We start from the raw sequence: 93,694 nt of genomic DNA, 5'->3' as shown, positions 1-93,694 counted from the left end.
GTCCGTAACTTCGGTGAAAAAGCCGTGTCATTTGTTCGTTCCTTGATTTCTAAAGTACGTCCAAAAGAAACTACAGAACCTTGATAGAAGATGATCTACGCTGAAAATTTGAGAAAGGAAAAGAAGGCTATGAGACAGGATTTAGTGGCGACCTTTACCAACGGTTTAGGAAAAACACATGACTGGAAATATAACAATCTAAAGAATGATCTGCCGATCCCCGTCATCAAAGAAGCTTGCGAACTCTTAACGACGTTGGATATTTTTGAAGAAAATGGCGTAAAACTATTTGATTCCGTGGTGACGGCGAAAATCATTACTACCAAAGAAATCGAGATTTTCGATAAAGAAAAAGAACCCGAAGAAGCCATCCCTTGCGAAAAAGAAAAAACGGTTCCTTCTCCAAAAATAGAGAAAGAACCGGAAATGCCCGCTGTTAAATCAGGAAACAGCCACGACTATTTGTTCAATACATCGAGAACTGCGATTGCTAAAAGTTTGGAAGAACCAGCAGAAACGAGAAACTACTCCCCTTCATTAATAATAAATGCACCACAAATCGGAGAGAAAACAATTACATCATTAGAAAATTCTTCTGCTGAGGATTCTTCCAACCTGTCGGCTGCGCAGTCAGATGTTCCCGAACAGGAGAGTCGGCAAAAAGGCTTTCTCGCTCAGCTACGTCGAAAAATCAATCGGAACAAGGACGACCCAGACATCCGTTCTCGAAATGGTGATCCCAGCAGCTAAATTCTGCCCTTCTCAAATAAATAATGCGTAGGTCTATCTTGCTCAAGTCGTCAGCCTCCACATCGGAGAGGAGGTGATGCACCTTGAGCGAGCTGATTCGATATGTCCTCGCTCCGCTCTTTGTGGGGCTGATCATTGCCCTGGTCAACCACTGGTTGAGCGGGCGTGATCCGTGACGACTGTATATACTAGCATCTGCGATCACATGATCGCAGATGCTTCCTAAAAAGAACTGGTCAAACAATCATTCCTATAATGCAAGAAAGAGCTATTGGAAAAAACTTCTCGATCGCTTATTAAGCGATCTTTAACGATCGACGATTTCTATGCTTTTAATCATCTCATCGAAGTACTCCTTTTCTTTTGCCGTTAGCTCTTGCTTAGACAGAAATACCAACTGACCATTGATTTCTTCTGTTTCAAATTCATAGATTTTACCTGTAGCATTTACTGCTTCTGATAACTCTTCCCGATTGAATTGATGATAATTTACCATTGTTGTATCCGTTCTTTCTATATCTAGCTCCTCTAGAGAGTAGGCGTTCGGTCGTTCAACGGCAGCTTTGTTATGTAGTGATAATTGAATCAACAACGAACGATATTTATCACTTTGCAAGATTAGCCAAGTGTTCCCATTCTCATCGCTTATCTCTCCATCCGGTATTACATTAAAATCGGAAATAGTCATCCGAAATAGTTTTTCTCCAACTTCGAATTGAGTAATCTTTTCTTGTGAAAACTCTGAGCTGTTTGTTGATAATTCGACTGTCCTTGAAGTAGAGGCACTCGTATCAATGCTTTCTTTGCATCCGCTAAGAACAACTAATCCTGCGAAAACTACTAGCAGAAGCTTAATTGTTTTCATCTTTTCTCCTTTTTACAAATGAATCTCCTCATTGAGATACTCCTGCAGCACCGTCTTAACCGATTCTTTCTCGCTTTCTTTTAAGCTGCTAGGCAAAATATGAGCGATATTCGTTCCTAATAGAATACTGTCTTCAACGATTTTAAACGGATAACGCTTTTCTAGGTCGTTTCGCTTCGTACGTTCAGGCTTTTCAAGCGTGTCTTTCGAATAGATGGCTTGCTCTGTGACAACCAGTCCGTAGGGACCAACGAATGTGGAATCCGTAATGGCAAATTGGATCGTCTCGGCCTGTGGGATGCCAAATTTCTTAATGACTTTTCGGAAATGCTTCTGATGGGACTTATCACTTCCCATTTTTATCAGGGAATTATTCTTAAGCCCTAATTCAGCAAATCTTCCTTCCACATCTCCGGCTTTGAGTCGTTCGATGTGAGCAATCTCCAGCGTTTCCTTCACAGAAAGAATATCGGTAATCGCTTCTCTCATTAATTGGGTCAGTTCTTTTTTGATTTGCGGAGGAAGAATGGTTTCAAGGTATTCCCAATCAAAGGCCTTCATCGATTTTTCCAATACCTCGATTGCCTCAATTTTTGCTGCCGGATAAGGATAGCTTAGCGGCAATGTGTCATTAAAAATACTCGCTTCTTTTACATAGATCATGTGATCCGTCAGAAGAAAGCCCGTTGCGTTAGCTTTTCGAGTAATTCTATTTTGTGCGTTTGCACCTACGAAAAGAACAGGAATCTCACTTTTATCCAAAGGAAGAAAATCAGTAATCGCCTTTTTATAAACCTGACTCGCGTCTTCCCATACCTCTGGTTGATAATACGCACTAAAAACAAACTTTAACGCTTCTTCTGTATAGTCATCATAACGAGTAGCTAGCTTCTTACAGTAGCTTTTTTGGTAGTCGATTTGCTCATTCGACAATTCTTGTTCCTTTTTGAATTCTGTCATTCCCATCACCTTCCCTATCTTGAGTTTCGTTTACTCTTTCAATACTCCTTATAAAAAGAATACCTATTTTACCAGCATTGAGCAATACATCACAGGCGGTGATCAACCTGCGAAAAAACTTATGTATACAACAAAAATCATAAATAATTGTTCGTTAATTTAACTTCTATCTATTCGCAAGCTTATTTTCTATATCCATTTTATTTAACGGTGCTCTTTTTTATTAAATGTGATGAACAATTTAATTGAAACTTCGCAAAGAAAAATTTTTTGCATAAAGGTGGAAGTGTGACAAAAAACACCTTATTTATAAAACTTGTTGATAATAGATTCTATCAAGCTACTAATCCGTATAATTGAAGGCAAAAGGAGGGATTCTATGAATCAAAGGCAATTATCCAGAGAGCCAGAAGTTTACACCTTTCGTGAACAAAAAATTCTTGATTATCTAGTATTTCTGAATGAGCATTATCCTACAGCCAGTCGTTATCCTGTTCGGCTTCTTCGCATTAAGGAAAAACGAATCGTCCCTAGTCATTATCCAGGCCGACGATGGTACCTTTGTCCAAACTGCAAGCATGTATTTTTAGAGGATCTTGGTGATTACACTTATTCATACCGTCCCCATGCTATAAACCTTATCGGAACTTATTTTGTTTACGAGGATTGGAAACACAAAAAAGCCATTCACTGCTGCTCGAAATCCTGTTTAGCTGGAGCTACCGTAAAATTCGCTATCGAAAGTCTTACTGAAGAAGGAAAGAAATATATTCATGTGAGCAATATCAAAGTGGATGTTCTGGAAGCTATTAAGAAGTTTCATTGATTTAATTAAATTTGAGCTTGTTTACTGGAACATTATAAAGAAGCGGTATTAGCGGCTACCACCACTAATACCGTTTCAAAACAGATTTCACTGCCTTATTGTAGTTTTTAAATCCTCAATCCTATTTTTTCTCTCTCCATAATCAGAAAAATGAAGCTCAAACATTCACTGTTCAAGCTTCATATATTTTTACACAACAACAAAAGAATTCAGCATCTCATCAACAACTTCGCTGTTCCTCTCAAAGAATGAAGGAAGACCAATCATGTTAATAACTACATAATCTGTCTCGGTCTCTAATATATAGAAACGAACCTTTCCATTCATCCCTTCAGAGTTTCCAGTTAAGTCGTATAGCACACCTTTATAATGAGTCGTTTGATACGGTTCTTCTTTGACAGTCTCTTCATTTATTTGAAATTCTTCTGTTGAAGTAATTTGTTCTCGTATCTTATTTTTAAATGTATCAAAGCCATCGACATCGGTCTTCTTTAATCCATAGATCATCAAGCCATCTGTAGTCTCTTCATCACTTGCACTAAAAGCAAACTCTTCGTCTTGAAGAACTTCCCAGTTATCTAGTATTTTTACTTTATATTTTGTTCCTTCAAGCTGAAAATCAACTTCTTTTAATTCGCTCTTCTTTTTCGAAGAGGAAGTTTCTACTGAAGAAGATACCTTTGTCTGTTTTTCTGAACTATCCGTTTCATTTGTTCCACCAGAGCCGCAAGCTGCTAGTACGCCTAGCAGCAATGTTAAAATAAATAATTTTTTCATTCGTATACTCTCCAAGCCTTCGATTTTTTATATGGGATCTTCCTCACTAGAAATTGCATTTGTATCTTCTTGGGTAATCATAATATTCCCTAATTCTGTTAGATCAGGTCTTAGATAGATAACTTGGATTTTGGCATCAGGAATCATTCCGTTTACAGAATCCATGATGGGCTTCATTTGTTCTACCATCACTGGTTTTAATGCTGCCGCGTCCATGGCTAATCCATTATCTTCTGTGAAGGTAAATTGATAAACAATCGTATGGTTTTCTCCGGCGAGAATTTCTATATTCGAATATACGCCGTTGAACTGTTCCTTCATACTAGGAAGTTGAGATTGTGCCGCCTTAATCATAAAATCGAATATACTAGAGTTCGAATTCTCCCCTTCAGGACTGGCAGACTCCTCTGCGAAAGTTATTTCAGATGAAGCGACAGTAGATGATGATTCTGACTTTTGTTCTGTGGATGATTCTTTGTTGGCAGCGTTATTTGCGTTTGTACCACTCTCGTTAGCAGAACACGCTGCTAAACTCGTAAGCACTACCCCTATAACCAACATTTTTACAATCTTTTTCATAATAAACCCTCCTATTATTTTTATTAGCCTAAACACCAACCCCTACATATCCTTCTAAGCTAATACACTCCTAATTAGTACTCTTTTCAGTTACTTGATTAAAGAGCAGAAAAATATTCAAAAAAACTTTATTACCTATTAATAAAATAGCATAATACATCAATAAAATGAATAATTTTTTTAGAATAAGTACTAACAAAAAGTATTTTTAACTGCAAAAAATGTTCGTTAGTAAAAAAATGGATAAATAATAATTAATAAATATCACGCCAATAAAGCAAAGCTTCTTGAGTAGTTTGCAAGGTTTCTATTAATATCTTTTCTAAAACGTTGTTTAATCCTTATATTTCTTTTGTTTTTACTGTTCATTTCAATAAAAACATATACTTCTTTCGTTATTTATTTCAGCTTTAGTCAGTTGCAGATGAATAAGTATTTCGCTATACTATTTCTTGTGTCATAGAGGTTCCGTGGTGTAGGGGTTAACATGCCTGCCTGTCACGCAGGAGATCGCGGGTTCAAATCCCGTCGGAACCGTTGATCCTAATGGAGGATTACCCAAGTCAGGCTGAAGGGAACGGTCTTGAAAACCGTCAGGCGGGTAACACCGTGCAAGGGTTCGAATCCCTTATCCTCCTTCTTTTGGGGAAGTACTCAAGTGGCTGAAGAGGCGCCCCTGCTAAGGGTGTAGGTCGGGAAACCGGCGCGAGGGTTCAAATCCCTCCTTCTCCGTACAAAAAAACTGCTGAAACTTAGTTAAAGTTTCAGCAGTTTTTATTTATTCTAGGTCTTATCGATTGGCTGAACGCGCCATGCGAACAAACGTATGGCGTCTGCCGCGAATAGCTACAGAAGCTTCGAAAATTGTAGTAGGTACAGCCATCCCAGAGACTCCAGCATCACCTAACTCAAAGACATCTGCTCCGGCTCGCTTAGCCGCAAGCGCCATTTGTTGGATGGTGTCCTTATCCGTACCTTCTTGTGAGGTTCCAACTGTACAAGAAACTAACGCTCCCTTTGCTCTTACTGCCGAAATGATTTCTGAAAGTTTTGCTTCAGTAACTCCGGCAACTGCACCAGGACATGGCAGCACAAGCAAGTCAACACCTGCCTCTACATAGCTTAATAGATTATCTAGGGACATATCCATTCCATGACTGTATACGGGATTCAGCATCAACAGTCCTTGATAATGCTCTCTTGTTAATCGAATATCAGAGATGATCCGCTCAGGCGTCGCCTCTGGCTTCACGTAAGCCGTTAAGGACAGGAAGTCTGGGCCCTTCGAGAGTGCTTCTTGGATCGACTCTTTATTTACTTGTTTGAAGGTCGGAATGCCATCTGCGATCTCTAAGTTTAGTCCGATTCCTGTCCCAGTTAATTCTCTTAAGCGGGATAAATGATTGATCTCACCGATGCCACTGATGGTCATTTTTTGAACATCGATTGCCTTCAGTAATAATAAATCTGCACCAAAGGCAGCTGCCATCTCTCCATTTGTCACTTCAGGATATAACGGCGTCGTTTCTGCCGCGATATCTGTTAAGATGACTCTTCCTTCTGAGGCTTTAATGGCTTCCTTTAATTCCAAGGGTGTCGCGTCTTTTCCATAATCTGAAGCGGTACAGGCTAGAATTCGTTTCATACTAACGCCTCCATTGTGTAAACACTTGGGCTGGATTGATGGAACCCTGCTTCCAAGATCTGGATATTCGTTAATGCTTCTTCTTGTGATACTAATGGCTCCGCACCATTTTTTAACGTTTCGTAGACAGCGTCATAATAGCGTCCGTAATCGCCTACTGGTGTTTTTATTTGTTTTTCGATCCAATCGCCATTGGCATTTTTATAACGTGCGATTCCGTAGTACATGACAGAATCTTCGCCAAATCCTGGTGATCCCGGCATTATTCCAGCTTTTAAATCATTCTCCTGCTGGTCTTCTCCATATTTTACAAAGGAGCCGTTTTCCCCGTGAAGAATAAATCGCGGATAACTGCTGGCTACGACATGATTGGTTTTTACTTTTACTTTAAATGTATGTCCGTAGTGCAGATCGACATCAAAGTAATTATCAACCCCTGATTCTACTTCATTATTCCGAATATCATAGGCTACCTTATCTGGACGGCCAAAGAGCGCGATCATACGATCCATCAGATGAATCCCTAATCCGTAAAAAGAACCGTTTTCTTTTACCCCAGGCTCGGCAATACTTCCTGGTCTGTAATAATCAATATGCGTCTCTACTTCATTCAACTGACCTAAAAAGCCTTGTTCGACTACTTGCTTCACTGCTAAATAATCCCCATCGAACCGCCGATTTTGATAAGGCATAACTAATACGCCTTGCTCTTTGCCAAGTTCAAAAAGTTCTTTGGCATGCTCCAAGGTATCACAAAAAGGTTTCTCGACAATGACAGATTTCCCAGCTTGAATAACCTTCTTCGCCAATTCATAATGCGTGTGCGCAGGAGTACAGATTGTTACTAATTCGATCTCTGAGTCCGTCAACAACTCGTCAATCTCTGTAGTAAATTCAACACCCTTTTCCCGATACGGCGCAGCCAATGCTTCGTTAATGTTTAGATCAAAAATCTTCTTCACCCGCAGGTTCTCTCTAATAGTGATATACGGCAAATGATACCGATTGGCACTCTTTCCAAATCCAATGAAACCCATAGTAACTGTCATGATCTTCTTCCTTCCAAATCCATCCTGATTGTTTTTTCTATTCGCCTTGCTTCTCACGATTTTCTCGGATCAGCATCAAAGCTTCTTTTAAAATTTTGTTCGCGTTTAGTCGGCCAAAATCCTCGGCATTGATTGCTTGAACAGGAATTCTCGTTCCTAAACGCTCCGCGATCGTGTCTCGCATAAACGCGATTTGCGGACCTAATAGGACAATATCCGCCTCTTTACTTTCGGTATCTACCTTGGGTTCAGAAACAGCCCAAATTTTTACTTTTAATCCATTCGTATCCGCGACTTCCTGCATCTTCTTGACCAAAAATGAGGTGGACATTCCTTCGTTACAGCATAATAAAATATTTACCATGATCGTTCCTCCTTAAAGTATTTTTCCATTGCTTTGAATCACCTGTTTGTACCAATAATAAGAATCTTTCGGAATTCTCTGAAGGCTTCCCTCCATTGATTCATCCTGATCCACATAGACGAAGCCATATCGTTTTTGGTACCCATTTAACCAACTCAACAAGTCTGTGAAACTCCATGTGTGGTACCCGATAACTTCGACGCCATCGGAGATCGCTTCTTGAATCGCCTGTACATGCTGTCTTAAATAGTCGATCCGATAAGAATCATGGATCTCGCCATCTTCTAATTTATCGTATTCCCCTAAGCCGTTTTCTGTAATCAAAATAGGCAGCCGATAGCGGCTATTCATTCTCCGTAGGGCAATTCTTAGGCCTATCGGATCAATCGTCCAATCCCAATTCGTCGTTTCAACAAAGGGATTATTAACGGTCTTTTGAACCCCTGGAACACCACTTTCAACAGCAGTTCCCTTTTTCCCCGTGGTGTTCATCTGATAGTGATCCCCATTGGCGATCCCATCTAATGGGTTCCAGGCATTTGTCGCTGATTGATAATAGTTCAGTCCTAAAAAGTCTGGCTTCGCAGAACGCAGCAGCGCCATCTCTCCCGGTCTGATATCAATGGTAATCCCTTGCTCCTTTAAGTACCGTAGTACCACACTTGGATACTCGCCATATACGTACACATCCATCCAAAAATTTGCCAATAGCTCTTCAGCATTTTCAGCGGCTAAAATATTCTTCGGATCACTATCGATGGCATACTGTGGCGTATAAGCAAAGGACGGACCAATCTTGCCGGGCATCGCCATTTCTTTAAACTTTTGGATCACTTTCGCATTTGCTAGATTGGCGATGTGATTGACGTTATAGAAAAGCTGCGGATCTTTTTTACCTGGCGGGTGTGTTGCAATCTGCCAGCCTTGGTGAGTGAAAACATTTTGCTCGTTCAATGACACCCAATAATTTACCTTGTCTCTAAAGGTGTGAAAGAGAATCTCTGCGTAGTTGACAAAATCATCAATGATCTTTCTATTTTCCCAACCGCCATATTCTTCCTGCAATGCTAACGGCAGATCCCAATGATAAAGGGTCAAAACGGGCTCGATCCCATTCGCAAGCAGTTCTTCTACCAGATCAATATAAAACTGCAAGCCTTTTTTATTTACTTCGCCCCGGCCCTGGGGAAGAATACGTGTCCAGGCTACTGAAAATCTATACGCCTTCAAGCCTTGCTCCTTCATCAATTGGATATCTTCTTTCCAGCGATGATAATGGTCTACCGCCACGGCTCCATTCGTTCCTTTATACGTTTTGCCTGGTATCGTTACAAACTCATCCCAAACGGATTTTCCTTTTCCATCCTCGTTCCACGCACCTTCAATCTGATACGCCGCTGAGGCAGATCCCCATAAAAAATTGCTGGGGAAGGCTCTTAATTGCAAATGCTCCATATCCGTTCCTCCCAAAAAATAGATAACTCACTTTATATTCTTCTCTTACTATTGCGTGATTTTCTGTTAAACACCCTTACATAACTCTACTGATTCGTTACATAAAATCGGTGAAGTCTGAAAATTCATCTGATGCTTCTGCTGATGCAGCAGAGGTTGCTGTTGCCGTTTGCTGCTCTGTGTTTGACTCACTACTGACACTTGGCGTCTCAGTCACAGGCTCTTCTACTTCAACACCCATGCTGTTTTCATACGCTCGTAAGAATGGGAAGTAGATCATCACCATCATTACGATCAACAACACCTGTAGGATGACGTTTCTAAAGTCTCCACCGCTCGCCACCCAAGCATTAATCACTGGCGGCATCGACCACGGCACGTAGACGACAATCTTGGAAACAAGTCCTGCCCAAGTCGCGAAGTAAGCAATCGTGAATGAAATCAATGGGCCTAAAATGAATGGAATCATAATCAGCGGATTAAACACGACAGGAAATCCATAGATTACCGGTTCATTGATGTTAAAGAGCCCTAATGGTCCTGTCATTCCAGCAAATTGGCGGTTCACTTTCTTCCGACTAAAAATGAAGATCGCGATAATTAATGCGATGGTCGATCCAGTTCCGCCGATATGTCCATAAAGATCACGAAACGGAAGAACAATAATATTCGGAATTTCCTGATGATTCGCAAATGCCGCCGTATTTTGGTTCATCGCAACTAACAAAGGGGGTTCCAAGATAGGGTTTACGATTCCACTTGGATGGATCCCCAATGCAAAGAGCAAGTTAGTAAAGAAACACAGGATAATGAAGCCTGGCAAACTGGTCGTCAAATGAATCAATGGCGCTTGAATAATTTTGTTGATAAGTTCATGAATTTCCATGTTCGTCAATTGGTGAATACCAAATGAAAGTAACGCAAAGATCAATAATGTGATCATGATTGACGCCATTGCTTCAAAACTTTGCGATACAGCTGGCGGAATTCCGTTTCCGCTGAATTTTAATTTCAACTTGTCACTCTGTGAAATTCTGACAAAAAGCTCAGTGGATAAGATCGCAGCGAATATCGCTACAAAAATTCCCGCCGTTCCTAAATATGAAAATGGTGCGACCCCGCTGATTTCGACTGCCTTCTCTGCCCCGTTTGGTACCACTGAATTAGATAGCGGTAAGAAAATCATGATTACGGCAATCGTCACTAATGAACTGAAAATTGGATTGTCCTCGCCACGATTCTTCGCTAGGCTGTTGGCAATCAATGCACCAATCATGAGGGAGTAGCAATTCAATGTCCCATTAATAATCTTATTCCCTAATTCTTGCCACGTTGTCAAAGTATCTGCCGAAACAAAACCGGCGATCCAGCCAGTATCTGGTGCAATAATGATGTTATTGATCAGAATCATAATCCCTGCCAGTACTAAAAACGGCACAGTAGAAACAAATCCGTCACGCAATGCTCGAAAATAAATCATTGAGGCCATTTTTCTCGCAAAGTTGTTGATTCCCTGTAACACCTTATTTTCCTTCTTCATTCATTACGCCCCCTTTTCATCGTGAAGCTCGTACATTTTTTGATACATCTCAACCATTTTTCCTGCCATATCATGCAGCAAGCTCGTAGTCATCAATTGATCCTCTGCATGTACCAACAGCAGCCCTAATTCCACCTTCTCGCCACCGGCTTCTTTTTGAATCATTTCGAAATGAGCATTATGAGCACTAACAAACTTTTCCTTTGCGGCAGTCAATTGTTCCTTTGCTTCATCAAATTTCCCTTCATTCGCTAACCCAATTGCTGACATGATCAATGATTTTGCTTCCCCAACAGCCGCAATAATCCTAAACGAAATTTCCTCCATACCTTCCATAACTCTCTTCCTTTCCAGTCATTCTTTAAAATAAAAAATAAGTCCTTGATCGTCATCCCTGTTATCCGGTCTCTCCACCTCCAACTACCTACCAAATTCAGAAAGCGCATTCTTCGATTAAAACTATATAGTTTTGTAAATAGTATGTCAATAGTTTTTTTGCTAAAAAAATAAAATCGGTGATGTATAAACGACTTAACTATATTTATATCTATATAGTTTAAATATTTTGAATTCGTGTTATACTAATCTTGAAGAACGTTTACAAGGAGAAGAAGAATGTCTACAACAGTCAAAAAATATACCGAGATTTATCAGCAAATTAAGCAAGATATCGAATCTGGTGTCTATAAGGTCAACGAAAAATTACCACAAGGCCGGCTTTTAGCTCAAAAATATCAGGTAAGTGAATTAACGATCACAAAAGCGCTCAATGTCCTCGTGCGTGAAGGCTATGTCGTGCGACGCAGAGGATCAGGAAGTTTTGTTAAAGATTTCCAAAATGGAAATGTAACGAAGTTTTCTCCATTAACAGGCAGCTTTTCTGTTTATGACGGCAAAGTAGAATCCGTAATTATTGGGTTTTCAACAGAGATTCCAGATAAAGCTTTGGCCGAAAAACTCAGTATCAGCGAAGAAACACTTGTTTATAAAATCATTCGTATGCGAAAAATAGAAGGCGTTCCGTCGATTATTGAATATACTTGGATGCCTACCAATGTGATTACAGGCTTAACTATGAAGGAATTAGAGACGTCGATTTATAAATATATTTCCGACACATTAAAGTTGAAGGTCAAAAGTGCTCACGTTCACATCGCTGGGATTCGACCTTCGATCCTTGAAAAAAGTTATTTAAATCTAACTGACAATGATTTTTTGATGAGTGTCGAACAGGTGGCTTATCTAGATGATGGTCGTATCTTCGAATTCTCGATCGCCAATCACATACCTAGTGAGTTTAACTTCGAAACAGTCCTGATCGCTGATTGATTTTTGGTTAAAGTCATCTTCAACAACAAAAAACTGCTGAAACCTTTAGGGATTTTCAGCAGTTTTTTGTCCTCTATAAATCGTCTTATGTTTAATGTTTTAGTTATTCAGAACCATGTTCTTTGACTTTTGTTTGTAGGAATATATGCATAAGAGTAAACTAGTATAAAAAGGAGATTGCAGATGAATTATTTGTTTGGTGTTATTTTCTTATTGCTTAGCATTTGGCAATTGGCAATGACGAAGCGCTCATTCTCGAGTCTAAAGAAAGATGGTAATGAGAACACTTCCCCCTTCATCCTATTGGGATTATGGTTTAGCTTTATTATCGGGATAGTCTTTCTTTTAGCCGCTGGTTATTGTGTGTTTCGTTTGTAGTTTATTTTTATAATGAAAGACGGCCGATTTTATTATTTATATCACGATTGGACAACATGTGTTAAAAACGTATAAACGCTTCAAAAATTAGACCGATCGTCAATACTCAGACTAAATATCTAAGTATTGACGATCGGTTTATATCTTCATCACATTTTTATATTAACCTTCACTTGCTTAGTTTAGGATAATTTCTATTAGTTTTTGAAAATTACTTGTCGCTTTCATCACAAAAAAACTTTCAATAAGATGGATTTTTCAATCCTCTTTAATAATCGGTTTCTATTTCTTATTCACTTTTCCATAACTTTTATCAACCATTCTCCAATATATTTTGATCCTAAATAGGATGGATGGTTGGTCTCATCATAAATAAATTGATTGTTAATTATACTTGGAGAATATTTTTTTGATCCATCGGACAATAATCCGTGTAAATCTAATAATTGAATTTTTCCTTTACTTTTATTAGCTACTTCGTTGATACATATATTCATAGCAGTGGAGTATTTGTTTAATGCCAATTCATCTGCATTGTGAGCATTATTTTCTACATTTGTTAAATAGATTTTAATTCCTTTTGTGTAGAAAAAGTCGATTATCCGTTGATATTGCTTTACAAAATGTTGTTTGAATTCTTGTTCACCAACCCGCATTTTTTGTCCATTAACGACCATTTCGGATTGATCAGCATTGCCGAATACCAGCAATACTTTCTTTGGATGGTACTGATCAATCGCTGCTTGCCAGTAGGCTAAATAACCATCAAAGGACTTATATGGATAAGATTTCTCACCATTGGTTAGAAAATATTCTGGATCCATAATACTCCCATTTCCTACACCATACAAAATAAGCTGATAATCAGATTCAGATCCCTTTTGTGCCACATTCATGCCAAACGCTAGTCTTCTTGACCAGGAATCTCCCACAATAAGAAGCGGCTCCTCTCCTTTAGTAACTATTGGATCACTTTCAATCCATTTTTTTGATACAGAGGCCTGAAGGTCAATAATTTTTAGATGAGCATACGTTGGATTCGCCACTAAAATAGTGATACACAACGGAAATAAAAGGACTACTGCTCCAGCAACCTTAAAGGAACGGATTCGAACCTTTTTTTCAACTAATAAATAAGAGAAAACAGCGATCAACACAGAGGTTGAAAATTGAATGAACATCAGCAAGAATTCATTTTGTATTGTGATGTTCAATGTGTTCTGAATCCATTCTTTCGACAAAAAAATAATGACTGGAATATGCCACAAATAAAGAGAATAACTAATTTTCCCAAAAAATAAAAAGAATGGATTTTCGAAGAAGCGTCGTATCCATTTTTCTTTAGACGTACGACCTAAAAGAAAAAGAATACCGCCGAAAACTGTAGCATATAAGAAAATAAGTCCACGAAATAATGAAAGACTATTTAGTTTAAAACCAGCTGTAAGGACTAATAAGCCCAATATCAACAAATACAATAGAAATTGAATTTTTCTGGTTTTATCGTTTGAATTCGTTGCTCCCTCATTTTCATCATACGACGCATAACCAAAACATGCACCAATCAGGAACGAACTCACTCTGGTTATTGTCGAATAATAGAGTACGCTAAAACTAAAATAATAAGAAGCAATGAATGTTCCCACAACCATAGCTAAGACAAGTCCTAGAATTGACATGAGAAAAAATTTTCTTTGCGTCGCTTTAGTATTTTTCTTTGTTAAAAATGTAAAGATAAAAGGGAAAAAAACATAAAACTGCATTTCAATCCCAATTGACCACATATGTAGCAAGGGTGACTGTACCCCTTGTTCCCAGTAGCCATTCTGATGAATGATCTCATACCAATTTTCTCCACCAAAGGCAGTATAAATAGCTTGTGTGATAAATTTATTTTGAATACTAACCAATGGGAAATTCGCGAAAAGAAATACTACTAGTATTAACATGAGGATCAATGGTGGATAAATTCTCGAGATTCTTCGTTCAAAAAACTGACCAATACTAATTTTTCCTTTCATGTGGTGTTCCCTGTTTAATAAATACGTAATGATAAAGCCAGAAATAACAAAAAAGAGCTCTACTCCAGCAAAACCTTGTGAAAACAAATTTAAATGAAACAATAAAACCATTAATACTGCAATTCCTCGAAACCCGTCCAAATAATCAATTCGCTGCATACACATCTCTCCAAAAATATTTATTATATTAAAGCATATAATTATAATATTTCTATATATTTAAATTTCAAAATGATTTTTCTGAAAATTAGATATTTTTAATCATTCTCAATTAATAATACATATAATTTTCTTTCGACGCTTTTATTTTTTCTTGCTTACTATCGTTGATGCCGAATCTTTCATATTAAAAATATCCTTGGATTTTTCATAGCTATCCTCAACCTCTCTGTCTATATATTTCAGATTTGCATAATTCTATTCTTCACAATTGATTTTTAAAATGCCTTTTCAATTAATTTTTACACATAAAAAATTTTTTTCGAAATACTATTCATCACTTGAAAGAGTATTTTGATCAATAATCTTCGAGCACCCTATTTACATTTCTATAAAAAAATAGTGTTGGCAGTTTTCTGCCAACACTATCGACTATTGAAATCTTCTATTTATTCGCACGTTTTTGATATGTTCCTTCTGCTGTATTGATTTCTAGCATTTCGCCTTCTTCAATAAAGTCTGGAACGTTTACGACTAAGCCAGTTTCCATTGTTGCTGGTTTTCCTGAACCAGTAACAGTCGCGCCTTTGATTGATGGTTGTGTTTCTACAACTTTCAAGACAACGGTTGTAGGAGGCGTTAATCCGATCACTTCGTCTCCGTAAAATTGGATTTTTACTTCCATGTTTTCAAGGATGTATTTCATTTCTGATTCGATCGTTGAAACTGGAATTTCATATTGTTCATACGTTTCAAGATCCATAAAGATTGCGACATCATCTTGGCTGTATAAGTATTGAACAGCCTTTGTTTCCATCATCGCTTTTTCAAATTTTTCTTCAGGACGGAAAGTGGTATCATACGTTGAACCTGTACGCACATCGCGTAATTTCATTCGCATAACCGTATTTCCTTTACCTGGTTTGTGGTGGCTGGCTTCCAATACTTTGATCAATTTTCCGTCTTGAATGAAAGTCATCCCTGCACGTAAATCACTTGCTGAAATCATTAATAAGCACTCCTATTCTTATTTTATATGTTCGAATGCTTCATCATGAGCATTCGATGGATCGTCCTTTTTCTACGATTCTACGATAAAATGAACCTTTATTATTGTAGCAAATAACCCCAACACTTACTAGGGAAAATTATCTATCTGTTCGGATTCTCAGATGAGGCCTCTATTTTGCTTCCTGGACTCGGAAGAATTTTATTTTTGGCAAATGATTCAAGGTCATTTCCAGTGACGGTCCCATTAACAATAAGACAATCAATGTACCAAACCCGATGTGCCCCCCTAGTAAAAAGCCTGTCAAAAAGAAGAGAGCATCTAATACGATTCGTGCGACTTTCACCGAACTATTCATTACACGCTTCAATAAAATCATCAACGATTCATACGCAGCCGAGCCTGCATCAGCTAATAAATAAATTCCGGTTCCGATACCAAAAACAATTGACCCTGCAATAATTGATACATACCCCGTCCCATCGGGAATCGTGTGCAAAATCCCCATCCAGTCCAGGATGTTCAGGTAAAATCCCAGACCAAAGCTGTTGATCAGACTGCCAATACCAATCATTTTCCGATCATAGAAAAAGATGATGATAAGAATGATCCCATTAAAAAGCATACTCACTGTACCGAATTGCAAGGATACATGCTGCAAAATTCCTAAAACTAACGTACTGATCGCATCGGCACCTAGTCCGCTGACAACAATCAATCGAACCCCAACTGCGGCAATAAAGGTTCCCATGATGGCAAAAAATAATTGTTTTGCTAAATTTGGTTTGATGATTCCATACCTCACTTTCTTTAGTTAAGAACGTTCAATTTTTCACTTAGGTAAACTGTTTTACTTAAAAGGCTTTCATAAAAGAATAACTTTAAAAATGAGACTGACAGCTAACTCTGGGTGAGAAATCATTTTCGAACGCATACCATTTTTCTAACCTGCTGTCCTCTCAAATTTAAAGAAACAAATTTTTGACAAAATTTCTTTTTAAGCTCACGGACATATCATCCAACTAAACATCATACGCTATGCTTAGTCTATGTTTGTAAATACAAAAAAGTTCAAATGAAACTGCAAAAAGTTGGACTGACAAAGCAGGAAGAAAAACTGGCAAAAACAAAGGCACCAAACATTTTTTTGTTTGGTGCCTAGCATTGATTTATTAATTCCATTCTTTCTTTAGGCGTGCTTTGTAGGAATTGAATCTATCTACTAAAGGCACGGCGGCTTCTTTAATGGCGCAATACTTGTCGACCATAGTTACGATGTAGCTTTCCTTATATTTAGGAGGAGTAATTGTTGCGCCCCACATATGCTTAATAATAATGTCACGTTCGAGCTCAGACAATTCAGTGATCTTCTCTGCATTCTTTACAGCGATCCGTGGATGCATGTAAGCATGTGAGCCTTCATCAAACTTCGTTGTCCGCCAGTCATAGTAAAACAAATCATGCAATAACCCTGCACGAGCGGTTGCTCTTGCGTCGCCATTGAATTGTTTTGCTAATTTGTAGCTATTATAAGAAACACTGATTGAGTGCTCCAACCGTGTTGAATTCATATGTTGAGTGTAATTTGCTAATCTTTGTACTTCCTCGGTAGCTAATAAATCTTCAATATAAGAAACGTATTCTTCATCGTCACGCCAGTTTTCTGTCATGGATATAAAGCCCCTTTTCGTTTGTCTCTGTGGCTCATTATAGCACGGTGAGGAAAACTTGAATAGGCTTCCATGAGTTTGTGAATAAAGTTTAACAGTTCCTTAATAACAGTTATCAAATTGTGAACTTTTACTTAAGTAATTGGAACATTAAGATTCCTGCTGCTATCGCAACGTTTAAAGACTCCGCTTGTCCCTTAATTGTAATATAGAGATTCTGATCGGTCATCGCCAATACTTCTGGTGAAACTCCTTGACCTTCATTTCCCATCACCAGCGCAAAATCAGACATCTTCTCTGCTGCTAAATAATTCTTTGCTTCTTTATCTAGCGCCGTCCCTAATACAGGATGCCCAACCTTTTGAAATTGTGGGATTATTTCTGTTAACTCTCCGCTTTTTACGGTTAGATGGTATAAACTGCCTTGAGTACTGCGCAGTGTCTTCGGATTATATAAGTCCGCGCTCCCCTGACCTAAAACAACCCCAGTAAAGCCCGCAGCATCAGCTGTGCGGATCATTGTCCCAACATTGCCAGGGTCCTGCACATTATCCAGCAATAACCAAGCACCAGAAAAGTCATTTTCTTCATCCTTAGGCATCTCCGCCACCGCGATTATTCCTTGTGGTGTCGGCTGACTGGCTAGTGTTTTCAGCACCTCGTCAGAAACAACATAATAATCCGTCAGATTTTCCTCGATCCATTCGGACCATTCATTCAGTCCACGTTGGCTGATAAAAACTTCTTTAAAAGCGACCTTCGCCGCTTTAGCCTCTTGGATCAGATGGAAGCCCTCCAATAAATAGCTTTGCGTTTGCTGGCGGTATTTTTTCTGCTGTAATTTTTTGGTTTCTTTGATTAATGTATTTTTACTCGATTGAATCTCCTTCAAAATGCTGGCCTCACTTATTTTATGTCTTCTTTTCTGTACAAAATCGCTCCGTCTGTCATTATAACATGCGAATTCTTGTCTCAACCAGCAAAAGTCGTTATCATGGAGAGGAAGAAAAAAATAATTAGGAGGGTTTCTTATGAAGATGCATTTAAATGTTACTGGACGCGTTCAAGGCGTCGGCTTTCGATATACCACGTATCAATTAGCAGTTGAGATTGGATTAACTGGTACGGTTAAAAATGAAGAAGATGGCAGTGTGACCATTGAAGCTGTTGGTACAAAGGAACAAATGACTGAATTTCTTGAAAAAATCAAAAAACCGCAAAATCCGTTTGCCAAAGTTTCCCATGTTGAGCAATATGAAGACCCTACCATTAAAGACTACGACCAATTCAACGTGGTCTATTAAAAAAACGACAAGGTTCCCTGATTTTCCCGAATTTCATTGAAAAGGGCTGGGTTATCTAGTATAGTATTTCCTGTATAAATTTTTATTAGCAGAGGAAGAAATAAATGACAAAATTTAAAAATTGGCTTTTAGGCTCCGGCCTTTTGGGTGTTCTTTTACTATTATCGGGCTGTGTCCGCTCAAATAGTGATGGTACGCCAGATACATCAGGTCTTGTCTATCGAATGCTGGTTGTTCCATTAGAGAATTTTCTGAACTGGATGGTTAACAATTTCAACTGGTCATACGGTTTAGCGATCATCGTTTTAACGATCATCGTTCGCTTGATCATTATGCCATTGGGAATCAATCAATCGAAAAAATCTCTAATTCAATCAGAAAAAATGCAATCCATCAAGCCGCAAATTGATGCAGCACAAGAAAAAGTAAAACAAGCAACTACTCAAGAAGAACAAATGGCCGCACAACAAGAGATGCAGGCTGTCTATAAAGAAAACAATGTCAGCATGATGGGCGGCATGGGCTGTTTACCATTACTGATCCAAATGCCGATCTTCTCCGCATTGTATTATACGGCTCGTTTTTCTGAAGGGATTCAGCACTCCAGCTTCTTAGGAATCGACTTGGCGAAACCAAGTATTGTCCTAGTTATTGTGGTTGGTGTGGCTTACTTATTGCAAGGATATATCTCATTGATTGGTGTTCCTGAAGAACAAAAGAAAACCATGCGCAGTATGATGATCGCCTCACCATTGATGATCGTCTTCATGTCCTTCACCTCACCTGCGGGTGTGGCACTTTACTGGGTAGTCGGTGGTATCTTCAGCTGTATTCAAACCTTCATTACAAATGTCTTGATGCGCCCTCGTATCAAAGCACAGATTCAAGAAGAGTTGAGAAAGAACCCGCCAAAACAAGTGGTCACAAAACCAATCAAAAAGGCTGAAACGATCCAACCAAAACAGGTGAATCAGCCAAAGAATAAAAACAAGAACAACAATGCGAACGGACGAAACGCCGGCAAGCAAAAACGTAAATAATCAATGTTAAACCATCGCTTATGGGCGATGGTTTTTTTATTTTGGTCCTACTTGTTTCGTTCAATTTTAAATTTTTTTCGTAATTTTAATAGAAGTATATTTAACGCTCACGTTTGTTTGATGTTCCATCCACATAAAATGAAGTTTTTAGCAAACAATGTTTAAAATATACGATCATTACATTTACACGTATTAAAGCACGTGTTAAAATTAAATGTGTAAAAGGAGATAGATATGGATGCTAAGGAGCTAGCCAAGATTCTTAAAAACGATGGTTGGTATTTTGATTCTCAACGTGGAAGTCATCGCTACTACAAACATCCCATAAAAAAGGGCAAAGTACCTGTCCCATTCCACAGTCACAAAGACATCCCTATTGGAACACTCAACAACATACTTAAACAAGCTGGCTTAAAGTAGTTAGCTATTTTTTAATTCTGTCTCCTATAATAATTTGAAAGGATGGATTCATATGGTCATTTATTATGCTATGTTCGATTTTGCAGATAATGGGATCAATGTTGTTTTTCCAGATTTGAACAATGCGGCTACATTTGGTGAAAATATGCATGAGGCCCTCTATATGGCTAAAGATTTACTAGCAGGTTGGCTGATTGATGCAGAGGATGAAAAGCAAGCTTTTCCTTCACCTACTGATCACCGAAGTCTGAGTGTAGCAGCTGGAAATTTATTGATCCCAATTGAAGTTGATTTATCCTTTTACCGTAAAAAATTTGAAAGTAAGCCTATCAAAAAAACATTAACTATTCCAAAATATTTAAATGATTTAGGCAATGAAGCAGGAATCAACTTCTCAGCTACACTAACTGAAGCATTGAAAGAAAAATTAGAAGTTTAGCATTTGCTAAGCTTCTTCTTCATTAAAAAAGCTATCTCAAATTTGAGATAGCTCATTTTACACGAAAGCCTTATTCAACTTATGATACTCATAGCGATATCTAGCGTAGAATATCAATCAGATCTTTCTTAGCTGCTTCTGAAGCGGGCATGACTGAGAAGATCAGTCCAATTCCGCTGGAAACGCCAACGGCCAGACAAACAGTAAACAGATCAACGGTAACTGAGATGTCCATCACATTGCCGATCGCATAGGCGACGATCATTCCTAATAAGTAGCCAATGAGTCCTCCAACAAGAGTCAAGGTCATTCCTTCTAATAGGAACTGCATGCGAATCGCTCCACGAGTTGCTCCTAACGCGCGACGAATCCCAATCTCCTTTGTCCGCTCCGAAACCGAGATGTACATCATGTTCATAACGCCAACACCTGCGATAAATAGCGATATTCCCGCCACTGCACTGATGAACAGCGTGATACTGTTTAGTACCTCACTGATTCCATCCGTCATCATGGCCATATTCGAAACCTGGTATTCCCCTTGCTGACGCATCGCTCCAGCGGATTCCAGCTTCTTAATTGCCTTATCCGCAACCTTATTCAGTTGGCTGCCATCGGCTAACGTAAGTACGACAGCACTCTTATCCTGTTCGTTGCCAAAAAAGTGAATATAGGTTTGACGAGGTAATTGAATTTTAGTCGAGCCCATTGAGAACATGGTTTCATCTGCTCCAGATGGAAAGACTCCGATGATCGTAAAGACTTGGTTTTCTAATTCAAAACCTCGACCGACAGCGCCTTTGGCAGAACCGAATAGCTCTTTTGCTAAGGCAGAATCAATGGTGACTACTTTGTTTTGCGTCTGATTATCATACATGGAAATGGTCCGACCATAGCGTACGGCCTTCCCTTTTTTTGAAACGACTCCTACACGATAGTTTTTTGTCTTATCCTTCACTTTAACGTCTTTATAAATATAAGACAAATCGTTTTTCGGATAAGAGACCGATTCCACCCCGTCAACATTTTTCAAAATACTGAAATCAGACGCTTGGATCATGTCAATATTAGAATAATAAAGAGCCTGGTTGCTAGGCACAAAATTGATGTTTACTTCTAATTTCTCCGAGTCACTGGCAGTCAAACTCTCAATCGTATCTCGTTCAAACCCGCGACCAATGGACAAAATCGCAATTACCGCCGCAATCCCGATCACGATCCCAAACATAGTCAATGCACTGCGTTTCTTGTTCTTAAAAATCGAACCTAAAGACGAGCGCCAATTCACGTAAAACTTCATTCTTCGATCACCGCCCTATCCTCAGTAATCGCACCATCTCTGATTTTTACCAGTCGTGTACAGTATGGAACTACCTCAGGATCATGGGTTACAAGAAAGATTGTCGCGTGATCTCGTCGATTCAGTTCCTTAAACAGCTCCATGATTTCATTTGATGTGTGAGTATCCAACGCGCCAGTTGGTTCATCGGCAATGATAAACTTTGGCTGATTGATTAACGCTCGAGCAATGGCGACCCGTTGCTGCTGTCCACCAGAAAGCTGGCGAGGATGCTTCTCCGCTTTATCCGCGATCCCGACTTTTTCTAGTGCTGACATCACTTTTTCCTTCGTCTGATGGAAGCCGTAGCCATTATATAGCAGAGGCAGCTCAACATTTTCATAGACCGTATAATTTTCGATCAGGCTGAAATTTTGAAAGACAAAGCCAACCATTTCGTTGCGTGTTTTGGATAAACGATCATCGGTTGTAGTGACCAGATTCTCATCTTCAAATAAATACTCGCCTTCAAATTTCGTGTCGATAAAGCCTAATAGATTGATCAATGTTGATTTCCCTGAGCCAGAAGGACCCATCACAGCGATCATCTCCCCTGCATCAGCCTTCAAATTGATGTCTTTCAACACATGCAACGATTCTTCGTCGTTGCGGTAGTACTTGTTGATATTTTTTAGCTCAATCATTTAGTCCACCGCCACTTCCTGACCATCTCGCAATGATTTATCAGGATTTGATATGATACGGTCGCCATCTTTGAGACCATCCTTCAAAAGAAAATACTCGCCCTTGTCTTCTACTTGAACAGTGACTTCACGAACTTTTCCTTTGCGATAAGCAAAGACATAGTGAGTATCGCCCGTTTCCATGACTGCCTTCTTCGGTATGCGAATCTCATTCACCGGTAGTACGACTTGAACATTGTAACCATATTGCAATGCTTCAGTCGGCTTCACAATGAAACTATAATTGGAGACCGAACTGTTGGCTGCGGTTCCTGCCGCTGCCGCTTGACTAGCCGCTTCTGCTTGATCTGGCAATTTATTTACATGCGTGATTGTTCCAGCGATTTCCTGACTGGTGGTGATTGGTTTGATCGTCACGGACGCGTCTTGATGCACCTGCGGATAATCATATTCTGAAGCCTTCGCTTCTACTGTCACTTCATTGCTGACAACCTTCACGACAGGGACGGACGGATCATTTTTGCCTTTTTCATTGATATAGGCGATCCCGCTTGTCGCGCTGGCAACGGTTGAACTGATCTTGCCACGGATTGTGTTCACACTTTGATTTGCCGCGCTTAGTTCTACATTAGCGCTTTCCAATGCCTGTCTTGCCTGCACAACAGCATCGCTCGCTGCGTCCAGACTGCTTTCATATTGTGTCATTTCTTGCTTGTATTGTTCCTTTTTCACAGCGCCATCTTCACTATTCTCGTTCGTATTATTATAGTTATTGGTCGCTTCATTCAGCTTTTGCTGTTCTCTAGCTTGCTTATCTTGGGCGATTGCTAGTGTTTCTCTAGCGTTGGCTACTGCAAGATTTAATTTATCTAGATTGGTACTTTGTTCATCTGCTTGTGCCTGATATTCTGTATTTGTATAACTTAATAGCACAGTTCCTTCAGTAACCTCTTGTCCATCTTGAACATTGATTTCAGAAACCTTCCCTAATGTTTGATCAAAATAATAATCCTGCGTATGGGTTGCTTCCACAATTCCGTTAAAGGTCAATGGATCAGACTTTTTCAATGTCACTGTTTGAAATTGATTTTCCTTCACGTTGTTGCTCTTCATTTGAGAATATGCGAATGCTCCGATGAATAATACCAATGCGAGAACGCCTGCAAGGATGCTCCAACGAATCTTTTGCTTTTTCGTCATTTTTTTCTTTTTCATCTACTACTCCTCTGGCTCTGCTTTAAATAGATGGACGATTACAAGAATCGCTGGGATTAAGAAAATGAATTGGAATACTAATCCCACGATCGTTGTCATGAAGGACAGATCCATTCCCTCGATCTCCATTTTAGGTTGCATAATGAAACCAATCGCTAAACCTAGAATACTACATCCAATATAAACATAGTATGGGACCTTTGTGGGTGCAATTTCATCCTCTAATTTCTTATTAGCCTTAAAATAAAACACTACTAAAACGATTGAGATTAACAATGATACAACAGAAATAATTTTAGTCATTGGATTATTCAAATAGTCATACATCTGCTGTCCATAATCTCCTAGCATTTCATAATCGCTCAGTTTAGGATTTAAGGATTTTGGCAGACCGAATATTCCCGTTGCTACAGAAATTAGAGATAATACTATCAAAACCATATTCCACGTTTTTGCTTTTTTCAAATGCTTTTCCATTTCATCACTCCATCCAACAATTTTCAATTATTTATGAAAACAGCGCGACAACCCTAAGCACCTATTTCACAAATTAATTCCCATTATACTACTAAACTCAATCCATTTTGAAGGAAAATCCTGAAAAGAAGCTTTTTAGTCCTGAACGTACAAAATCAATAAAATCAATACTCTGATGCGTTTATTTTTTCTATTCTAATTTATAATTTTCAATCAAATATCTATCGTTTGAAATCGTAAAGTCTATGAAAGATTACTTTCACAATCTATTGAAAATGATAATCTTTCATTATTCTTATCCATTTAAATTAGTAGCATAAATTTTTTTGAAATAAGGATTTTTTTCCGAAAAAAATAACGATTCAGACTATCTGATCCTGTTATAGCAAATACCAATGATCGCACAATCAAAAAGGAAACTATCAAAGTGGGGTGGATGATTGCTAATCAGCCCACCTGTATTAAATCCTCCTGGACTGACAAAGCCCGACCAACCTGCAGGAAACACGAAGGATGCCGCCAACTGTATACAGTTGAAAAGGAGAATACTCAGCATGCCCCATGCTAAAGCATCAAAAAATCTTCTTCTTTCTATTTCATCATAGCGATGAAACCCAACCAATGCTCGAAGCATTGTTACCACACCTACTATTGAATAAACCATGAATCCTAAAAAAACTATTTGCATAACCAATTCAATCATTCCCTGTTCCTACCTTTCATTTATGAGTAAAGATATCTTTACTTAAAACTCTATCACTCAATTCTAGATAAGTAAAGATATCTTTACAAAAAATGATTCAAAGGACGGAACGCTTATTTATAGAAATACCCCATGACTATAGAAGTCACGGGGTAGCTTTCAATTAGATGATGGATAAACCATTCATTTTAAGATACGCAGCTAGTCTTTCCTTACATGATCTTATTGCATGTGCGCTAGGTACTCTTATCCACGTATTCAAAACCAAAAAAAAGAGCTGAGCTCTCAGCTTACATACTGAATGCTCAACTCTCTCTTACTATTATAACCCGTACGGGATTTGAACCCGTGCCTCCGCGCTGAGAACGCGGCGTCTTGACCCCTTGACTAACGGGTTAGTATTTCTCAACAGAAAGAATTATACTGCTAAACGATTTTTTTAGAAAGTATTTGCACTTTATTTTTCCAAATTATTAAATATGTGTTTATTTGACCATTCATGTTGTTTATATACTTATTACGTGTATAATAGGTTGTGTATTCAAGTCATTGCTTTTCAGATGAGCTTGAATGACCCACGAAAGAAAAAGAAATTCATTTTTTCTCAAAGAAAAACGAATGTATTACTAGGAGGACCTATGAATCTATCACAAAGGCAAGAGAAAATCATTGAGATCGTCAAACGCGATCAACCGCTAAGTGGTGAAAAAATCGCTGAACACTTAGGAATTTCACACGCTACTTTACGAACGGACCTGTCCTTCTTAACCATGGCAGGTATTTTGGAAGCCAGCCCTAAAGTCGGCTACACCTACACAGGTGTGGGCATCGAGCAATTTTTGTTCGACAAAATCTTTTCTGTGAAAGTCGAAGAAATCATGCTGTCCCCTCTGCTAACACCGCAGGATACCTCCATTCATGACGCGATCACCAATATGTTCATGTATGATGTAGGCTCGATTTATGTAACGGATAAAGAACAGCAGCTAGTCGGCTTATTATCTCGCAAGGATTTGCTGCGGGCTTCATTAAACAGCAACCTGCAAAATACACCTGTTGCTGTTGTGATGACACGAGCACCTCACCTGCAGACGTGTACAAAGGACTATACGATCTTAGAAGCCGGCGCAGTTTTACTGGATTATCAAGTGGACTCATTGCCAGTAGTCAGTGAAGATGATCCAAAAAAAGTGATTGGAAAAATAACGAAGTCACGGATTTTCAATTATATTATGCAGCAAGCAAAACAAACTGAAACCAATCGATAGGAGCGAAAAAAATGAAAAAAAGTGTCCCATTATACATGATCTCTGATTCAGTCGGTGAAACCTCTCTAAAATTAGTGAATGCCGCAGCAGCTCAATTCCCTACAGTGGATTTTGATTTATCTTATCGTTTCCCCTTTACTAAAGATGAAGAAGAACTGAAAAGTATCTTAGGTGATGCCTTAAAGGACAGTGCGGTTGTCGTTACCACGTTGGTCAGTGATAATCTAACTCAAATCGTGGAAGATTTCGCTGAACGTACAGGCTTGCAATACATTAATTTAATGAGTCAGTTCATGGATATTGTTCACCAAAAAACCGGTGTTGCTCCATTACAACAAGCCGGTGTCGTTCATAAATTGAATCAGGAATATTTTGATCGTGTAGCTGCTATTGAATTTGCTGTGAAATATGACGACGGAAAAGACGCGAAGGGCTTCCTAGAAGCGGATCTTGTTCTCTTAGGAATCTCTCGTACTTCTAAGACACCGTTAAGCATGTATTTAGCGAATAACCGGATTAAAGTGGCCAATTTGCCATTGATTCCAGAAGTTCCGTTACCTGAACAGATCAAGGCCGTACCAAAGGAAAAAATCATCGGTCTTGTCATTGAACCAGAAGTTCAGAAGAAAATTCGGATGAGCCGCTTGAACTCTTTAGGCTTAGCTGAAAATTCTCGCTATTCAGATATTAACCGCATCAAAGAAGAACTGGATTATGCGTTAAAAGTTTATGATGAATTAGGCGCCTTCACACTAGACGTTACCAATAAATCAATCGAAGAATCTGCAACACTGATTTGCGAACATTTGGACAACGCGTTATAAACAAGTTTCCTTCTACTTCTTACTTCGAATAGTACGTGTACGAGAATATATAAATAAGGAGCGTATCTATGCTATCGACCCGTGACAAATATTATCAAATGTTGGAGAAAGAATTTAGTACCAAGGAGGCGATCATGACTGAGTTAATCAACCTAGAGGCCATCATGCATTTGCCCAAAGGAACCGAACTTTACATCAGTGATATTCATGGGGAGTTCACTGCCTTTGACCATATTTTGCGTACTGGTGCAGGGAATATCAAAGAGAAAATCAGCCTGCTTTTCGGCGATCGCTTAACAGAACACGAAAAAGACAAACTGACGATCCTTGTGGCTTACCCGCGAGAAGCATTGGATGACAAAGACTTTTATGCCTATCGTGATCGTTCATGGTATCGTAAAAAAATTCGTCAGCTCTTAGAATTGCTGTCCTTTTGTTCCACTAAATACACGCGTTCTAAGGTACGGAAGGCCTTACCGAAGCAATACGCTTATATCATTGAGGAATTGATGTATACTGATACGAATTATACTGATAAAGCGGCTTACTTTGATCAAATTTTGGCGCATCTGCTGGATTTGGAGCAAGGTCGTCCCTTTATCATCGCCTTATGTCAGAGCATCCAGCGCTTAGTTGTGGATCATCTCCACGTTGTTGGTGATATCTATGATCGTGGACCAGAGGCCGATAAAATCATGGATCGGCTTTGTCAAATGCCCTCTATTGATATCCAATGGGGCAACCATGACATCCTCTGGATGGGTGCGTATGCCGGTTCTCGCGCGTGTCTGATGACCTTATTGCGGATCGCTGCACGCTATAATTATCTGTATGAGATCGAACAGGCCTATGCCCTCAACCTGCGTCCATTATTCATGTATGCTGAGGAGCACTATCAAAAGAATCCAATCTTTACTCCAAAGGAAAAGAACAGCAGTGAAAGCTATTCTATTGAGAGTCTAGACAGTTTGGAAAAAGTTCATCAGGCCTTATCGATTATCCAATTCAAATTGGAAGGACAGCTGATTAAGCGTCATCCTGACTTTCAGATGGAGGATCGCTTGCTGTTGGAAAAAATTGATTTTGATAAAGAAACCGTTCACTTAGCCGGAAAAGACTATCCTTTGCAGGGAAGCTGCTTCCAAACCTTACAAAAAGATGTTCACGCATTGACCGAACAGGAAGAATACGTCGTGGATACCTTACTAAGCTCCTTCCAGCAATCAGCCAAAATGCAGGAGCATATGCAGCTGCTGTTAAACAAAGGATCAATGTACCTAGTCTACAATCAGCACTTGCTTTTCCATGGCTGCTTACCGTTAAAAGCTGATGGTAGCTTTCTGCCGCTGAATGTTGCGGGAAAAGATTATGTTGGAAAAGATCTGCTAAACTTCTTTGAAGAGCAGATTCGCTCTGGCTGCCAAAATCAGGAAACCGATAGTTCACAGGCGGACTGGATTTGGTACTGCTGGTCTGGCAAAATCTCACCACAGTTTGGGAAAAGTGCCATGACTACCTTTGAACGGTATTTTATCGCTGATAAAAAGACCCATAAGGAAATCAAAAATCCTTATTACCAATTTCGCGACACTCACGATACCTGTCAGATGATTTTAGAAGAATTTGCTTTGTATTCATCGAACTCGCGAATCATTAATGGCCACACCCCAGTGAAGGTTAAGAGTGGTGAATCACCAATCAAAGGGGAAGGCATGCTGTTCGTGATTGACGGTGGGCTCTCAAAAGCTTATCAAAAAACGACCGGCATCGCGGGCTATTCGCTGCTGAATAATTCGTATGGCTTCCAGCTCGTCACCCACGATCCCTTTGAATCGGTCGCAAATCTATTAGCTAAGCAAGCCGATGAAACCTCCTTGAAGCGAGTGATCGACAAAGACTTGAAACGCATCCTGATCAAAGATACGACGGTCGGCGATAGTCTCGAAGAACAGATTGAAAATCTGACTGGACTATTAAACTATCAAGACCAAAATGACAGCTAGCTCATTATTAATGAACTATTTTTCGTACGCTTAATATTTTTCTAATCTGTTGAAGTAGGAAAAAATAGTCCACACGGGTACCATCAGTAATTGATGCTGCCCGTGTTTTTCTGTATAGTGGATGCGAGGTGAAAAAATGGTTTCTGCATATATTAATATCTTTTTTATTTTTGTCTTAATGTTCATCGGCTATGTCCTAACCTATAAGCAATGGTTTTCAAATCAAATCGGTGATGCCTTCTCAAAACTGGTCTTGCAGATCGCGTTGCCCTGCAACATGTTTTTAACGATCACTAAGAACTTTTCCCGTTCGGAGTTTCTCCATCTTGTTGGTGGTATGGTGATCCCATTAATTTCTATGCTGCTGACCTTTCTCGTCAGCTTTATCTATTGCCGAATCTTTCGGATTACTCCCGCTCGAAAAGGAATTTTCTCTACAATGTTCACCTGCTCCAATACAATTTTCATTGGACTGCCAATAAATCTAGCGATTTTCGGTGAACAGGCCGTTCCGTACGTACTTCTTTATTACATTGTCAATACCACAATCTTTTGGACGTTGGGCATCTACTTTATCGCTCGGGACAATCCTCAGATTGAACAGGCTACCGTCAAATTCCACCTGATTCCAATTTTGAAGAAGATTTTCTCACCGGCGCTGCTGGGCTTTTTACTTGGTCTGTGTGCCGTGCTGGTCAATCTTTCTGTATCTGATTCAATCGCGACCTTCTTAGGGTATCTCGCAAATCTGACGACGCCGCTGTCGATGTTTGTCATCGGGATCATCGTGTACAATGTAGGAATTAAAAATCTGACCTTAAACAGAGACATTATCGGGGTTCTCGTGGGACGTTACGTCATCTCACCGCTCATCGTTTGGCTCTTAGGGCAGTGGATCAGTGTACCGCCTTTGATGCTTTCCGTATTTATTATCCAAGCAGCGATGCCAGTTCAAAATTCAGTACCGATCTTAGCCCGTTCTTATGGAGCGGATCAACAATTCGCCGCTTCTTCTTTAGGATACTCCGTTCTCCTCTATCTGGCGTATATTCCGCTATTATTGAAATTGATACTATAAAAAAACCTTCGAGCACGAGCTCGAAGGTTTTTTATTTATCGTTAACTTTACGGCTATTTAGTAATAATTTTATCGATACTTGCCAAGGTATTCGCCATACGAGCAATAATCGCTAATTGATTCAAACGGTTGTCGCGAATTTTTTCATCGTCTACCATGATCATTGTTTCGTTGAAGTAGCGTTCGATTACTGGACGCAAATTCGTCAAGGTTTGATAGTTTTCTGCCATGCTTTGATTAGCAAACTCATCTTCCGCTTCTTTCACTGCCGCATATAATTCTTTTTCGCTTTCGTTTTCAAACAGCTTAGGATCAACCTTGAAATTGATAGTTGCAGGGTTCATTTTTTTCGTCAAGTTAATGACCCGAGTCAAAGCTTCCATCGCTTCTTTGAAATGCTCATCTGACAAATGCTGATTAAAGATTTGCGCTGTTTTAAAGACTTGTACCAAATCATCCTGATGTGAATCTAGTACAGCATCGATAATGTCATGACGTACATTGTACATTTGCAGCCGTTGACGCATCCGACCTTTGAAGAATTCGATAAACTCTTTTTGGTCGCGGTTGAAATGAATCCCGTAATCCAAGACATCTTCATTGATCGCATCGACGATTGCTCCTTGCATATCGGTGAATGGGAATGTCCAGCCTTGTGCTTCGACAATCCGTACAATTCCATACGTTTGACGACGCAATGCGTAAGGATCGTTTGAGCCGCTTGGGATCATACCTACAGCGAAGAAGCCTAACACACTGTCAATCTTATCAGCAATCGCTAAAACAGCGCCAATCGCTGTTTTTGGCAGTTCACCTTCTGCTGAGATTGGCAGGTAATGTTCACGGATAGCCGCAGCAACAGCAGGCGTTTCACCCTTCAATAAGGCATATTTCTCTCCCATGATTCCTTGCAATTCAGGAAACTCGCCCACCATGTTCGTCACCAAGTCGAATTTATAAATTTCAGACGCACGTTTTAAATCAGTTAATTCTTCCTCGCTCAATCCAACTCGTGTACCAATCAATTGACTAATTAAACCGACACGCTGCATTTTTTTATACATGCTGCCGATTTTTTCATGGAAGGTCACGTTCTTTAATTTTTCAACGCATTCTTCAATTGATAATTTTTTATCTTCTTCAAAGAAGAACTCGCCGTCTTCCAGACGTGCCGCCAAAACTTTTTGATTTCCTTTAATTACATTGTCCAGCTTCACGCTGTTTCCGTTGCGGACAGAAATGAAGTGCGGCAGCAGCATGCCTGCTTGGTTGCGTACTTCAAAATAGCGTTGATGTTCCTTCATGGAAGTAACTAAAACTTCTTCTGGTATAGATAAGAAACGTTCTTCGAAATCACCGACAAACGCCGTTGGATATTCGACTAAGTTTGTGACTTCTTCTAATAAATCAGCATCAAGATCGATGACCCATTTATTTTTTTCTGCCAGCTCTTCGATTTGTTCTACGATCATTTGTTGACGCTTATGGGCATCAGCGATCACGAATTGTTCTTCTAATTTTGCTTCGTATTCGCTAGGATTAGCAAGTTCAACTTGATCCCCTAAGAAGCGATGGCCTTCTGTTGTACGACCTGTTTGTACATCTAATAATTCAAACGGAATCACTTCTTCATCTAACAATGCGACGATCCAATGAATTGGACGGATGTATTCAAACATCGTATCGCCCCAATGCATCATCGTTGGAAAGTTCATGCTCTTAACAACCTCTAATAATCCAGTTAGTACTTCTTTGCTTTCCTTCCCATGAATATATTTTGTCACGTAAACATATTCCACACCATTCAATTCGCGGAAAGTAATCGCGTCTGTTGTTAAGCCTTGTCCACGGACAAAGCCTTCTGCCGCTTTACTCCAGTTGCCTTCTGCATCCAATGCGATTTTCTTCGCTGGTCCTTTGACTTCTTCTTGCACGTCATCTTGACGGTCAGGAATATTCGTTACACGAATCGCCAAACGTCGAGGCGTTGAAAAGCTTTCGATCGATTCGAAGGTTAGACTGTTTTCGGTTAAAAATTTTGAGATCTTTTCTTCTAATTGTTTGATGCTTGGCCAAACCACGTGGGCTGGCATTTCTTCTAAACCAATTTCTAATAGTAGATTTTTCGCCATCTTATTTGCCCTCCTGATTCAATAATGGGAAGCCTAGTTTTTCCCGTTCAGCTACAAATATCTTCGCAACTGAGCGTGCCATGTTTCGGATGCGTGCTAGATAACCCGCGCGTTCTGTTACAGAAACAGCTCCGCGAGCGTCTAATAAGTTAAATGTATGGCTGCATTTTAAAATGTAATCATACGCTGGATGCACGAGATTTTCATCAATACAACGCTTCGCTTCTTTTTCGAATTTTTCGAAATTATCTAAAAGCATCGCTTGATCACTTTCTTCAAAGGAGTATTTTGAATGTTCATATTCTGGCTGCTTGAAGATTTCGCCATATTTAACCCCAGTACTCCATTCCAGATCATAAACACTGTCAACTTCTTGAATATAAGAAGCCAAACGTTCCAACCCATAAGTCAATTCAGAAGTGACAGGGTGACATTGCAAACCGCCGACTTGTTGGAAATACGTAAACTGTGTGATTTCCATACCGTCTAGCCAAACTTCCCAACCAACACCGGCACAACCCATTGATGGGTTCTCCCAGTTATCTTCAACGAAACGAATATCGTGTTCTAATGGATCAATCCCTAATAAACGCAAGCTGTCTAAATACAGCTCTTGAATATTTTTTGGTGAAGGCTTCATCACCACTTGGAATTGATGGTGTTGATACAAGCGGTTTGGATTTTCCCCATAACGACCATCCGCTGGACGACGTGATGGCTCAACATAAGCGGCACGCCATGGTTCTGGTCCAATAGCTCGTAAAAAAGTATACGGACTCATAGTTCCCGCTCCTTTTTCCGTATCGTAGGCTTGCATCAGCATACAACCATTGTCTGACCAAAATTTTTGTAATGTCAAAATCATTTCTTGCACAGTTAACTTGCTCATTCTGTTTCCTCCTGTATATTTTCTATGTAACTTTATCCATTGTTCTATTGTCTAACTGCTAGCTCATAACAGACGAAATCATTTTTCAAAATACGGAAAAATGAGTTCTATCTTCATACGCATAACATTTTTCTAACCTGCTGAAGCAGGAAGAAAAACTGTCAGCTAGTTCTTTCTAAGGAATATATTTTTCAAACACACCAAAAATAATTCCTATTTTCACCACGCATACGATTCCACTAACCGTACTAAAAGTACGGAGTGGAACTCGCAAAAAAGTCCCCATGCCGAAATAATCGACATAGGGACGTATTAACGCGGTTCCACCCTACTTCCAAGCATAGGCTTGGCAGCTTTAACTAAACGTGCTCACAAACGCCAACAAAATCTGCTTCTCTGCTTGGCTTCCACCGATCCAAGCTCGCTGTGATCTTCCACAAATTTCTAAATTTGATCATCGCACCTATTCAACTTGGTTCTATAATAGCGACACCAGACCCCTTTTGTCAAATCTTTCTGTCATGAGCGTTTCGCTCTTCGTAATGTCTATGCTACAAAAGACCTTTTAAGGGAGCTAGCCAAAGGGGATTGGTTGAAATAGACCATCCTTTAATTGCATTGTCTCCGTAAATCCGATGGCCTTTAATAGTTCAACCGTTTCTGGAAAATGACAAGTTAAAGTCGTCGTCTCGTGGCTGTCGCTGGTAATAATGATCGGACAGTCTCTTTCCTTTAGTTGTTTCAATAAAAATGGATTAGGATAGGGTGTTGTTCGCCAGTTGCGAGAAATCGCACCAGTATTGATCTCCACCATACCATCATAAGTTTCGATGATATCTATGACATGATTCAGCGCCTGTAAAGCAATCGCTTGGTATTCTGTTCCTTCTTCATCCAACCAAGGTTGTTTTTCATTAAACTTCGTAATCAGGTCAAAATGTCCAACGATCTTCGACTGGTTCTGGTTAATATGCTTAACTACGGTGTCATAGTAATCGCGCACCATTTGCATCTTATCCCCTTGGTACCATTCGTCCAGAGTCTTCATCAAGCTTTCCGGACTCTCATCGACACTGCGGAAGATTCCTTGACGCGGTGGGAAATAATGCACAGAACCTATTGTATAGTCGTATCCGTCAATTGGATCTGCACTGTAATAATCCCATTCTAAGCCTAGGCTGATTGTTAATTCCCCTGCCAACTTTTCCTTTAAATCACGCAATGCTGCCTGATAGGCCACTTCATTTTGTACTCCAAGACAGCTAGGATCAAAAAGTGCTGGTGAATGACACGTAAAGCCTAAATCTGTAAAGCCCAAATCAATCGCCGCTTGTGCCATATCTTCTAAAGTATCTTTTCCATCACACCAAGTACTGTGCGTATGAGCGTTTGAATAAAACATCGCTGACCTCCAATTTTACTGCATCCGTTCTTGCTTCACCTTTTTATCAACAACATGCCGATTAGCTAATTCTTGACGTACCTCAGTCAAGTCAATCCCCATCTCAACCATCAATACAAGGACATGATACACCAAATCGGAAATTTCGAAAACAGTCTCTTTGTGATCCTCTTTCATCGCGCCGATCACTACCTCAGTGGATTCTTCTCCGACCTTCTTTAAAATTTTTTCGACACCTTTTTCAAATAAATAGCTCGTATAGCTGCCTTCTTGGGGAGCTTCCTTGCGCCCCTTGACAAGCTTGTACAAAGCATCAATTGTTGCTTTGTGATCAGCCTCACCGTATAAGAGTTCATTAAAGCAGCTCTCCGCACCAGTATGACACGCTGGACCATCTTTTTTCACCTTCGCTACTAAGGCATCCTGATCGCAATCTAGTTTTAACGAAACAAGATGCTGATAGTTCCCGCTGGTTTCACCTTTGCGCCACAATTCTTTGCGGCTGCGTGAATAGAAGGTCATTAATTGATCCTTCAATGTTAATTCATAGCTTTCTTGATTCATATAAGCTAATGTCAATACTTCATTGGTTTCGGCATCTTGTACGATCACCGGAATCAATCCTTGTTCGTCGAATGTTAATTCAGTCATCCCATGCCCTCCTTATTCCTATCAATGTAATCATTTTTCAAAATACGAAAAAATGAAATTAATTTTCATTCAGTATACCATTCTGCTAATCTTGTAGAACTGACTGTCTAAACGATGCGGACAGGAATATCCGCCGTCATCAATTGTTTTTTCAGATCAGGAATCTTTACTTCACCATAATGAAAAATCGATGCAGCTAAGCCAGCTTCAATTTTAGGCAATTGAAACAGGTCAATAAAATCTTCACTTTTTCCAGCACCACCAGAGGCTACGATCGGCAACGTGGTAATCTCGCTGACAGCCTTCAGCAGTTTTAAATCAAACCCTTGCTTTACCCCATCTGTATCCATGCTATTGATGACTAGTTCGCCCGCTCCTAATTGCTCACCCTGACGAATCCACTCTAGGGCTTCCATTCCTGTATCTTCTCGTCCACCTTTAGCAAAGACATGCCATTCATCTCCGACACGGCAAATATCTACTGACAAGACCACACATTGACTGCCGTATCGCTTCGCCCCCTCTTCAATCAGTTGAGGACGGCGAATCGCGCCGGAATTGACACTGACCTTATCCGCGCCGCAATTCAAGACGCGTTCAAAATCAGACACTTCATTAATCCCGCCACCAACCGTCAACGGAATAAAGACCTCAGAAGCGACACCCTTCAAAATATCAGTGAACAACCCTCGCTCTTCCGCCGAAGCGGTGATATCATAAAAGACCAGCTCATCGGCTCCCTGCTCATTATAAAAACGCGCCAAAGTCACTGGATCATTGACGTCCTGCAGCCCAGCAAAATTGACTCCCTTAACTACACGGCCATCGCGAACATCTAAACATGGGACAATTCTTTTTGCGATCATTGATCGTCACCCCCAGCTTGCAAGACCTCTTCCAATTTTAAGCTTCCGTTATAAAGCGATTTTCCAACGATTACACCGCTTATCCCTAATTGTTTTAAGCCTTCAATATCCTTTAGTGATGCGACACCACCAGAGGCTACGATTTCTATATCTAATTGATTCAATTTTTGATACAGCGGCAGATTAATGCCTTCACCCGTTCCATCACGAGAAATCTCAGTGAAGATGATTGTCTCTGCACCCCAAGCAGCTAGTTGCTGACAAAATTCAAAGGCATCAGTCTCTGTTTTCTCCAGCCAGCCTTCTACAGCTACCTTTTCATCTTTGGCATCGACCCCGATAGCGATCTTACTGCCGTATTTTTTTAACATCGCTTGTGTGAAAGCTGGATCTTTTTGCGCGATTGTCCCGAGTATTACCCGATCCACCCCTGCAGACAAGCAATGTTCGATCGTTTCCTCGTCACGAATACCGCCACCCACTTCTACAAAAAGATTGGTGTTCTCAGCGATTTTTTTTGCGATTTCAAAATAATGAAGCTTGCCAGCTTTGGCACCATCTAAATCGACTAAATGCAGGCATTTTGCTCCTGCTTTTTCAAAGGATTGCGCAAAAGCTACAGGATCGTCGCCGAAAACTTCCTTTTGCGCATAGTCCCCTTGATACAATCGTACGACTTTCTGGTCTAAAAGATCAATCGCGGGAAAAATTTTCATACTGGCACCTCCGTAAATGCTTTTAAGATTTTCAAGCCAACTTCACCGCTCTTCTCAGGATGGAACTGCGTCCCAAAAACATTGCCATTCTGCACAATTCCTGGAATGGAAACACCATATTCGCTGTCTGCGACTAAATGTTCTTGGCAATCCGTCGCATAGTAGCTGTGAACGTAATAAACAAAATCCTCTTTACCCAACGACTTTACCAATGGACTTTCAAAATCTCGCACGTCCAATTTATTCCAGCCGATCTGCGGTACTTTTAGGTCAATCTTTTTTTGATCAAAGGCCTCTCGCATCGAAACGATCCGGCCGGGAATCAAGCCTAATCCAAGATGCTTCCCGAATTCTTCACTTTTATCAAATAAAAGCTGCATGCCCAGACAAATTCCTAAAAACGGTTTGCCTGAAGCGGCTAATTCTTGAATCGGTTCGACTAGCGATAATTCCTCCAGCTTTTTCCGTGCATCGCCAAACGCGCCGACACCAGGTAAGATAATTCGCTCTGCTGCCTTCAGTTCCTCTAACGAACGTGTGATTTTACATTCCACACCTAAATATTCCAATGAGCGTGACAAACTAAACAAATTGCCAACGCCATAATCAATAATTGCTAGCATCGCTTGTCTCCTCCTAGTTTATCGTCCCTTTAGTGGATGGAATCTCATCTGGCGCCAATTGATTGATCGCTACGGCTTCTCCCAATGCACGCCCAAATCCCTTAAAGCAAGCCTCCACAATATGATGGCTATTTTTTCCAGCGATTTGATGTAAATGGATCGTCGCACCTAGTTCACGAGCAAAGGCAATGAAAAATTCTTCCACTAGCTCTGTATCAAACTGCTGCCCAATCTTTTCACTAGGAATGTCCAGCTCGACAACTGCCATACCGCGCCCACTAATATCGATGGCTGACATCACCAATGCTTCATCCATTGGCAACAGCATACTGCCGTAACGTTTGATTCCGCGCCGTTCACCTAGACTTTCTGAAAAAGCCCGACCGATCGCGATGGCGACATCTTCGGTTGTATGATGGGCATCTACTTCAATATCTCCATCACAAACAAGTTCAAGATCAAAACGGCCATGACGAACAAACAGCTCTAGCATATGATCTAGAAAACCTACTCCCGTTTTAATCGTTTGCTGTCCGGTACCATCCACAGTCAAAGAAAGCTGGATCTTTGTTTCGGATGTGTTACGTGTTACTTCGGCCTTTCTCATGCTTTCACCTCATTTAATATTGTTGTCAAGACAGCGATCAGCTGCTCCATCTGCTCTTTCGTTCCTACAGTAATTCGCAAGTAGTCTTTTGTTCGTGGTTGATTGAACCAGCGCACGAGGATTTTCTTCTCTCTTAAAGCCAGAAAGAGACTTTCGCCTGAGAGTTTTGGATGCTTCGCAAATAAGAAATTTCCTTGACTATCCGTTTGTTCGAATCCTAGCTTGGTTAACTCCTGCTTGCTCCATTCTCTGACCTTGATCGTTTCTTGAACCTTCTGATCCACATACACTTGCTCCTGCAAGACAGCTCCACCCGCGGCTTGCGTCAAGCTGTTAACGTTGTATGGATTTAAACTGAAACGCAGTCGATTCAAATCCGCAATTAAATCCGTGTTCCCTATACCGAAGCCCAAACGCGCTCCCGCCAATTGACGAGATTTCGAAAAGGTTCCTATGACAAATAGATTCTTGTATTGATTAATTAAAGAAACCATTGATTTTCCGCCGAAGTCGATATAAGCTTCATCAACGACCACTAAACGATCTGGATGACGTTCAAGAAAGGCGCAAATTTCTTCTTGCGGCAAATAGATGCCTGTCGGTGCATTAGGGTTCGCAAAAATGACGGTTCCCTTGAATGCATCGTACTCAGCTAAGTCTAGCGAAAAATCCTCTTTCAACGGAACCACAGTGGATTCCACTTGATACAGTCCGCTGTAAACTTGATAAAAACCATAGGTTACATCTGGAAAGGCGATGCCTTTTTCAGTAAAGCCTTGGAAAATGTAAGAGAGGACTTCATCACTGCCGTTACCTAGAAAAAGCTGCTCTTGCTTCACTCCCAGATATTTTGCTAAAGGCTTTGCGACAGCCTCTACCGCAATATCTGAATAACGATTCAATTTCTGAGCGGCCTCTGCTACTGCTTTTTGAACATTAGGCGCTGGAGGATACGGACTTTCGTTTGTATTTAACTTAATGTATGCTGCTTCATCCACCTGCTCCCCAGGTGTATAAGGCGTTAAATTCTGATACGTTTGATTTAAAAAGCTCATGCATCCTCACCTCTTCGCACCTTCATTGACCGCGCGTGCCCCATTAGATTCTCGGTCTCCGCAAACAATTCTACCGCTGGTCCAACGGCGTTCATCGCCTCTTCTGTGTAATAAAGATAGCTGCTCTTCTTAACAAAATCATCCACTGAAAGCGGGGAGTAAAATCGGGCTGTTCCTTCTGTTGGCAAAGTATGGTTCGGACCGGCAAAATAATCTCCCAATACTTCTGGCGTGTGGTGTCCTAAAAAGACACTGCCGGCATTCTCAACTTTTCCTAACAAGGCAAAAGGTTCTGCTACCGATAACTCTAAATGCTCTGGAGCAATTTGATTCGCTATTGAGAGTGCTTCCTCTATATCTTTGACTAAAATGATTTTGCCATTATTTTCAATTGCTGCAGCCGCGATTTCTTGTCGAGGCAATGCAGCGAGTTGCTGTGCGACTTCTGTTTGAACCTTTTCTATTAATGCTTCTTCTGTCGTTACTAGAATTGCTTGAGCTAACTTGTCATGCTCTGCCTGTGCTAGAAGATCCGCTGCGATCCAACGAGGATTCGCGCTGTGATCCGCCACAATCAAGACATCACTAGGTCCCGCAATCATATCGATATCTACTTCACCGTAGACCATTTTTTTAGCCGTAGCGACATAAATATTTCCTGGACCTACGATTTTGTCTACTTTTGGAATAGTATCTGTTCCGTAAGCAAGTGCAGCGACCCCATGAGCACCTCCGACTTTATAAATCTCATCAACTCCGGCAATTGAAGCAGCCGCTAAAATAGCGGCAGGAACATTGCCTTCGTTATCTGTGGGAGTCACCATGACAATTTTCTTAACGCCAGCAATTTTTGCTGGCAATACATCCATTAATACAGTACTAGGATAAGCCGCCGTTCCCCCAGGGACATAAACCCCTACTCGAGCTAACGGAAGGATTCGCTGCCCCATAACTACGCCGCTATCTTCTGTCGAAACAAACCCTTGGCGTACTTGTTTTTGATGAAAGGACCAAATATTTTCTTTTGATTGCTCCATCACCTTTAGTAATTCTGGCGAAACTGCCTTTAATGCTGAATCGATCTCTTCTTGACTGACCGCTAAGGAATCCAAAACTACATGATCGATTTCTTCGATTATTTGATAAAGCGCTTGATCCCCATCCGTTTGGACACGCTTGATTATTTTTGATACAACATCAGAAACATCGGCAGTTTCAGAATATTTCCGTGCTAAAATCGTTTTTAATGGCTCTTTTTGTGTTGAATAAACTCTCATAGCTGCTTCCTCACCTTCTCGATCACCTTTTGAATTCGTTCCTGTTTAAATCGCCACGTCGCGTTATTAATAATGAAACGAGCAGAAGACGGAGCAATCTCTTGAATCACTTTTAAATCATTCTCCTTCAACGTTGTACCCGTCTCCACAATGTCTACGATCACATCGGATAATCCCAATAGCGGTGCCAGTTCAATTGACCCATGCAGATGAATCAATTCCACGGAACGGCCGAGACCTTCATAAAACTCTCGGGTAATTCGCGGATACTTGGTGGATACTCGCAGTGGTCGGGAGAAGTCTTCTTCAAAGTCGTTATGAGCAGCCACGGCCAATCGACATTTTCCCATATGCAAATCAAGAAACTCAATGACTTCGGCTTTACTTTCCAATAAAATATCTTTGCCTACCACACCGATATCCGCCGCACCATGCTCCACGTAGATCGCTACATCACTAGGCTTCACTAAAAAGAAGCGCAATTTATTGTCCTCATCGCAAAAAATCAGTTTGCGATTTTCTTCAAAAACGCCTTCTGCTGCCACACCGGCCTTAGTGAACAGCTCATAGACTGCGTCACCCATCCGTCCCTTCGGTAAAGCGATATTCAAATACTCAGAGCTTTGATTATCTGACGGCAATTTCTGCCCCACATGATTTAGTTTCATTCCGAAACCGAGTGCTCCCTGATCCTTTCCTTGACGGCTCATTAAACGATCATAGCGGCCACCATATAAAATGGTTTCTCGCGCTTCTTTAATAAAGCCTTGGAATAAAAGACCGCTATAATAGTCCGCATCATTCATAATAGAGAAATCAATTCGCAAGCGAATCTTGTCGGATAGTTTTTCTTCCTGCAGCGCTGTATATAGTTGTTTCAATTCTTCTAAGCCTGCTTGAGCCTTTGGATACGTCGCTAATAGTTTCTTCGCTCGTTGATATTTCGTTTCAAAATTCCCGGATAGGCGAACCAATTTGGCTAAATTTTCCGATTCCTCTTTAGACAATCCAGCTTTTGCCGTCAGCTCATCCATGCCGTGAGAGCTCTTATCACGTAGACAGTCTAAGACCCTCTGGCGATCCTCCTCTGGAAAACGATCACAGATCCCATTCAAAATCCCCATATGAGAAAGGTCTAACGTCCCTTCACCCACTTGAGCCAAGCTTTCCCAAGCCAATTTTAAAACTTCTAGCTGATCTTCCCAGGTAATGTCGTCAATGATTTCTAAACCGATTTGATAGATTTTTTGGTATTCTCCAGCCTGTCGGTCGTGACGGTACACATCCTCGACATAATAAACTTTTCGTGCTTCACCCGCAGGTGTATTTTTAGCGATCGATAAAGTCACATCCGGCTTTAATGCCATAGTCCGTCCATCATTTCCTGTGAAGGTAATAATAGAAGAATTCCGCAAAAAATTGTAGCTCTGCTGATAATTTCCGTATTCTTCAAAGTTATTTAAGTGATAAGGATGAAAATGATGCTGAGTATACAACTTTCTTAGCTTCAATTCGATTTGTTCTTCTGGTCTCAGTACTTCCCATAATTCTTCCACATTATCACTCCTAATTATGTATAGTTTCTATAGAAAAAATCCTCCAATGTGAGGCGACTCCTTTTATGGCTTAAATAAAAAAGAGCGAACCAATTTTCTTTTAACAGCCGCAAACATTAGTGTTTTCTAACAATATTAATTGTTTTGCCATAAATTAGCAATGGTAATCTGTGAAAGAACGCACTTTTTGCTAAAAGTTCGAAAATAAATGAATCAATAATAGAAGAATTTCTTAGATTTTTTTTAGAAACCTATCTGTTTTCTGCTATACTTTTGGTAACTTGATGCAGATTGGAGGAGTGAGAAATGTTCACTAAATTAAAGAAATGGAATCATTCGTTTAAATTATTTATGATTAAAAGGCCTTTCTTGTATACCCTATTTTTACTAGCGATTTTTCTCATTACGCAAATGATCATCAATGTCTATAGAAACGAACCCATACTAGCGAATTTTAACAATAATCTAGCTGTATTTTGGATTCTAATCGTGGGTTATCTCGCCTCTTGGCTATCAAAAAGGCAGGGGCAACAATTTTTGATTTGTTTTCTCTTCACCTTCACTTATTTAATGATTCAAAGTATTCTCGACAAAAGCATTGTAGATTATACTTCCGTGCTTATAATTTTATTCATAGCTCTTCTGTTAGGTGGTGTTTCATGGATGTTAGCTGACACTGTTACCTCGCGAAAAAAAGAATTGGAGAAATCTGAAGATGAATCAACCAACTCCTAAAAACAGAAAAATCAATAATCAATTTTTAGTCCTGTTTATATTCTTCGGATCACTGCTATTTGATTGGGCTCGTGACCTCTATACAAATGGCTGGTCACTTAAGCCCCTCTTCAATATCACGGCTGTTCTATTGTTTTTGATAGCTTCTTACTTGGTTGAAAGGAAAACGAGCTTATCCCCTACAGTACGAGGGCTGTTCTATTTTCTTTACTTTCTGATTATCGGAACAATCGCTTCTGCAATCATCTATAGCAATCAATTAAATGGTCAAATGCTGTTCCTATATTTATTCTTTTCTTTTATGGGCACTCTTATTTGGCTATTTGTTTGTAAAAAATTAAGAGCAAAAAAATAACCTGCAACACCCATTAGGTTTTGCAGATTACTCTTCTCTTGGTTTTAGCACGTCTTGCCATTCACTCATTTGATCAATAAACTTCTTGCTTTTTAAGTGCAACCCGATATATTCCTCATAGAGCTGATCCAATGTCTGTCGGATCGCTTTTTTTGTTTCCGGCTTTAAATTGATGGTATTGATGTTTTCGTAGGTGATGCTGTTAAACATTCGAAGAAAATAGATTGCTCGTGGATCGGCATGGTAGCGATGCTGGTCCAAATGCCAATGCTCTTCACAGAGAATCCCATTGTATTTTGAAGAAAAATCAAATGCGCCAGTTCTTTTCCCGCAGACCCCGCAGGCCTGCCAATTCAGAGAAATACCAAAACGCTGCATGATCTGAACTTCGTAGATATTCATGATCGTCTCGCCGTCTGCTCCCTCATTCATCCGCTGCAATGCCTCTCGAGTAAATCCATACAGCGAAGGGTCATACACGTGGTCTTCAATTGCGGCATCTGCTAATCCTAAAATATAGGAGCCATAAGCATTTAAAAAAATGTCTTCCTGCAATTTACGCATAGGTTGAATTTCTTTCGCACTATTCAGGAAAGAAAGCCCCTCTGTTTTCAGATTTCCGATGAACACCGCTTCGGTAAATGGCTGAACGGCTGTCTGTAATGGATTATTGGCTCGGTGGATTCCCTTGGCGAAAAACATGACCTTCCCCGCCGATTCTGTAAATATTTTGATCAGCTTGTCCTTTTCCTTATAATCCCGACTAAATAAAATGATGCCTTTTGTTTCACCAATTTGCGCCAAAACTTCACCTCCCATTATTAACTATTCGACTTACAAAAAGCTCCACGAAAAAAATCGTGAAGCTCCTTTTCCTTAATAATCCTCTTTGCGATAGCCATAATCTTGCAGATACGTTTGCTTATCGCGCCAGTCTTTTTGGACTTTCACCCAAAGCTCTAAATAAACTTTGTCTGCTAAAAGGGTTTCGATATCCTTACGGGCCTGAGTACCGATATTTTTCAGCATCTTACCACCTTTTCCGATAATAATCCCTTTTTGGCTTGTCCGCTCTACAATAATTGTCGCTTGTATATGAACCTTATCATTTTCATCTCGCTTCATTGATTCTGTAACAACTGCTACAGAGTGAGGCACCTCATCACGGGTCAGACTCAATACTTTTTCACGAATCAATTCAGAAACGATAAAGTATTCCGGATGATCTGTAATTTGATCATCTGGGAAATATTGCGGACCTTCATCCATTTGATCGACTAAAACTTCTAATAAATGTTCCACATTATTTCCTTCAGTCGCTGAGATCGGGATGATCTCTTTGAAATCCATAATCGTACGATAGTCATCAATGATTGCTAGCAAATCGTCTGGATGGATTGTATCAATCTTATTGATCACTAGGTAAACTGGGACTTCCTGTTGGCTTAAACGCTCCAAGATGAAATCATCTCCGCGTCCACGCTTTTGATCTGCACTGACCATGAATAGAATCGCATCGACTTCACGTAGGGCGCTGTAGGCCATCTCTACCATGTAATCCCCTAAGCGATGCTTTGGCTTATGAATTCCTGGCGTATCAATGAAGATCACCTGTGCCTCAGGAGTCGTATAAACCCCTTGGATTTTATTTCTAGTGGTTTGTGCCTTATCACTCATAATGGCGATTTTTTGTCCTACAATACGATTTAATAAGGTGGATTTTCCAACATTGGGTCGACCAACAATCGCCACAAACCCTGATTTATGTTCTGTCATATAAAAGTCCTTTCTGAACCTTTGGTAATTACTTTTTTAAAGAAAAAGCTCAATAATTTTTGGTAGGAAGATGATCACACCCACAATAATGGCAAAGACTGACGTCACTAGAACGGCTCCAGCGGCCATATCCTTGATCTTCTTTCCAATCGGATGGAAATGACAATCCGTGACCATATCTACTACATTTTCAAATACAGTATTGATAATCTCAACAATCCAAACTAGAAAGACTGCTAGAAAAATCCACAGCCACTCAAGCACCGATACGCCCAGCAAGAATGCCACCAAAATTGCCATTAGCCCAAAGACTACATGGGCTCGCATGTTGCGCTCTTCTTGAAAAACTGTCTTAATTCCTTGAATCGCGAATTCCAAAGATGTGACAAAATGCTTGTTTTTTTCCGTTTTATCTTTTAAGTCCATAGGCATCTAATATCTCTTTCTGTAGACCAAACATCTCTTTTTCATCCTCAGGTGTCATATGGTCGTACCCATTGATATGTAAAAAGCCATGTACGGCTAGAAACCCTAGTTCACGGTCAAAACTGTGTCCATACTCTTCTGCCTGTTCACGGGCACGTTCTGTTGAAATCATGATATCACCAAGATTTCTCGGCATCGGATTCTCCTCGTCCATAATGATGGGAACTTCATCTTCACCTTCTTCTTCTAAGGCGAAGCTGATTACGTCCGTTGGTGCGTCTTTATCGCGATAGTCACGGTTGATCACTTGAATTGCGGCATTGTCCATAAAAGTAACAGACATTTCAGTATCTTTCGGCAGTTTTAAGTAATCAGCAGCAAATTGCAGCACGCCGTCGATTTCTTGGATTTTTTCATCAGAGACCTGCTCTGTTTCGTCAATAAAAGTAATATCCATTACTCTTCTCCTTTTTTCTCTTGCTCTTCTTTCATCTTCTCGGCCTCTGACTGCATCCGTGGATACTTGATCCGTGAATGGAAGGTCGAGCTTAGTCCGCTGATCAATGATTTTTCAACGATACGGATTTCTTTTAACGTCAAACCGGAGTCATCCAGCTGTCCATCATTGATCCGTTCTTCAATTAAATTATGAACAAATTCAGTAATTTTATCAATTGAAGGGTGATCCATTGCTCGAACGGCCGCTTCACAGCTGTCAGCGATATTTACTACGCCAGCTTCACGTGTTTGTGGCTTAGGACCTGGATAACGGAACTCTGCTTCAGTTGTATCTGGATTCCGCTCTTTTGCCTTAAAATAGAAGAATTTCATTAACGTCGTGCCATGGTGTTGATAGCAGATATCGATGACCATTTGAGGCATTTTGTATTCCTTTAAGATCTTTGCCCCTTCGATAACATGACCGAAGATGATTTGCTTGCTATCTTCTGGCAATAAAAAGTTATGCGGATTTTCCGCTCCTGTCGGCAGATTTTCTACGAAGAAATTCGCATGCCGAATTTTACCAATATCATGATAGTAGCAGGCTACTCGTGTTAAAAGTGAACGACCGCCAATCTCGGCTACCGCATTGGCGCTTAAGTTAGCCACCATCATTGAATGATGGTACGTTCCTGGTGCCTTTTCAAGTAATTCCTTCAAAAGTGGATGATTGGGGTTACTTAGTTCATTTAGCGTAATCACACCACTGTCAGTAACTAAAATTTCAATATACGGCTGCAAGCCCATCCCCATAATAAAAGATAGGATGCTAGCTGCAAAAGCACCTAACAGTAATCCCCAAGTTTGTGGATCAGTGAAGGACATCCCTTGATAAATACTTAAAATAATCGACCAAATGATTGGAAATGCGACGATCCATAGCATTGCTTGCTTCACTTGATCGGATAGACGTTTTTGCTTAACCATGACTGCCAGCGTACCAGAAAAAAGATAGGTCATTAAGATAACCGGCAGCATATTGGTTCCAATAGCTTTGTAATAAATAAACAACGCAAAAACCGTTTGGAAAACAGCGGATAATGCCCCTGCCCGACGATTAACAAATACAGTCAAGATCAACGGCATAAAGGCTGCTGGGAAAAACAATGCCATATTGTTCGAAGAAGCTCCTTGAAACGCCTGCAGTATTTTCATGATGAAAACACCGATCGTCATCGTCGCGCTATAAAATAGAATAAAGCGCACACGTTGAAATTCGACTTCAAACTGACGACTATAAAACCATAGCAACACACCCTGCAGAATCGCTGACAGAATCATCGCAATCAAAGGAAAAATCGAGGTGCCTGAACTAGTCAATCCTAATAGCTTCAACTTATTAATTGCATTAGCATCGATCTGGCTTCCTTCACGGACAATAACTTCCCCTTGATAAATCATTACTGGTTGAACAGAATCACTGGCTTGTTCTTTTAGTTCATCCGTCCGCTTCTGATTTAGCGAATCATTGATAATGATGCCATTTTCAAGCAAATAGCGCATTACTTGATTTGATTCATCTGACAAACCTAATCCTTGAATTTTATCAATGGCCTGCTGTTTATATTCAGCTAAATCGCTTTGTCGGATGCGTTTTGCCATCTGTTCATCTAAGAGCTTCAGACTTTCCGTGCCAACTTTTGTCAATTCCGTCGCGCTTAATTGCACAACTGCCTGATAAAAATCCTCCGGCAGCTGCTGATAAAAGGTAACCGCATCTTGGTCCAAACCTTCAAAATTCTTTTTAACAGCGGCAACACGCTCATCAACCGTTGGCTGAGGAACCTTTTCACCATCTTTGGCCTGCGATACTTTGGTCTGATAATTTTTATCTAGATCGCTATTAGCCTTTTGGATCAACGTAATCAATTGATTGATTCGATCATGCTGCGTCTGAGCCAAATCCGCTTGATACGTATATTCCGGCGTCACAGCTTCTGCAGCCAGCTGACGCTTCTGATCTGTTTCAGCCTTATTCTCAATCGTCTTATTCGCACGAATACTTTCTGTTGCGACTTGACCTTCTTTGTAGTCAACACTTTTTTGAATGACGCTGGAAAGCATCGTCAAAACTAGTACCAGTGAAAAGACACCTAGAATAATCGGTATTAATTTTGAACCTAATTTTTTCAGCAAGTTATTGATGGGTCGATTTAACATCCAATTCCCTCCTGACTACTTTTCTTGGCGTCGTAGGTTCTCTTGTTCATACGCTTCAATAATCTCCGCAACTACAGGGTGTCGGACAACATCTCCTGCCTCAAAGTTCACGAAGCGAATCTTCTTGATCCCTTGCAAGGTCCGCTCCGCGTGAATCAATCCACTGACTTGTCCCCTTGGTAAATCTACCTGAGACGTATCCCCGTTTACAATCATTTTGGAATTAAATCCAAGACGCGTCAAAAACATCTTCATTTGCGAAATTGTCGTATTTTGTGCCTCATCTAAAATAACAAAAGCATCATCCAATGTCCGTCCCCGCATGTATGCAAGCGGCGCAATTTCGATAACACCACGTTCTAATAAACGGTTCGTGTGCTCCACACCGAATATCTGATGTAAAGCATCATACATTGGGCGTAGATATGGATCAACTTTTTCCTTTAAATCTCCTGGCAGAAAGCCTAGACTTTCTCCCGCCTCTACCGCAGGGCGTGTCAAAATAATACGCTGTACCTCACCTTTTTTCAAGGCAGCGATTGCCATGACAATTGCTAGATAAGTTTTCCCCGTACCCGCTGGTCCAACACCGAAAACAACGTCAGATTTTCGGATAGCTGCAATATATCGGCTTTGTCCAATATTTTTAGGGCGAATCGGTTTTCCATTGCGATCCTTTAATAGCTCTTCTTCATACATCATGACAAACTCATCTAGGTGGTTCTCACGTCCAAGACGTAATGCAGTCATTACATCGGGTGTCGCCACCTTGATTCCACGATCAATCAAAATCTGCAATGTTCGAATAATATCTCCAACCAGTTTCGCCTCTTCTTTCGGCCCAATGATTTGGATTGTTTCTCCGCGAGTATTGATTGTCGTTTCCGTATTCTCTTCTAAAAATTTAACGTGTTTATCGTGGGTACCTAAAAGCATACTGATGTCATCTTTTCCATCAAGCTTTATCTCTAACGACTCAAAATCGTTGCTATTCAACAAGCGCTCATCCCTTCATGAATCATTCCTTCTTATAATACCACACTCTAAATAAAAGAAAAATTGTCTAACCTCTAGATAAAGAGAACCTGAGAAACTGGTTATTTAAGCAAAAAAAAGCCGAGAGAAAATTCTCTCGACTCGTTATTGCTTATTTGTTTAGAAGCTCTTTGACGACTGCGTTGACTTGATTGCCATCGGCTTTGCCTTTGACTTTCGGCATCACTGCTCCCATCACTTTACCAAATTCCTTTGGTGAAGTCGCTCCTGTTGCTGTAATCGCCTCTGAAACAATTGCACGAATCTCTTCTTCTGAAAGTTGAGCCGGCAAATATTTTTCAACAATTACAATTTCCTTTTTGACCTTATCAGCCAAATCGGTGCGATCAGCTTTTTCAAACTCGGATAGAGAATCACGGCGTTGTTTCATCTCGCGAGACAATACTGTCAATTCTTCTTCGTCATTTAAATCCTGACCTTTTTTAATCTGCTCATTTTGAATCGAAGCTTTAAGCATCCGGATCACTTGCAAAGTCTCTTTATCTTTTGCTCGCATCGCTTGCTTCATGTCTTCATTCAAGGTAGTAAGTAGTGACAATAGAATCACTCCGTTCACAGACTAGAATTTCTTACGTTTTCTAGCTGCTTCTGATTTTTTCTTACGTTTCACACTTGGTTTTTCATAAAATTCACGTTTGCGAGATTCTTGTAGAGTCCCTGCTTTTGAAACGGAACGTTTGAAGCGACGAAGAGCATCGTCAAGAGATTCATTTTTACGAACCACTGTTTTTGACATATAAATTCCCTCCCTCCGGGCTTGAAATGTAACCGTTTTTGTTATTGAAATGTACTTCCAAACAACAAGACCGTCCATAAGTTATTATATCTAATGGGCTATTTTGAGTCAAGGTACTGAAGAATTTTAATTCTTAATTTATTCATGCAGTTTTTGACATTTCTCACAACGCCCATATAATTCAAAGCGGTGCCCCTCGATTTCGCAGCCATCTAATTGTTCTTTAAAGAAGTTCATTGGACACATATGGATTTCCTTTGTCATTCCGCATACGGTACAAATAAAATGATGGTGATGTTCAAAATTTTCACTGCAGCTGAAGCGGAATTTCATCTCTCCTTGCAGCTCCGTGTCTTCGATCAAGCCAATTTCACAAAATTCTCTTAAATTGCGATACACCGTATCATAGCTCAACCCAGGAAATTGTTCGTTCAAATAATCATAAACCTCACGAGCCGCAACGTAACGATTGCATTTGATCAAATAATCTAATAACGTTTCACGTTTCTTTGTATACTTAAAGCCATTTTCCTTTACTTTTGCCAAGGCTTTTTCTAATAAAGTCGTTTGTGTCATATTCTCCCTCGTTTCAAAGTGTAATGATTCCGAATAAACAGTATGGTATAATAAATTATTACTGATTGCAAGGGAGTTTTTCTTTATGGATAGCGAAAAACAAAATGAGTTAGTCACTATTTTCATCATCTCTGATTCTGCTGGGGAAACAGCCTCTAAGCTGGCGCAAGCCTCAATGGCCCAATACCCAACCGTAGAATTCTGTCTCTTCCGTCGTACCTTTGTACACACAGAAGAATTATTGATGAAAGCCTTAAATGACGCCAAGGCCGAGAACGGTATGATCATCTATACACTGATCGATCCAAAACTATCAAAAATTGCGAAAGAATTTTGTGACAATGAAGACCTGTTTACGATGGACCTATTGAATCCAGTTGTGAGTGAGATCGGCAGACGTGCACAGCTTGAACCAACTGGTGAACGAGGTGCGTTGCATCATTTGAATGAAAATTATTTCAAACGAATCAAAGCAATGGAATTTGCCGTAAAATACGATGATGGAAAAGATCCACGCGGCTTTTTAGAGGCGGATGTCGTGTTATTAGGCGTGTCTCGCACATCAAAAACACCATTGAGCTTGTACTTAGCCAACAAGAATTTAAAAGTCGCAAACTTGCCCTTGATTCCGCAAGCCCATATTCCAAAACAATTGTTTGAAATTGATCCGAAAAAAATTGTCGGCTTAACGAATGATCCTGAAGTATTAATTGGCATTCGTAAAGAACGGATGCGCGCCTATGGGCTAAACCCAGAAACAGCCTATTCAGATCGTGAAAAAATTCAAGCAGAACTGAAATTTGCCAATGATCTCTACCAAAAGCTAGGTTGTGAAATTATTAATGTCGCCACACTCTCTATTGAAGAAACAGCAGCCATGATTATGAGTGCTTTGGATCTTGAAGACCATAGTTATTACTTTATGGAAGAAGAAAGCTGAGATCAAATTGATCTCAGCTTTCTTTCTTTTTGCAGTTCACGGATTCTCTCTAACTGATAAGGCGTCATTTGATACACATCATTCAACCAATTGTGATAAAACAGGTGTGCTTGCGCGCGCCAGTAATTATAAATTTTCCCATTCTCGTAGTAATTTGCTGGTTTTGCCGTATCTATCCCACGATCATGGTCTCGTAAATATTCTTTTTCCAACGTATCGGTGGCATATTCAAAATGACCCATCAAAAAAACATCGTGTTCATCATCCGATATTAAAATAGCAGACCGTTCTTCTTCATCCTTCGCAATTACTTTGATTTTTCTTTGACGTACTTGTTCCTCATTGATACCAGTATATCGAGACTGCGGCATCCAAAAGCGATCATCAAATCCTCTGAATAAACGAAAATGATGCTCGATGTCCTGCTTATAGATCCCAAATAACTTTTCCTTAAATGGAACCTTCTCAACGCCAAAATGATGGTACAGACCTGCTTGCGCTCCCCAACAGATATGCACGACAGACGTCACTGAAGTTTGGCTCCAATCCATGATCTCAACCAACTCCGGCCAATAGTCTACTTCTTCAAAAGCAAGTTGTTCAACCGGAGCCCCTGTGATAATCAATCCATCATAACAAGTATCCTTTATTTGTGAGAAGTCCAAATAGAATTTGTCGAGATGTGTTTTACTAGTATGTTTGTGCTCATGACTAGCCACTTTTAAAAAATCTACGTCAATTTGTAAGGGGCTTTGGCTAATCAAACGCAGTAAATGAATTTCTGTATCGATTTTATTTGGCATCAAATTTAAGATTAATAGCTTTAATGGACGAATATCCTGATGTTCCGCACGAGAATTGTCAATTGCAAAAATATCCTCCGACTCTAACACCGATTTCGCTGGAAAATCAGGCTCTAAACGAATGGGCATGGTTTATCCCTCCAATTTATCAAAAGCCTGTTGCAGATCAGCGAGAATATCCTTTACATTTTCAATGCCGCAAGATAATCGAACAAGCCCTGGTGAAATCCCTGCTTGCTGCAATTCTTCATCCGTCAATTGGCGATGAGTCGAAGTCGCCGGATGCAAAGCACAGGTTCGAATATCTGCCACGTGAACCTCTAACGAAACAAGGTCTAAGGCATCCAGCCATTTTGCCGCCGATTCTTTTCCACCGGAAAATTCAACAGAAATAACTCCGCATAATCCATTTGGTACATACTTTTGTGCCAGCTCATAGTTTTCATCGTTTTCTAAACCAGGATAAAAAACATTCTTAATCGCCTTTTGTTCTGACAAGTATTTCGCTACTGTCATGGCATTTTGATAATGACGATCCATACGAATTGGTAATGTCTCCATACCAAGATTCAATAGGAATGAATTTTGCGGTGACGGCGTGGCACCCAGGTCACGCATTAATTGAACACGAGCTTTGGTGATATAAGCCGCCTGACCAAATTTTTCAGTATAAACAATGCCGTGATAAGTTTCATCAGGTTCAGAAAGCTGTGGGAACTTGCCATTGTTCCAATCAAAGGTGCCGCCATCTACGATTACCCCACCTGTTTGCACAGCATGACCATCCAAATACTTAGTTGTACTGTGAATGACAATATCTGCCCCAAAATCAATCGGACGACAAAAATATGGTGTAGCAAAGGTGTTGTCGATGATAAATGGAATATCTAGTTCTTTTGCCACCGTCGCAAATTTTTCCTGATCCAGTACTTTTACAGCCGGATTCGCGATCGTTTCGCCGAAAATCGCTTTAGTATTTGGTTTTGCCGCTTTCAGTATTTCTTCTTTTGAAGCGTCTTGATCAATAAAAGTCACTTCGATGCCCATTTTTCTGAAGGTGTGAGCGAACAAATTATAGGTACCGCCGTAAATATAGCTGGACGAAATCAAATGATCTCCCGCTTCTAAAATATTCAACACTGCATAAAAAGTTGCCGCTTGACCGGAGGATGTACATAGAGCACCCACACCGCCCTCTAACGCAGCAATCTTCTCTTCTACGGCACCAGTCGTTGGGTTCGCTAATCGTGTGTAAAAATAGCCTGCTTCTTCCAAATCAAACAATTTCCCAATTTCATCAGTAGAATCATAGGCATAGGTCGTACTTTGGACAATCGGTAATACCCGCGGTCCTCCATTTTCTGGCTGATACCCAGCATGTAAACATTTTGTTTCAAATTCCATTATTCTTCCTCCTCATTTGAAATAATATAGTCAATAAATGATGCTTAAATTAAACGTGATTGGGTGATACAAATACGATTCCACTAACCTGCTAAAGCAGGAAGTGCAACTCGCAGTCGACTCAATATTCAGAGGGTCTATAAATTTCTGACAAAATTTATTCTTAGCCTCGTCGAACTATCATTCTACTAAACAGCCTGTTCAACAATTTCAATAACTATTGAGTCCTCCAGCTCAAATAACATGAACTGCAAAAAGTAGAACTGACAAAAAACTCCCGTCTTTTCATATCTGAAAGGACGGGAGTGCCGTGGTACCACCTTAATTTATCAGTCCCTCACAAGACTGAACTTTTGTCGTATTGCTACGAACTGCTATAACGGGCATTCCCGTGTCCTATAGACAATTGCTCCAAGGCCATCTTCCAACGAATCGCTGCTGCTTCTTCTCAGTTAACGAAGCTCTCTGTCAAGTCCGATCTGCTGTACTCTTCTCTTCTACGCAATTAAAATATTTGAACGCCTTCTTTTTCGACTGAAAGCACATCAATTAGTGCTTCATGGTCAAATGCCTTTAAAGTTTTCACCAGTTTTTCTGTATTTTCAGACGGTGTTAAAACAAGCACCGTTGGGCCCGCACCACTTAAAAAGCTGCCATATCCACCATAAGCTTTGCAAAACTCACGGATTTTTTTCAAATGAGGTACGAGATGCTGGCGATGACTCTCATGCAAAATATCTCGTTCCATCATCTTTCCAGCTAATGGCAAATTACCATTTAGAACAGCCGCAATCATCACATTCCCGATTGAGCTGGCTTTGACAGCATCGCGATAAGACATTTCCTTTGGTAAAACCGCACGACTTTCCGAAGTCAATAACTCGTGATTTGGAATAAAGGCAATTACATCACAATCAGGAAATGTATGTTTTACAAAATTCACCTCATTGTTGTTATAGCTCGCAACGACAAAATCGCCACAGATTGCTGGTGCGACATTGTCTGGGTGTCCTTCGATTTTTGTTGCATAGGACACTTTTTGCTGTGGCGTCATTCCTAAATTCCCTAACCGATTGGCTAGTTCGATGCCGGCTACTACAACGGAGGAACTGCTCCCTAATCCACGAGCGATAGGAATATCTGAAGTCATAGTAATTTTATGCGGCGTTAGCTTAGGAGCCAAATCTAAAGCTGTTTGAATTAACAGATTTTTTTCATCTGTAGGAATGGCACTTCCTAATTGATGATCAATCTGCCACTGTTTTGTTTCAGGACCTATATCAATAGTCAAATATTGTGACAACGCGATCCCGCAGGAATCAAAGCCGGGACCTAAATTGGCACTCGTTGCTGGGACGCGGATTTTCATAGTGCGGCCACTCCTTCACGTAAGTGTCGGCGCATATCCTCCAAATCACTCATCTTGTTAATCTTAATATCTGTTTCATTGATTGCCGTATCCGGATCCTTCAATCCATTTCCAGTGAAGACCGTTACCACCGTCTCACCTGGTTTGATCCGGCCATTTTTCACATGTTGGATTACCCCGGCAAGAGAAGCTGCAGAGCCTGGCTCAACAAATACGCCTTCTTGGGCTGCAACCTTTCGATAAGCATTAAGAATTTCTTCGTCTGTCACTGAATCGATATAGCCTTTGGATTCATCTCGAGCAGCTTCAGCCAGTTTCCAGCTAGCAGGATTTCCAATACGAATGGCAGTCGCTACTGTTTCTGGTGCATCGATAACCTCACCTTTTACAATCGCTGCGGCTCCCTCTGCCTCAAATCCATGCATACGTGGCAATTCGGTCCCTTTTTTCTCATGCCATTCTTTGAACCCTTTCCAATACGCAGAAATATTTCCAGCATTCCCGACAGGAATCGCCAAAACATCTGGCGCTTGTTCCAATTGTTCACAGATTTCAAAAGCAGCCGTTTTTTGTCCTTCCAAACGGTAAGGATTTACGGAGTTTACTAAAGCCACTGCTTCAGTTTCAGCAATATCACGTACGGCTTTTAACGCCTCATCAAAGTTTCCGGGAATTGAGATAATATCCGCGCCATAGGCAATCGCTTGAGCTAATTTACCCATAGCGATTTTTCCGTCTGGAATTACGACATATGCTTTAATACCAGCACGCGTTGCGTAGGCGGCAGCAGCAGCACTTGTATTTCCCGTTGATGCACAAATAATCGCTTTTGCTCCATCTTCTACCGCTTTCGCTACAGCCATCACCATGCCCCGATCTTTAAATGAGCCTGTGGGGTTTAAACCTTCGTACTTCCCATACAAAGTAATTCCCAACTCTTTTGAAAGATTCTTTAAAGGAATCAACGGTGTGTTTCCTTCTGCTAAGGCAATTTGAGGTGTCTTCTCTGTAATTGGTAAATACTCTTTATATTGTTTTAATAGACCTTCGTACATGCTTATTCCCCCATAACTTTCATCAATGATATCAATTTGTAGCCGGTTTTTTCTTTAATTTCCTTTTGAACGGTATTCATCTTTGTCTCTGATGTTTCATGTGTGATCAAGACAACCCGTGCAGTCTCACCATCACCTTTTTCCTGAACAACTTGTTCAAATCCTACTTTTGTCTCTGTCATGATCTCAGCCAGCTTCAAGAATTGACCCGGCTCATCTGGCATTTCTAAAGATAAAAAGTATTTACTGATATTGTCACTCGGTGATGTTAATTTCGTTGGTTGGGTATAGCCAGTAAAACGATGCCCTACAGTATTCTTTTTCATCTTATTCACAATCGTCATCAAATCAGCCACAATACTGGTTGCCGTAGGACGTGCACCAGCACCTGGCCCATAATACATAGATTCGCCAATCCCTGAACTTTTAACAAAAACAGCGTTCATCTCATTGTGAATGGAAGCAAGTGGATGCTCATGCGGAACTAAAATCGGACCGACTTCAACTGAAATCGTATCGTCCTTTTTGATTGTCGATCCAATAAGCTTGATCGTATAACCAAGCTGATCAGCTAAAGAAACATCTTCAGCGGCTAAACCGCGAATTCCCTTGATCTTAACTTGATCCATCGTTATAGACATCCCAAAAGCAAACTTGCTTAAAATGACCATTTTATAAGCAGCATCAATTCCGTCCACATCATTTGTTGGATCACTTTCTGCAAAGCCAAGCTCTTGCGCTTCCTTCAAGGTTTCATCGTAAGTGCGTTGCTCCTGCACCATTTTCGTCAACATGTAATTGGTCGTTCCATTGACAATACCTAAAACTTCGGTAATATCATCGGCAGCCAAACTATTAGCAATCGTTCGTAAGATCGGAATCCCACCAGCGACACTGGCTTCATAATACAAATTCCGTTGCTGCTCTCGTGCAAGATTTACCAATTCACTGCCATGCTGCGCCAATAAATCCTTGTTTGCGGTCACAACATTTTTCCCCGCCAATAACGCTTTTTTAATGAACGTCTTAGCCGGCTCGATACGACCCATTACCTCCACAACAATGGAAATTTCAGGATCGTTTAGAATAGAATCGAGCTCAGTAACCAATTCCAAATCATATTTCTCTGCTAAGGCGCTTTTATCTTCCTCTGGTCGGATCAATGCTTTTGTTACAACCAAGGGACCGCCGATACTTTTTTCAATTTTATCTCGATGATCTGACAAAATTTCCAAGACACCAGTACCTACTACACCTAAACCTAATAGACCTACCTTGACTGCTTTTTCCATAATCCGCCTCCACTAAATTACATTCGTATTAAAAGTAATTTCATCATATTCTAATAGTTAGCTATCAGTATAACAAAATTTCTGCAAAAAAAAAGAGCTTTTCCAAAAATTTTGGAAAAGCTCTTTTTTATTGGTGCAGGACGTGTCGGAAGGTTTGCTCTAAAACATCAAGGACGTGTTGATCATCCAGACTGTAAAGCATAGCCTTGCCGTCACGACGCGCTTTGACTAAACGGTTGTCACGTAATAATTTTAATTGATGAGAAACAGCAGATTGTTCCATTGCTAGCGTATCACTGATTGATGAAACATTCCGCTCTCCCTCTTTTAGAAACATCAAAATTTTTAAACGTGTTGGGTCACTCAAAATTTTAAAAAATTGGCTGACCGCTTGAAATTCTTCGTGTTCCTTCATTTATAGCCCTCATTTACTCTATTCGGCAATTTTGCGGATCGCTTTTTCATAAGTTGCAATTTTTTCTGCAGCAGCATCATGAGAGTCGCCTTTTACACCGATATAGAATTTGATTTTTGGTTCTGTACCAGAAGGTCGAACGGCAATCCAAGTTTCATCTGCCAATGTGTATTTCAAGACATCTGAAGCTGGCATATCGATCGCAGTTTCATTTCCTTCAGCATCAATAGCTTTAGACGCTTTGAAATCTTCAGTCAAGGTAACTGCGACATCTGCGAATGCTTTTGGTGCCTCGTTACGTAAATTACCCATAATCGTTTTGATTTGTTCAGCTCCCTCAGCACCGCTCAAGGTAACAGAGATGGTTTTTTCTGCATAATATCCGTATTCTTCAAAAATATCCTGTAAGCCGTCATATAAAGTTTTACCCTGTTTTTTATAGTAAGCTGCTACTTCAGCTAGTAGCACTAATGCTTGAATCGCATCTTTATCGCGGACAAAAGACTTAATCAAATAGCCATAGCTTTCTTCAAAGCCAAACATGAATGTTTGCGAGTTATCATCTTCATATTGTTGGATTTTTTCAGCGATAAACTTGAATCCAGTCAGCACATCTACCATCTTCACGTTATAAGAATCCGCGATGGTTGTCGCTAATTCACTTGATACGATTGATTTTAAAACAACTGCATTAGATGGTAAAGTTCCCGCTTGTTTATGTGCCTCTAAAATATAACGAATCATAATCGCGCCGATTTGATTTCCTGTCAATACTTGATAACGGCCATCAGGCAAACGAACAGCAGCGCCTAGTCGATCGGCATCAGGGTCCGTTGCGATCAACAAGTCAGCCCCTTCTTGTTCTCCTAGCTTAATGGCATATTCAAAGGCTGAATGTTCTTCTGGATTTGGTGATTTTACTGTAGAGAAATCTGGATCAGCGATTGCTTGTTCTGGTACTAAAACAAATTTTTCGAAACCTGCTTGCTTCAAGGCTTTTTCACCCAACATTTTCCCAGTACCATGTAATGGCGTGTAAACTAATTTTAGCTCTTTGCCCATTTCATCAATCAATTCTTGGTTGATGGTTACTGATTTGATCTCTTTCAAGTATTCTGAGTCCACTTCATCACCAATAATATTGATCAGTCCGCTGTGTTCAACCTCTTCATCCGCTAAAACTTCAACTTCTAATGGGTTTTCTACAGCACGTACAAACTTCGTCAATGCATCTGCATCTTCTGGCGGCATTTGCCCACCATCTTCGCCATAGACTTTATAACCGTTATATTCTGCTGGGTTGTGAGAGGCCGTAATCATAATTCCTGTAAATGCATTTTCAAAACGAACAGCAAAAGACAACTCTGGTGTTGGACGTAAACTTTCAAATACAAATGATGGAATATCGTGTTTGGCTAATGTTTTTGCCGCTTCCATCGCGAACTCTGGTGACATGTGGCGTGAATCATACGCAATTGCTACACCACGACGTTTAGTCTCAGGATCTTGTGTATCCATAAAACGCGCCAATCCTTCAGTTGCTTGACGAATAGTAAAAATATTCATCCGATTGACACCTGGACCTAATACTCCGCGCATCCCTGCCGTTCCAAATTCTAGTTGTTTATAAAACGCATCTTTTTTCAACTCTGGGTCTTTACCTAGGTCTTGTAATTCTTTACGCATTTTTTCATCTAATTTATCTGAATCAATCCATTGCTCATAAACTTGTTCCCAAGACATGAAACACACCTCTTTCAAATTTTTCTTACCATTTAAGTATACCATTACTGTTATATTCGGCAAAGAAAACTTGCATTTGGTCGTGCCGAAAAGCCCGTATTTTTTCTAAAAAAGAGGAAGACACGATTGGCCTTCCTCTCCCTGATTAATTTTGTGCTTCGATGTACTTATAAACTTGTTGTCCTGCGATTCCACCTTCACCGACAGCAGTCGTGATTTGGCGTAAATCTTTTTCACGGGCGTCACCAATAGCAAAGACACCAGGAATTTTTGTCTTCATTTCATGATCGGTTTCAATCCAGCCAGCGGCATTTGTAATCCCGCTATTCTTAAATGGCTCAGTTAGTGGTTCCAAACCAACATAAATAAAAGCGCCATCTGCAGGCTCTAAATGAACCTCTCCAGTTTTCACATTGCGGATTTGAGCCCCTGTAACAACCATGTCGTTGCCGACGATTTCATCCACTACACTATCCCAAATAAATGAAATTTTCTCATTAGCAAAGGCACGATCTTGAATAATCTTTTGCGCCCGTAATTCATCGCGGCGATGTACAATGACCACCTCAGAAGCAAAACGAGTTAAATAAATCGCTTCTTCAACTGCTGAATCCCCTCCACCGACAACAATCAAGCGTTTATTGCGGAAAAATGCACCATCACAAACTGCACAATAGGAAACTCCTCGTCCTGCAAAGGATTCTTCTCCTGGCACACCTAATTTACGATGGACACACCCTGTTGCAACAATGATGGTCTTGGCTTGATAGCTTTTATCTTCAGTAATTACTTCTTTGTAGTCTCCATGATCCTTGATGTCCTGAACGATTCCATAAGCATTCTCTGTACCGAATTTCGTGACACCATCATACATTTTCATTGCAAGCTCAGGTCCCATGATTGATTCAAAACCAGGATAATTTTCAACTTCAGCGGTATTGTTCATTTGTCCGCCTGGTGCGCCACGTTCAATTAAAAGAACTTTTAAGTTTGAGCGTGAAGCGTATAAGGCTGCGGTCATCCCTGCTGGACCCGCACCGATAACTATTACATCATACATTCAGTCATTCCCCCATTCGGCTTAACTTTACATCCAAGTGTTTATTCTGTCGACAAATCTGCTTACTAAATGTAACCTTCCCTATTTTCTTCATAATGAGGCTTGGGAAATTCTCACATTTATTATGCTGACTCATTGATGAGAGTTTTTGAATGATAACTGGTGCACCTCTCTGAATACATCAGGTCAAAAAAGAAGGGCAATCATCCTGCGACGATTGTCCTTGCAAAATTATTGTTGATTTTTCATTTGCTGCATCATTTGACGAACTTTTTTCTCTGAAGGCTTTTGCCCCATCGACATCATCATCTGACGTAACATATCCTCGTTGATTGGAGGATTCTTTTTGAAATAGTCTTGCATATATTTACGAGCTAAGAAGAAACCGCCGACAGCACCTAATAGTGCAGCGATTACTGCGATCAATACTACGATTCCAGTTGATACCATTTTCACCGCTCCTTTCCTGACACATTCTCATACATTTTACTAAAAGATTCCCCAAAAGAAAAGACGTTTTAAGAAACTTCAAATCTGTCTGTGTAAATTTAGTCCAATCTTATTTATTGGGTGAGACGTGTTCCTTTTTTACTTACTAATTAAAAACTAGAACAAAAGCTCTCTTACCAAATTGAAGAAAAAGTGAAAATACTCAATTATTTTTAAATAAATGATGAAATATTGATTAGAATATGCTAAAATGCAAAACAATATCTTCCTCGCTGGTGGCTAAGTGAAGAGGTGTAAGTATGAGAGAGTTTTTAAAATCTGTAAATCGGATTGTTGTAAAGATCGGAACAAGTTCTTTGATCCACCCAAACGGTAAGATTAATTTGGATGGTATTGATCAATTAGCATTTGTACTCACCGATCTACGCAATCAAGGAAAAGAAATACTATTAGTCTCTTCTGGCGCTATTGGTGTCGGCATGGACAAGCTTCATATCCCAGAACGTCCACGGGAGATCCCTGTACAGCAAGCAGTCGCAGCTGTAGGACAATCAGAGCTGATGCACATCTATAATCAGCGTTTTTTAGGCTATAGTCAACAAACGGCTCAAGTGCTGTTAACGCGAGACGTAGTAGATTTTCCAGAAAGTCGAAAAAATGTAATTAACACCTTGGAGCAGCTTCTTTCGATGGGCATCGTTCCAATCATAAATGAAAATGATACTGTAGCTGTGGACGAAATGGATCACACGAGAAGATTTGGTGATAATGATGAATTATCAGCAATCGTTGTACAATTAATGGATGCGGATTTGTTAATTATGCTAAGCGATATTGATGGGTTCTATTCTGATAACCCATCAAAGAATAAGCAGGCCATTCTCTACTCCACTATCTCCACAATCAACCAAACACTGATGGACCAAGCAGGTGGAAAAGGAAGTCGCTTCGGAACAGGCGGCATGGTCAGCAAATTGAAGGCCGCTCAACGAATCTTAGACGTAAAAAGCGCTATGGTCTTGGCAAATGGAAAACCTCCCAGAATAATTTTTGATATTTTAGCAGGCGTAGAAGTCGGAACATTATTCAAGGAGGGACAACATGAATAACTTAATGATCAGTTTAGGAGAAAAAAGCAAAAAAGCCGCGCAAGAGTTAAGTCAACTGGAGACCAGCAAGAAAAATGACTGTCTACTACAGATGGCAATCGACTTAGAAAACAGTAAAACCACGATTCTACAAGCAAATCAGCAAGATCTGAAGCAAGCCAAGGAAAACGGCATTCCAGAACCGCTGATGGATCGTTTGCGTTTAACCGACGATAGAATCCAAGAAATGGCTGAAGGAATCCGGCAAGTAGCGGCTTTAGCGGATCCAATAGGCGTCGTAGAAAAAATGTGGCGTACCGAAGATCAGCTAATGGTGGGACAACAGCGTGTGCCATTAGGTGTAATCGGGATCATCTTTGAATCGCGACCAAATGTAACAACCGATGCGGCTAGTTTATGCTTCAAGTCGGGAAATGCAGTAATATTGCGCGGCGGCAAGGAAGCCTTCTACTCAAACCAAGCCCTAGTTAAGCTCATGCAGAAAACTTTACAAAATAAACAATTAGACATTGGGATGATCCAGTTCGTCAATGACACTTCTCATGATGTAGCAAACGAAATGATGCGGTTAAATGATTATCTAGATGTCTTAATTCCTCGAGGCGGAGCTGGTTTGATCCAACGTGTTAAAAATAGCGCTACTGTCCCTGTAATCGAGACAGGAACAGGGAACAATCACGTATATGTAGATAATGCAGCGCAATTAGATATGGCCAGCGACATCGTCGTGAATGCGAAAGCACAACGTCCTTCAGTGTGCAACGCAATCGAAACCTTACTGGTTCATGAAGACATTGCCTCGGAATTTCTGCCAATGATCGAAAAAAATTTGATTTCACACGGTGTATCTTTACGTGCCGATTCGAACGCTTTGTCTTATTTAACACAAGCATCCTTAGCAACTGAAGAAGATTGGGCAACAGAATTTCTAGATTACATCTTGGCAGTTAAAGTCGTTGCCTCCATCGATGAAGCAATTGAACATATCAATCGTTACAATTCGAAGCATTCAGAAGCGATAGTAACGGATAGTTATCACAATGGGCAAAAATTCTTAAAAGAAGTGGATGCGGCGGCTGTATATATCAATGCCTCTACTCGCTTTACCGATGGCTTCAAATTTGGTTTTGGAGCAGAAATCGGGATTTCTACACAAAAGCTTCATGCACGTGGTCCGATGGGCTTAGAACATTTGACTTCCAGTAAATATATCATTTACGGAGATGGGCAAATTAGAGAATAAAATACTATAAGACTAATGAAAAGACACACGTCTAAAATAGAGCGTGTGCCTTTTCATTATTGTGCCTGAATTTTTTCTAATAAATCGGGATCAAATTTACCAGCTTTCAGCATAGCAATTTCAAATCCATAAGGCGCCTGTTGATTTTTTTTGTCTTCTCCAACATAAGGTGTTTCTAAAATTTTTGGCAATTCTTTCAATTTTTCATGGTGAACGATAGCATTCAATGTATCAAAACCAATTGTTCCGAAGCCAATATTGGCATGGCGGTCCTTGTGAGAACCCATTGGATTTTTCGAGTCATTTACATGGATCACCTTCAAGCGATCCAAGCCAATCACCCGATCGAACTCAGCCAACACTCCGTCAAAATCATCCTTCACATTGTAGCCTGCATCATTGGTATGACAAGTATCAAACGTCACCGAAAGTTTCTCGTTCAACGTGACCCCATCAATAATGTATGCGAGCTCTTCAAACGTTTTTCCTAATTCAGTTCCTTTACCCGCCATCGTTTCCAGAGCAATTTGCGCTTTTTGATCTTTAGTAAGTACTTCATTTAATCCTTTGATAATTTGATCAAGACCCGCTTTTTCACCTGCTCCCACGTGAGCGCCTGGATGTAAGGTGATTTGCATCGCACCTAGAGCCTCTGCCCGCATGATTTCATCACGTAAAAATTGAACGGCAAAAGGAAACATCTCTGGCTTTTTCGTATTGCCTAAATTAATGATATACGGCGCATGCATGACAATATTCGACAATCCTTGTTCCTTCATAAATTCTTTCCCAGCCGGAATATTCATCTCATCTACTGGTTTACGACGCGTATTTTGCGGCGCTCCACTATAGATCATAAAGGTTGACGCATCATAACTTGCCGCTTCTTGTGCTGCACCTAGCAGCATTTCTTTTCCCTTCATACTTACATGAGAACCAATTAACATAAAAAACCTCCATCTGTTTTTCTTTATAAAAATAGTAACAAGCCTGTCATCAACGGCAAGCTGACCAGGAAACTGAGAGACGAAGTGAACCCTACTACCTCCGCCCGCATTCCCGCAGCAACACTATTGATAACAGCAAACGTCGGAATCGGCCCGACAGATACAAGACATAAAACGATTTTGATCATCATTGGAATCGGCAGCAGCATAAAAACAACAGCTAATAAGATTCCTGAAGCATATTTGATGACTAAAACACGCAGAACTAAAGCCAAATCTTTTTTTGGCAAGCGTAATTCTAAAAATAGCCCAATCATAAACATTGATAAAAATGTATTTGCACTAGCAATGGGCTGCGCAATTTGAAATACCGCTGGAGGGAGATCCAACTTTACCATTCGGAAAAAGAGCATGATCAAGTAGCATAAAAAAGGGACTGACCTGCCCAAACGACCAAGAACCATTTTTGCAGATGGACGTTGTCCATTGCTTCCACTAATCCCTTCAATCACAACATTTGAACCGCCAGCTAACATCACACTATTTCCAATATCGAAAAAGGATAGAATAGGAATCGCCAGCGGCATAAAACTTTGAACAAAAGGAATCGCAAAATTCCCAATATTATAGCCGGAAACACTATACATCAAAAATTCTCGCTCTACTTGTTCTTGCTTTTTTGAGAAAAAATGACCAATGATTATCATTACAAGATTCAATACTAATCCTGCAGCAATCAGTAATAATAGCTGATTTTTTACTTCCAAGGATTGCAAATTGACAATGATTGCCGCTGGTAGTGTAACATTGACAACGATTTTTGAAATCGTTGTTCCATCGGCTTTCATCAATAAGTTTAATCGTTTTGTTAAATAGCCTATCAAAATAATAACAAATAATCCCAACGAGTTTAATAAAACTGCTCTCACACACTCACTCCATCCACTATCTAAAACGCTTACCGCCTATTACATAGAAAGAGGATTGCTCCAAAAAATTGGTACAATCCTTTTTCTACTAACAATTAAAATTGTAAAACAAAGTATTTTTTCTTGCCACGACGAATAACGATATATTCATTTGACAATTTGTCTTGATCACTTAGTGTGTAAGCCACATCTTGTACACGATCTCCATTGATATAGATCGCTCCATTGTTAATGTCTTCTCGCGCTTGGCGTTTGGATTTTTCAATCCCTGCGGTCAATAGAATCTCCACAAGATTCAAATCATCCTCCGCTTTAACTTGGTAGCTAGGCACGTTTTTAAATCCTTGTTTGATTTCATCCGCAGTTAAGTTCTTAACATCTCCGCTAAATAACGCTTCAGAAATATGAACAGCCTGATTGTAGGCTTCCTCTCCGTGAACCAATACAGTAACTTCTCTGGCTAACGCTTTTTGAGCCGCACGTTGTTCAGGTGCCGCAGTAAATTCTTTTTCAATTGCTTCGATTTCTTCTAAACTCAAGAAAGTAAAGTATTTCAAGAATTTCACCGCGTCACGGTCATCTGTGTTAATCCAGAATTGATAAAATTCATACGGTGATGTCTTTTCTGGATCTAACCAAACCGCATTTCCTTCAGTTTTACCGAATTTCGTACCGTCCGCTTTTGTGATCAATGGCATCGTTAAACCAAATGCCTGTTTTCCTTCTTCGCGACGGATCAACTCAATTCCTGAAGTGATATTTCCCCATTGGTCGCTTCCGCCTAATTGTAATAAACAACCATAACGTTTATTCAATTCATAAAAATCGTAGGCTTGGAGCAACTGGTAAGCAAACTCCGTGTAAGAAATCCCTGATTCGATGCGACGTTTCACACTTTCCTTACTCATCATGTAGTTGATGGTGAAGTTTTTCCCTACATCACGTAAAAAGTCGATCAATTTTAATTCGCCTAACCATTCATAATTGTTAGCAACAATCGCTGGATTTTCTTTATTTTCGAAGTCAATAATACCAGAAAGCTGATTCTTGATACTTTGAGACCAGCTTTGAACAGTATCCAAAGTATTCAATTGACGTTCCGCGTCTTTAAATGAAGGGTCTCCAATCATTCCGGTACCACCGCCAACTAATGCGATAGGAACGTGTCCGTTTTGTTGGAAACGACGCAACGTCAAAATTGGTAATAGATGACCTATATGCAGGCTGTCAGCCGTCGGGTCAAAGCCGATATATAGTTTAACAGACTCTTCATTTAATTGTTTTTCTAGGGCTGCTTCATCTGTTACTTGAAAAATTAAGCCACGGGCTTTTAGTTCTTGGAAAAAGTCTGAATGCATGTTTTATCCTCCTAATACATTTTGATGTCCCTTATTTAACAGGGGAACATTTCTTCATTACGCATATCATCTTCAAATGATTTATACTTTCCCATATTAACTGAAAAAAGGCGGAAATAAAAGCTATTCGTTAGATTTAATTCGAACTTCCTCCACAATAAATTTGATTCTCGAATCAAGTAAAGCGACCAATATAATAATGTTTGTTTTGTTTTACTTAACAATTAGTTGAAGTTTTGATTACAAACATTGCATCCGCTTGTTAATAGAAGTAAAACTTTGCTATAATTCAACAGATAATTAAAATGAATAGAATCTAATGAGGTGGACTTTTTGGCTCACAAGAAAAAAATAAATAAGCAACCGAAAAAGAGCAGCAAAAGTAAGGCAAGACCGGCTCTTGGTGGACCTTTCGCGCTTAACGTTTCATTGCGAGTGGTCAAATCACTGCTGCTCGGCTTAATCGTTGTGCTCTTTTTAGGCGGCATGCTGGTCGTCGGAATCGGTGCTGGGTATTTTGCGCATCTTGTTGAAGGGACGCCAACGCCTACAAAATCTGAAATGAAGCAAAAAGTCGGAGACATCGCGGAATCGTCTAAGCTTCTCTATGCGGATAACCAAGAACTGGCGACAATTCAAGCTGATCCCATTCGTGAAAAAATAAACTCCGATGAAATCTCCCAATGGGTGAAAAAAGCTCTTGTAGCTACTGAGGATGAAAACTTTTATGAACACCACGGAGTCGTTCCAAAAGCTGTTGTACGCGCCTTACTCGGTGAAGTCGTAGGCTTTGGAGCTGGATCTGGCGGTTCCACACTTACTCAGCAATTGATCAAACAACAAGTTTTGACAAACGAAACCTCTTTTAAGCGAAAAGCAAACGAGATTGTTTTGGCTTTAGACTTGGAGAAATACTTGAGCAAGGATGAGATTTTGACAGCCTATCTAAATGTTTCTCCTTTTGGTCGGAACAACAAGGGTCAAAACATCGCTGGGGTCGAAGAAGCTGCAATTGGAATTTTTGGGGTTCACGCCAAAGATTTGAACCTGCCGCAATCCGCATTTATTGCTGGGTTGCCACAAAGCCCGATCGTCTACAGTCCTTACACCAATACGGGCGATTTGAAACAAGACTATTCTCTTGGGATGGCACGTAAAGACGATGTTCTTTTTAATATGTACCGTGAACAAATGATTTCTAAAAAAGAATATGAAGACGCAAAAAAATATGATCTAGCAAAAGATTTCCAAGCGCGACAGGACGTCGAGGTTCAGCAACACGGCTTCTTATATTACACGGTTTATAATGAGGCAATTAATATTGTAGCCAGACAGCAAGCTAAAGAAGATGGTGTGAGCGATGCAGATTACAATAAAGAAGATGTACAAAACCGCTACATTGAACAAGCGAAAGTTAAGATGCAAAATCAAGGCTTAGTGGTAAAATCAACGATTGATAAAAATATCTATGATGCAATGCAATTAGGTGTCGCCGAATATGGACAATACTTAGATGACGGCTCTGGCGCAACAGTAGAGCCTGGTACAGTGATGATGGATAATAAAACCGGTCGTATCTATGGCTTCGTTGGCAGTCGAGATTACAATACCAATCAAAACAATCACGCCTTCGATACCGCACGACAGGCTGGTTCCTCTATCAAACCCGTTTTAGTTTATGGACCTGCTATTGATCAAGGGCTAATAGGAAGTGCATCACGTATCGCTGACTTCCCAATGAAATACCAACATGGTGAAAACGCCGGCAAGGAACTAGGTAATGCAGAAAACAAAGGGTCTAAGACTTTTCAAACAACACGGCAGGCACTTGTTGAATCAACTAATATTACGTCCTATCATGTTTACCAAGACTTGTTAACAAATAAAGGCTCTGACCAGTTTGCATATGATAATTACCTGAAGAAAATGAATTATCCATCCTCCAATACTTGGGGGGTAGAATCCGCACCACTAGGAACAACTAATGTCACAACTTTAACAGAAGTAAATGGTTTCCAAACCTTAGCAAATGGTGGTGTTTATCAACAGGGCTACTTGATTGACTCAATCACTGACAGCACAGGAAAAGAAATCTACAAACATAAAGAAGCTCCTGTTCAAGTTTATTCTAAAGCAACAGCGTCAATTATGAATGACCTGATGCGTAGTGTCATAAACGAGCAGCATACAACGCCATTCAAAACGATCTTAAGTGGTGTTAATTATCAATTGAGCACGGCCGATTGGGTCGGAAAAACCGGAACCACCGATAATTATGCGGACAATTGGTTGATCGTCTCTACACCGTCTATTACATTAGGAACATGGACTGGACGAGATGATAACAAACCAATGAATGACGGAGCTGGAAATCGGACAGCGACCTACATGGCTTACCTTGCTGGTCGAATTTATCAAGTAAATCCAAATGTCTTCGGTGAAAATGAAGAGTTTGAGTTGTCTGATGATGTAAAACAAATCAAAGTTTCAGACTTTACTGGATTAAAACCTGGAAAAGTTAGTCACGACGGTACGAATTATCAAGTACCTAGTGGAGAAGCAACCTCTCTTTGGGCGAAGGATGGTCCTGGCGACAATACTTATGAATTTGGTATCGGCGGAACCGATGATGACTACAAAACATATTGGAACACACGTAATAAAGTCAATGCCAAAAACAAAGAGGATAAAGAAGACGAAGAAACAAAAACAGATGATTAATCTTTGATGAAGACCTCTCCTTTTACTGGAGAGGTCTTTTTCGGTGATTGCTCCTCTCTTCGTCTTCTTGTAGCTCCTCAAACTTTTTGGTATTCTACCAAAAGAAAACGAAAATTTAGATGGAGGAAATATCAATGACATTTGAAGAAATTTTACCTGAACTAAAAAAAGGGGCAAAGATTATTCGTGAAGGTTGGGGCGGATTTGAATTGTACGTAACCCTAGTGGAAGGAGACGTATTTGATGGTTCGCCCGTTACCCCCTACTTTTTGATCAAGACCGCTGATGAAGGGTTCTCCAGCTTCGCACCGACCGTTTGTGATATTTTGGCAGAAGATTGGAAAATCGTCGAATGATGGCGATGGATTTCTCAAAAAAAGTAGTGTTTATTACTGGCGCTGCTTCAGGGATCGGAGCTGCTCAGGCACAAGCGTTTTTGACTACTGGTGCCTATGTTTTTGCCTTTGATCAGCAAAAGCAAGAGATGCTGACTTTGCAAATGAACTACCCTGAACAGTTTGCTTTCTTTATTGGCGACGTTCGAGAAAAAATAGCTTTGAAGAAAGCGATAAGAAAATGCCATGAACATTTTGGTACTGTGAACATTTTGTTAAATACAGTAGGCGTATTGGATGATTATTTGCCGTTGCATGATACAGACGAAGAACTATGGTCAAACATATTAACTACGAATCTTAACAGCATGTTCACCCTAACAAAATTATTACTGCCAGAGCTATTAGAGAATCAAGGGACTGTCATTAACATGGCTTCAATTGCTGGACTTGTCGCTGGTGGCGGAGGGATTGCGTATACTACTAGTAAACATGCGATTGTCGGCTTTACTAAGCAGCTTGCTTTAGACTATGCTGCCAGGGGGCTTCACGTCAACGCTATCGCTCCTGGAGCCATCAATACGCCTATGAATCAGGCTGATTTTGCCGGTGACGGTCAAATGGCAAAATGGGTCGCTGAGGAAACTCCTGTTAAACGTTGGGCCGATCCTAAAGAAGTCGCTTATGCGACATTATTCTTAGCGAGTGATGAGACTCGTTATATGCAAGGAAATATTTTACCTATCGATGGTGGCTGGCTTTTAAAATAGCTTGCAATTTTTTCTAAATAATCTAAGATAGGTGGTAGCGATATTTTCGCACTGTGACACTTCAATCCTTTGGTCGCAGTTATTAACGAGACGATGTCTTGTAAAGGAGAATGAAAAATGAATCTTGAAAAAAGTTCAGCACAACGCTGGACCACCACCGACACGGCAAAAATGGCCGTCGTGACAGGGCTGTATGTCGCTGTCACCATCGTTTTATCCGTTATTAGTTTTGGCGCGATCCAGCTCCGTGTAGCGGAAATGTTCAACTACTTACCTCTTTTCAACAAGCGATATACGATCGCTGTGACGCTAGGTGTCGCGATTGCCAATTTGGCATCCCCATTAGGGATTGTAGATGTAGCATTAGGGAGTGTCTCTACGTTGATCGTTTTGTTGATATGTCGGGGAATTACTCGAAAAGTCACAAATCTTAAGAAAAAAATGATTATCACAGCATTCCTCTTTGCCTTTTCGATGTTTACGGTAGCAGGACAATTAACGTTCTTCTATCAGGCGCCATTTTTACTTAATTGGCTAATTATCGGTTTAGGTGAATTACTTTCTATGTCACTAGGCGGTATAATCATTTATTTGATAAATAAACGAATAGACTTAACTAAATAGAAACGCGTGAGCACATTTTGCTCACGCGTTTTTTTAACAATAAATAGCGATGGATTGATACGGCTTCAATGTGATTTCTTGACCCTTTGTATCACTATCATAGTTACTGATTAATACTTCGCCCTTTTGAAATTCATCAGGCAGATCAATTGTTGTTTCCTGTGGAAAGAAATTATTAAGCACAAGAAGTCTACGATCCTCATAGCTACGGATATAGCTGTAAATTTGCGGATGATCAGGTAAAAAAGCTTCATAACTTCCTTCCGCAATGATCGGATATTCTTTCCTCAATTTGATCAATCGTTGATAATAATTAAAGATAGATCCCTCCTGCAGCTCCTTCGCCACATTGATTTCATTAGCCGTATTTCCTAGTGACAGCCACGGATCAACCGTTGAAAAGCCACTATATTCTCCACTATCCCACTGCATCGGCGTTCTTGAATTGTCCCGCGATTTTGCTTTGACAATTTTAAAGGCTTCCTTTTCCGATGTTCCTGCTAATAGCAATTCTTGATACGCATTTAGGCTTTCCACATCTGCATATTTTTCCATAGAATCAAAATCTGGATCGAGCATTCCGATTTCTTCTCCCATATAGATATATGGCGTCCCCCGATTCAAATGAATCGAACTAGCCAGCATTTTTGCGCCAGCTACACGATAGTTATCCACATCCGTAAACCGATTCAACGCTCTTGGCTGATCGTGATTATTCCAGAAAAGAGCATTCCATCCGTTCTCTTGGCTCATCTGCGTTCCCCAAGTATGAAACAATTCTTTTAGTCGAGTAAAATCAAATGGCATTTGTGTCCACTTCTTACCGTCTTTATAATCAACTTTTAAATGATGGAAGTTAAAGGTCATGTTTAATTCTTCGCGCTCAGGTTGGGTGTACAAAATACAGTTTTCCACTGTGGTAAAACTCATTTCACCAACGGTAATCATATCTGTCTCTTTCCCAAAGGTTGCCTGATTCATCATGTGGATAAAGTCGTGATTAATCGGACGATCTGTGTAGGCGGGTTTTCCATCATTCTCTGCACAATCTTTTAAAACTTCATCTTTGCCGATTAAATTGATCACATCGAATCGAAACCCTTTTACACCTTTTTCCATCCAAAAACGGATAACTTCAAATAATTCTTCGCGTACTTCTGGATTTCGCCAATTTAAGTCAGCCTGTGTTTTATCAAATAGATGCAAATAGAATTTACCAGTCTCTCCAAATGGAGCCCAAGCATTTCCACCGAATTTAGAAACCCAATCCGTTGGCTCATCCCGTAAGATAAAGTACGCTTGATATTTTTTATCACCAGCCAATGCTTTTTGGAACCATTCATGCTCTGTCGAGACATGATTGAAAACCATATCTAGCATTACTTCGATACCATGTTCTTTTGCAGTAGCAATTAGATTTTCAAAATCACTCATGGTTCCAAACATTGGATTGATCGCTGTATAGTTCGCTACATCGTACCCATTGTCATTTTGAGGACTTGGATAGATTGGGCTCAACCAAATCATATCGACCCCCAAACGTTTCAAATAGGGGATTTTTTGTTTGATACCTGGTAGATCCCCGATGCCGTCCTGATTTGTATCCAAAAAAGATTTGGGATAAATTTGGTAGATGACTTTTTCTTTAAAACTCATTTTGTCCTCCAGCTTCTATAATTCTGTCGCTAATAAAATTTTCTCTGCACTTGTTACAGGGGCTTCCTGAATCAATGGATCCACTTGAAAGTCGGTTGAATTTGTTATGATAATCGGTGTTTGCACCTCATATCCTGCTGACTTGATGGCCTCAACATCAAACTCCATTAAAAGCTGACCTTTTTTGACACTGTCTCCTTGCTGTACATGACTGGTAAAATATTTGCCGTCTAATTGTACGGTATCAATCCCAATATGAATCAATACCTCTGTTCCCTCTCTACTAACTAAACCGATAGCATGCTTTGTTGGAAACAATAAACTGATTTGACCATCAAAAGGTGCAACTAATTTTCCTTCACTCGGGTCAATCACAACTCCTTGTCCCATCATCCCCTCAGCAAATACCGGATCCTTTGCACTGCTTAAAGGATGAAGCATTCCAGCAATTGGCGAAAACAACTCAACAACAGAACCCGTTTTCTTAACAGGCTCATTGCCCAATGTTGGCACATTCCCTTCTTCGATCCGATCAATTTTATTGAACAAACCGATCCGACGGAATGTCAATGTCAAAAGAAACGGAACAGCAATCGCGATTACCATTCCAATCGCAAAGATTGGATAGTCTTGCGGGCGAATCGCTAAAATCCCTGGAAGCCCGCCGACACCAATTGATAATGCCCGAACCTTGAATAACGTTATAAACAAGCCTGCGATCCCACTACCGATCATAGCAGCAATAAATGGATACGTGTATTTCAAATTGATCCCGAACATTGCCGGTTCCGTAACGCCCAACCAAGCAGAGATCACTGATGGAATAGATACCTGTTCTTCTTTTTTATTCCCACGATGAGCAAAGACTATCGCCAAAACAGCCGCCCCTTGAGCAATATTGGATAAGCAAATCATCGGCCATAAGTTAGTCGAACCAAAGTCGGCAATTAATTGTGAGTCTATCGCTAATGTCGTATGATGCAACCCAGTAATAACCAGAGGCGAATATAGCGCTCCGAATACTCCGCCAAATAACCAGCTAAAGCTAGAAGTTAGACCCGCATTTACTACAGCAGAGATCGCTGTTCCGATTTTCCAACCGATAGGACCTAAAATAATATGCGCAGCCAAAATCGTTGGAAGCAATGAGAAAAATGGAACGAAAATCATTGAAACAGCCTCAGGAATATGTTTCCGGAAAAAGCGTTCTAGGTAAACTATTAGAAACCCTGCCAGCATTGCTGGAATAACTTGGGCTTGGTAACCGATCTTATCAACAGTGAAAAAGCCAAAGTCCCATGTCCAGTTCTTTGCAATTTCTGCCGCTGTCGTGCCGTTAACTGAATAGGCATTTAACAATTGTGGCGAAACTAATGTGATCCCAAGAACGATCCCTAAGATTTCAGTCGCACCCATTTTACGAGCAATACTCCAAGTAATCCCGACTGGCAAGAAGTGGAAAATAGCTTCACCTGGCAACCATAAGAACCCATTGACACCGTTCCAAAATGTAGAGGCTTCAACAATTGTTTGACCATTCAGCCACCCCATTGGTACGGCTTCCAAAATATTACGAAATCCTAAAATCAAACCGCCGACAATAATTGCTGGTAATAAAGGGGTAAAAATTTCTGCTAAAACAGTAATGGCACGTTGGACTGGATTTTGATTTTGCTTGGCCGCCGATTTTGCGGCTTCTTTCGAAACACCTTCTACTCCGGAAACAGCAACAAACTCATTATAAAAAACGGCTACATCGTTTCCAATAATTACTTGAAATTGTCCAGCATTAGTAAACATTCCTTTAACACTTGGAATCTCTTCGATTCGCTCCTCATCTGCTTTTTTTGGATCATTTAGCACAAAGCGCATCCGAGTAGCACAGTGGGTAACCGCAGAAATATTTTTCTTTCCGCCAATGGCTGCCAGCAGGTCCTTCGAATCCTTTTCATATTTTCCCATCTTTTTTCCCTCCGAATAAATTTAACTTGTATGGATAAGTTCAGCTGATAGGTTTACTATAATTGGTTTGAGCATTTTTGTAAATCGCTTACATCTGGTGCTACGAAGTGTTTATTAGAGAAATTTAATTTTAATGGACGATAACAAATTTTATTAATGATTAATCAGTCTTATAGTTACCAACAGGTTGGTAAGAAAGCAAACAAGCTTCTCTTAAAATAAGAATTTACTCATTTTATTTATCCAAAATCCAAAGAAAACGTTTTACTTGTGATTTTTTTCTTTGTATAATGGAATCACATATACGGACAAGTTGTTTTGATCTGTTTCCCGCACTGATAGGCTAGTAAACGAGTTGGATAAAAGGAGGGCTAAATGAAAAATTATGAGGTGATTTACCAAGCAATCGAACGAGGAATTTTAAAAGGCGTTTATGAAGCGGGTTCTTATTTGCCTAGTGAAAACAAATTGCGTCAAACCTACCATGTATCACGCGATACGATTCGCAAAGCCTTGTCTCTTCTGATGGCTAATGGCTACATTCAAAAAATTCAAGGTAAAGGTTCACTTGTTTTGAAGCGAGAGCAGCTGCGATTTCCTGTTTCTGGTTTAACGAGTTACAAGGAACTCCAAAATTCTTATGGCTATGACAGTAGTACGGACGTTATTAGTTTAAAGAAAGTTATGATTAATGAAAAGGAAGTACGTGTGACTGGATTTGAAATCGGGGCTGTCTGCTGGGAATTGATTCGTACACGAGCGATCGACCAGAAAAAAGTAATACTTGATAAAGACCTATTACTGACGACAGTTGTGCCTGAGCTAGATACTGAAATCGCAAAGGATTCCATTTATCGCTACTTTGAAAATCAATTGGGGTTGAATATCGCTTTTGCTGAAAAGGAAATCACGATTGATGCCCTGACTGATGAAGATCGAGAACTATTGGATCTTAATCAGCATGATATCAATATTGTTTCTGTAAAAAGTCGTGTATTTACTAGTGATGCTCGGCAATTTCAATACACAGAAAGTCGTCACCAGGTGGATAAATTCCGCTTTTTCGATTTTGCACGACGACACCCTTCAACAATGTAACCCGATGAAAAAGGCTGTGCCAAATTTGGCACAGCCTTTTTTCATATTATTGCTTCGTTGATCCTTTTTCGAAGATACCATGTGGCAATTCGATTGTTTTTTGTTCAATGTCTTCTTTGTTCATCATTTTTGTTAACAGACGCATCGCAACGGCACCGATATCATACAATGGTTGAGTTACACTGCTTAGACGCGGACGTGCCACTTCTGTCAGCAATGAATCATTGCTTGTAATGATTTCGAAGTCTTCAGGAACTTTCACGCCTTTATCAATCAAGCCGTCTAATAAACCGATAGCTAATTCATCATCAGTCACATACGCTGCTGTTGCACCACTATTTAAGATACGATCAGTCAATGCTAATCCTTCTTTAAAGTTATAAGGCGCTTCAAAGATCAGCCCTTCATTGTAGTCTAAACCATTTTCAGCCAATGATTCTTTATAGCCGCCCATACGAGCTTGACCATTAATCGCGTCAATCAACGCTCCGCTGATGAAGGCAATTTTCTTATTGCCATGTTTTGCTAATAAATCAATAGATTCTTTAGTTGCTGCTTTGTAATCAATGTTTACACTACCCACTTGTTCATCTGGATCAATTGAACCAGCTAAAACGATTGGTGTCTTTGAACGTGAAAATTCTGCACGGATTTCATCAGTAATACGATGACCCATGAAAATTACACCATCTACTTGTTTCGCTAATAAATTATTTAATACATTTACTTCTTTTTGCGCTTCGCCATCTGAGTTCGCTAAGATGATATTATATTTGTACATTGTAGCAATATCATCAATTCCTCGTGCTAATGACGCAAAAAACATATTGCTGACGTCTGGGATGATTACACCGACTGTCGTAGTTTTCTTGCTTGCTAGTCCTCGTGCGACAGCATTTGGGCGATAATCTAGACGCTCAATAACTTCTAACACCTTTTTACGTGTTGTAGGTTTTACATTGGGATTGCCATTGACTACACGAGAAACGGTTGCCATTGAAACATTTGCTTCACGGGCAACATCATAAATCGTAATTGTTTGCTTTTCCATGGATATGCTCCTTTTTTTGTTTTCAGAAAATATCATTTACATTTCTAAAAGATAATAGCACGTTGTTTCATTGATTGCAACCGTTTTACACATTTTTCCTTAAAATTCTGTAAGCGTTTTATCAGAATCATTTTTCAATAAATTTTATTAGTGTTACAATCAATATAACGCCAAAAGAAAGAAGGATGCTTTAATGAACCAAGAAAAAGTTTTAGAACTACGAAAATGGATGCAAAAAAATGAGGTTGATTTGGCTTATGTTTCAGATGCGAGCCACATTGGTTATTTCTCCGGCTTCGATAGCAACCCGATGGAACGTGTATTGGCATTGTTCATTCCACTTGAAAAGGATCCATTTCTATTTGCGCCTGGCTTAGAAGTTGAAGATGCAAAAGCCAGCAGTTTTGAATATGATGTCGTTGGTTTTCTAGACAGCCAAGACCCCTTCACGCTCATTGTTGAGGAAATTAAAAAACGTTATGGAACACCAAAAAGAATCGCTTTAGAAAAAAATCAGTTAGTCCTTGATCGTTATCTACGCTTAAATGAAGCTTTTCCATCCGCCGATTTTTCAGCTGACTTGACCCCACTCGTTCAGGAACTACAGTTATATAAGACCGAAGAGGAGTGCCAACGCTTGATCGAAGCTGGCTCTACAGCAGACTTAGCTTTTGAAATTGGGTTTAGACATGTGAAACCAGGTGTAACGGAAGAAGAGATTGTTGCAGAGATTGAATATGAATTAAAGAAAAAAGGGATTAAACAAATGTCCTTCCCTACAGAAGTTTTGGCAGGACCTAACGCAGCCAGTCCACATGGTTCACCAGGTAAAAATACATGTAAGGAAAATGAACTTGTTTTATTCGATCTCGGTACGATTGTTAACGGCTATTGCAGTGATGCGACCCGCACGGTTGCTTGTGGAAAACCGACAGATCATCAAAAAGACATCTACAACATCGTTTTAGAGGCACATATGGCTGCGATGAATGCTGTAAAACCAGGTGTAACCTGTGGGCAATTAGATAAGCTTGCCCGAGATGTCATCGAAAGTCATGGCTATGGTGAGTATTTCAATCATCGTTTAGGCCACGGAATTGGAACAACGATTCATGAATTCCCACAAATCGTCGGCGGAAATGATCTGGAAGTTAAAGAAGGCATGTGCTTCTCGATTGAACCTGGCATTTACTTACCAAACGACGTCGGTGTTCGAATCGAAGATTGCCTTTATGTAACTAAAGACGGCTGTATTCCATTCACCACAACATCAAAAGAATTAATTACTTTATAGAAAATAAAAGCAGGTATCCATCTCTAATGTGAATGGATACCTGTTTTGTTCCTATAACATAAAATACTTCATTCCTGATGATTATCTACCACTTGCTTTTCATTAAAAAAATACCCACTAACACTAAAATAGGCCAGCATCATCATTATTAAAAACAAATAGAATACTGTGTCTTTAAGTGAATGAAAGTACCACAATGAAAAAGCCAAAATAATTGGCAATAAAATAAAACGAGTCCACGGCTGTTTCCAATTACGACGAATCGCGACCCATAAAAAGCGTAAGGGTAAAAATAAAATACCAAACAGTATTAAGCCAAAGAACCATGAACTTTTTTCAAAAAATCTTCCTCCTTCTCTTTTTTCGAAGAGGACTCTTCCGTAAATTGAATACCCAAGACTCTTTCTAAACCTTTTTTAGAAATCGCATCTGAAACGCTCTTTTCTAATTCCAATTTTGAAATAGTTTGTCTTGTAACATAGATTTGTTCTGCCAATTGCTGTTGGGGCATCTTCAACTCTTCACTTTTTGAACGAATACGTTTGCCTAATTCCAATTTCGTTACACCTCAATTATTGATTATTATGTTTAAAGATTACAGCAATATCATGCGTTGCGCACGCAATGGCATAAAAAATAGCCCTTAAATGCTAAGGGCTACGTTAGTTTATTCTGGATTATTTTTTTCCACTTCTTCTTTCAGTTCTTCCTTGACTTCAGCAAAATCAGGTTTATCCTTACTCAACTCTTCTGATTTATCAGCCAGAGCCGCTGCTCCTTCAGATACGGTTTCTTTTGCGTCTTCCTTTGTTTCCTTCACATCAATTACAATATCTTCTGAAGCATCTTCTGCTACATCCTTCGCATCACTCGCTGCCTTGCGGAAACGATCCGACAAATCAGAGCTTTGACGTTTCAAATCTTCCAAGGTATCCGTCGTAATATCATCCATGTCATCCATAGAATCATTTACTTTTCCTTTTACATTTGACGCTAAGTCACTTGCTTGTTCACTTAAATCAGAAGCACGATCTTTTACGATCGCCCCCATTTCGCTAGTCTTCGCAACGAAATCATCTGTATAGTCAGAAGCGACATCTAACCATTCATCTGTCTTTTTCGCTAAATCCTCACGCATTTCTTTTCCTGATTTTGGTGCTAATAATAAAGCAACTACTGCTGCAGCCGTTCCACCAATCAAGGCGCCTGCTAAAAACTTTCCGTTTTTTGACATTCCTATCCCTCCGTTTTTGTGGTAGTTTTACGATCTCTAAAGAATTTCATCGTTGTCGCGCCAACTTTTCCTGCGACACTTGCTTTTGCTGCATTTTTACTAACTCCACCGACTTTTCCAGCTAGGTTACGGCTAGTAGTATTCAAATCAGAAACACTCTGACTCAAATCAGCTACCGCCGTGAATAATGGATCAATCGTTTCAACTTTACCGTTAATATCATTCAACAGATGATTGCCCTTTACTAACAATCCTTCTACTTGTTGCATGAGTAAATCTACATCTTTGGTAAGCACATCAATCGTTGTGTTGGCCTCTGTTACCGTCGTTTCAACCTTTTCAACTGTTTTTGAAACTTGGCTTAAAACACGTACTAAGAATATGACCAAAACAACAAATGCAAGTGCTGCTATAATTGCTGCAATGCCACCTAAACTCATTCAATCACTCCTCCCATTGTTCTCTCATTATGCTAACTTAAATTATACCATTCTCATAGAAATTAATGAAAGAGAAAGAGTTATAATCTGTACTAATAAAAAAGATCCCTCAATACAATTATTGAGGGACTTTCGTAAAGTTTTGCAGAATACCATTATAGATAATCTCTAAATCACTAATCAAATCAGTCTCGTTAAAATTATTTTCAGTGAACCCATCTGCATGACCGCGAAAATAGTTTGTCATTACTCGCTCCACTTGAAGAATTTCCTTATCTGTCAGTTCACATTCTGAAAAAATTCGCTCAAAGGCAGCTCTTAGAAAAACAGCAATGCTTTTTTCATAAGAGTCTATGTACTCTTTTTCATAAAAAACAGTATAAAACGCGTTTTTATTTTTGGCAAAGTCAGCCCAAGTTTTTCCTAGTTCGATAAAAGCGCAAAGATTCGCTCTGCCTAACAATGAATCTACTAATTGTTCGCGAAAATCCTCCATCGCTCGTCTAACAACCGCTTGTCGTAATTCTGTCACACTTCCTGTATGCGTATACAACGAGGGAGACTTAACATCCAACCGATCAGCAATTTTATTTAGTCTTAACCCATTAATACCTGATTCATAAACTAGGTCCATCGCGCATGCTATAACGATTTCTTTATTTAAACGGGAAGTTTTCATTCATTCTCCTTTTCAATGTCGTTATTTTCAAAAAATATTATATAACGAAATTACTAATTTTTTCTATTCGTTATATTGATAATTAGCATTTAAAAAACAAATAATTCATTTATATAAAATAACTAACAATATAAAAAGCGCAGACTCAAATCTGCGCTTTAAAAAATTATTTTTTTGTTTTATTTTGTCCACTTAATTCTTTGCCTAAGCTGATAATATACTCACGTAGATTATCCTTAATTTCAGGATGTTTCAAACCGTATTCGATACTTGTTGTCATAAATCCGAATTTATCACCAACATCATAGCGAGTTCCGCTAAACTCGTGAGCAAACACTCTTTGAGTTTTATTTAGCGTATCAATCGCATCAGTTAATTGAATTTCATTTCCTGCACCTGGCTTTTGCGTAGCTAATACATCAAAAATTTCAGGCGTTAACAAGTAACGTCCGATAATAGCTAAATTACTTGGAGCTTCTTCTGGTTTTGGTTTTTCAACAAAGTTCTTCACATTGAATAACCCTTTAGAAACCTCTTCACCTGGATTGATGATCCCGTATTTTGACGTTTCTTTTTCCGGCACACGCATCACTGCGATTGTTGCAGCATGTGTTTGTTCATAATCATTCATTAATTGTTTCGTTAATGGCACACGGTCTTCCATCAAATCGTCACCAAGCATGACTACAAACGGTTCATTGCCAACAAATGCACGAGCCTGTAAAACTGCATGGCCTAATCCTTTAGGATGTGATTGACGAATGAAGTGTAAATTAACATCGGTAGTTTCCTCTACAAGCTTCAATAAATCTGTTTTTCCTTTTTCTTGCAAGTTCATTTCTAGTTCAATGTTTGCATCAAAATGATCTTCGATTGGTCGTTTAGCTTTTCCAGTTACGATTAGAATATCCTCAATCCCAGATTTCAATGCTTCTTCAACGATAAATTGAATCGTTGGTTTGTCTACGATAGGCAACATTTCCTTTGCCATCGCTTTTGTAGCTGGCAAAAATCTTGTTCCCAGCCCAGCAGCTGGAATAACGGCTTTTTTTACTCGCATAATTGTCCCACTCTTTCTATTTATTCTAAAGTAAATTCATTTTCAAACGTACCTTCACGTGTCATTAATTCACGACAAGCCTGACGCACGTCTTTATCGTTGTATAAAACCTCATAGATTGTTTCAGTTATCGGCATACTTACATTCATGCTATCGGCCAGTTCTTTCGCCGCTTTAGTGGTTGAAACACCTTCCACGATCATGCCCATATTGTCTAATACTTCATCGAGTTTGTGGCCTTTGCCTAAAAGATTTCCTGCACGCCAGTTTCTCGAATGGACTGATGTACAAGTAACAATCAAATCACCTACACCGCTTAATCCAATGAAAGTCAATGGATTGGCACCCATGGCTACTCCCAAACGACTAATTTCAGCTAAACCACGTGTCATAATTGCTGCCTTTGCATCATCACCATAAGAAAGTCCATGCAACGCACCTGCACCTAAAGCGATGATATTTTTCAATGCTGCGCCGGTCTCAACGCCGATAACATCTGGATTTGTATAAATTCTTAGATAATCGTTCATAAACAGCTTTTGGACATAAGTTGCTAAAGCTTCATCCTTGCAGGCAGCAGTGATTGTTGTAATGTCATGTACTGCTACTTCTTCAGCATGGCTTGGTCCAGAAAGTACGACTACACCTTGACGATGTTCCTCTGGGATCTCCTCAATTAGAACTTCCGAAATCCGTTTGTGGGTATCTTGTTCTAATCCTTTACTAGCATGAATAATTACTGGTTTGTTCTCAACAACTTGAGCAAATTCCTGTGCAACGGATCGAATCGCCTTTGTTGGAACAACAAATAGGACAGCATCCGCATCTTTCACAGCATTTTTTAGATTTTTTTCACCCTTAATACTTTCGGGAATTTTCAGGTCTGGTAAGTAATGGCGATTCGTGTGGTACGTATTGATTTCATCAATTTGCGCATCATGATTTCCCCAAAGCCTTACTTCATGTCCATTTTCAGCCAAAACTTGTGCTAATGCTGTTCCCCAAGAGCCCGGTCCTAAAACTGCAACTTTTTGCTTCACAGAGATTTCCTCCTATTTTATATTAAGGCATTTATTCTTCTAAGAAAACAAATACGCTTATCTATCTACTAAATGTGACACATTTAAAATATTTTTTCCTTTACTATCATAGCATATCTAACTACCATCTCGTTCTTAAATTAGAGCCTGATTAGTTCCTTTATCCCGCTCGTACAGCTTGATATCCGTACGTTTTTTTCGCCGATAATAAAACAGAAAAATTCCTCCGACAAAAAGAATGAGCGACAACACTTGAGAAACACGAATTCCTCCAAATGCGTATAAGCTGTCTGTCCGCATGCCTTCAATAAAGAAGCGACCAAAACTATACCAAATTACATAACTTAAAAAAAGTTCTCCTCGTTTAACCAACAATTTTTTTCGAACAATTAAAATCAAAATGAATCCTAACAGGCTCCACATTGATTCATAGAAAAAGGTAGGTTGACGAAAGGCTCCATCAATATACATATTATTGATTATAAATTGCGGCAAGTGTAATCCCTCTAGAAATTGACGTGTTGTTTCTCCGCCATATGCCTCATGGTTTGTAAAATTCCCCCAACGTCCCATCGCTTGTGCCAGCATGACACTTGGCGCAACAACATCTAAGAAGAGCCATGGATCAATAAAGTGATGACGCGTATACACAATCAAAACAATCGCTGCCGCAATCAATCCGCCATAGATTGCTAAGCCACCACTACGTGTATTAAAAATCTGTATTGGATCTGCCAGATATGGTTCTAAGTCAAACAAAATATAATACAAACGTGCACCAATAATAGCAATCGGCAATGCCCAGAGAATAAAGTTCGTCATATCATCTTCTTTTAAGCCGACTCTCAATGCCTCACGATTCGCAAGCCATAAAGCAATGGCAATTCCAGAAACAATAATAATCGCGTACCAATAAATTTGAAGACCAAACAATTCAAAGGCCGTACGATTTATCTGTCCAATCATTTTATTGGCCTGAGTTTTCTTCGATTAATTGGGTTAAACGATCTTCAAAGGTCTTCGTAGCATCGTACCCCATTGTGCGAGCCCGGAAATTCATCGCTGCTACTTCAATAATAATAGCGACGTTCCGTCCAGTCTTCACAGGAATCTTTACTTGCGGGATTTTTACTTCCGCGATTTCTACATCGGTATTCCCACTACCTAAGCGATCATATTTTTTGTCTTTCGACCAATTTTCTAAATAGACCACTAGTTGAAGCGGCATAGAGCCTCTAACTGCACTTGCTCCAAACAGATTCATCACATCGATGATACCGATTCCGCGGATCTCGATTAAATGCTGTAATATCTTGGGCGGCTCACCAATTAAAGTCAATTCATCTTGCTGATAAACGTCTACCCGATCGTCCGCAATCAATCGGTGACCACGCTTGACCAGTTCTAACGCCGTTTCACTCTTACCAATTCCACTGTCTCCTTGAATCAAAACACCCAATCCATAAACATCCACTAATACGCCATGAACGCTGGTGCGAGGTGCTAATCCGCCATTTAAAAAACTAGAAATCTCACCTAATAGTCGCGAGGTTGAGATTGGAGAGCTCAATACTGGAATGTTGCGTTCACTAGCTGCTGTGATCATCTCTTTCGGCGGCGTTAATCCTCGCGAAACGATGAAAGCAGGTGTATCATCACTACACATACGTCGCAAAACCATCAGCCGTTCCTCTGGCATCATGCGCTCCGCAAAGGTGATTTCTTTATTCCCAAAAAGTTGTAACCGATCGTGTGAATAATAGTTAAAATAGCCGGTCAGCTCTAACCCTGGACGAGAAATATCGCCGGTAGTAATGACCCGCTCAAGACTTTCTTCATCACCAGTTACTACTTCCAATGATAATTTATCAACTAGTTCTTTTACTTTTACTGTTTCAGCCATTTAATCCCTCTTTTCTACACTTCCGCTCTATTTTATCATTTTATCAATGGAGTGACTAGGTTCAGACTACTTCTCCCTTAAGAATCAAAAAAGGCTTCATAAAATATTAATGAAACCTTACTTTGATAGATACCTTAAACTAAAGAGAGTCGCATTAACTATCAATCCAAACAAAACTTGCACAAAAAAAAACGGATAGGTTAAATTTACCTATCCGCGTATTTGTCGATATTATGATCAGAAACGATCGCATTGACAATCGCCATGACAACAGCCACTAAAACTGAGACGGCAAAGCTAGAAAAGCCAAAACGATAATTTCCTAATAAGTTGGAAGTCAATTGCAGCATACCAGCGCTAATCACAAAACTAAATAGTCCGAGAGTTAAAATATTTAACGGAAGTGAAAGCAAAATCAATATAGGCTTCACTAATGTATTTAATATTGATAGGACAAAGCTTGCAGCAATAGCCATCGTCAAACTTTCCACATAAACATGTGTCGGAAAGAGCACCGATAGTGAAATAAAAATCAGTGAGTTAGCTATTAAGCGCTGTAGGTAAGTCATTAAAAGTCGCTCCAGTCATCATCGTCGATTTTGTCCGCTTTCTTACGTTGGCGGGACGCTTTTTTCTCATAGTTGTTGTAGTCGTTGTTTCCGTAGTATGGATTATTATGTCCATAAGAGTCCCGGCCTCTTGGGGCAGCAGGAATCACTAATGCTAACAAGACATATAGTACAACCGGTGCGCCGATTAAGCCGAAACTTAAGAAAACATAAATCACACGCACGATTGTAGGATCAATCCCGAAGTATTCGGCGATCCCGGCTAAGGTACCTGTCAGCACCACATTGTTTCGTGACTTTTGTAATCTCTTTTGCATATGAATCTTCCTTCCTTATTATTTCCTAATTGTCAAAATCTTTCAAGAAAATACTACCTGTCGTCGTTGACACATCAATCTTCGCCATTTCATCGGCTACTCGACGGAATTGCAACAAGCGATTTGTTTTTTCTTTTTTCTCTCTAATTACTTCATAGTCTGATAAACGATCATTGATGCTGCCAAGACTCGTTTTAGCCAAGCCTTCTAAACCAATCGTTTTTCCTACCGAAACTTTAACGTTCCCATTGACTGAGCTTGCTTTGATCTTTTGCAGGCTGTCATGACCAGCAGTTAATTTCACATCGCCATTGACTAATGAGATGCCATAATTTTGAATCGCTGCTTTCGTAGTGATATTTCCGTTAACCGTTTCAATAATCGAATCTAAAATCGCGCCTTCGCGAATTTCGATGTTGCCGTTAACGCCTTGAATTTCAAGCATCGTTGCATCAATCTGCTTAAAGGTAATATTGCCGTTTGTTGATTTGGCATATACATCTTTGGCATCCATTTCTTCAACGACCAAATCCCCATTTAATAATTTAACCGCTACATGATCGTACGTACGTTTTGGCAAGTAGAAGACTAATTCTGCTTGAACCCGTTTATTTGGAATTTGGAATGAAATATGTTCATCATTTACTTCGATCTGACTGCGCTCCATCAATGATTGTAATGGTGTAGCTTCATTCATTTTACCATAAAGTTTGATTTTCGCATCTACTTTGATGGCAGCGTCATCCCATGCCTTTAAGGTCACTTTACCATTTGCTAGTTTAATATCAAGCAAGGTAGGTTCAACATCTGTATATAAAAATTGATGTTCAAATTTAGATGTAACGAGACCGGGAACTTTTACGTTGAAATCTTTCCAATCAACATTTTCTTCTACCGTATCAGAAACAGTTTTCCAAGTTTTTTTCATTAAACGACCTAGTTGAACGCCGGCTTCACCCAGTTTTTCACCAACTTGCGAGAAAGTTTCGCTAGCTTGATCCTTTAAATCGTCTGGGATTTCGATATGAGCATATACACGTTTTTTGCGATTTTCTTTTTGATCGTTTTGTACATTGCTCAATTCTTCTTCTTGCTCTTCCACTTGTTCTTCTAATTCTGAAATTTGTTCTTTAAGACCACTAATTGCTTCTTCGACAGCTGCTCGGATGTCATCATCCGCTTCTGACAAAGTATCCAATTCTTCTTTTGTATCTAACTCCATCAAAACTTCTTCTTTTTCGTGAAGCACTGCTTTTAATTCATTCTTCTTTTGGTTAATTTCATCAATATGAGCAGAAATTTGATTGACTTCTGTTGCTAAGTCATCAAAATAAGCTTCTAGGTCTTCTAAGTCCTGTTCATCAGACCCTTTTGCTTTTTCTTTGTCTGCCCCATCTTCCCATTCATCAACTAAATTAGTTGCTTGGTCACGGTGGTAAGAATCCACTTTATCTGCAGCTTGTTTAATCTGCGCTTCATCCTTCGCCTTAGCCATGCTTTCTAATAAATCTAAACCTTCTTCAGTCGATAAAATACCTTTTTTAACTAATTCCAAAATTCGTTGTCTTTCATTCATAGAAATTGCCTCCTTCAAAAAGCAAATACATTACTTTTGTTTACATTCATATTATGCAATGTTTTTATCGGTTTGTCATAGGACTAAAGACCCATCTTTTCATCCGACTTCCTTAAGAGTGATGTTTCTTCCTATTTAAATATAGAAAAAACCAGTTAGATTATTCTAACTGGTCATTTGCTTTAGAAATTTTCATTGCGATTGCTGTTCAATTCAGTGATCTTGCCGGTAGCTAAGTAAACGATCCACTCACAAATGTTCGTCACATAATCGCCAACACGTTCCAAGTAACCAGCAACATGTAGATAATCCGTTCCACTAATGATGGTATCCGATTCTTTTTCCATCGTGTTTGTTGTCATATCGTAGATTTTTTGGAAATAATCATTTACTCGTTCATCCATTTTGGCAATCATACGCGCGTCTTTTTCATCTGTTTTGACATAAGCAACCAACACGTTGTCCACCATTTTTTTCACATAATTAGACATCTCGTTGATTTCTTTTTCAACTTCTAAAATTCGCGGTAACCCTTTTAAGCGAATCGTTGATTTTGCCACAGAGACGGCATGATCACCCATTCGTTCTAGATCTGAGCTGGCCTTCATGATTGTTATGATCGTACGCAAATCTGTCGTAACAGGCTGCTGTAATGCAATCATTTCAAAACTTTTTTTCTCTAAGCGAACTTCCATATCATTGATCTCAATATCATGGTCAATGACCTCTTGCGCGAGTTTTTTATCATGATCAATATATGATCGTACTGATTTGTGTACTGCACTTGAAACCATCATACCCATTTCATAAAACTGATTGTGAAGATTTAATAGATCTTCTTCAAATTGTGTACGTAACATCGTTGCCCTCCTTTTCAAATGATAGAATAATGCTTATTCTACCTTTAAACCATGTATTGTCCTACTCATTTTTTTGGGGGAGTTAACATTCTTTATGTGCTTAGCAAAAAACTATAAGTTCTTTATAATTACCCAAATTTGCCAGAGATGTAATCTTCCGTTTCTTGTTTAGCTGGATCTAGGAAAATTTTCTTTGTCTTATCGAATTCAATCAATTCTCCTTGAAGAAAGAATGCCGTACGATCAGAGATGCGTGATGCCTGTGACATATTGTGCGTCACGATAATGATCGTATAATTCTCTTTTAACTCTAACAACATATTTTCGATTTTACCTGTTGATACAGGGTCCAAAGCACTCGTCGGCTCATCCATAAGAATAACTTCAGGATTAACTGCCAATACCCGAGCAATACAAACTCTTTGCTGTTGTCCGCCAGATAATGACAACGCACTCTCATGCAATTTATCCTTCACATCGTTCCAAACGGAAGCTGCTTTTAAGCTCTCTTCCACAACTTGATCAAGTTTGTTCTTATCCTTTTCCCCTTTTAATTTTAACCCATAAATGACGTTCTCGTAAATCGAAAATGGAAATGGATTTGGTTGTTGAAACACCATCCCGATTTCTTTACGCAGTTCAACAGTGTCAGTTTTGGGACTATAGATGTCTTTGCCTTTATACACGACGCTTCCTGTAATAGTCACTCCAGGGATCAAATCATTCATGCGATTCAACGAACGTAAATAGGTTGATTTTCCACAGCCAGATGGGCCAATCATCGCTGTGATCTCGCCTTTTTCAATCTCCATATCAATGCCTTTTAGGGCTTCCTTTTTACCATAATATAAATGAAGGTCTTTGGAAGTAATAATCTTCGACATTTAATTTCCTCCGTCTCTTAGCCAAAGTGTCCTGATACATAATCTTCAGTGGCTTGTATTTTCGGCCGTGTAAAGATTTTTGTCGTTTCATCATACTCAATCACATGCCCTAAATAAAAGAAAGCAGTATAATCACTAATCCGCGCCGCTTGCTGCATATTATGTGTCACAATAATAATCGTATAATTTTCCTTCAATTGGACCAATGTTTCTTCAACCGTTCCTGTCGAGATAGGGTCCAAAGCGCTAGCAGGCTCATCCAATAATAAGATATCAGGCTTCATTGCAATTGCCCGCGCAATACACAAGCGTTGCTGTTGACCTCCCGAAAGAGCCAATGCGCTCTTGTCTAGATTATCCTTGACTTGATCCCAAAGCGCCGCTTGCTTCAAACTAGTTTCAACGATTTCTTCCAGTTGATGCTTATCCCGCATACCATGCTGTTTTAAAGCGAAAGTAATATTATCTCGAATCGATTTGCTAAAAGGATTGGGGCGCTGGAACACCATCCCGATTCGCTTGCGCATTTCATAAACATCAATATTAGATGCGTTGACATCGACATCTTTGTACATGATTTTCCCCGTCACACTGGCGCTGGCAATCCCATCATTCATACGATTCAATGAACGCAGATAGGTTGATTTCCCACAACCAGAAGGACCGATTAATGCAGTGATTTTATTTTTTTCAAACTCCAGATCAACACCCTTGATGGCTTCGTTACTGCCATAATAAACATGTAGATCTTCTGTATGCAACGCAATTTCACCAGGCATGCTGATAATATTACGTTCCTCCCAATTGTATTCTTTCATCGAATTTCTCCTAGTTTAGTCTGATAGTACAATTATTCTATGAAAATCAGAATTCTCATGCTGAAGTCATTTTTCTATGAAGTCGTTTCCCGATTGCTCGAGCACCAAAATTAAATAGTAAAACGGCTAAAATTAAGACCGCAGAGGCTCCAGCAGATACAGCTGTTCCATCTGGCATCGTTCCTTCTGTATTGATTTTCCAGATATGCACAGCCAATGTTTCTGCTTGTCGGAAAATACTTAGCGGACTAGATACACTTAATGGATTTAAATTAGTGAAATCTAATGCAGGTGCACTTTGACCTGCGGTATAAATCAAGGCCGCCGCTTCTCCGAAAATTCGACCTGAACTTAAAATGACTCCCGTTAAAATCCCTGGAAGAGCGTCTGGCACAACAATTTTTGTGACGGTTTCCCAACGTGAAAGGCCTAAAGCTAATCCCGCTTCACGCTGAGTATAATGAATCGCTCGCAAGGATTCTTCAATATTTCTTGTTAGCAAAGGCAAGTTAAATAAGGTCAATGCCAATGCACCGGAAAGAATAGAAAAGCCATAGCCAAATTGAATAACAAAAATCAAGAAGCCAAACAAACCGACCACTACTGAAGGCAATGAGCTCAAAATCTCAATCGATGTCCGAATGACATTCGTTACCCAATTTTTCTTGGCATATTCAGATAGATAAATCCCTGCTCCAAGAGAAATTGGTAAGCTGATAATCATCGTAATCAATAGGAGATAAACAGAGTTGAATAGTTGAATACCAATCCCACCACCCTTTTGATACGCTTTTGAGGGTGAAGTTAAAAATTCCCAAGACACATGTGGTAACCCACGAATCAAAATGTACAGTAAGAGAAAGGCTAAAATTGCCACAATTAAGCCAGAAACAATATATAGAACAGCTGTGGCGATTTTATCCGCGCGTTTTGCTTTATCCATTTGTTATCTCCCCTTTCTTTCCAATATAGCGAATCAAAATATTGAAAACTAAAGACATGAATAATAGGATCAACGCTAACGACCATAAGACATTATTTTCAACGGTTCCCATGATTGTATTCCCTATACCCATCGTCAAAATTGAGGTCAATGTTGAGGCAGGGGTTGTCAAGCTTGTTGGCATTAACGCCGCATTCCCGATAACCATTTGGATGGCTAATGCTTCTCCAAAAGCACGTGCCATACCAAAAACAACCGCCGTCAAAATACCTGGTACAGCTGCCCGCAGCACTACTTTATAAATCGTCTGCCAACGTGTTCCTCCTAAAGCTAATGAGGCCTCTCGATAGTGTCGGGGAACAGATTTTAGTGTATCTACCGTCATTGTGGTAACAGTCGGTAAGATCATTACAAATAAAACAAATGTCCCTGACAAAATACCAAACCCAGTTCCGCCAAATACTGAACGAATAAAAGGAACGATAACCGTTAAACCAATAAATCCATAAACAACCGAAGGGATTCCCACCAATAATTCAATCACTGGCTGTAAAAATTTCTGTCCCTTGTTCGGTGAAATTTCTGTCATAAAGACTGCCGCACCAATTGCAAATGGTGTCGCTACAATTGCTGATAGAAAAGTTACCATGAATGATCCTAAAATCATCGGCAATGCTCCAACTAATGGCTTACCATCCGGTCCTGTCGCACTAGGATTCCAAACGGTCCCAAATAAGAAATCAAATACATTGATTTTATCTACAAAAAAGGTTGATAACCCTTTGCTTGCTACAAAATAGAAAATCGCTCCTACGACAAGCACGATTAACGCGATACAAACGAAACTAACGAAACGTCCTCGTTGTTCAATTCTCGCACGCTTTGATTTCGTCGTCAGTGCTTTTTTTACATCTTCATTTTCCAAGGCCTGCTCCTCCTGCTTCTTCAAACTAGTACATTCGTTTTTTTACAAACCAACAAAATCATTTTACCTGTTGAAAATCAATTTCTTTTTAATCTCCTGTAACGCTTCCATGACATTTGTAAAGAAAGTGTAAACCAGATTAGAGATTTTCCGCAACAGAATTGCCTATCAACACAGATTTGATTGAGAAGCTAGAGCAGATCATTTATAAATAAAGATAAAAAACAGTGTTCCCTGATGAGAACACTGTTACTCTGTTTAATCATTTTTCCAATTCCACCAATTTTGCTTACCTGAGGGCAACTTTCCGTCATTTTCAGCATAATATACTGCTAATTGATACACATACAACGCACAGAGATCAACATTTTTTTCCTGAACCATACAATCTCTTAGATAAATTTCTTCTGGAACTTGTTTTTTTAGTGACTGAATATCAGGATAGCCAGCCCTGATTAAATATTACGCCATCTTTTCTCCCACACCCGGAATTTTCTTTAAATGACTTTCCATCACTGATTACTCTTCAGTATGTTCAGTGAAAGTCAACACATAACCATCTGGATCTGTAATCGCAAATTCTTTTGAACCATAGAATGTTGTATGCGTTTCTGTATAAATTGGATAGGATTTTTTTATCGCGATATAAAAGTCTTCAAAGTTTTCTATCGTAATGTAGAGCGTGATTGAGGGCTGAATCTTCTCTGTCGCCAAAATTGGATATTCTTCGCCTAAATTATTTTTTTCTTGTAGCATCAGAGTAACTGAATCTTTTGCAAGTATCGCAAACTGTAATTCTTGATTTTTAGCTGGAACAGAAGCCACGACTTCAAATCCAAGAATCTCTTGATAAAAGTTGACTGAAGTATCCACACTTTCCACCATTAAATTCGTTGTTATATTTTTGTACATTTAAACCGCCTCCTTATTTATATTCATATTCTAGCAAGGGCAAAGCACATTTATTGTAAAAATACGTCATTCTTTATAACGGCTAACTAATTCTAACGGAGTGATTCCCAAATGTTGTTTAAAATCCTTATTAAAATGGGATTGATCATAATAGTTCGTTACGGTCAAAATATCCGTTGGTCTTGCCTGTTCTGAAGTCAAAATAGTTAGGCAGCGCTGAAAACGTAAAATACTTAGGACCATTTTAGGTGTTAAGCCAAAACTTTTTGCAAATACACGCTGGCACTGTCGAGGACTCAAAAAAAGGTGCTCATATAACTCTTTCGCCGTCTGAGGGATTTTATCAGAAAGCCTTGGAAACAGTTGTGTATACTCATTTGCTTTCTTTCCTTCAAATTTTTCTGTTAGATAGGCTTGAAGGATTAATTGAGCCTCGTCAAAGGATGCTGAAAAAAACTGTTCTGTGTTAAAATCTTTAAAAACGTCCTGCATCAGAACATAATCATCCATTGCTCTTGCAGCGGGGAGTTCAGTCAATTGATAAAAAGCTCCTGGCATCATTCGCGCACCAAAAAAGCGAGTAGGCGTCTGAATATCATACTCAAAATCAGTTTTTTGATTTCCGGTGAAGAAGAGCATCTTTTGATCATAATCCGCGATTAGATCAATACACCCATCCGCGATAATCACATTTTTTATCTGAGTTTGTTCGTTAGTTTTTGGAGTCATTTGCCAAAAACAAATGATAAACTCACTACATTCAGGAACAAGCTTTTCATGATAACTCATCACACGAGTGAAATCTTTATTTAAAACAAAAGGTAATTGAATCGGGTAGTACATCTTTCTTCCTCCTCACTGTATACTAATCCACCTAACGAATAGAAGCGAAAAAGGACACAGAAGTAAATCCGTGTCCTACTAACATTCTATTTTATTTCATTCCCTTGCCAGTCTCTTTCAACCTTCATATCAGAGATTGGAATATAGCCAAGTTGTGGAACCACTTTTTCCTGAACCTCTTTTGAAAGCATGTAATCCAAAAAATCTTTGACTAATTCTTTAGGCTGCCCTTTAGTATACATGTGTTCATAGGCCCAGATCTTCCATTGATTCGTTGTCACATTCTCATCTGTAGGTTCGATATTATCAATATTCAACGTTTGGATCTCTTTTGTCACGTAAGAAAAAGCAGTATAACTGATCGCTCCTGGTGTATCCGCGACAATTTGACGGACCATCCCACTGGAGTCCTGCTCCTGTGCGCGAATAGCCGTCTTGCCATCTAGTACCCACTGCTCAAAGGTTGAGCGCGTACCACTTCCAGATGCCCGATTTAGAATAACAATCTCTTGATCTTTTCCACCGACATCCTTCCAATTTGTAATTTCACCTAGAAAGATCTTACGCAGATTCTCTAACGAAATATTGGTTACGCCGACTCCTTTATTTACAATCGGAGTAATTCCGACAACAGCCACTTTATGATCAACGAGTTTCTTCGCATCAATCCCATTTTTCTCTTCGGCAAACAAATCTGAATTGCCGATATCGACAGCCCCTGATTGTACCTGGCTTAATCCTGTGCCGCTTCCGCCGCCTTGGACATTGATAAATCTGCCGGGATTTTTACTTTGATACTCTTCCGCTACTGTTTCGACCAAAGGCTGCAAAGCAGAAG

General features: G+C 39.8%; 99 protein-coding genes and 4 tRNA genes (1 of these 103 running past the window's edge). 27 read left to right on the top strand and 76 right to left on the bottom strand.

The window, feature by feature from the left end; genetic code table 11:
• The first annotated feature begins 129 nt into the window (after positions 1–129).
• A complete protein-coding gene (locus tag RV13_RS04210; RefSeq protein WP_010746623.1) occupies positions 130–750 on the top strand; it encodes a DUF2922 family protein in 621 nt (206 codons plus the stop codon).
• An 83-nt stretch (positions 751–833) separates the two neighbouring features.
• Complete coding sequence (locus RV13_RS21505) at positions 834–926, top strand: type I toxin-antitoxin system Fst family toxin (protein WP_111945260.1); 93 nt, start codon at positions 834–836, stop codon at positions 924–926.
• Between the two features lie 131 nt (positions 927–1,057).
• Here the strand turns inward: RV13_RS21505 and RV13_RS04205 are convergent, their stop codons facing one another.
• Both RV13_RS04205 and RV13_RS04200 read right to left on the bottom strand, forming a co-directional pair.
• On the bottom strand, positions 1,058–1,615 hold the full coding sequence (locus RV13_RS04205) for a hypothetical protein (protein WP_010746624.1): 558 nt from the start codon (positions 1,613–1,615) through the stop codon (positions 1,058–1,060).
• Between the two features lie 12 nt (positions 1,616–1,627).
• The gene (locus tag RV13_RS04200) at positions 1,628–2,575 is read right to left on the bottom strand and encodes a hypothetical protein (protein ID WP_010746625.1); all 948 of its coding nucleotides are present in this window, start codon (positions 2,573–2,575) and stop codon (positions 1,628–1,630) included.
• Positions 2,576–2,954: 379 nt separating this feature from the next.
• On the opposite strand from RV13_RS04200, the gene RV13_RS04195 reads away from it, so the two are divergent.
• On the top strand, positions 2,955–3,401 hold the full coding sequence (locus RV13_RS04195) for a hypothetical protein (RefSeq protein ID WP_010746626.1): 447 nt from the start codon (positions 2,955–2,957) through the stop codon (positions 3,399–3,401).
• Positions 3,402–3,590: 189 nt separating this feature from the next.
• On the opposite strand, the gene RV13_RS04190 is transcribed toward RV13_RS04195, so the two are convergent.
• A complete protein-coding gene (locus tag RV13_RS04190) occupies positions 3,591–4,178 on the bottom strand; it encodes a hypothetical protein (protein WP_010746627.1) in 588 nt (195 codons plus the stop codon).
• 27 nt (positions 4,179–4,205) lie between these two features.
• A complete protein-coding gene (locus RV13_RS04185) occupies positions 4,206–4,757 on the bottom strand; it encodes a hypothetical protein (RefSeq protein ID WP_010746628.1) in 552 nt (183 codons plus the stop codon).
• A 464-nt stretch (positions 4,758–5,221) separates the two neighbouring features.
• On the opposite strand from RV13_RS04185, the gene RV13_RS04180 reads away from it, so the two are divergent.
• From RV13_RS04180 to RV13_RS04170, 3 genes are all read left to right on the top strand, one after another.
• Positions 5,222–5,294 (top strand) — tRNA-Asp (locus RV13_RS04180).
• Between the two features lie 11 nt (positions 5,295–5,305).
• Positions 5,306–5,395 (top strand) — tRNA-Ser (locus tag RV13_RS04175).
• Between the two features lie 6 nt (positions 5,396–5,401).
• Positions 5,402–5,489, top strand: a tRNA-Ser gene (locus RV13_RS04170).
• A gap of 58 nt (positions 5,490–5,547) precedes the next feature.
• Here the strand turns inward: RV13_RS04170 and RV13_RS04165 are convergent.
• The 6 genes from RV13_RS04165 to RV13_RS04140 all read right to left on the bottom strand — a co-directional run bounded on the left by RV13_RS04165 (position 5,548) and on the right by RV13_RS04140 (position 11,146).
• The gene (locus RV13_RS04165; RefSeq protein ID WP_010746629.1) at positions 5,548–6,402 is read right to left on the bottom strand and encodes a DUF7916 family protein; all 855 of its coding nucleotides are present in this window, start codon (positions 6,400–6,402) and stop codon (positions 5,548–5,550) included.
• The gene (locus tag RV13_RS04160; RefSeq protein WP_010746630.1) at positions 6,399–7,451 is read right to left on the bottom strand and encodes an oxidoreductase; all 1,053 of its coding nucleotides are present in this window, start codon (positions 7,449–7,451) and stop codon (positions 6,399–6,401) included. Before RV13_RS04160 ends, RV13_RS04165 begins: the two co-directional genes overlap by 4 nt.
• A gap of 37 nt (positions 7,452–7,488) precedes the next feature.
• Positions 7,489–7,815 (bottom strand): PTS sugar transporter subunit IIB, encoded by a 327-nt coding sequence (locus RV13_RS04155; RefSeq protein ID WP_010746631.1) that lies wholly within the window; start codon positions 7,813–7,815, stop codon positions 7,489–7,491.
• Between the two features lie 12 nt (positions 7,816–7,827).
• Complete coding sequence (locus RV13_RS04150; protein ID WP_010746632.1) at positions 7,828–9,270, bottom strand: glycoside hydrolase family 1 protein; 1,443 nt, start codon at positions 9,268–9,270, stop codon at positions 7,828–7,830.
• A 97-nt stretch (positions 9,271–9,367) separates the two neighbouring features.
• Positions 9,368–10,810 (bottom strand): PTS sugar transporter subunit IIC, encoded by a 1,443-nt coding sequence (locus tag RV13_RS04145; RefSeq protein ID WP_010746633.1) that lies wholly within the window; start codon positions 10,808–10,810, stop codon positions 9,368–9,370.
• A 3-nt stretch (positions 10,811–10,813) separates the two neighbouring features.
• Positions 10,814–11,146 carry a PTS lactose/cellobiose transporter subunit IIA gene (locus tag RV13_RS04140; RefSeq protein WP_010746634.1) on the bottom strand — a complete coding sequence of 111 codons (333 nt, stop codon included), beginning with the start codon at positions 11,144–11,146 and terminating at the stop codon, positions 10,814–10,816.
• Positions 11,147–11,425: 279 nt separating this feature from the next.
• On the opposite strand from RV13_RS04140, the gene RV13_RS04135 reads away from it, so the two are divergent.
• Both RV13_RS04135 and RV13_RS04130 read left to right on the top strand, forming a co-directional pair.
• Positions 11,426–12,139 carry a GntR family transcriptional regulator gene (locus tag RV13_RS04135; protein WP_010746635.1) on the top strand — a complete coding sequence of 238 codons (714 nt, stop codon included), beginning with the start codon at positions 11,426–11,428 and terminating at the stop codon, positions 12,137–12,139.
• Between the two features lie 183 nt (positions 12,140–12,322).
• Positions 12,323–12,517: a hypothetical protein gene (locus RV13_RS04130; RefSeq protein ID WP_010746636.1), complete on the top strand. Its 195-nt coding sequence runs from the start codon at positions 12,323–12,325 to the stop codon at positions 12,515–12,517.
• A 293-nt stretch (positions 12,518–12,810) separates the two neighbouring features.
• On the opposite strand, the gene RV13_RS04125 is transcribed toward RV13_RS04130, so the two are convergent.
• The 5 genes from RV13_RS04125 to RV13_RS04105 form a co-directional block, all read right to left on the bottom strand.
• Positions 12,811–14,697 carry an acyltransferase family protein gene (locus RV13_RS04125; RefSeq protein WP_010746637.1) on the bottom strand — a complete coding sequence of 629 codons (1,887 nt, stop codon included), beginning with the start codon at positions 14,695–14,697 and terminating at the stop codon, positions 12,811–12,813.
• A gap of 445 nt (positions 14,698–15,142) precedes the next feature.
• Positions 15,143–15,706 carry an elongation factor P gene (efp, locus tag RV13_RS04120; RefSeq protein WP_010746638.1) on the bottom strand — a complete coding sequence of 188 codons (564 nt, stop codon included), beginning with the start codon at positions 15,704–15,706 and terminating at the stop codon, positions 15,143–15,145.
• Positions 15,707–15,878: 172 nt separating this feature from the next.
• Entirely contained in the window at positions 15,879–16,511 is a 633-nt protein-coding gene (locus RV13_RS04115) for a YczE/YyaS/YitT family protein (protein WP_010746639.1), read from the bottom strand.
• Positions 16,512–16,878: 367 nt separating this feature from the next.
• Positions 16,879–17,376, bottom strand: coding sequence for an HD domain-containing protein (locus RV13_RS04110; RefSeq protein ID WP_010746640.1), 498 nt, complete (start codon positions 17,374–17,376; stop codon positions 16,879–16,881).
• 130 nt (positions 17,377–17,506) lie between these two features.
• Positions 17,507–18,268, bottom strand: a complete 762-nt coding sequence (locus RV13_RS04105; RefSeq protein WP_010746641.1) for a TrmH family RNA methyltransferase — start codon at positions 18,266–18,268, stop codon at positions 17,507–17,509.
• Between the two features lie 139 nt (positions 18,269–18,407).
• Between RV13_RS04105 and RV13_RS04100 the strand changes: the two genes are divergently transcribed.
• The 4 genes from RV13_RS04100 to RV13_RS04085 all read left to right on the top strand — a co-directional run bounded on the left by RV13_RS04100 (position 18,408) and on the right by RV13_RS04085 (position 20,579).
• On the top strand, positions 18,408–18,680 hold the full coding sequence (locus RV13_RS04100; protein ID WP_010746642.1) for an acylphosphatase: 273 nt from the start codon (positions 18,408–18,410) through the stop codon (positions 18,678–18,680).
• 104 nt (positions 18,681–18,784) lie between these two features.
• Positions 18,785–19,720 (top strand): membrane protein insertase YidC, encoded by a 936-nt coding sequence (yidC, locus tag RV13_RS04095; protein ID WP_010746643.1) that lies wholly within the window; start codon positions 18,785–18,787, stop codon positions 19,718–19,720.
• A 234-nt stretch (positions 19,721–19,954) separates the two neighbouring features.
• The gene (locus tag RV13_RS04090; protein WP_010746644.1) at positions 19,955–20,140 is read left to right on the top strand and encodes a type II toxin-antitoxin system HicA family toxin; all 186 of its coding nucleotides are present in this window, start codon (positions 19,955–19,957) and stop codon (positions 20,138–20,140) included.
• Between the two features lie 52 nt (positions 20,141–20,192).
• Positions 20,193–20,579, top strand: coding sequence for a type II toxin-antitoxin system HicB family antitoxin (locus RV13_RS04085; protein ID WP_010746645.1), 387 nt, complete (start codon positions 20,193–20,195; stop codon positions 20,577–20,579).
• A 100-nt stretch (positions 20,580–20,679) separates the two neighbouring features.
• Here RV13_RS04085 and RV13_RS04080 read toward each other — a convergent pair whose 3' ends face one another.
• The 6 genes from RV13_RS04080 to RV13_RS04055 form a co-directional block, all read right to left on the bottom strand.
• A complete protein-coding gene (locus RV13_RS04080; RefSeq protein ID WP_010746646.1) occupies positions 20,680–21,879 on the bottom strand; it encodes an ABC transporter permease in 1,200 nt (399 codons plus the stop codon).
• A complete protein-coding gene (locus RV13_RS04075) occupies positions 21,876–22,562 on the bottom strand; it encodes an ABC transporter ATP-binding protein (protein ID WP_010746647.1) in 687 nt (228 codons plus the stop codon). Before RV13_RS04075 ends, RV13_RS04080 begins: the two co-directional genes overlap by 4 nt.
• The gene (locus RV13_RS04070) at positions 22,563–23,777 is read right to left on the bottom strand and encodes an efflux RND transporter periplasmic adaptor subunit (RefSeq protein WP_010746648.1); all 1,215 of its coding nucleotides are present in this window, start codon (positions 23,775–23,777) and stop codon (positions 22,563–22,565) included.
• 3 nt (positions 23,778–23,780) lie between these two features.
• Positions 23,781–24,254, bottom strand: coding sequence for a hypothetical protein (locus RV13_RS04065; RefSeq protein ID WP_010746649.1), 474 nt, complete (start codon positions 24,252–24,254; stop codon positions 23,781–23,783).
• A 367-nt stretch (positions 24,255–24,621) separates the two neighbouring features.
• Positions 24,622–24,957 carry a hypothetical protein gene (locus tag RV13_RS04060; protein ID WP_010746650.1) on the bottom strand — a complete coding sequence of 112 codons (336 nt, stop codon included), beginning with the start codon at positions 24,955–24,957 and terminating at the stop codon, positions 24,622–24,624.
• A gap of 325 nt (positions 24,958–25,282) precedes the next feature.
• Positions 25,283–25,354 (bottom strand) — tRNA-Glu (locus RV13_RS04055).
• A 241-nt stretch (positions 25,355–25,595) separates the two neighbouring features.
• Here RV13_RS04055 and RV13_RS04050 point away from each other — a divergent pair.
• The 4 genes from RV13_RS04050 (at position 25,596) to RV13_RS04035 (ending at position 30,130) form a co-directional block, all read left to right on the top strand.
• Positions 25,596–26,225 carry a CBS domain-containing protein gene (locus RV13_RS04050; RefSeq protein ID WP_010746651.1) on the top strand — a complete coding sequence of 210 codons (630 nt, stop codon included), beginning with the start codon at positions 25,596–25,598 and terminating at the stop codon, positions 26,223–26,225.
• 11 nt (positions 26,226–26,236) lie between these two features.
• Positions 26,237–27,049, top strand: coding sequence for a pyruvate, water dikinase regulatory protein (locus RV13_RS04045; RefSeq protein ID WP_010746652.1), 813 nt, complete (start codon positions 26,237–26,239; stop codon positions 27,047–27,049).
• Between the two features lie 68 nt (positions 27,050–27,117).
• Positions 27,118–29,052 carry a fructose-1,6-bisphosphatase gene (locus RV13_RS04040; protein WP_010746653.1) on the top strand — a complete coding sequence of 645 codons (1,935 nt, stop codon included), beginning with the start codon at positions 27,118–27,120 and terminating at the stop codon, positions 29,050–29,052.
• Between the two features lie 136 nt (positions 29,053–29,188).
• Complete coding sequence (locus tag RV13_RS04035; protein ID WP_010746654.1) at positions 29,189–30,130, top strand: AEC family transporter; 942 nt, start codon at positions 29,189–29,191, stop codon at positions 30,128–30,130.
• A gap of 53 nt (positions 30,131–30,183) precedes the next feature.
• On the opposite strand, the gene glyS is transcribed toward RV13_RS04035, so the two are convergent.
• The 11 genes from glyS to hisG all read right to left on the bottom strand — a co-directional run bounded on the left by glyS (position 30,184) and on the right by hisG (position 41,904).
• Positions 30,184–32,262 carry a glycine--tRNA ligase subunit beta gene (gene glyS, locus RV13_RS04030; protein ID WP_010746655.1) on the bottom strand — a complete coding sequence of 693 codons (2,079 nt, stop codon included), beginning with the start codon at positions 32,260–32,262 and terminating at the stop codon, positions 30,184–30,186.
• A 1-nt stretch (position 32,263) separates the two neighbouring features.
• Positions 32,264–33,151: a glycine--tRNA ligase subunit alpha gene (gene glyQ / locus RV13_RS04025; RefSeq protein ID WP_010746656.1), complete on the bottom strand. Its 888-nt coding sequence runs from the start codon at positions 33,149–33,151 to the stop codon at positions 32,264–32,266.
• A gap of 574 nt (positions 33,152–33,725) precedes the next feature.
• Entirely contained in the window at positions 33,726–34,553 is an 828-nt protein-coding gene (locus tag RV13_RS04020; protein ID WP_010746657.1) for a histidinol-phosphatase, read from the bottom strand.
• Positions 34,554–34,568: 15 nt separating this feature from the next.
• The gene (gene hisIE, locus RV13_RS04015; RefSeq protein ID WP_010746658.1) at positions 34,569–35,204 is read right to left on the bottom strand and encodes a bifunctional phosphoribosyl-AMP cyclohydrolase/phosphoribosyl-ATP diphosphatase HisIE; all 636 of its coding nucleotides are present in this window, start codon (positions 35,202–35,204) and stop codon (positions 34,569–34,571) included.
• Positions 35,205–35,311: 107 nt separating this feature from the next.
• Positions 35,312–36,070, bottom strand: a complete 759-nt coding sequence (hisF, locus tag RV13_RS04010) for an imidazole glycerol phosphate synthase subunit HisF (protein ID WP_010746659.1) — start codon at positions 36,068–36,070, stop codon at positions 35,312–35,314.
• Positions 36,067–36,786 (bottom strand): 1-(5-phosphoribosyl)-5-[(5-phosphoribosylamino)methylideneamino]imidazole-4-carboxamide isomerase, encoded by a 720-nt coding sequence (hisA, locus tag RV13_RS04005; RefSeq protein WP_010746660.1) that lies wholly within the window; start codon positions 36,784–36,786, stop codon positions 36,067–36,069. The genes hisF and hisA overlap by 4 nt, the downstream gene beginning before the upstream one ends.
• Positions 36,783–37,409: an imidazole glycerol phosphate synthase subunit HisH gene (gene hisH, locus RV13_RS04000; protein WP_010746661.1), complete on the bottom strand. Its 627-nt coding sequence runs from the start codon at positions 37,407–37,409 to the stop codon at positions 36,783–36,785. The genes hisA and hisH overlap by 4 nt, the downstream gene beginning before the upstream one ends.
• 13 nt (positions 37,410–37,422) lie before the next feature.
• Positions 37,423–38,016 (bottom strand): imidazoleglycerol-phosphate dehydratase HisB, encoded by a 594-nt coding sequence (gene hisB, locus RV13_RS03995; protein WP_010746662.1) that lies wholly within the window; start codon positions 38,014–38,016, stop codon positions 37,423–37,425.
• Positions 38,013–39,071: a histidinol-phosphate transaminase gene (gene hisC, locus RV13_RS03990; RefSeq protein ID WP_010746663.1), complete on the bottom strand. Its 1,059-nt coding sequence runs from the start codon at positions 39,069–39,071 to the stop codon at positions 38,013–38,015. Before hisC ends, hisB begins: the two co-directional genes overlap by 4 nt.
• Positions 39,068–40,348 carry a histidinol dehydrogenase gene (gene hisD, locus RV13_RS03985; RefSeq protein ID WP_010746664.1) on the bottom strand — a complete coding sequence of 427 codons (1,281 nt, stop codon included), beginning with the start codon at positions 40,346–40,348 and terminating at the stop codon, positions 39,068–39,070. The genes hisC and hisD overlap by 4 nt, the downstream gene beginning before the upstream one ends.
• Entirely contained in the window at positions 40,345–41,904 is a 1,560-nt protein-coding gene (gene hisG / locus RV13_RS03980; RefSeq protein ID WP_010746665.1) for an ATP phosphoribosyltransferase, read from the bottom strand. The genes hisD and hisG overlap by 4 nt, the downstream gene beginning before the upstream one ends.
• A 306-nt stretch (positions 41,905–42,210) precedes the next feature.
• On the opposite strand from hisG, the gene RV13_RS03975 reads away from it, so the two are divergent.
• Complete coding sequence (locus RV13_RS03975) at positions 42,211–42,639, top strand: hypothetical protein (RefSeq protein WP_010746666.1); 429 nt, start codon at positions 42,211–42,213, stop codon at positions 42,637–42,639.
• Positions 42,620–42,994: a hypothetical protein gene (locus RV13_RS03970; protein ID WP_010746667.1), complete on the top strand. Its 375-nt coding sequence runs from the start codon at positions 42,620–42,622 to the stop codon at positions 42,992–42,994. Before RV13_RS03975 ends, RV13_RS03970 begins: the two co-directional genes overlap by 20 nt.
• Before the next feature lie 27 nt (positions 42,995–43,021).
• Here the strand turns inward: RV13_RS03970 and recO are convergent, their stop codons facing one another.
• The 9 genes from recO to RV13_RS03925 all read right to left on the bottom strand — a co-directional run bounded on the left by recO (position 43,022) and on the right by RV13_RS03925 (position 50,225).
• The gene (gene recO, locus RV13_RS03965; RefSeq protein ID WP_010746668.1) at positions 43,022–43,798 is read right to left on the bottom strand and encodes a DNA repair protein RecO; all 777 of its coding nucleotides are present in this window, start codon (positions 43,796–43,798) and stop codon (positions 43,022–43,024) included.
• Between the two features lie 72 nt (positions 43,799–43,870).
• Positions 43,871–44,770, bottom strand: a complete 900-nt coding sequence (era, locus tag RV13_RS03960; RefSeq protein ID WP_010746669.1) for a GTPase Era — start codon at positions 44,768–44,770, stop codon at positions 43,871–43,873.
• A gap of 36 nt (positions 44,771–44,806) precedes the next feature.
• Positions 44,807–45,202, bottom strand: coding sequence for a diacylglycerol kinase family protein (locus tag RV13_RS03955; protein ID WP_010746670.1), 396 nt, complete (start codon positions 45,200–45,202; stop codon positions 44,807–44,809).
• Entirely contained in the window at positions 45,180–45,653 is a 474-nt protein-coding gene (gene ybeY / locus RV13_RS03950) for an rRNA maturation RNase YbeY (RefSeq protein ID WP_010746671.1), read from the bottom strand. Before ybeY ends, RV13_RS03955 begins: the two co-directional genes overlap by 23 nt.
• Entirely contained in the window at positions 45,653–47,857 is a 2,205-nt protein-coding gene (locus RV13_RS03945; protein ID WP_010746672.1) for an HD family phosphohydrolase, read from the bottom strand. Before RV13_RS03945 ends, ybeY begins: the two co-directional genes overlap by 1 nt.
• Before the next feature lie 15 nt (positions 47,858–47,872).
• On the bottom strand, positions 47,873–48,793 hold the full coding sequence (locus RV13_RS03940) for a PhoH family protein (protein WP_051095960.1): 921 nt from the start codon (positions 48,791–48,793) through the stop codon (positions 47,873–47,875).
• Between the two features lie 211 nt (positions 48,794–49,004).
• Positions 49,005–49,451 carry a GatB/YqeY domain-containing protein gene (locus tag RV13_RS03935; RefSeq protein ID WP_010746674.1) on the bottom strand — a complete coding sequence of 149 codons (447 nt, stop codon included), beginning with the start codon at positions 49,449–49,451 and terminating at the stop codon, positions 49,005–49,007.
• Between the two features lie 21 nt (positions 49,452–49,472).
• Positions 49,473–49,649: a 30S ribosomal protein S21 gene (rpsU, locus tag RV13_RS03930; RefSeq protein ID WP_002356740.1), complete on the bottom strand. Its 177-nt coding sequence runs from the start codon at positions 49,647–49,649 to the stop codon at positions 49,473–49,475.
• Positions 49,650–49,787: 138 nt separating this feature from the next.
• Positions 49,788–50,225, bottom strand: coding sequence for a Fur family transcriptional regulator (locus tag RV13_RS03925; protein ID WP_028020179.1), 438 nt, complete (start codon positions 50,223–50,225; stop codon positions 49,788–49,790).
• Between the two features lie 85 nt (positions 50,226–50,310).
• Between RV13_RS03925 and RV13_RS03920 the strand changes: the two genes are divergently transcribed.
• Positions 50,311–51,165 (top strand): pyruvate, water dikinase regulatory protein, encoded by an 855-nt coding sequence (locus tag RV13_RS03920; RefSeq protein ID WP_010746676.1) that lies wholly within the window; start codon positions 50,311–50,313, stop codon positions 51,163–51,165.
• 2 nt (positions 51,166–51,167) lie between these two features.
• Here RV13_RS03920 and RV13_RS03915 read toward each other — a convergent pair whose 3' ends face one another.
• The 9 genes from RV13_RS03915 to RV13_RS03875 form a co-directional block, all read right to left on the bottom strand.
• Positions 51,168–52,097, bottom strand: coding sequence for a homoserine O-succinyltransferase (locus RV13_RS03915; RefSeq protein WP_010746677.1), 930 nt, complete (start codon positions 52,095–52,097; stop codon positions 51,168–51,170).
• 3 nt (positions 52,098–52,100) lie between these two features.
• Positions 52,101–53,372, bottom strand: a complete 1,272-nt coding sequence (locus tag RV13_RS03910; protein WP_010746678.1) for an O-acetylhomoserine aminocarboxypropyltransferase/cysteine synthase family protein — start codon at positions 53,370–53,372, stop codon at positions 52,101–52,103.
• A 505-nt stretch (positions 53,373–53,877) separates the two neighbouring features.
• Positions 53,878–54,741: a homoserine kinase gene (gene thrB / locus RV13_RS03905; protein WP_010746679.1), complete on the bottom strand. Its 864-nt coding sequence runs from the start codon at positions 54,739–54,741 to the stop codon at positions 53,878–53,880.
• Positions 54,738–55,796, bottom strand: a complete 1,059-nt coding sequence (gene thrC, locus RV13_RS03900) for a threonine synthase (protein WP_010746680.1) — start codon at positions 55,794–55,796, stop codon at positions 54,738–54,740. Before thrC ends, thrB begins: the two co-directional genes overlap by 4 nt.
• Positions 55,797–55,798: 2 nt before the next feature.
• Positions 55,799–57,088 (bottom strand): homoserine dehydrogenase, encoded by a 1,290-nt coding sequence (locus tag RV13_RS03895; RefSeq protein WP_010746681.1) that lies wholly within the window; start codon positions 57,086–57,088, stop codon positions 55,799–55,801.
• Between the two features lie 127 nt (positions 57,089–57,215).
• Entirely contained in the window at positions 57,216–57,503 is a 288-nt protein-coding gene (locus RV13_RS03890) for an ArsR/SmtB family transcription factor (protein WP_010746682.1), read from the bottom strand.
• An 18-nt stretch (positions 57,504–57,521) separates the two neighbouring features.
• Positions 57,522–59,246: a phospho-sugar mutase gene (locus RV13_RS03885; protein WP_010746683.1), complete on the bottom strand. Its 1,725-nt coding sequence runs from the start codon at positions 59,244–59,246 to the stop codon at positions 57,522–57,524.
• A 145-nt stretch (positions 59,247–59,391) separates the two neighbouring features.
• On the bottom strand, positions 59,392–60,306 hold the full coding sequence (trxB, locus tag RV13_RS03880) for a thioredoxin-disulfide reductase (RefSeq protein ID WP_010746684.1): 915 nt from the start codon (positions 60,304–60,306) through the stop codon (positions 59,392–59,394).
• A 231-nt stretch (positions 60,307–60,537) separates the two neighbouring features.
• Entirely contained in the window at positions 60,538–60,756 is a 219-nt protein-coding gene (locus RV13_RS03875) for a YneF family protein (RefSeq protein ID WP_010740033.1), read from the bottom strand.
• A gap of 299 nt (positions 60,757–61,055) precedes the next feature.
• Between RV13_RS03875 and proB the strand changes: the two genes are divergently transcribed.
• Together proB and RV13_RS03865 are read left to right on the top strand one after the other, a co-directional pair.
• Positions 61,056–61,865, top strand: a complete 810-nt coding sequence (gene proB / locus RV13_RS03870; protein ID WP_010746685.1) for a glutamate 5-kinase — start codon at positions 61,056–61,058, stop codon at positions 61,863–61,865.
• Positions 61,858–63,108, top strand: coding sequence for a glutamate-5-semialdehyde dehydrogenase (locus RV13_RS03865; protein ID WP_010746686.1), 1,251 nt, complete (start codon positions 61,858–61,860; stop codon positions 63,106–63,108). Before proB ends, RV13_RS03865 begins: the two co-directional genes overlap by 8 nt.
• Before the next feature lie 56 nt (positions 63,109–63,164).
• Here the strand turns inward: RV13_RS03865 and RV13_RS03860 are convergent, their stop codons facing one another.
• The 3 genes from RV13_RS03860 to tyrS all read right to left on the bottom strand — a co-directional run bounded on the left by RV13_RS03860 (position 63,165) and on the right by tyrS (position 66,342).
• Positions 63,165–64,055 carry a deoxyribonuclease IV gene (locus RV13_RS03860; RefSeq protein ID WP_010746687.1) on the bottom strand — a complete coding sequence of 297 codons (891 nt, stop codon included), beginning with the start codon at positions 64,053–64,055 and terminating at the stop codon, positions 63,165–63,167.
• Between the two features lie 23 nt (positions 64,056–64,078).
• Positions 64,079–64,984: an AEC family transporter gene (locus RV13_RS03855; protein ID WP_010746688.1), complete on the bottom strand. Its 906-nt coding sequence runs from the start codon at positions 64,982–64,984 to the stop codon at positions 64,079–64,081.
• 95 nt (positions 64,985–65,079) lie between these two features.
• Positions 65,080–66,342, bottom strand: coding sequence for a tyrosine--tRNA ligase (tyrS, locus tag RV13_RS03850; RefSeq protein WP_010746689.1), 1,263 nt, complete (start codon positions 66,340–66,342; stop codon positions 65,080–65,082).
• A gap of 333 nt (positions 66,343–66,675) precedes the next feature.
• Between tyrS and RV13_RS03845 the strand changes: the two genes are divergently transcribed.
• The 4 genes from RV13_RS03845 to RV13_RS03830 all read left to right on the top strand — a co-directional run bounded on the left by RV13_RS03845 (position 66,676) and on the right by RV13_RS03830 (position 70,792).
• Entirely contained in the window at positions 66,676–69,063 is a 2,388-nt protein-coding gene (locus RV13_RS03845) for a transglycosylase domain-containing protein (RefSeq protein WP_010746690.1), read from the top strand.
• Between the two features lie 134 nt (positions 69,064–69,197).
• Positions 69,198–69,419, top strand: a complete 222-nt coding sequence (locus RV13_RS03840) for a DUF2829 domain-containing protein (protein ID WP_010746691.1) — start codon at positions 69,198–69,200, stop codon at positions 69,417–69,419.
• On the top strand, positions 69,416–70,168 hold the full coding sequence (locus tag RV13_RS03835; RefSeq protein ID WP_010746692.1) for a 3-oxoacyl-ACP reductase: 753 nt from the start codon (positions 69,416–69,418) through the stop codon (positions 70,166–70,168). The genes RV13_RS03840 and RV13_RS03835 overlap by 4 nt, the downstream gene beginning before the upstream one ends.
• Before the next feature lie 117 nt (positions 70,169–70,285).
• The gene (locus tag RV13_RS03830; RefSeq protein WP_010746693.1) at positions 70,286–70,792 is read left to right on the top strand and encodes a QueT transporter family protein; all 507 of its coding nucleotides are present in this window, start codon (positions 70,286–70,288) and stop codon (positions 70,790–70,792) included.
• A gap of 33 nt (positions 70,793–70,825) precedes the next feature.
• Here the strand turns inward: RV13_RS03830 and treC are convergent, their stop codons facing one another.
• Positions 70,826–72,448 carry an alpha,alpha-phosphotrehalase gene (treC, locus tag RV13_RS03825; RefSeq protein WP_010746694.1) on the bottom strand — a complete coding sequence of 541 codons (1,623 nt, stop codon included), beginning with the start codon at positions 72,446–72,448 and terminating at the stop codon, positions 70,826–70,828.
• 15 nt (positions 72,449–72,463) lie between these two features.
• Positions 72,464–74,410, bottom strand: a complete 1,947-nt coding sequence (treP, locus tag RV13_RS03820; RefSeq protein ID WP_010746695.1) for a PTS system trehalose-specific EIIBC component — start codon at positions 74,408–74,410, stop codon at positions 72,464–72,466.
• A 375-nt stretch (positions 74,411–74,785) separates the two neighbouring features.
• Between treP and treR the strand changes: the two genes are divergently transcribed.
• The gene (gene treR / locus RV13_RS03815) at positions 74,786–75,508 is read left to right on the top strand and encodes a trehalose operon repressor (protein ID WP_010746696.1); all 723 of its coding nucleotides are present in this window, start codon (positions 74,786–74,788) and stop codon (positions 75,506–75,508) included.
• A 46-nt stretch (positions 75,509–75,554) separates the two neighbouring features.
• Here treR and ccpA read toward each other — a convergent pair whose 3' ends face one another.
• Complete coding sequence (gene ccpA, locus RV13_RS03810) at positions 75,555–76,559, bottom strand: catabolite control protein A (protein WP_010746697.1); 1,005 nt, start codon at positions 76,557–76,559, stop codon at positions 75,555–75,557.
• Between the two features lie 193 nt (positions 76,560–76,752).
• Between ccpA and RV13_RS03805 the strand changes: the two genes are divergently transcribed.
• On the top strand, positions 76,753–77,853 hold the full coding sequence (locus RV13_RS03805) for a M24 family metallopeptidase (RefSeq protein ID WP_010746698.1): 1,101 nt from the start codon (positions 76,753–76,755) through the stop codon (positions 77,851–77,853).
• Between the two features lie 310 nt (positions 77,854–78,163).
• Here the strand turns inward: RV13_RS03805 and RV13_RS21285 are convergent, their stop codons facing one another.
• From RV13_RS21285 to RV13_RS03705, 20 genes are all read right to left on the bottom strand, one after another.
• Positions 78,164–78,409 carry a helix-turn-helix domain-containing protein gene (locus RV13_RS21285; RefSeq protein ID WP_010746699.1) on the bottom strand — a complete coding sequence of 82 codons (246 nt, stop codon included), beginning with the start codon at positions 78,407–78,409 and terminating at the stop codon, positions 78,164–78,166.
• 111 nt (positions 78,410–78,520) lie between these two features.
• Positions 78,521–79,087, bottom strand: coding sequence for a YtxH domain-containing protein (locus RV13_RS03795; RefSeq protein WP_010746700.1), 567 nt, complete (start codon positions 79,085–79,087; stop codon positions 78,521–78,523).
• A 2-nt stretch (positions 79,088–79,089) separates the two neighbouring features.
• Positions 79,090–79,527 carry a DUF948 domain-containing protein gene (locus tag RV13_RS03790; RefSeq protein WP_010746701.1) on the bottom strand — a complete coding sequence of 146 codons (438 nt, stop codon included), beginning with the start codon at positions 79,525–79,527 and terminating at the stop codon, positions 79,090–79,092.
• Positions 79,528–79,645: 118 nt separating this feature from the next.
• A complete protein-coding gene (locus tag RV13_RS03785; RefSeq protein ID WP_010746702.1) occupies positions 79,646–80,206 on the bottom strand; it encodes a TetR/AcrR family transcriptional regulator in 561 nt (186 codons plus the stop codon).
• 166 nt (positions 80,207–80,372) lie between these two features.
• A complete protein-coding gene (galU, locus tag RV13_RS03780) occupies positions 80,373–81,266 on the bottom strand; it encodes a UTP--glucose-1-phosphate uridylyltransferase GalU (protein ID WP_010746703.1) in 894 nt (297 codons plus the stop codon).
• A gap of 20 nt (positions 81,267–81,286) precedes the next feature.
• Positions 81,287–82,306 carry an NAD(P)H-dependent glycerol-3-phosphate dehydrogenase gene (locus tag RV13_RS03775; protein ID WP_010746704.1) on the bottom strand — a complete coding sequence of 340 codons (1,020 nt, stop codon included), beginning with the start codon at positions 82,304–82,306 and terminating at the stop codon, positions 81,287–81,289.
• 135 nt (positions 82,307–82,441) lie between these two features.
• Entirely contained in the window at positions 82,442–83,272 is an 831-nt protein-coding gene (gene lgt / locus RV13_RS03770) for a prolipoprotein diacylglyceryl transferase (protein WP_010746705.1), read from the bottom strand.
• Between the two features lies 1 nt (position 83,273).
• Complete coding sequence (gene hprK, locus RV13_RS03765) at positions 83,274–84,209, bottom strand: HPr(Ser) kinase/phosphatase (protein WP_010746706.1); 936 nt, start codon at positions 84,207–84,209, stop codon at positions 83,274–83,276.
• A gap of 206 nt (positions 84,210–84,415) precedes the next feature.
• The gene (locus RV13_RS03760) at positions 84,416–84,778 is read right to left on the bottom strand and encodes a phage holin family protein (RefSeq protein WP_010746707.1); all 363 of its coding nucleotides are present in this window, start codon (positions 84,776–84,778) and stop codon (positions 84,416–84,418) included.
• The gene (locus tag RV13_RS03755) at positions 84,778–85,095 is read right to left on the bottom strand and encodes a PspC domain-containing protein (RefSeq protein WP_010746708.1); all 318 of its coding nucleotides are present in this window, start codon (positions 85,093–85,095) and stop codon (positions 84,778–84,780) included. The genes RV13_RS03760 and RV13_RS03755 overlap by 1 nt, the downstream gene beginning before the upstream one ends.
• A gap of 25 nt (positions 85,096–85,120) precedes the next feature.
• Complete coding sequence (gene liaX / locus RV13_RS03750; protein WP_060789265.1) at positions 85,121–86,671, bottom strand: daptomycin-sensing surface protein LiaX; 1,551 nt, start codon at positions 86,669–86,671, stop codon at positions 85,121–85,123.
• Positions 86,672–86,853: 182 nt separating this feature from the next.
• Positions 86,854–87,531 carry a phosphate signaling complex protein PhoU gene (gene phoU / locus RV13_RS03745; protein WP_010746710.1) on the bottom strand — a complete coding sequence of 226 codons (678 nt, stop codon included), beginning with the start codon at positions 87,529–87,531 and terminating at the stop codon, positions 86,854–86,856.
• Positions 87,532–87,659: 128 nt separating this feature from the next.
• The gene (gene pstB, locus RV13_RS03740) at positions 87,660–88,415 is read right to left on the bottom strand and encodes a phosphate ABC transporter ATP-binding protein PstB (RefSeq protein ID WP_010746711.1); all 756 of its coding nucleotides are present in this window, start codon (positions 88,413–88,415) and stop codon (positions 87,660–87,662) included.
• 17 nt (positions 88,416–88,432) lie between these two features.
• On the bottom strand, positions 88,433–89,233 hold the full coding sequence (pstB, locus tag RV13_RS03735; protein WP_010746712.1) for a phosphate ABC transporter ATP-binding protein PstB: 801 nt from the start codon (positions 89,231–89,233) through the stop codon (positions 88,433–88,435).
• 55 nt (positions 89,234–89,288) lie between these two features.
• Positions 89,289–90,176 carry a phosphate ABC transporter permease PstA gene (gene pstA / locus RV13_RS03730; protein ID WP_010746713.1) on the bottom strand — a complete coding sequence of 296 codons (888 nt, stop codon included), beginning with the start codon at positions 90,174–90,176 and terminating at the stop codon, positions 89,289–89,291.
• Entirely contained in the window at positions 90,169–91,101 is a 933-nt protein-coding gene (pstC, locus tag RV13_RS03725) for a phosphate ABC transporter permease subunit PstC (protein WP_010746714.1), read from the bottom strand. Before pstC ends, pstA begins: the two co-directional genes overlap by 8 nt.
• Positions 91,102–91,359: 258 nt before the next feature.
• The gene (locus tag RV13_RS21280) at positions 91,360–91,557 is read right to left on the bottom strand and encodes a helix-hairpin-helix domain-containing protein (protein WP_255212356.1); all 198 of its coding nucleotides are present in this window, start codon (positions 91,555–91,557) and stop codon (positions 91,360–91,362) included.
• A gap of 63 nt (positions 91,558–91,620) precedes the next feature.
• Entirely contained in the window at positions 91,621–92,013 is a 393-nt protein-coding gene (locus tag RV13_RS03715) for a VOC family protein (protein WP_010746716.1), read from the bottom strand.
• Positions 92,014–92,079: 66 nt separating this feature from the next.
• The gene (locus RV13_RS03710) at positions 92,080–92,856 is read right to left on the bottom strand and encodes a helix-turn-helix domain-containing protein (protein ID WP_010746717.1); all 777 of its coding nucleotides are present in this window, start codon (positions 92,854–92,856) and stop codon (positions 92,080–92,082) included.
• Between the two features lie 86 nt (positions 92,857–92,942).
• Positions 92,943–93,694: the 3' portion of a phosphate ABC transporter substrate-binding protein PstS gene (locus RV13_RS03705; RefSeq protein ID WP_010746718.1), read on the bottom strand. Its footprint extends 97 nt past the window's final position; the window shows 752 of its 849 coding nt (coding positions 98–849); its start codon lies beyond the right edge, outside the window — the gene reads right to left on this strand; the stop codon is at positions 92,943–92,945.

The organism is Enterococcus raffinosus (assembly GCF_001886185.1).
Lineage (GTDB): Bacteria > Bacillota > Bacilli > Lactobacillales > Enterococcaceae > Enterococcus_A > Enterococcus_A raffinosus.
Note: the sequence above shows the minus strand (reverse complement) of the source record. Positions and strands in the feature narration are given on the sequence as shown.

What these genes read in the sequence shown, in the direction of transcription:
- RV13_RS04210 (WP_010746623.1), top strand. Translation starts at nt 130, where the DNA reads ATGAGACAGGATTTAGTGGCGACCTTTACCAACGGTTTAGGAAAAACA.
- RV13_RS04205 (WP_010746624.1), bottom strand. Translation starts at nt 1,615, where the DNA reads ATGAAAACAATTAAGCTTCTGCTAGTAGTTTTCGCAGGATTAGTTGTT.
- RV13_RS04200 (WP_010746625.1), bottom strand. Translation starts at nt 2,575, where the DNA reads ATGACAGAATTCAAAAAGGAACAAGAATTGTCGAATGAGCAAATCGAC.
- RV13_RS04195 (WP_010746626.1), top strand. Translation starts at nt 2,955, where the DNA reads ATGAATCAAAGGCAATTATCCAGAGAGCCAGAAGTTTACACCTTTCGT.
- RV13_RS04190 (WP_010746627.1), bottom strand. Translation starts at nt 4,178, where the DNA reads ATGAAAAAATTATTTATTTTAACATTGCTGCTAGGCGTACTAGCAGCT.
- RV13_RS04185 (WP_010746628.1), bottom strand. Translation starts at nt 4,757, where the DNA reads ATGAAAAAGATTGTAAAAATGTTGGTTATAGGGGTAGTGCTTACGAGT.
- RV13_RS04165 (WP_010746629.1), bottom strand. Translation starts at nt 6,402, where the DNA reads ATGAAACGAATTCTAGCCTGTACCGCTTCAGATTATGGAAAAGACGCG.
- RV13_RS04160 (WP_010746630.1), bottom strand. Translation starts at nt 7,451, where the DNA reads ATGACAGTTACTATGGGTTTCATTGGATTTGGAAAGAGTGCCAATCGG.
- RV13_RS04155 (WP_010746631.1), bottom strand. Translation starts at nt 7,815, where the DNA reads ATGGTAAATATTTTATTATGCTGTAACGAAGGAATGTCCACCTCATTT.
- RV13_RS04150 (WP_010746632.1), bottom strand. Translation starts at nt 9,270, where the DNA reads ATGGAGCATTTGCAATTAAGAGCCTTCCCCAGCAATTTTTTATGGGGA.
- RV13_RS04145 (WP_010746633.1), bottom strand. Translation starts at nt 10,810, where the DNA reads ATGAAGAAGGAAAATAAGGTGTTACAGGGAATCAACAACTTTGCGAGA.
- RV13_RS04140 (WP_010746634.1), bottom strand. Translation starts at nt 11,146, where the DNA reads ATGGAAGGTATGGAGGAAATTTCGTTTAGGATTATTGCGGCTGTTGGG.
- RV13_RS04135 (WP_010746635.1), top strand. Translation starts at nt 11,426, where the DNA reads ATGTCTACAACAGTCAAAAAATATACCGAGATTTATCAGCAAATTAAG.
- RV13_RS04130 (WP_010746636.1), top strand. Translation starts at nt 12,323, where the DNA reads ATGAATTATTTGTTTGGTGTTATTTTCTTATTGCTTAGCATTTGGCAA.
- RV13_RS04125 (WP_010746637.1), bottom strand. Translation starts at nt 14,697, where the DNA reads ATGCAGCGAATTGATTATTTGGACGGGTTTCGAGGAATTGCAGTATTA.
- efp (WP_010746638.1), bottom strand. Translation starts at nt 15,706, where the DNA reads ATGATTTCAGCAAGTGATTTACGTGCAGGGATGACTTTCATTCAAGAC.
- RV13_RS04110 (WP_010746640.1), bottom strand. Translation starts at nt 17,376, where the DNA reads ATGACAGAAAACTGGCGTGACGATGAAGAATACGTTTCTTATATTGAA.
- RV13_RS04100 (WP_010746642.1), top strand. Translation starts at nt 18,408, where the DNA reads ATGAAGATGCATTTAAATGTTACTGGACGCGTTCAAGGCGTCGGCTTT.
- yidC (WP_010746643.1), top strand. Translation starts at nt 18,785, where the DNA reads ATGACAAAATTTAAAAATTGGCTTTTAGGCTCCGGCCTTTTGGGTGTT.
- RV13_RS04090 (WP_010746644.1), top strand. Translation starts at nt 19,955, where the DNA reads ATGGATGCTAAGGAGCTAGCCAAGATTCTTAAAAACGATGGTTGGTAT.
- RV13_RS04085 (WP_010746645.1), top strand. Translation starts at nt 20,193, where the DNA reads ATGGTCATTTATTATGCTATGTTCGATTTTGCAGATAATGGGATCAAT.
- RV13_RS04080 (WP_010746646.1), bottom strand. Translation starts at nt 21,879, where the DNA reads ATGAAGTTTTACGTGAATTGGCGCTCGTCTTTAGGTTCGATTTTTAAG.
- RV13_RS04075 (WP_010746647.1), bottom strand. Translation starts at nt 22,562, where the DNA reads ATGATTGAGCTAAAAAATATCAACAAGTACTACCGCAACGACGAAGAA.
- RV13_RS04070 (WP_010746648.1), bottom strand. Translation starts at nt 23,777, where the DNA reads ATGAAAAAGAAAAAAATGACGAAAAAGCAAAAGATTCGTTGGAGCATC.
- RV13_RS04065 (WP_010746649.1), bottom strand. Translation starts at nt 24,254, where the DNA reads ATGGAAAAGCATTTGAAAAAAGCAAAAACGTGGAATATGGTTTTGATA.
- RV13_RS04060 (WP_010746650.1), bottom strand. Translation starts at nt 24,957, where the DNA reads ATGATTGAATTGGTTATGCAAATAGTTTTTTTAGGATTCATGGTTTAT.
- RV13_RS04050 (WP_010746651.1), top strand. Translation starts at nt 25,596, where the DNA reads ATGAATCTATCACAAAGGCAAGAGAAAATCATTGAGATCGTCAAACGC.
- RV13_RS04045 (WP_010746652.1), top strand. Translation starts at nt 26,237, where the DNA reads ATGAAAAAAAGTGTCCCATTATACATGATCTCTGATTCAGTCGGTGAA.
- RV13_RS04040 (WP_010746653.1), top strand. Translation starts at nt 27,118, where the DNA reads ATGCTATCGACCCGTGACAAATATTATCAAATGTTGGAGAAAGAATTT.
- RV13_RS04035 (WP_010746654.1), top strand. Translation starts at nt 29,189, where the DNA reads ATGGTTTCTGCATATATTAATATCTTTTTTATTTTTGTCTTAATGTTC.
- glyS (WP_010746655.1), bottom strand. Translation starts at nt 32,262, where the DNA reads ATGGCGAAAAATCTACTATTAGAAATTGGTTTAGAAGAAATGCCAGCC.
- glyQ (WP_010746656.1), bottom strand. Translation starts at nt 33,151, where the DNA reads ATGAGCAAGTTAACTGTGCAAGAAATGATTTTGACATTACAAAAATTT.
- RV13_RS04020 (WP_010746657.1), bottom strand. Translation starts at nt 34,553, where the DNA reads ATGTTTTATTCAAACGCTCATACGCACAGTACTTGGTGTGATGGAAAA.
- hisIE (WP_010746658.1), bottom strand. Translation starts at nt 35,204, where the DNA reads ATGACTGAATTAACATTCGACGAACAAGGATTGATTCCGGTGATCGTA.
- hisF (WP_010746659.1), bottom strand. Translation starts at nt 36,070, where the DNA reads ATGATCGCAAAAAGAATTGTCCCATGTTTAGATGTTCGCGATGGCCGT.
- hisA (WP_010746660.1), bottom strand. Translation starts at nt 36,786, where the DNA reads ATGAAAATTTTTCCCGCGATTGATCTTTTAGACCAGAAAGTCGTACGA.
- hisH (WP_010746661.1), bottom strand. Translation starts at nt 37,409, where the DNA reads ATGCTAGCAATTATTGATTATGGCGTTGGCAATTTGTTTAGTTTGTCA.
- hisB (WP_010746662.1), bottom strand. Translation starts at nt 38,016, where the DNA reads ATGAGAAAGGCCGAAGTAACACGTAACACATCCGAAACAAAGATCCAG.
- hisC (WP_010746663.1), bottom strand. Translation starts at nt 39,071, where the DNA reads ATGAGCTTTTTAAATCAAACGTATCAGAATTTAACGCCTTATACACCT.
- hisD (WP_010746664.1), bottom strand. Translation starts at nt 40,348, where the DNA reads ATGAGAGTTTATTCAACACAAAAAGAGCCATTAAAAACGATTTTAGCA.
- RV13_RS03975 (WP_010746666.1), top strand. Translation starts at nt 42,211, where the DNA reads ATGTTCACTAAATTAAAGAAATGGAATCATTCGTTTAAATTATTTATG.
- RV13_RS03970 (WP_010746667.1), top strand. Translation starts at nt 42,620, where the DNA reads ATGAATCAACCAACTCCTAAAAACAGAAAAATCAATAATCAATTTTTA.
- era (WP_010746669.1), bottom strand. Translation starts at nt 44,770, where the DNA reads ATGACAGAACATAAATCAGGGTTTGTGGCGATTGTTGGTCGACCCAAT.
- RV13_RS03955 (WP_010746670.1), bottom strand. Translation starts at nt 45,202, where the DNA reads ATGCCTATGGACTTAAAAGATAAAACGGAAAAAAACAAGCATTTTGTC.
- ybeY (WP_010746671.1), bottom strand. Translation starts at nt 45,653, where the DNA reads ATGGATATTACTTTTATTGACGAAACAGAGCAGGTCTCTGATGAAAAA.
- RV13_RS03945 (WP_010746672.1), bottom strand. Translation starts at nt 47,857, where the DNA reads ATGTTAAATCGACCCATCAATAACTTGCTGAAAAAATTAGGTTCAAAA.
- RV13_RS03940 (WP_051095960.1), bottom strand. Translation starts at nt 48,793, where the DNA reads ATGCTTTTAGGTACCCACGATAAACACGTTAAATTTTTAGAAGAGAAT.
- rpsU (WP_002356740.1), bottom strand. Translation starts at nt 49,649, where the DNA reads ATGTCAAAAACAGTGGTTCGTAAAAATGAATCTCTTGACGATGCTCTT.
- RV13_RS03925 (WP_028020179.1), bottom strand. Translation starts at nt 50,225, where the DNA reads ATGACACAAACGACTTTATTAGAAAAAGCCTTGGCAAAAGTAAAGGAA.
- RV13_RS03920 (WP_010746676.1), top strand. Translation starts at nt 50,311, where the DNA reads ATGGATAGCGAAAAACAAAATGAGTTAGTCACTATTTTCATCATCTCT.
- RV13_RS03915 (WP_010746677.1), bottom strand. Translation starts at nt 52,097, where the DNA reads ATGCCCATTCGTTTAGAGCCTGATTTTCCAGCGAAATCGGTGTTAGAG.
- RV13_RS03910 (WP_010746678.1), bottom strand. Translation starts at nt 53,372, where the DNA reads ATGGAATTTGAAACAAAATGTTTACATGCTGGGTATCAGCCAGAAAAT.
- thrB (WP_010746679.1), bottom strand. Translation starts at nt 54,741, where the DNA reads ATGAAAATCCGCGTCCCAGCAACGAGTGCCAATTTAGGTCCCGGCTTT.
- thrC (WP_010746680.1), bottom strand. Translation starts at nt 55,796, where the DNA reads ATGTACGAAGGTCTATTAAAACAATATAAAGAGTATTTACCAATTACA.
- RV13_RS03895 (WP_010746681.1), bottom strand. Translation starts at nt 57,088, where the DNA reads ATGGAAAAAGCAGTCAAGGTAGGTCTATTAGGTTTAGGTGTAGTAGGT.
- RV13_RS03890 (WP_010746682.1), bottom strand. Translation starts at nt 57,503, where the DNA reads ATGAAGGAACACGAAGAATTTCAAGCGGTCAGCCAATTTTTTAAAATT.
- RV13_RS03885 (WP_010746683.1), bottom strand. Translation starts at nt 59,246, where the DNA reads ATGTCTTGGGAACAAGTTTATGAGCAATGGATTGATTCAGATAAATTA.
- trxB (WP_010746684.1), bottom strand. Translation starts at nt 60,306, where the DNA reads ATGTATGATGTAATAGTTATCGGTGCGGGTCCAGCAGGGATGACCGCA.
- RV13_RS03875 (WP_010740033.1), bottom strand. Translation starts at nt 60,756, where the DNA reads ATGGTATCAACTGGAATCGTAGTATTGATCGCAGTAATCGCTGCACTA.
- proB (WP_010746685.1), top strand. Translation starts at nt 61,056, where the DNA reads ATGAGAGAGTTTTTAAAATCTGTAAATCGGATTGTTGTAAAGATCGGA.
- RV13_RS03865 (WP_010746686.1), top strand. Translation starts at nt 61,858, where the DNA reads ATGAATAACTTAATGATCAGTTTAGGAGAAAAAAGCAAAAAAGCCGCG.
- RV13_RS03860 (WP_010746687.1), bottom strand. Translation starts at nt 64,055, where the DNA reads ATGTTAATTGGTTCTCATGTAAGTATGAAGGGAAAAGAAATGCTGCTA.
- tyrS (WP_010746689.1), bottom strand. Translation starts at nt 66,342, where the DNA reads ATGCATTCAGACTTTTTCCAAGAACTAAAAGCCCGTGGCTTAATTTTT.
- RV13_RS03840 (WP_010746691.1), top strand. Translation starts at nt 69,198, where the DNA reads ATGACATTTGAAGAAATTTTACCTGAACTAAAAAAAGGGGCAAAGATT.
- RV13_RS03835 (WP_010746692.1), top strand. Translation starts at nt 69,416, where the DNA reads ATGATGGCGATGGATTTCTCAAAAAAAGTAGTGTTTATTACTGGCGCT.
- RV13_RS03830 (WP_010746693.1), top strand. Translation starts at nt 70,286, where the DNA reads ATGAATCTTGAAAAAAGTTCAGCACAACGCTGGACCACCACCGACACG.
- treC (WP_010746694.1), bottom strand. Translation starts at nt 72,448, where the DNA reads ATGAGTTTTAAAGAAAAAGTCATCTACCAAATTTATCCCAAATCTTTT.
- treP (WP_010746695.1), bottom strand. Translation starts at nt 74,410, where the DNA reads ATGGGAAAATATGAAAAGGATTCGAAGGACCTGCTGGCAGCCATTGGC.
- treR (WP_010746696.1), top strand. Translation starts at nt 74,786, where the DNA reads ATGAAAAATTATGAGGTGATTTACCAAGCAATCGAACGAGGAATTTTA.
- ccpA (WP_010746697.1), bottom strand. Translation starts at nt 76,559, where the DNA reads ATGGAAAAGCAAACAATTACGATTTATGATGTTGCCCGTGAAGCAAAT.
- RV13_RS03805 (WP_010746698.1), top strand. Translation starts at nt 76,753, where the DNA reads ATGAACCAAGAAAAAGTTTTAGAACTACGAAAATGGATGCAAAAAAAT.
- RV13_RS03795 (WP_010746700.1), bottom strand. Translation starts at nt 79,087, where the DNA reads ATGTCAAAAAACGGAAAGTTTTTAGCAGGCGCCTTGATTGGTGGAACG.
- RV13_RS03790 (WP_010746701.1), bottom strand. Translation starts at nt 79,527, where the DNA reads ATGAGTTTAGGTGGCATTGCAGCAATTATAGCAGCACTTGCATTTGTT.
- RV13_RS03785 (WP_010746702.1), bottom strand. Translation starts at nt 80,206, where the DNA reads ATGAAAACTTCCCGTTTAAATAAAGAAATCGTTATAGCATGCGCGATG.
- galU (WP_010746703.1), bottom strand. Translation starts at nt 81,266, where the DNA reads ATGCGAGTAAAAAAAGCCGTTATTCCAGCTGCTGGGCTGGGAACAAGA.
- lgt (WP_010746705.1), bottom strand. Translation starts at nt 83,272, where the DNA reads ATGATTGGACAGATAAATCGTACGGCCTTTGAATTGTTTGGTCTTCAA.
- hprK (WP_010746706.1), bottom strand. Translation starts at nt 84,209, where the DNA reads ATGGCTGAAACAGTAAAAGTAAAAGAACTAGTTGATAAATTATCATTG.
- RV13_RS03760 (WP_010746707.1), bottom strand. Translation starts at nt 84,778, where the DNA reads ATGACTTACCTACAGCGCTTAATAGCTAACTCACTGATTTTTATTTCA.
- RV13_RS03755 (WP_010746708.1), bottom strand. Translation starts at nt 85,095, where the DNA reads ATGCAAAAGAGATTACAAAAGTCACGAAACAATGTGGTGCTGACAGGT.
- liaX (WP_060789265.1), bottom strand. Translation starts at nt 86,671, where the DNA reads ATGAATGAAAGACAACGAATTTTGGAATTAGTTAAAAAAGGTATTTTA.
- phoU (WP_010746710.1), bottom strand. Translation starts at nt 87,531, where the DNA reads ATGTTACGTACACAATTTGAAGAAGATCTATTAAATCTTCACAATCAG.
- pstB (WP_010746711.1), bottom strand. Translation starts at nt 88,415, where the DNA reads ATGTCGAAGATTATTACTTCCAAAGACCTTCATTTATATTATGGTAAA.
- pstB (WP_010746712.1), bottom strand. Translation starts at nt 89,233, where the DNA reads ATGAAAGAATACAATTGGGAGGAACGTAATATTATCAGCATGCCTGGT.
- pstA (WP_010746713.1), bottom strand. Translation starts at nt 90,176, where the DNA reads ATGGATAAAGCAAAACGCGCGGATAAAATCGCCACAGCTGTTCTATAT.
- RV13_RS03715 (WP_010746716.1), bottom strand. Translation starts at nt 92,013, where the DNA reads ATGTACAAAAATATAACAACGAATTTAATGGTGGAAAGTGTGGATACT.
- RV13_RS03710 (WP_010746717.1), bottom strand. Translation starts at nt 92,856, where the DNA reads ATGTACTACCCGATTCAATTACCTTTTGTTTTAAATAAAGATTTCACT.